Raw genomic sequence first — 113,759 nt, 5'->3', positions numbered from 1 at the left:
CATGGGTCTGCTTAAGGATGGATCGCGCCTGTTTTTCAAGCTTTACACCTGTAGAGAGACCGTGAAACTGAGGCGATTTCTGCATGAATAGAAGGTAGGCTAATCATAGAGCAACGGCAACGCGCATATGCAAGGTGATTTGGCCGGGCATGGCTGGCTGTAAATTGGGAGGGCAGCCGCCGAATGTGCTCGCAGGATCGGCAGTAAATCTCACAACCGGCAAAGGGCGGTGGGCTCAACTGGTCGACGCAGCGGGCGGATTGCAGGCATTCGCTGCGCAGGCGACGAACGTCAGCTGTGCAGCAAAACAGCCTTTCACGGGTGTTTAATATATCCTTTGTCATTAAGAGCTACGTCTTTCATATTCGTCTGCACAGAGGAATCTGTTGTGCAGGCAAATGCATATGGCGGCCGTTAATAATTTTTCGACAAGAGATAGCGAGAAAAATCTCGCATGGGCTTAAGCCGAGCGTTAATTTGATAAAGGCATAAGAAATGAGCGAAAACTTCAATTATATCTCTATTACCGATAAAGACCGTATTAACGATAATATGACCATACTCAGGGGCCGCTTATTTGAGTCCACTCCGGTTGCCATCGAGAAACGGCTTGAAGGCCTCAGTGATAAATCCGTTACCTTTCTCAAGAGCCTGCCTACCTTCGTGTGCAGCGAGATAGACTCGCATGCAGACGGCAACTCCATGGTCATAAAATATGGGAGAATCGCCGACCTAAAGCATTCTGATTTGACGGTTTCCATTACCTTCGACACGCTGATGGACTTTGGTGAAGTGAATTTCGATAACGTTGAAGATGCCCATAAAATATTCAGTGTGGACAGAATCCAGCTCTACCGCGGACACTGGGCGGTACGTGAAGGAGACTCTGTAGAAGTGTTGCGCCGTTTGAGCGATTTCTTCCCGAAGTTTTCTGAAGGGATCGATAGGCTCATAGAACAACCTGAAGTCGATGCAGAGATCGAGCCACCGCCTCGGGAGAAAAAAATACTTGGCACCGCTACCGATGTCGCATCTTTCTTAAAATTACTCTACGAAGCCCCTATCGAAGAAGATCCCGAGACTTTTTTTCGAGGGCATGGCACAGCTAAGTATGAACTTTCACCGTTCCTGCTGAGAAAATGGGAGAATGGCGATTGGAAATTCTTGCCGAATGAGGACCGCCTTTGCAAAGAGTTGCTGATCGCGCATTATGATGAGTTCCAGAGTGACCAGTATTGTTTCGATCGCCTTGTGCGCATGCAGCACTTTGGACTGCCAACGCGGATGCTTGATATCACTGGAAATCCGCTGATGGCGCTGTTTTTTGCTTGCTCGAGCCAGCCTCAAGACGACGGTGAAGTCATAATATTTCAGGTTACCTCTGATGCTGTGAAATACTACGATTCGGATACCGTCAGTTGTCTTTCCAACCTTTCTAACTTGACGTACGAACAAAAGAACACAATTGACGTCAGCCTCGAACAGGGCAAATTCAATAAATCTGAAGTCGTCGGAAAACTGCTTCACCATATTAAGTCAGAGAAGGGATTTTTCGAAGGACGAATTATCCCGAAAGATCTTAGCTCAATCGTCTGCGTGAAGGCTAAGCGCACCAATTCGCGTATCAAATCGCAATCAGGCGCATTCCTATTGTTCGGGCACGAGGCGAAATTGCCGGATGTTGGGCAGAAAGGGATCAGGATCAGTCGCATCACGGTTAAAGCGGAAGAGAAGATAAAAATCCTCGCTGAACTTGATCGGATCAACGTCAACGATGCAACTGTATATCCGAGCATCGGTCAGACGGCAGATCATCTGCGGGAACAGTATCAGTCCAAGGTGCGGGAAACAGAATACGAGGGCAGATAATAAGAAGCGTTTTGAAGGTTTGAAGAAAGTCTGCAGCAGACCTTCGCATTAGAGGGCTCAGACGGCGGCTTTGAGTTGGACGAGAGATCCCTCATTAAAGGCGGATTCCAGACTTTCGCTGTGCGTGCGAAATTCAGCTTGTGGCCATGCGAAAGCCGACATTCGGGTGAGTGTGATTCCAGCGAGTCGTTGGAACTGCAAACTCCTGACCTGCCCCCCGAAACTTCCCTCAGTTTAATGTAGAGTTTGCTCAACCTTTGAAGGAGCAAACAAATGCGACAGAGCCGTTTTACTGAAGCCCAAATTATCGGAATGATCAAAGAACAAGAAGCTGGGATGCCGACAGCTGAGGTGTGAGTCCTAACTTTACAACATCAAGGAACCTGCTGTGCCTTAACGGCGTTCTGGATTCGTATACTGCTTCGTGACATAAAAAGAAGTCAGGAGATCGTCGTGAAACCGAAAGTTTCAAATTTCTCATTCAAAAAACGCGCAGCTGAGAAGGCTGTCGCGCGCGCGAACGATGAAGAAAGACTTCAGTCCGGTCAGGTTTCGCCTGCCGTGATGGCACGCGTCAACTGCGGTCATCTGCGCGGAGTGCGCTATAAAGGCCCCTCAAAGCGCATTCAGACTATGGTTGCTGAAATGGATTAGCATTTTGCTTTCAGGCAGGACTGATCCAAAATCAAGCGCTCTAACCGATCGGGCGAAGGTCACGACATGATCTGGGCTTTAGTCTCGCAAAGCCACAAGCTTCTGCCATAGCTTGTGGTGCCGCACCTTGAGGAAATTATTGGGGGTCGGAATTTCTGCGTGTGGACGGCGGAGACGCCGGCCTGAGCGCCAGCAGAACGACACTGCTCGTGGTCGCCGTTACGCCGGTGTTGATCTGATTTTGAAGATTTATGCTATAAGTGCTATCCAGTAATTTGTGCTAACCAATGTAGGAGTTGGGATATGACGCGTGCATCAGAAGGTCTGGCGGGCTGGCCGACGGTCGCAGATCTGCGGCAAGATGATAGCCATCCTGTTTTCAGGTCGCGCAAGAGCGCTGTGTCTTCATCTGGCTCTGTTGATGTGAGCGTGGATGTCAAACTCGATGCCAACGACATCGATCTCAGTGACACGCTTCGAAAACTCCAATCCATAATCGATCAGCAAGGTGGGCCTGCTCTCGATGCCGAGACAGTGCGGGCAAGCCTGCAGCAGGCGTTGGAGACGACCCTCCAAAAGGGGTTTGCCAGGGAGCTCGACAGGATCGTTGCTGCGTACCGGGATATGCTGGAGCGACGGATGGCTTCTGGTCAGGACGAGGCGATTTCACGAGCCCTGACTCGGGCGAAATTGCAGACGGAGGTTCTTTCGTCGGTCCCCATGGTTGATCAGTCCCAAGCCTGCTTGCTGCTGGGATTGTCGGATACGAACCCGTCCGCCACGCTAAAACGATACGAGAGTAAGGACAGGATTCTGCGGTTCGACTTGAGGGGAAAAGCGGCTTATCCGCTGTTTCAGTTTGACGTGGCCGAGCGCCGCATTCATCCGATGCTCCTCACGATCATGAAATTGCGGAGCGATGACTGGGGAGGCAAGATGGCTTTATTGCATTGGCTGACGCGTCCCAACCGCAGTCTCGGTGGTGCGAAGCCGTGCGCTATGCTGGCCGAGGATGCAGATGGGGTACTGAAGTCCTTCACCGCCGAGATCGCGGAGCCGCTCAACTGATGACTGCAGATGTCTGCTTTGCCACAAGCTTTTGCCATACTATGAAAGAAGGTGCTTCAGAACGGAGATGACCATGGCGTCACATACACCCCTCGCAGGCGCTATTGAGCGTTCGGTCGAGCACAGCGAAAAACTTACTAAGATGGCAGGTGATTTTCTGACAAGCGCTCAGGTCTGTGACCTCCTGCGCATCGAACAGGCGGAACTTGTGGAGCGCCGCAAGACCGGCAAACTCATCGCCGTCCAAGTTGATTCAAACTGGCGGTACCCGGCATTCCAATTTCAAGATCGGGCAGTCTTGCGTGGGATTGAGACTGTACTGGCCGCGCATAAAGGCTACGATTCCTTTGTCGTAATCGACATACTGCTCGCGCCAGATGCTGTCTTCGACGGCCGCAATCTACTCTCTGTGATCCAAGATGGCGATGATGACGCTGTCAGGCGTTACGCAGCACAGATTGCAGGAAGCGGCTTCACATAGCTCCGATAGGCCTCATACCCTACAAACTATTTGTTGTAGGGTATGCCGGCAAACAGGCGGCCCCATGGGGCGCTTATCCCAAGGCCTCGGGCTGTTCACGCTCTGAAGTCGTGAAAAGGTGAGACTTGGCCCGGCACCTGTCCAACTGATGGGTGTCGGTTCCATTTTGGGATTGAGCTTCGCATGTTTGCTCGGTCTGGGCGATGATCCAAGGCTGCATTTCGGCACCAAATTTCCGAGAGAATGTTTCTCATGGACCATTCGTGTTGTTAGGAAACGCCGACAGGGAAGGCGGAGAGCCGACTTTCGCTGCGTTTTCCACCAAGGTCGGCAACACGAACAAAGCTAACACTCTCGGAGATCGAGACCACTCTCTGAAGACAGATCTTTCTCCATCACGCGAGTTCCATTTTTCTGTTTCAATTGGGCTGCTGACAAACAATTATGCTGAGAGGCTAACGCCTTGAGCATAATATCAACCACCCCGGCAATGTTAATCTGTATCTAAACCTTTGGCCTTGGGTTATCTTATCGTTTCGCCGACGATGCGGCCGAGTTAGAAAGACGATATGTTTACAGTCCATCCCAACGAGATCAAAGATTTCACTGGAGACGACCTCGTCGAGTTGTTGCGCCGTCTTCTTTACGCCGAAGCCCGTAATGCTGGCGTTCCGCTGCGAGGGGTCGATGTTCCGCTCCAAATCACAGTCGCCGATGGCGGTCAGGACGCAAGGATAGTCTGGACCGGTGGCGAAGCATCAACAGATTTTTTCCCAAGCTGCGACATCATCTTTCAATGCAAGGCGAAGGACGCGGGCGACGCTCAGTGGGAAAAAGAGGTTTGGACCAAACCCACCCAAAAGAAGAAAGTCGCGGTCAAGATGCTGAATGACGCTGTGCGCGACGTCCTCGCTCGCGGCGGCAGCTATATCGGCATTACTGCGACGGCGCTCGTCGGTAATAAACCGGCAGATCGCGTCAGAGCGATCAAGAAAGGCATCACGACCGCCGGTGGTGACCCCACCAATCTCGCCACGGTCGATGTATACGAGGGAAATAAGCTCGCCGCGTGGGCCAGCGCGCACCCCGGCGTCGCTGTATGGATCAAGCAGCGGCACGCTGCGATCGACCTTGCCGGCTTCTCCACGCTCGATCATTGGGGCAAACGCGCGGACATCGCCGCGCCACCGTTCGTCGATAGCCCTGACCGTAAATTCTCGCTCGGCACCCATGAGGCCGATGCGATCGAGTTTTCTCGACTCGCCGAGCGCCTCTTCGTCGAATTGGAAGAGCCTGGAACTTCCGTTCGCATCTGGGGTGCCTCAGGAATCGGCAAGACCCGCGCACTGTATCATGCGCTTAGCACCGGCACTGGGCTACTCAGGGGACTCGCTGCCGCCAACTTCATTTTCTGCGAGTTCAGCCAGGTTGGAGATCGCCTCTGGGACGTCGCGAACCACATCGTGAAGGAGGGCTCGGCCGCAGTTCTTGTCGTAGACGGATGCCCGCTCGATAAAGCTCGCGAGCTAAACGCGCTCGCCCTTACTGAACGTAGCCAGCTTCGCATCATCACCATCGGCGCCGAGGGGCTCGAACATGATGATCATTGCGTCATGGTTCGGCCCACCAAGGCCGATCGCTCGACGATAAGGGGCATCCTTAAGACCAAGCTCACCAAGGCCAAGGCCGATGAACTCGACTATATCGCCGACCTTTGCGACGGATTTCCCCGCATCGCTGTGTTCGCTACCGAGAGCTACGAGAAGAGAGCGATCCTAAAGTCGGTCGACGATGTTGCGCAGCAGATTATGGATGCGGTCGGCGCTGACCGCGAAACTGTGCGGGCGCTCGAATGCCTCTCATTGTTCGACAGCCTTTCGCCCGATGAGAATCCAGCCGCCTTCGATAACCTCGCCGAGATGCTCGTTCATATGAAGGGTGAACTGTTGTACGAGAATCTCGTCATCGCCAGCCGGCAGCATCTGGTCGAACGCAATCATGGCGCAATGGCCGTACAGCCCCGTCCGATCGCTAATTTCCTCGCGCTGCGTCGCCTCGATTATCTGCGCCCCTCCACACTGGTTGCGTTTCTGGGCAGTGCGCCGTGTCACCACCGAGACGCCATGCTCGCCCGTTGGCGCTTCCTCGCGCGGTCCCGCACGCTGAGCGAGGCCATCCATACGCTATTACGCACCTCTTTCGCTGACGCGAACATCGTCCGACCCGACGTCGCACCCTATCTCACTGCATTCGTTCATGTCGAACCCGATCGCACAGGAACAGCCCTATACCGGGCGATTGCGCAAGTACCGCTTTCCGATGTAGAAGCCATTTCCGTCACTGAAGAGCTCGTTGACGCGCTGCGTCTCCTCGCCTCGCGCCAGAAAAGCTTCGGCCCCGCCGCGCAGATGGTTCTGCGGCTCGCGGCCGTCGCCCCTCTCGAGGGCTCACAGCCGATCTTGCAGCTGTTACGCCAGCTCTTCCAGGTTGCGCTCGCAGGCTCGCAGGCCGATGATCGCCTTCGTCGTGTTGCACTGGAACAGGCCCTCGACGAAGACGATCCGCGTATCCGCCGCGTTGGTGTCGAAGCGCTCGGAGCGATGATCCAGACCCATATCTCTCGGTCAGAACAGTTCGAGCAGATCGGCGCCGAAGCCTATCACCCGGAATGGGTGCCTGACGATCACGGCACTATCAACGCCTATTTTAACTGGGCTCTCGAGCGCCTGCTCGGACTTTGGCGCAAGGACATCGAACTGCGCCGGGTAATCGAAGAGCATGTCGCGGGCGACATCCGCAATCTCCTCTCGCCCGAACTTTTTCCCACCCTCGAGATATTTGTCAAAGAAGTGGTTGCCTACTCTGGTCATTGGTTCGACGCCACTCACGGGATCGGTGACTGGCTCTATTTCGATCGGCACGAAGAGCCGAATGACTTCTCGCTCGCTGTGCGAACGCTGTTCGACGCGACCCTACCGACCGACCCGGTTGATCTGGTCCGCCTCCATAGCCGCTTCTGGATGGCGGACCTGCACGATCCCGCGAAACGCTACGCCCAGGATCAGGAGGACCCCGACTACGAATATTCGGCGCGTCGCGTGCAAGAACTTGCGCCCGTGATCGCGAGAAATTCGAACCTGCTTTCCCGCGCTATCCACGCCATGGCGACAGAAGAGATGAATGCGCCACAGGCCTTTGCGCATGCCTTGGCCCCGGAATTGCTCGACCCGTTGGATACGTTCAAGCAAGCCGTCGTCGCGTTAGATGAGAGCGGCACACGCGCCGGCGCGACTTTTGTAGCCTCTCTCTTGTCTGCTCTCGATCGCCACCTTCAGGATCGGCCCGACTGCGTCGGTAAGCTTGAAGCCATCGCCGAGACATCCGAGGTGCTCGCGGTCAATCCGATGTATATTCTGACCTCGCTCCGCGTCACGGATGAACGCCTCAACAACTTCGCCAACGACGTCCGCGAGGGCAGGGTTAAACCGGCTCAAAGTGTCTCGATTTCCTATGGACGTCGACTCGAGGTAATCGGTCACGCCGCACTTTCCAAGTTCATCAACGCGCTCGTTGATCGTGACGATGACGGAGGAGCATGGGCTGCGCTTGAGATCTTGTCCATGTTTACACACGGCCAGAAAACGCTCGCGCCCGAGATAGTCGATCTGGCAAAGTCCGCGATTCTTTCACCATCGATCGCCGAAGGAGCAGGTGGCAGTGCTACTATGGCCGACCACGCCTACGATCGGATGCTCCGCCTGATCGACGCCTCTAACGGGATCGACGACACATTTGCTCGTAGCTTTGCCGATCAACTCGTGCATGCCTGTCGAACGACCGGATCGAGACGCCGCGGTCCGTCGGAGACGCTACGCGGTGCCCTCAAAATCATAATTCTGCGAGCACCGGTTGCAGTCTGGCCCGTCCTCGCAGGCTTCTACGAAATCGCGACACGGATTGAACGTGACCGGCTGAACGCCATCACCTCCGATACCAAACCCTTTGCATATGACGCCGCGCACGACCGCGCCGGAGCCTTATTCGATACCCCGATCAATCTCATGCTGGAATGGGTTGCGGCCGATCCGGATGGCCGCATCGCGTTCCTCGTTACCTTCTTCCCAATCCTGGAACAAAAAGGCGGCGAGTGGATCTGGCACCCCGCGCTCCAGAAACTCGCCAAACTTTATGGCGGTAGAAAGCGGTTCCGTTGTGCGCTGCGCCGGCGCATCTATCCCAGCTCTTGGAGCGGCTCGCTGAAACCACATCTAATGAGCTTCACAGAACCGCTCGCTTCTTGGAGCAACGATGCGGTCCTCGGTGACTGGGCAGCTACGATGCTGTACGGTGTGAATCGCTCTTTAGAGAGCGAAATCTATTGATGAGTTGAGCCGAAAGCGGTCATTCATTATGCACAATACGAGCGGCAGGAATGGGCCGGAAGCTGGATTCGGCAGTAAGGGCGGATATCCGACCGGGGTTGTCATGTTCACCTGACTGGTATCGTCTCGGCGTCAGGCCAAAATGCGCGCCAACAGTCCGTGATCGTTTGAAACGCGTCGGGTCGTCGACAGCGGCTTTGAATGTGAGTGAAGCGATTGCGTCGACGCCTCCCTCATGTCACAGATTATTGCGAGACGGGCTCTCCCTGAAATCTCCTTCGTGAAAATACGTCAGGCCCGTCTTTCAAGAAGAAGGTTGTCTATCCTTCAACAGCTCCGATTTGCCGCATCTTGTCGGACCAAGAAATGGAATGATCGAGCCGCCGCGGTCCTCAGCGAGTTCGATCAACTCCCGTACATTTGCGCTGACTTGATCATATCGCTCATGCGCGACATGGACATCCAAGGCCTTGGAAAAATCAACGATAGTCATGACTTTGTCCGTTGTCTGACTGTCGGCAGGATAGCGGGTCGTTCCAACGGTCTTGTAGGCAGTTGAACTTCAATGACACTCTCAGACTTTGAAGTTGACCGGCGCGAATTCCTCACGATCTCTGATGTTCGGCCTTTCTGAACTGCGCTCCGTTTCGCCTCCTTGAGCTTTGTTCCTGGCTTGCGAACCTTAATGGCGTGCCCGTTCGAAATCGCCGCCAGGATCTCACTGGCGCTCAGATCCTGCGCTGCGTCATGCCCAAGTTTCGTTCGTATTCTTTTGAGTTCTTCAAATGTGATGGCAGGCATATCCGGATCTTTCGCAGAAACGAAAAAAGTGTGGCCCGTCGTCGGGTCACTGACCGCGATCTCCCTAATATCGGTGGGATCTATGCTGATATCGACCAACTGCCCCGGACCGACCGATTTTACATACTCGCGCAACTCCGGTGAGGAATACTGGATTTTCTCATATTCGATACCGTACCGCTGCACCTTTCTGGTGCCCTTACGAAGATAAAACATCTGCCTGAGCTGATGGCGGCTGGGCGGCTCGATAATCAGATGTTCTTCGGCCAGCCGTTGCCAGCAATCATAGGGTGCTTCACGAGTTCTTAAGGCGCTTTGAATGCGTTTTCTGGACTTGCGCGCGTAGACATCGTAGCGCCACTTCTGGATGGCTGACTCCAGATCCTGACAAGTGAGCTGTGCCTCCCGCTGTGCCTTCTTGGTCCGTTCTTTGGCTCCAATCAAATCAGTTTGCGTCGCTCCGGGAAGAGTTCTCAGGAAGCGGTTCAGCTCCAGAAAAAAGCGTTCAATGAACGGCTTTCGATCCGGTTGTCCCGGGATATTCTTGCGAAGTTCGAAGCTGGCATTCTTCAGGCAGGCCTCGATTAGTTCGCCAGAGTTCTCACTGCCTTGGTCAGTAACGACCACCCGCAAGCGTCCACACGTTTGCATCGGATACTCGATATCGTGTTTTTCAAAGAAAGCAGCATCCTTGACCGTCATCGTCTCTTTGAGCGTTTTGGCCACCATGATCGAATTGGGATCTTCGAGGGAAACTGTAATGCCAACAATAACCCCCGTCGCACAATCGATCGCAGCACATATCGTGGGCCGACCAAGGACTACCCACTCCTCGTCTACGACGAAGATATCGGCGACGGTACAGTCCAACTCAACGCGCTCCAAAGGTGCGGTCACTGTTTGGAACTCCGCAGCTTGAAGCACAGCACGACGTCCCTCCGGACCACCGATCCTGGCCTTGATGATGTCCGCATGTGGAAGCCGCTTCACAATTGTACGAACGACCTTTTCTCCATGAGGGCTCGGCTTCATGCCGTTCTCTTCACATCTCGCAGTGTAAATACTGCCCGCTTCCGCCGTCAGAGATTTAATCGTGTATCGGTCAGAAGCGATGTAGCTCTTTTCCAACAGGTCATGGACGATATCATCGAAAACATGGTCATGACGTGGTAAATAATTCCCTGAATTACCTGATTTTTCCAAGAGATTTGGTTCACCGCCTTGAAGCCAGAGCTTCAACCATATCTGTAGGGTTCGCACGGTTGGGAACCCCTTTTTCCGCCAGTCGTATTCTTCTCGGTCGGCGTAACGATGACGTAAAATTTTATGTATTTCGCTCCATGCGACCCCTTGATCCCGCATTCTGATGACTTCGCGCGAAATTCCGGATCTAAATCGAAGTTCGCGCTGATGCTCACCTGAGATCAGTAGAACTTGTTCTTGCTGCCCGGCAGACGTGTCGGAGACGAAACCCTGGGCAACAAATGTGCGGAAATCAGCTTCTGGGATCTCGTGCTCAATGCCTTTGGGCGATCTGAGCCTGTAAGCCGCGCTGCCATTAACCTTGCCAAGAACCTCATGAACTTCACCATTCAGCGCCAGTTTTCGGCCGTCATACTCGAGGATGTATCTATTCATAGGTCAAAGACCTGCAAATGCGCTTTGGAACCGCGAGAGGGCTTCAAAACTGTATTCTTGGTCAAAGGGACGCCGGCAACGTCGAAGCTGAGATCCCCAGCAACGATCAACCGCAACACCTCAGTATCGGAAAAGCCAGGGAGAGAGGCGATCTGAGCAAAGCGCAGACCATCATCGTCGAGTAATGCCGCCCTTTCCGCATTTTCCGGACCTGGCGCATCATCCATTACCGACTTCAGCATGCGAATATTCTGGGCCGCCGCCGCCTGTAGAATTGCTTCGGTTGCAATGAGTAGTTTGAGACCCCACGATGCCATCGTTCCGGGATATCCGAGATATTCGGGTTTATCTTCGAGCCATGATGTATGTTTAGCTTCAAGGAAAACTGAGCGTCTACACACCATGGTGGCTTCAAAATCTGGTGTATAGATCTTGGGCTTATAGCCGCCCGGCTGCTGAGCGGCCTTTAAGGTCTCCTTGTCCGAATATCGCTTTCCGCTGATCATATCAAACGTCGCGGGTTGAGGAGAAACGGCCACCACACGGGGGTCCAACATCAGTAGCATGCATAGCGTTGCTTCGAGATCACTTTCAACTTGAATCATGCCGTCCAGCTTCGGGCCTGACAAGAAGCTGGCCTTCTTGATCAATCCTCTTTGGTGGATACGGCGAGCGGTGGGTGATGCAAACTTATCGACTTTCATAACCCAATCTGGCATACTTCGATTCCTATTAGGAATGCAAGGATGGATTGCATTGACCGGTCGGCAAACAGATGAACAGTTCAGATCACTTGAAGAGATCTCAGCCATGGACACTTGGCTCGAGTTCGGTTGCGCATTGATTCACGCAATGAATAGCCATGACCGCTACGGTTTGCCGAGTGGGCAAGCGGTCCTGACAAAGGTGTCACATCTCCGGAAAAGGCAGGAGATGAGCATGAGAAAAGTTTTGGTCGCTACTGAATTCATTAGACTGCATTTTCCTGACGTTTTCCTGAACGGGGAACAGGAGCTCACACTGACGGACGCACTGAAGATGCGGACGATCTTCACTAAGAACGTCGATCAAGTCGAAAAGATGACCGCTGAGATACTTGAGAGTATTCACAATAATGAATCGTTCAAAAAAGCGATTTCGGCTTATGAGAAGGCGGCCGCGGTGGAGGCCGGTGGTTACATCAATCCCGCCCAGAAGGCTTCGTCGTTCCGTTCCGCGCTGAGATTGCATCTGGAGGAAAATCTGGCGGACTACATGGGCCCTGGTGATTTCGCACTGTTTGGAGGCAAGGTTGTGACACCTCATGCTGATCTGACCATTATGCGGAATGGCCTGCCGCACGTCGCAATCGAAACCAGACCTGGCAAGCGTGGCGTTCAGGTTCGTGAGATTTACGAGCTTCTGGGCGTTTGCGGACTGCGACTCAAACCCGTCGCAAAGAACTGGATCATCTGCGATCCATCTTGGACACGCTACCTCCAACAGATCGAGAAATGCCGGTCCGATGTGAGCTTGAAAGGGCTAAGCGTGGGTATTTTTGATCCAGATTCGTCTCGCCCTCAGGTTTCGTGGAGTGATTCCCGCCAATCATTCGCTGACAAAAATTGAATTGGTGGAACCTGCTCGCTCGAAAGTTGAGAAAACATAATAACTCCAGTTGTCTATATGACCTTATGCAGTAGTTTGGTCCTATATTAAAATGGATTTGAATTATGAGTGGTCAGCGCTTTTCAGAGCGAGATGTATGTAGCAAATTCATAATGCCTGCACTTATCAAATGCGGGTGGGATCTCAAAACGCAGATTTCAGAAGAAAAGACCCTTACTGACGGGCGCATCATCGTTCGCGGCAAGATGGTTGCCCGTGGTCGCCAAAAACGAGCAGATTATGTGCTCTATCTGAAGCCCAACATTCCGATCGCTGTGATTGAAGCGAAGGACAACCGCCATAGTGTAAGCGACGGCATGCAGCAGGCCTTGACCTACGCCAAAATGCTGCGGGTTCCCTTTGCTTTCTCATCGAACGGTGATGGCTTCGTTTTCCATGATGCGACAGGGCAGTCCACTTCATTGGAGGCGCAAATCGGTCTGGATGACTTCCCGTCGCCGGAGACTCTGTTTGCAAAATACAAGGCATGGAAGGGGATCTCCGATCCCCAAGCTGATACTGCATTTTACCCGTATTTCGATGATGGAAAGACGCCACGATACTATCAGATGAATGCAGTAAACGCGTCGCTTGAAACAATCTCCAAAGGTCAGCAACGTTTGCTTCTTGTTATGGCGACGGGCACCGGCAAGACCCTCACCGCCTTCCAAATCATTTGGCGTCTCTGGAAGTCTGGTGCCAAGAAACGAGTGCTCTTCCTTGCAGATCGCAACATTCTCATCGACCAGACCATGGTCAACGATTTCCGGCCCTTTATCGGAGATATGGCCAAGTTATCTTCGCACTCGAAGACTATTGAAAGACCTGACGGCACCAGCGAGCATCTCACCCTGGCCGTCGACAAGAAGCGCCGCATCAACACTGCATATCAAATCTATCTCGGCCTCTATCAGGCACTGACCGGTCCTCAGGAGAGCCAGAAAATCTTCAAGGAGCTTTCACCTGACTTTTTTGACCTGATCATCATTGATGAGTGCCACCGCGGTAGCGCGGCGGATGATTCTGCATGGCGTGAAATCCTGGAGCATTTTTCGAGCGCGACACATATTGGCCTGACCGCCACACCGAAAGAAACTGAATACGCTTCAAATATCGATTACTTCGGCGAGCCAGTCTATTCCTACACGTTGCGTGAGGGGATCGACGACGGCTTCCTGGCACCCTACAAAGTTATCAAATGCCACATTGACCGCGACGTGGCTGGTTACCGACCGGAGTCCGGTCAGCTTGATCGCGACGGTGTCGAGGTTGATGACCGCATCTACAACACGAAAGACTTTGACCGCGTCATTGTCATTGATGACCGCACCAAATTAGTTGCGCAACGGATTACCCAGTTCCTGAGGGAAAGCGGTGACCGGATGCAGAAGACCATCGTGTTCTGCGTTGATGAAGAACATGCTGCGCGCATGCGGCAGGCCCTCATCAATGAAAACGATGATCTTGTTAAGAAAGATAACCGGTATGTCATGCGGATCACTGGCAGTGACAAAGAGGGGATCAACCAGCTTGCGAATTTCATTGATCCTGAAGCGCCCTATCCAGTGATCGTCACGACATCCCGTCTTCTAAGCACAGGAGTGGACGCCCAGACATGCCGCCTGATTGTCCTTGATCGCCAGATTGGGTCCATGACCGAATTCAAACAGATCGTCGGCAGAGGCACTCGTGTGCACAAGGACACGGGCAAATACTATTTCACCCTGATGGATTTTCGCGGTGCCACGAGTCATTTTGCAGATCCCGATTTCGACGGCGATCCGGTTCAAATTTATCAGCCCACTGGCGATGATCCGATGGTGCCTCCGGAGGAGGATGGCGCTCTCGGAACAGTTGGAGAAGGTGGCGGGGCCGACGAAATCGATGGCATTGAAATCCTGATTGACCCAACAAACCCAGGAACGATCGGCACCGGTGGTGATAGCGGACCAATTCGGAAGGTCTACGTCGATGGTGTCGGTGCCATGATCCTGAAGGAACGGGTCGAATACCTTGATGCTGACGGAAACCTCATCACAGAAAGCCTCAAAGACTTCACCCGGAAACACCTAACCAAACGGTTTGCGTCTATGGACGATTTTCTGCGGCGTTGGAATGCGGAAGATCGCAAACAAGCCATCATTGACGAACTCGCAGACGAAGGTCTTGATCTGAACCTGATTGGTGCAGAGCTAAACAAGGACCTTGATCCGTTTGACCTCGTTTGCCACATCGCGTTTGACGCAAAGCCGCTGACTCGCAAGGAACGGGCGGATAGCGTTAAGAAGCGGGACGTATTCAATCGCTATGGCGACAAAGCCCGCGCAGTTCTTGAAGCTCTGCTTGAAAAGTATGCTGACGAAGGCGTATTCGACCTCGAAGACACCAAGATCTTGCAAATCAATCCGTTCTCACACATGGGAACGCCGATTGAGTTAATGCGCGCATTCGGCAAGAAACCTGACTACCTGCGGGCCGTTCACGACCTTCAGAATGCTCTCTATGAAGAAAGTGCCTGACCCCCATGTCCATGAGAAACCTTGTCAAATCTATCCAAGACGTAATGCGTAAAGATGTCGGCGTCGACGGTGATGCTCAGCGTTTGTCCCAGCTTGTCTGGATGTTCTTCCTTAAGATTATCGACGATCAGGACGAAGCATTGGAGTTCAACAGCGATGACTACACCTCCCCGATCCCAGCACATTTGCAATGGCGCACTTGGGCCGCCGATCCAGAAGGCATCACCGGCGACAACCTATTGGATTTCGTCAACGACAATCTCTTTCCAAAGCTGAAACAGCTGCCCGCGACCACTCCGCGTGCCAAAGTTGTCCGCTCGGTTTTCGAAGACGCCTACAACTATATGAAATCCGGTACCCTGATGCGGCAAGTGATAAACAAAATCGCGGAGGTGGATTTCAACTCTCTGACCGAACGCCAGCACTTCGGTGACCTCTACGAACAGCTCCTGAACGATCTGCAAAACGCCGGCAATGCTGGCGAATACTACACACCTCGTGCGGTCACGGCTTTCATGGTGCAGCAAATGGACCCAAAGCCTGGCGAGATCATTATGGACCCCGCTTGCGGCACTGGTGGGTTTCTGACCTGTGCCATGCGTCACATGCGTGACACTTACATCAAGCGTCCTGAGGATGAGGCACTGATGCAGGCCTCACTTCGCGCTGTGGAAAAGAAGCCGCTGCCGCACATGCTCTGTACGACCAACATGCTGTTGCACAACGTCGAGGAGCCATCCTGGGTCAAGCATGACAACACACTCGCTCGCCCACTGATCAGTTGGACCAAGGACGAACGGGTGGACATCGTCCTAACCAACCCGCCCTTTGGCGGCAAGGAAGAGGACGGAATCGAAAACAACTTCCCCGCCTTCAAGACACGAGAAACAGCTGACCTGTTCCTCGCGCTCATCATCCGCCTTCTGAAAAAGAACGGTCGCGCCGCCGTGGTCCTGCCCGATGGCTCCCTCTTTGGCGAGGGTATCAAGACCCGGCTCAAAGAACACCTGCTGACCGAATGCAACCTGCACACCATCGTGCGCCTGCCCAACTCGGTCTTCAAACCCTACGCCTCCATCGGCACCAACCTGCTGTTCTTTGAAAAGGGCACGCCGACGCAAGACATCTGGTATTGGGAACACCGCGTGCCAGAGGGGCAAAAGGCCTATTCCATGACCCGGCCTATCAAGCTGGAGCATCTGGACGACTGCGCCGCATGGTGGGGCGGTGCAACCCGCGAGGGGCGCGAGGAAAACGAACAGGCCTGGAAAGTCTCGATCGACACGATCCGCGAACGAGGCTTCAACCTCGACATCAAGAACCCCCATGTGGTTGAAAACGATCTGGGTGACCCTGAGACTCTGTTGAATGATTTGGTGAAGACCGAGGCCTCAGTCGAAAGCCTGCGCGCCGAGCTGAAAGCGATCCTGACCGAGGCGCTGGCCCGATGAAAGCCAATCTCCTGTCTGAGGCAATCGGCGATGCGCCGGACCACATTATTGGCCTTCGAAAACTCGCAGTTGCTTTTGCGATTGGGGGTCGCTTCGACGAAGACGAGTCGGAAAGCCCTGAGGAGATCTTAGCCCATATTGAAGCAGTTAAAGTCAGCCTGCGGAGAGAGGGAAAAATCCCCAAGGCAAAAAAGGCCATGTTGCTCTTGCCAGAGCACTTACCAGAAGTCTTCAGCGACACCTCCCGGTTCGCGCCACTCGGAGAAGTTGCACGTATCGAGAAAGGGAAGACGCCGATAAAGCAGGCCACTCCAGGTCCGTATCCGTTGGTGGTGACTGCCGCCAATCGCGGGTCTTGCGATCATTTTGACTTCGATGGAGCAGCCACGATTATCCCACTGGTTTCCTCAACCGGACACGGCAATGCCAGCATCAACCGCCTTCATTTCCAGGAAGGTCAATTCGCTCTGGGTTCTATCTTGGCTGCCGTTTTCCCACATGATACCTCTGTGATATCCGCCCGGTTCATGTTCGAGTATTTAACCTCTTTCAAGGAGGAACTGTTGGTTTCGCGCATGACCGGCACAGCCAACGTAACGCTTACGATTAGCCGGATCGCTGAAGTTCCTGTGCCACTGATTTCATCGAAAGCGCAACAGAGGGTCGATGAGCTCATGGTGCTCTGCGATCGGCTGGAGGAGGCCCGCAAAATCCGTGAGGAGACGCGCGACAAGCTCACGGCCGCCAGCCTCGCCCGCCTGACCGCCCTCGACACCACGCAAGCATCGTCAGGCGTGAGCCTGCCAACGGAAACCGGTTTGCCGTCCGTCGATGCGACAACCGAAGTCTCGGACTTCCCCGCCCACGCCCGCTTCGCCCTCGAAGCCCTGACCTCCCTCACCACCCGCGCCGACCAGATCAAAACCCTCCGCCAAACCATCCTAAGCCTTGCAGTCCGCGGCAAACTGGTGGAACAGGACCCGGCGGATGAACCGGCATCGGAATTGCTTAAGGCTGCCGCAGAAATCAAAAATGAGAAAATACTGGGCAAGCAAATACGCGATCCCAAAATGCCTCGGAAAATGGTGTTCGAAACGGAGGAGTGGAAGGCACCAGTAGGCTGGGTAATTTCTCAAGTCGCAGACGTGGCGCACTTGAGAAGTGGCGTCGCTCTTCGCTCTGACGAGGAGAAAACCGCAGGAGAGCTTCCATACATCAAGGTCGCAGAACTATCGTTGCCCGAAAATAGCCATGGGGTCTGCACCTCGGGAAGATATGTAGCGGATGACCGAATGTCCGACGTTTTTGCAAAGGGCAGCATAATCTTTCCGAAGCGAGGCGGCGCAATTGCAACCAACCGCAAAATGATCGCGTTAGCTGATGTGGTCGGTGATAGTAACCTCATGGCAATGCAGCCATACATCGCCGAAATGCTTCCGTTTGTGGGTCTATGGTTCAACTCGTTTGATCTTTGGGCGCTAAACTCAGGAACATCCGTGCCGCAGATCAACAATAAAGACATTTATCCGCTGGCACTGCCAATCCCGCCCCTCGCCGAACAACACCGTATCGTGGCCAGGGTCGACGCCCTCATGGCCCTCTGCGACCGACTGGAGGCCGCCATGGCCACGACCCACACCACCCGCACCCGTCTCCTCGAAGCCCTCGTCCACGAGGCGCTGGAACCGAAATCAGACATCAAGGAAGCCGCTGAATGACCCTTCGAGTTCTCGACGCACTGCCCGTCCTTGTCCTGACTTTCGGTGAGGCAGTAAACAAAGTCCCTTCTGGGGCCAGGAAGGGATTGGAAAACCAAAAGGTGATGGCCTTCAAATCGAAAGACAAGGTGTTGGCGCTCGACGTTTACCCATCAAATCTTGAGACTGTTCGCATATGGATCGAACCACCGACGCCACCGAGCATTCCAGGAGTTTCGATTTTAGACAGCAAGAAGTGTGCTGATCTTGAGCGTTCTGAGCTTCGGGCGCTTGCTAATGGTTCTGGAATTTATGTTGAGGTCTCGTCGCGCGACGCTCTGAACCGTTTAATCGCTTGGTATAAATAAGAAAATAATCAATATGAACGATCGAAACCCTCTTTGGGTTGCACCACGAACCGGGCAGGATTGGATCTGCGACGACACTAAACGCGCGGTCGAATGGTTGAAATCGTTTGTCCCGGAAACTGAGATGACCGAGCGCCTTCAACGGTGCCGACAGACTTACCTGAAAAACAGAGAACGATGGGAAGATGCTCAAGAAATCGAAATTTTTGACAAACGAGATGAGATGGCATGGTTCATCTTTCAGGCGGAGACATATGCGGTCGGGCGTGAATTCTGGGTGCCAGACGAATCTGCCAGAATTGTCCCCTACATCCAGAAAATAGGGAAGGATCTAAAGCATCTCGAAAAGGTGGATGGCGTAGAGAAACGCGCAAAGCGATTGATGACCTCGGAGCGCAGTCAACCTGAAGGAGGTATCTACGAGTTATTGGTGGCTGGCACCTATAAACGGCACGGTTGGTCAACAGTTTCGTTTGTCGACGAAACACCGGGCCTTGGACGCACACCGGATCTACATGTAGCCAAACCGGGGGCACGGTGGGCAGTCGAATGCAAGCGCATCATGCGTTCTGGATATGCCGTTAGAGAAGAGAAAATGGGCAAGGCTCTCGCATCCAAGGTGCATGAATTGAGTGAAGCCAGCGATCAATCTTTCGTCTTGGATGTTCGTTTTCACGAAGAGTTAGTGAACTTCCCAGAATCCTATCTTAGAGACCGAATTGAAAAACTTCTGCCATTTGAGGACACCGTGGAAGACTCGGATGGGCGAGCAGATATACGTCTTAGACCGGTTCAATGGGATTTGGTTAGAGCAATTATGGATTCTGATTTTGTTTATGTTGGCTCTACCAGAATGATGGAGATCATCAGCGGCGAACATGAGCACGGAGCTTCACACTCACTGAATGTAAAATGCAGCCGCGCCCCGTCAAAACCGTCCTATGCTGATGTGATCCACCACGCTTCTTTGGTGAATTGGGCAAGTCATTCACCAAAATCCCGTCGCGCCAAAGCCGACCATTTCAAACGAAAGATCGCCAGTGCAGAAGGCCAGCTGCCCGATGATTGTCCAGGAGTAGTGCACGTTGGCATGGAAAGCCTGGGCCATCAAATGGTTGATCAAATGCGACACCTTCAGAACCACCTGATCGCCCGTGACTTCACCGTGTCGTCATCCAGATTACGTTGGATTTATGGAAACTACTTCCAAGTAGAGGTTACAACACGTCAGGATGAATCCTGCGCGATGGAAGAATCGATGGCCCCTTATCGCATTGGGTCGCACAGGACTAAGGAGCCATTGCCAGGGCACCTGCTAATCGCGGACGATCATGAAGCAGTCGAAGGTCTCCACTGGAACGACCGTAATTGATGTTCCCGTTGGTAGACTTTCAAGAGTTCGAAATGTCTGAAAACCAGAACTCCGTCTGTAAGCCCAAGACCCCGAAATGGCGCTCTACGGTTGAGCGCGTGAAAGAGAAATTCGGTGTTACTGATTAGTACTCAAAAGCAGCTGTAGAACAATTCGCGAAACACTTTGGGCGTTTCGCGAAGAATTACGAGGTGTGCGAAGTGCTTTGGGCCATCCTACAGCGATTAGAAATCCAGATTTTCGACGCTCAGTGCGTTTTTCTGGATGAACTCTCGGCGGGGTTCCACTACATCGCCCATCAGTTTGGTAAAGAGATCATCCGCCCCGACCAAATCATCGACACGCACCTGCAACAGGGTACGCGCGTCAGGGTCCAGCGTGGTTTCCCACAGCTGGTCAGGGTTCATCTCGCCCAATCCTTTGTAGCGCTGCAGAGACAGGCCTTTTTCGCCCTCTTCCATGATCGCCTTCAGCAACTCAAGCGGGCCGTGGATGGCCTGCGTGCGATCGCGGCGAGCCAGCTGTGCCGAGGTGTGATAGACCTCTTGCAGGCTCTTGGTGAAACTGCCGGTTTTGCGGGCCTCGCCCGAGCGCAGCATTGGCCCGTCCAGGGTGCGCACTTCTTCAACGCCGCGCAGGATGCGGGCCAGACGAATACCATGATCCTGGGTGATCCGCCCGTGCCAACCCTTTTCATATTCCAGCGCAATCAGATCAAGCCGGGCCGCGAGCTTATCGGCCACCCCTTGCAGATCAGAATCAACCGCACCGGGCACAAAGGCCCCAGAGACGGCGGCCTGTTCCAGAATGTGACGTGGGTAATGGGTTGGAAAGGCATCAAGCACCCGCTTCAACTGGCGTGCCTCATCGACAACGCGGACCAGATCCTGCCCGATAAGTTCTTCACCAGTGCCCAGCTTCAGAGTGGCACCGTCGACCCCCTGCTGGATCAAGTAATCGTCCATTTCGGCTTGGTCTTTCAAATAGACTTCCGATTTGCCACGCGCCACTTTGTACAGCGGCGGCTGGGCGATATAGAGATACCCGCCTTCGATCAGCTCGGGCATCTGCCGGTAAAAGAAGGTCAGCAGCAGGGTGCGGATATGGGCACCATCGACATCCGCATCGGTCATGATGACGATCTTGTGGTAACGCAGCTTACTGATGTCAAATTCATCGCGGCCGATGCCAGTACCCAGCGCCATCACCATATTGCCAATTTCCTGACTGCCCAACATCCGGTCAAAGCGCGCCCGCTCGACATTCAGGATCTTACCTTTCAGCGGCAAGATAGCCTGGGTTTTCCGGTCACGACCCGTCTGGGCAGAGCCACCGGCAGAGTCACCCTCCACCAGGAAGATTTCAGTATTTACAGGGTCTTTGTCCGAACAATCCTTGAGTTTTGAGCTCAGAAAATTCAGATCCATCGGGTTTTTGCGCCGCGTCAGTTCACGCGCCTTGCGCGCAGCCTCGCGGGCTAGGGCAGCCTCTACCACCTTGCCGACGATCTGCTTGGCTTCGGCGGGATTTTCCTCAAACCATTCCGCCAGCTTTTCGCTCACCAGGCTTTCCACCACCGGGCGCACCTCGGACGAAACCAGCTTATCCTTCGTCTGGCTAGAGAATTTGGGGTCCGGCACCTTTACCGACAGGACACAGGTCAGACCTTCGCGGGCGTCATCGCCGGTAAAAGTGACCTTCTCTTTCTTGGCGATGCCGCTGGATTGGGCATAGTTGTTGATGGTGCGGGTCAGCGCGCCACGAAAGCCCGCCATATGGGTGCCGCCGTCGCGCTGGGGGATGTTGTTGGTGAAGGGCAGCACCGCTTCATGGTAGCTGTCATTCCACCACATCGCCACTTCGACAACGATGTCGTCTTTTTCACCGATGATATAGACTGGAGTATCCATCACCGGGGTTTTCGACCGGTCGAGGTACTTCACGAATTCCTTGACGCCACCTTCATAGCAAAGCTCGATCTCAAGCCGTTCGGCCGGGCGTTCATCAATCAGGATGATCTTTACGCCCGAATTCAGAAAGGCCAGTTCCCGCAGTCGTTTTTCCAGCGTTTCAAAGACGTATTCCAGATTGGAAAATGTATCGGTCGAGGCCATGAAGCGGACCTCGGTGCCGGTGCGATCGCCGCAGTCCCCCACCACCTTCAGGTGTTCGGCGGTATCGCCGCGTTCAAACCGCGCGACATGCTCCTTGCCTTCGCGCCAGATCCGCAGCTCCAGCCAATCGCTGAGCGCATTCACAACCGAAACGCCAACCCCGTGCAGACCGCCGGACACCTTATAAGAATTACTGTCGAATTTGCCGCCCGCATGCAGCTGGGTCATGATGACCTCGGCCGCCGAGACGCCCTCTTCTTCGTGGATGCCAACCGGAATCCCGCGACCATTGTCGCTGACCGAGACACTGGAATCGGCGTGAATTTTGACGGTTACCGCATCGGCATGACCGGCCAGGGCCTCATCAATACCGTTGTCCACCACCTCATAGACCATATGGTGCAAACCAGAGCCATCATCAGTGTCCCCGATATACATCCCAGGACGCTTGCGAACCGCCTCCAACCCCTTGAGAACCTTGATGGAATCTGCGCCGTAGTCGGCCGGGCTCTGTTCGATATCAGACATTCGCGATTTCCTGTTTTATCTTTGTGATTTTATATCCAACCGCGCCCCTATTGTCACCCACAGAGCCCGGTTTTTATTGATCATGGACAGGGGCGTAGAAGAACAGCCAGCCACGCCTGTCGGCCGCGTCCGGGCTGGGCTGTGATCAGGTGAAGGGCAACAGCAGCCCCACAGCGATCAGCAGACCACCCGACACCCTGTTCATCCGCCGTAGCGCCTGATCAGAGGCAAGCACCACCCGCAGATGATGCACCATCGCCGCCATGCTCAGATTCCCCAGCAAGGGCACCACAAAGGACAGACAGGCGATAACGGCGACATCCACCAGGGTGGTCGCACCAAGGTCAAAGAACCCCGGCAATAGCCCCATGTAGAATAATACTGCCTTCGGATTGCCCAGGATCACCGCCAGCCCAGCAACAAAGCCAGCCCAGAGACCCGGGGCAGTCAGGGCGCGGTTCTCGCTTAGCTTGCGGTTCGCGTGGCGCAACACCAACACGCCCATCACGACGAACATCACACAGGCACCCCAGCGCAGTACCAGCATCACCTCAGCCAGGCTTGTCGCCAGCCAGGACATGCCGCCGATCGCCACTAACGACCAGAAGACATCGCCGCAGGCCACCCCAAGCGCCAGCGGCCAGGCGGCGTGAAACCCGCCAGACACCGACCGGGCCATCACCGCCAGCCAGACTGGCCCCGGCGTCAGAAACAACACAAACAGCGCCCCAGCATAAAGCAACAGATCCCAGATCGACAAGCTCACGACTGCAGCAGCTCCGAACCGCCCTCGGCCTCTGTCACCTCAATCCGCTGGGCGCGCCCGCCCAACTCGGCGAAGAGCTCGGGCCCGGTGCCGGTCATCCAGGCCTGGGTGCCCAGGGCGCATATCTCATCATACAGGGCCGCACGACGCGCCGCATCCAGATGGGCGGCAACCTCATCCAGCAACAGGATGGGCGGCGCGCCCTCGGCAGCTGCCAGCGCCCGTGCATTGGCCAGGATCAGCGAAACCAAAAGCGCCTTTTGTTCGCCCGTCGAACAGTCTTTGGCGGCGATCCCCTTGCGGGCATAGGTGCCGATCAGATCGCTGCGATGCGGGCCAACCAGCGTGCGCCCCACGGCCATGTCGCGCGACCGCCCTTCGGCCAGGGCAGTCGCCAGATCAGCCTCGCTCTCGGGCATCTCACCCTCGGACTGGATCAGTTGCAGCTCGGCGGTGGGAAACTGCGTCTCGGTATCGGTCTGCGCCGCAGCAAGTCGCGTCAGGGCCTGACAGCGCGCCTGATGAATGCGATGCCCGGCACCGGCCATCTGCGCCTCAAGTACCCGGTACCAAGCAGCATCGCGGATCTGTTCCTTCAGCAATTTATTGCGTTCGCGCATGGCTTTTTCATAGGCAAGTGTTGCCTCGGCGTGGTCGGGATCAAAGCTCAGCGCAATCCGGTCCAGGAAACGGCGGCGGCCCTCGGCGGCCTCAACCCAGAGGCGATCCATCACCGGCACCAGCCAGACCACCCGGCAAATCTGCCCCAGCGCAATCTGATTAGAGGCCTTGTTGTCGATCCGCACCTGCCGCGCCGCGCCCGCCTCTGACCAGGTTTCAACCTCATAGGCCTGTTCGGGGGCCTGCAGCACCGCCTTGAGCTTCCAGCCGGGGGCATCGGGGCGACGCACCATCTCGGCTGCACTCGCCCGGCGCAATCCGCGCCCCGGGGAAAACAGCGAAACCGCCTCTAGGATATTGGTCTTGCCCGCACCATTGTGGCCATGGATGGCCACGGGGCGGCCGTCCAAATGCAAGTCCGCCCGCAGATGCGAGCGAAAATGAGACAGGGTCAATTCAGTTAAGGCCAACATGAATGGGCGCGCCTTTTGCTACACGGCGCCGCTGCAAACCACCAATTATACGCGCATCGGCATAACAACATAGACCGCGCTTTCGTCGCTGCCTTCGCGCATCAGGGTCGGGTCCCCGGAAGAGTTGAACATGAAGACCGCATTTTCGCGATCAACCTGATTGGCGATTTCCAGCAGGTATTTGGCGTTAAAGCCAATTTCCAGACGTTCATCACTATAGGCCACCGCCAGCTCTTCCTCGGCGGCACCGCTATCGGGCGCATTGACGGAGAGCACAAGGCGGTCTTCGTCCAGCTGCAGTTTCACCGCACGCGACCGTTCAGAGGACACGGTGGCAACCCGGTCCACAGCGCGGGCAAATTCAGCCGCGTCCACCTCCAGGCGGCGGGTATTGCCGACCGGGATCACGCGGGTGTAATCGGGGAAGGTGCCATCAATGACCTTGGAGGTCAGGGTCAGGTTGGGCGTGGCAAAGCGCACCTTGGTTTCAGAGACCGAGACGGCGATATCCATCTCATCGTCATCCAACAGCTTGCGCAGCTCTCCCACGGTTTTGCGCGGCACGATCACGCCAGGCATGTCCTCGGCACCCATCGGCAGGGCGGCATCAATCCGCGCCAGACGGTGACCATCAGTGGCGACACAGCGCAAGACCTTGCCACCCTCCGTGGCATCCGAAATATGCATATAGACCCCGTTGAGATAATAGCGGGTTTCCTCAGTCGAGATAGCAAATTTTGATTTATCAAAGAGACGGCGCAGCATGGCCGCATTGGCGGTAAAGTTCGAATGATATTCCGAGCTGGCCATCACAGGGAAGTCTTCGCGCGGCAGGGTCGCCAGCGAGAAGTTGGAACGCCCGGCTTCGACCGTCAGTCGGCCGGTTGCGGCATCCGCCGTCAGCGTCACCAGGGCACCATCGGGTAGCTTGCGCACAATTTCATGCAGGGTGGTGGCGGCCACGGTGGTGGCACCTGCCCGTTCAACCTGCGCCGGCGCCTTGTCGACCACCTCGATATCAAGGTCGGTGGCGCGGAACTGCGCCATATCGCCCTCGGCTTCGATCAGAACATTGGCCAGGATTGGAATGGTATTGCGCCGCTCAACCACCGACTGTGCCTGCGCAACGGCCTTCAGGAGTGTGCCACGTTCAATGCTGATCTTCATGTCGCTTTTCCTTTTCGTCGCGCCGCTGCGCTGTCGCCCAGGCCATGTCAGGGCAATGTCCGGGATAGGCAAAGTAGCGGTTTACCCCTCATGCACAAGGCTTTTTATGAAGTTTTCCAAGGGAAAATCAACAGCGTCAAGGGGGCAACCCCAAGTGCTGCCCCAAGTGCTGCAATAAAAACGGCCCCGGAAAACCGGAGCCGTGTATTTTTGCAGGTTTGCACCCACAGGCTTTAGGATTCGAGCGACCGGCGCAGCATTTCCACGTCTTCCGCGATCTGCCCATCGGTGGACTTCAACTCTTCGATGCGGCGCACCCCGTGCATCACCGTGGTGTGATCACGACCACCAAAGCGGCGACCAATTTCCGGCAGGCTGCGGCTGGTCAGTTTCTTGCACAGATACATCGCCACCTGACGCGGCCGCGCATAGGAGCGCAGGCGCTTGGGACCAATGATATCGGACATCCGAATGTTGTAATATTCCGAAACCTTGCGCTGGATTTCCTCAACCGTGATCTTGCGCTCTGAGGCGCGCAGCACATCAGCGAGACAGTCCTGGGTCAGATCCATGTCGATCTCGCGTCCGACCAGGGAAGCAAAGGCAAACAGCCGGGTCAGCGCCCCTTCGAGCACCCGCACATTGGTAGAAATCCGATGCGCCAGGAACTCCAGCACGCCATCGGCGATCTGCAGGTCGGGATAGGTCTTTTGCTGCAGTTGAACCTTGGTCTGCAGAATGCCCAGACGCAGTTCATAATCGGTGGGATGCAGATCCACCACCAGGCCACATTGCAGGCGCGATTTCACCCGATCTTCCAGATCCTTGATTTCCCCCGGCGCGCGGTCGGCAGAGATGATGATCTGCTTATTCTGGTCCACCAAAGCGTTGAAGGTGTGGAAAAACTCTTCCTGGGTGGAATCCTTGCCGGCGATGAATTGAACATCATCCACCATCAAAACATCAACCGAGCGGAACAGATGTTTGAAATCCATCATCTTGCGCTCGCGCAGGGCCTGCACAAAACGATACATGAACTGTTCCGCCGACAGATACAGCACATTCAAGCCGGGGTTCTGAGCCGAGATTTCCCAGGCGATGGCATGCATCAGGTGGGTTTTACCCAGGCCGACGCCACCATAAAGCACCAGTGGATTAAAGGTCACAGGACCGCCCTCGGCCACGCGGCGCGCGGCGGCATGGGCCAGCTCGTTTGGCTTGCCGACAACAAAGTTGTCAAAGGTAAAGCGTGGATCCAATGGCGCGGCCTGCAGGGTCTCCATCGGGGCCGCTGCTGTGGCCTTGCTCGATAGCGACGCGCCAGAAGCGACAGATCGAGCCGAGGCTTCGTCCAGGTTCTGCTGCTTCTGGCCAGTGCCAGCCTGCATTTCAGCAAAGGGTTCGCTGGGCTGTTCAACCTGGCGCACCGGACGCGCAGGCGAATTGGCGGCAACCCTAAAGGCCAGGCGCTGGACCGACACACCCGAAAGGCTGAACTCATGCAAGATCAGGTCTGAAAAATTCTGGCTAACATAGTTGCCCATGAAATTGGTCGGTACGTGAAACACCGCAACGCCATCATCGACCGAATTGAACTCCAGCGGTTCAATCCAAGTGGTAAAGTTGTTCTGCCCAACCGTCTTTAGTAGACGTGTCCTGAGCTGTCCCCATTTTTCTTCCGTCATCGTGCGCCTCATGCATCCCCGAACAAGCAGCCGTCCGCTTCATCTTTGCCTAATATTTTGTCACGCTCCGAACCGGAGCAACGCTTCACCCACATATACACACACAAAATTTGCGTTTGCGGACAGGCATCCTGACCACATTCCCTTACGGGGCAATCGATTATCCAACAAAGATCGCCGAACTTCGGCGCGCTTCAGAAGGGAAAACCGTTCTGCACACAAATGGGACAAGGCAGCTGACTAAAACTCAAATACAGCGGCATCGTAATCCCCCGAAAACCCTATTGGTCATCAGTGAACCCCATGCCGTTTGTAACCCTGATGCCCGTCAAGGTCACCGCGAGCAGCCTGTCCCCCAGCGAGTGAATCGCTATACATGTGGTAGCAATTTGCGGGGGGCAGCGGCAACGAAACTCTGCAGTTGACTCACGCTTTGCCCAGAAAGAATCTCTCGCGGTTGCAGCAGTGCTTAGACAGATAAGGACAAATAAAAAAGACGCCGCAAAAATGCGACGCCTTCATTTTTTTCAATTTCTTGCTTGCAAGAAATTCCCGGCAGGGAATCACGCCAGCGCTTTGACCCGTGCGGTCAGACGCGACACTTTGCGCGATGCGGTATTCTTGTGGTAGACGCCTTTGGTGACGCCGCGCATCAGTTCAGGAGCGGCAAGACGCAGAGCAGCAGCGGCTTCGTCCTTGTTGCCAGCTTCGATGGCTTCTTCAACTTTACGCAGGAAAGTACGGATGCGCGAACGGCGGGCTTTGTTGACTGCAAAACGCTTTTCGTTCTGACGCGCGCGCTTTTTAGCCTGAGGTGTATTTGCCATGTCTGATGACCTTCTCTTTGGGTTCGTATTTCAATATCGGCGCAAGCCAGCCAAACCCGGATCGGATCATCGGAGTGATTCTAGCCTAGCGGGCTGCACGCGCATGTATGGGAGCGGTCCTTAAAGACATGTAGTGCAAGATGCAAGTGAATTGCCAAACCCCGCCCTTCACAGGGCCACGCCCGCAGACAAACCAGTGATGACGCGCGGTCTAGGCGCCAAAAACACAGGGGGCCAACCCGATGGCTGCCCCCCTGCTCCAGGGGTGCCCCCCTAGGTGATGATCTATTGCAAAAGTTACTTGTCGCGGAACTGGGCTTCGCGCTTTTCCAGGAAGGCGGCCATGCCCTCTTTCTGGTCTTCGGTTGCAAACATCGAATGAAACACCCGGCGTTCAAACAGCATGCCTTCGCTCAGAGAAAGCTCGTAGCTGCGGTTCACGGTTTCCTTGACGGCCTTGGCGGTCATCTGGGATTTTTCAGCTATCTTCTGCGCCGCGCCCATGGCCTCTTCGATCAGCTTTTTCGGCGGCACCACCCGCGACACCAGACCGGCGCGCTCGGCTTCTTCGGCCCCCATGAAACGGCCCGTCAGGTTCATATCCATGGATTTCGATTTGCCAACAAACCGGGTCAGACGCTGAGTGCCGCCAATACCGGCCACAACGCCCAGGTTGATTTCAGGCTGGCCAAACTTGGCAGTTTCCGCCGCGATGATGAAATCACACAGCATCGCCAGCTCACAGCCGCCACCTAGGGCATACCCTGCCACAGCAGCGATGATCGGCTTGCGAATGGCGCCAATACGATCATTCACCTGGGCAAAGAGATTGCTGGAATACACCTCAGCAAAGTTCAGCTCCGCCATCTCTTTGATGTCCGCGCCGGCCGCAAAGGCCTTTTCCGAACCGGTCAGGACGATGCAGCGCACCTTGTCGCTGTCATCTGCTTCTTCCAGCGCAGTGCAAAGCTCACTCACAAGCGCAGCATTGAGCGCGTTCAACGCCTCGGGGCGATGCAGTTTGATAAGGCAAACGTGGTCCTGCACATCGACGTTGATCGTCTCATAGGCCATAATTGATGCTTTCATTGTTCCGTTCAGAATCGAGTCATTACCACGAGAGATATCGCGTTCAAGCTATCTTTGGCACTTGCCACAATAGAAGGTGGATCGCCCGGATTGGGTGATTCTCTCGATTTCCCCCCCACATCCCACCCTACGACAGGGGGCTGCTTCGCGACCATAGACATCAAAGCTATGTTGAAAATATCCAAGTTCTCCACTGGCTTGGCGGAAATCCTTTAGGGAAGATCCCCCAGCTTTGATCGCATCTTCCAGCACCTGTCGGATGATCGGAACCAGGCTGGCAACCCGCTCTGGTGCGATCTGGGCTGCCTTTTGTATTGGCGAAATCTGTGCCCGAAAAAGGGCCTCACAGACATAAATATTGCCCAGGCCCGCGATGATTCCCTGATTTAGCAGCGCTGATTTCACCGGTGTGTTCTTTGCCGCGAAGGTCGCAATCAGGTAGTCTTCATGGAAATCATTGCCCAGAGGTTCCGGCCCCAGCACCTTCAACAGCTTATGTTCAGCCAACCCGCCCGTGTCAATCAGATCCATGGCCCCAAATCGGCGCGGATCATTAAACGTAATCCGGGCACCGTTCTCCATGTCAAAGACCACATGATCATGTTTTTCCGCCTGCGGATGATCATGCGTAAACTGGCCAAGGGGATCGCCCGAAACCGTCATCCGCCCCGACATACCCAGATGCACCAGCAGGGTTTCGCCGCGATCCAGCTCTGCCAGAATATATTTTGACCGTCGCCGCAGGGCCACCACCCGCGCGCCCGTCAGCCGCTCTGCCATGCGTTCGGGGAAGGGCCAGCGCAGATCCGGGCGGTTCACATGTGCCTGCGCAATCACTGCATCCTGCATAGAAGGCAGCAAACCCCGCATCACGGTCTCGACCTCGGGCAATTCAGGCATTACATCGCTCCCTAAACCTATATGACATAAGGGCCGCATTGTGCCTGCCCTTCAAGGCCCTATAACTGGGGCGATCCTAATAAAACGGCAAGCCACATGAGCGATAGATCAGACAGCACCACCCATTTTGGCTTTGAAACCGTCCCCGAGCATGAAAAAGCAGGCCGGGTGCAGGGCGTCTTCAATTCCGTGGCCTCCAAATACGACATCATGAATGACGTGATGAGCATGGGAATCCACCGCATCTGGAAAGATGCCATGATGGATTGGCTGGCGCCGCGCACAGGTCAGCGTCTGCTCGATGTGGCGGGTGGCACTGGTGATATATCGTTCCGCTTTCTCAAGCGAGCAGGCCGCGGCCATTCCACCGTGCTGGACCTGACCGCGCCAATGCTGATCGAAGGGCGCAAACGCGCCGAAGCCGAGCAAATGGCCGACAGCCTCGACTGGGTCACCGGCGACGCCATGGCGCTGCCCTTCAAGGACAATACATTTGACGTCTACACCATCTCCTTCGGCATCCGGAATGTTACCCGCCCGCAAGAGGCCCTGAACGAAGCCTATCGCGTGTTGAAGCCCGGCGGCCGCCTGATGGTATTGGAATTCAGCCAACTGCCCAATGATGGCATGCAAAAACTCTATGATCTTTACAGTTTCAACGTCATCCCCCGCATGGGTAAGCTGATCGCTGGTGACTACGACAGCTACCAGTATCTGGTGGAATCAATCCGCAACTTCCCCGACCAGGATACCTTCCTGGAGATGGTGAAAACCGCAGGCTTTGCCAATGCCAAATACCGTAACCTGTCGCTGGGCATTGCCGCGCTGCACTCCGGCTGGAAAATCTAGAAAATGCGCGGCCCACACAATATTATCCGCCTGATCCGCACCGGTGCCACCTTCGAGCGCACCGGCGCGATGAACCTGGTGCTAGACGCCTTTGAGGCCCCCAAACCGCTACGCATCCTGGCGCGCACCCTGGGCTGGCCCTTCAAATGGCTGGGCTACAAGGGCGACCCCTCAATGCCGCCCGCCACCCGTGCGCTCACCGCGCTGGGGCCAGCCTATATCAAATTCGGCCAGGTGCTCTCGACCCGCCCCGACGTGGTTGGCGACGATCTGGCACAACAGCTGCGCGTGCTGCAGGATCAGCTGCCACCCTTTTCCCGCGCTGCCGCCATGGCCGAGGTAGAGAGCGCACTGGGCCGCCCCCTGGCCGAGGTCTTCTCGGAATTCAGCGAACCCATCGCCGCAGCTTCAATCGCCCAGGTCCATCACGCCCGGCTGACAGAGACCGGCGAAAATGTCGCGGTCAAGGTGCTGCGCCCCGGCATCGAGCGCGCCTTCAACCGGGATGTCGACGCCTTTTACTTTGCCGCCCGCATCGTCGATCTCTTTGCCCCCGGCGCACGCCGCCTGCGCCCGATGGATGTGATCGAACATTTTGCCGGCGTCGTACAGGGAGAGCTGGACCTACGCCTCGAAAGCGCCGCCGCCTCGGAATTTGCCGCCAATACTGCCGAGGACGAAGGCTTCCAATTGCCGCGCATCCGCTGGGAAGCCTCAGCGCGCCGGGTGATGACGCTGGACTGGGCCGATGGTACCGCACTTGGCGACAATGCCGCCCTGGATGCAGCCGACCATGATCGCCAGGCCCTAGCCAAGCGGGTGCTCACCCTGTTCCTGCAGCACGCGCTGCGTGATGGATTTTTCCACGCCGATATGCACCAGGGCAACCTCAAGGTCGCCGCCAATGGCAATATCATCGCCTATGATTTTGGCATCATGGGGCATATCGACGAATACACCCGCCGGGTCTACGCCGAGATCCTCTTTGGCTTTATCAAACGCGATTACCAACGCGTCGCCGAGGTCCATTTCGAAGCAGGCTATGTCCCGGCAAACCGCGATGTGGATGAATTCGCCCGCGCCATCCGCGCGGTCGGAGAGCCCATCTTTGGCATGGACGCCAGCCATATCTCCATGGGTAGCCTGCTGAATTACCTGTTTGAGGTCACCGAACGCTTTGGCATGGAAACCCGCACCGAGCTGATCCTTCTCCAGCGCACCATGGTGGTGGTGGAAGGCGTCGCCCGCTCTCTCGACCCCAAGATCAACATCTGGGAAGTCGCGCAACCGGTGGTCGAAGACTACATCAAAAAGAGCATCGGCCCGCGTGCTATGGCCTCTGACCTGATGAAAACTGCCAGGGTCATGGCCCGGTTTGGCCCCCGCCTGCCCGCCCTGATGGAACAGGCTCTGATCGCCCAATCCCAGGAACCCAGCGGCGATAAAAAGAACGGCGCCTGGCAAACCCCCGCCGCAGTTGGCGCAACCGCTGGAATCCTGCTCACCCTCCTCGTCAACCAGCTCCTGAACTAAACAGGAACGGGCGCCGCAATAGCCGCGCCCGTTCCTTTCATCTTACCCAAAATACCTTGGGGTGAATGGCCCAAAGGACCAGAGGGGCAAAGCCCCCCCTAGCACATCTCATTTTCAAAGACGCTCGATCGCCAGGGCAATCCCCTGACCGCCACCAATACACATGGTGATCAAAGCCTTCGACCCACCAGTGCGCTCCAATTCATACAGCGCTTTCAAGGTGATGATTGCCCCCGTGGCGCCAACAGGATGGCCCAGCGCAATGGCACCGCCATTGGGGTTCACCTTTGCCGGATCCAGACCCAGCTCCTTGTTCACCGCCAGCGCCTGCGAGGCAAAGGCCTCGTTGCTCTCAACAACGTCGAAATCACCCGCTTTCAGGCCGGTCTTGGCCAGCAGGTTCTGCACCGCCGGAACCGGACCAATGCCCATGACCTCTGGGCGCACCCCGGCATGGGCATAGCCCAGAATCCGCGCCTTGGGTTTCAGTCCTGCCTTTTCAGCCGCCTCAGCCCGTGCCAACACCAGGGCCGCAGCGCCATCGTTGATCCCCGAGGCATTGCCGGCCGTGACGCGTCCGTCTTTTTGGAACACCGCCCGCAGCCCTGCCAGCGCCTCAAGCGAGGTTGCCTTAGGGTGCTCGTCCACCTCAAAGGGCACCATGTCGCGCTTGACCTTGACCTCGATCGGCGTGATCTGACTGTTGAAATGGCCCGCCGCAATCGCGGCGGCGGCGCGGGTCTGACTGGCGAGGGCAAATTCATCCATCTGGGCGCGGGTAATGTCATGCTCATCCGCAACGTTTTCTGCCGTCACCCCCATGTGGCCGGTGCCAAAAGGACAGTTCAGCGCCCCCAGCATCATATCAAGCGATTTGACATCACCCATTTTGGCGCCCCAGCGCTGTTGCTGCATGATAAAGGGGCTGCGCGACATGTTTTCCGCGCCCCCGGCCAGGGCAAATTCCGCATCCTTCAGCATCAGCGACTGAATGCCAGAAACCAACGCCTGCGCGCCCGATCCACACAGACGATTCACATTCATCGCCGGGGTGCCATGAGGCACGCCGGCCTGCATCGCGGCAACGCGGCTCAGATACATATCGCGCGGCTCGGTGTTGATCACATGACCAAAGACCACATGGCCAATCTGCTCGGGGTCAACGCCAGAGCGCTGCATCGCTGTCTTGGAAACAGCCGCAGCCAGATCAATAGGGGCAGTATTGACCAGCGCCCCGCCAAAGGTGCCAATTGCGGTGCGGGCACCATCCAGGATGACAATATCAGTCATGTTTTTTTCTCCTCAAAGGTCTGTTACGCCCATTATGCAGTCGCAGCATCGCCCTGTCTGCCCCCTTGATCTGTGAACGTCCCGTCATTGACAAAAGAGCACAGACCCCGCAGGAGATCTGTTATGACGGAAAATACAGACGATATCCTGACCCTGCTGCCGGCCCGCCTGAAAGAGGCCCGCCGCGCCCAGGGGCTTTCCCTTGAGGCGGTGGCCAATCTGTCCGGCGTCAGCCGCTCAATGGTAAGCCAGATCGAACGCGGCGAAAGCAGCCCAACCATTGCCACCCTGTGGAATCTAACCCGCGCCCTGCAGGTAGATTTTGCCGGCCTATTGGAAGTCGGCGACATGCAAGACCGGATCGAAGTGCTGCGCGCTGTCGATGTGCCTAAGATCGAAAACATAGGTGAGGGCTGCCGCATCCGCATCCTGTCACCACCGGAAGAGGCCGGCGGGCATGAGGTCTATGACATCCGCTTCGACAAGGGCGGCGCCCTCAACAGTGCCCCGCACACCCGTGGCGCGCTAGAACAGCTGACCGTGCTGGAAGGTGAAATAACAGTGACCTCTGGCAGCGCGTCAGACCATTTGCACGCAGGCGATACCGCCCGCTATGCAGGCGATGTGCCCCATGCCATCACCGCCCCTGATGGGCCCGCGCGGGTGTTTCTGATTGTGAAAGATGCCTGATTTTACAGTCTAGCAAGACGGTTGCCAAAGCCCCGGTGACGAACCGGCTGCTTCTTTCATTTCGAAACCTACGCGCCCAGTCATTTGCAATACAGCGCGACAATCCCACCTTAATGCGGGCAGCAAGGCCCTGTATTGCGGTGCACCCCAGAGGCTTGGCGGCCATCTCCATACAAAAATCCACCTTTACGGATTTTTTTCCGGGATAGTGAAATCTTCTATTTAGGAATCGAATCCGTTATGGTAGATGCGATTCCATGGATAAGGAGTTTCCCGCTATGAGCACTGCATTTCTAAACGATATCTCTGAAACGCTGGCCCAGATTGAGGCCGACGGCCTGTACAAGCGGGAACGAATGATCACCTCCCCACAGGGGGGCGAAATCACGGTGGACGACCGTCAAGTGATCAACCTCTGTGCCAACAACTACCTGGGGCTGGCCGATCATCCCGATTTGATTGCCGCCGCGCGTGGCGTGATGGACGACAAGGGCTTTGGCATGGCCTCGGTGCGCTTTATCTGCGGTACGCAGGATATCCACCGCGCGCTGGAACAGCGCCTGGCAAAATTCCTGAACAAGGATGACGCCATTCTGTTCGCCGCCTGCTTTGATGCTAACGGTGGCTTGTTCGAACCACTCTTGGGGCCAGAAGATGCGATTATCTCTGACAGCCTAAACCATGCGTCGATCATCGACGGGGTCCGCCTGTGCAAGGCGAAACGCTATCGCTATCTCAACAGCGATATGAACGACCTGGAGGCCTGGCTGAAACAGGCCCGCGCAGATGGCGCGCGCCACATCATGATTGCGACCGACGGGGTGTTCTCGATGGATGGCTATCTGGCAAAACTGCCGGAAATCCGCGCCTTGGCCGACAAATACGATGCGATCGTGATGGTGGATGATTGCCACGCCACCGGCTTTATGGGGCCAAACGGCGCTGGCACGCCGGATCATGCGGGGGTGGATGTGGACATCCTCACCGGGACATTGGGCAAAGCACTTGGAGGGGCCATTGGCGGTTATATCGCCGGGCCGCAGCCAGTGATCGACCTGCTGCGGCAGCGGGCGCGGCCCTATTTGTTCTCTAATTCGCTGCCGCCCTCTATCGTTGCTGCCGGGATCGAGGCCATTCGCCTTGTCGAGGAAGGCGCAGATCTGCGTGCACAACTATTTGAAAACACAAAATTCTGGCGCGCTGGTCTGACGGATCTGGGGTTTGATCTGTTGCCCGGCAAACACCCCATTGTGCCGGTGATGTTGGGCGAAGCGCAGCTGGCTCAGGACATGGCCGCGCGCCTGTTTGACGAGGGCATTTTTGTCTCGGGCTTTTTCTTTCCGGTGGTGCCACGCGGGCAGGCTCGCATCCGCACCCAGATGAATGCCGCCCTGACACGCCCGGAACTGGAGCGTGCCCTCACTGCCTTTGGCAAAGTGGGTCGCGCATTGGGGGTGATCTCATGACACTTTGGGCCAAGCCGAACACCATGATCGCGCTGGAGAAATCCAGACCCGAAGAAGGCCTGTGGAAGGTGCAGGCGCCCGTGCCGGAAATCGGCCCCGATGAGGTGCTGATCAAGGTGAACAAGACCGGCATCTGCGGCACCGATGTCCATATCTGGAACTGGGATGCCTGGGCGCAGAAAACCGTGCCCGTGCCACTGATCACCGGCCATGAATTTGCCGGCGAAATCGTCGAGCTGGGCCGCAATGTCACCGATCTGGAGATTGGCCAGCGCTGCAGCGGCGAGGGGCATCTGATTGGCAAACACTCCCGCCAGAGCCGCGCCGGCAAGTTCCATCTGGATCCCGAAACCCGCGGCATCGGCGTGAATGAGCAGGGCGCTTTTGCGCAGTATCTGGCCCTGCCTGCCTTTAACGTGGTGCCGCTGCCGGATGACATCCCGGATGACATCGGTGCCATTCTCGACCCGCTTGGCAATGCGGTGCATACCGCGCTCAGCTTTGATCTGGTGGGCGAGGACGTGCTGATCACCGGCGCCGGCCCGATCGGCATCATGGCGGCGGCCGTTGCGCGCCACGCAGGTGCCCGCCATGTGGCCATCACCGATGTAAACCCCGGCCGATTGGCGCTGGCCGCCAAGGTCGCCAATGTGCGGCCTGTGAATGTCGCGACGGAAGACTTGAACGATGTGATTGCCGAACTTGGCATGCGCCAGGGTTTTGACGTCGGGCTGGAAATGTCTGGCAACCAGGCCGCCTTGGATCAAATGATCGAAGCTCTGGTGATGGGGGGCCGCATCGCGCTCTTGGGGATTCCGCCGGGGAAATCTCCCGTCGACTGGAGCCGGATTGTCTTTAAGGCGATCACCCTGAAAGGGGTCTATGGCCGTGAGATTTTTGAAACCTGGTACAAGATGATTGCCATGTTGCAAAACGGGCTGGATGTCAGCGCGGTCATTACCCACCGGTTTGGGGTTGAAGACTTTGCCAAGGGGTTTGCCGCGATGAAATCAGGCGATAGCGGCAAGGTGGTGCTGGACTGGCGTTAAACTGAGACGAGAGCATGTTGCGCAAAAGTCGGCATCGATTTTGCGCAACGAGTACATGCGAAATCAATGAAAGAGCGCCAGTCATGTGAATGCACATGAACGCGACAAGCGCTCGCCCCTGGCCCACCGATATGCGCAGCCCATCCCGTGCAATCTGGGCGGGCGATGGGGGCGACAAAATCGGTAGTGATCAGCGACAACATAATAACTCAAAGCTTTGCAGCCATATCGCCACTTGTTACCATGGCAGTACAGGACCTCTGTAACTTTTTAACTGTTTGCCTACCAACAGGCCGCCGATCACAGGTTCAGCATAACCGGGATTTCTTTATCAAATAGTTCACATGCAGCACATTGTGGGGCTTTGCCTCGTTACTCTGCCCGCAGCGGCCTGCGACCCTCCTCTTCCAGTACCCAGGACTTGCGGCCTTCAAAAACCGCCGCTGTCAGCGGACGACCAAACCCGGCACCCGAATCGAGATTAACCCGATTGCCGTGATGTTCGGGGGCGGCCACCTGGGTGTGGCCATGCACCACCAGCCAGGGGTGCCTCCCCTGATATTCCAGAAATTCCTGCCGGATCCAGATCTTGTCATTCTGGCTCTGTTCTTGCAGCGCCACGCCGGGGCGAATGCCGGCATGAACGCACAACAGATCACCTTCTTGGTGATAATCTGGCAGCGCCGCCAGAAAGGCGCGGTGGTGATCCGGAACAGCCTGCAGCGCCTCGGCGTGCACCTCATGGATCCGGCGGCGCTCCCCGACCTCAACCCCGTAAGACCCGAGCGTCTCTTCCCCGCCAATGCGCGCATGCAGCCAGTCGTAGCCGACCAACAACCGGTCATCAGTGCGCGGGTAGTCTTCGAGGAACATTGAAAACATCCGGTCATGGTTCCCCAGCAGGCAGACCCAGTTGCGCCCGGCGGCCATGCCCCGCGCCAGCAGATCAACCACGCCATGCGAATCTGGCCCGCGATCAACATAATCACCCAGAAACACAACCCGCGCGTCTGGCCCGCCGTCTGCCTCGATCCGTGCCAGGGCGGTCTCCAGCATCTCGCGTTGACCGTGGATATCACCAATTGCGTAGATCGGATTCAGCATTCAATACCCTCACATATATTGTATTTTCTGACCGCATTCCTGCGTCTCAAATAGTAGAAACAAACACTTACCTTGGCTATGAAGTCTTGAGAAGCACCGCAATACGATCTCTTAGCCAACGATGTGCAGGCGCTGTGGACAGGCGCGTATGCCATGCTAGAACGCTTTGCACCGGTTCTACGCAAAAGGGTGGTTGATAAATAGCCAAGTCAAGCTTGGGGGCTACGCGCCGCGCGAATTGTTCCGGGACCAAAGCCAACAGATCACTTTGGGATACCACGTTACAAACCCCTGAAAAACCGGGCAAAGTCATCACCACATTTCTCCGTCTACCAAGGGCGGCAAGGGCCAGATCGCCCTGCCCCTGCAGTTTTCCGGCGGCAGAAAACAAAACATGGTTGAGCCCACAATACAGATCCAGAGGAATAACATCGCCCGGGGTGATCCCCCTTTTGGACAGATCAGGATGCCCTTGTTGGGCAATAACCAGAAACCGTGACAACAGCAGGTCCCGCGTCTCTACCCATTTGGGAAACATGGTTTCCGGGACCAAGGCCATATCCAGGCCGCGATTTTCCAAAGCTTCGATATCTTGATCCAACCTGGAATCGACCAACTGTACTTTGATACCAGGTGCCTCTTTTGCCAGCAGGCAAGCCAACTGGGGCATCAACAGCTCCCCGTAGAAATCGCTTCCCAACAGCCGAAAGACCGCTTCAGTTGTTTCGGGGGAAAATGTGTTGCTCCCCGATAAAATTCCCTCAGTCCGGTCAAGCACCTCGCGCAGTGGAATTCTTAGATTTTGGGCATATTCAGTTGGCGCAAGCAGGCGCCCCTGGCGCACAAAGAGCGGATCTTCCAAAGCGTGCCGCAGGCGTTTCAAAGCCGCAGAAACCGCAGGCTGCGACAGGCCCACCTCTTTGGCGGCCCCGGTGGTCGTTCCCGTTTGCAGCAGCGCATTCAGCACCTTGAGAAGGTTGAGGTCGAACCCAGATAAATTCATGGGATAAATTCATATCATACAAACAATAAATTTCCAAAATTCATGTGGGCTTGGCAGACTTCCTCTGCGGATAAAAAAGAAAGGAAACACCACATGACAGGACTAAGCCGTAGCTTCATGATCCTGGCAATCCTCTCTGCCCTGTGTGGCATTGTCTGGGGCATTGCCATGGCAGCCAGCCAAAACCATGTGTTATCGCCAGCCCATGGCCATCTGAACCTTTTGGGATGGGTGAGCTGCGCACTCTTTGCCTTTTACTATCACTTGACGCCACATGCCGCAGCGACAGGGCTGGCAAGAATGCATTTTGTGCTCACCTTTGTTGCGCTGGTGGTTTTGGTGCCCGGTATCGCGCTAGCCATTCTAGACGTCACCGAAACACTTGCCAAAATCGGATCCCTGTTTTTCCTGACATCGATGCTGGTTTTTGCCTGGCTGGTGATAAAGCCCCAGCCTGCACAAAACGATACGACCGCAAGAAAAAATGCCCCCGCCTGACAGGGCGGGAGCATTTTGATCATTCAGAAGCCTGTTGCCGCGATCAGGCGACATCAAAGGTCAGTGGCTTGATCTGGTTGAACAGATCACTTTCAGCCAGTTTGGCGCGGGCTTCGGCGGGGACAACGTCGTCCACGTAAAGCAGCGCAATGGCCTCACCGCCGGCAGAGGCGCGGCCCAGGGTAAAGTTGGCGATATTGACGCCATGCTCGCCCATGGTTTGGCCCAGCGCACCGATGATACCCGGCACATCGTTGTTGGTGGTATAAAGCATATGCTCGCCCACCTCGGCGTCGATGTTGATACCCTTGATCTGGATGAAGCGTGGCTTGCCATCCGAGAACACTGTGCCCGCAACCGAGCGCTCGCGCTTATCGGTTACTGCTGTCACCTTGATATAGCCATCAAAGGCACCGGTTTTGTCCTGATTGGTGGTCGAGATCTGAATGCCACGTTCCTTGGCCACAACAGGGGCCGAAACCATGTTCACATCCGGGTTCACCTTTTTCATGATGCCCGCAACCACGGCGCAGTTCAGCGCCTCCAGGTTCATATCCGCAGCAACACCATCATAGAGGATGTTGATGGCCTTGATTGGCTCATCCGTCATCTGCCCGACAAAAGAGCCGAGATGTTCAGCCAGTTTGATCCAGGGGCCCATGACCTTGGCCTCTTCGGCCGTTACGCTGGGCATGTTCAGCGCATTTTCAACCGCACCAGTCAGTAGGTAGTTCGACATCTGTTCAGCCACCTGCAGGGCAACGTTTTCCTGTGCCTCGGTGGTGGCGGCCCCCAAATGCGGCGTGCAAACCACATTGGGCAGATTGAACAGGACGTTTTCCTTGGCGGGCTCTTCGGAGAACACATCAAAGGCGGCACCGGCGACATGGCCCGAGGTCAGCGCCTCGGCCAGAGCCTCTTCGTCCACCAGACCACCGCGAGCACAGTTGATGATGCGCACGCCTTTCTTGGTCTTGGACAGGTTTTCACGGCTCAGGATATTGGCGGTGGCATCGGTGAATGGCACGTGCAGGGTGATGAAATCGGCGCGAGCCAGCAGCTCGTCCAGCTCTACTTTTTCAACGCCCATCTTGTCGGCTTTTTCCTGACCCAGGAAGGGGTCATAGGCGACAACCTTCATCTTCAGCCCACGGGCACGATCGCAGACAATGCCGCCAATATTGCCGGCGCCGATCACACCCAGCGTCTTATTGGTCAGCTCGGTGCCCATGAATTTGGACTTTTCCCATTTGCCGGCATGGGTCGAGGCAGAGGCCTCGGGGATTTGGCGTGCAACGGCAAACATCATGGCGATGGCATGTTCGGCGGTGGTGATCATATTGCCAAAAGGCGTGTTCATCACGATCACGCCTTTTTTCGACGCGGCGTCCTTATCGATGTTGTCGGTGCCGATGCCAGCGCGGCCGATGACCTTGAGGTTGGGCGCATTGGCGAGGATCTTGTCCGTCACCTTGGTCGCCGAGCGGATGGCCAGACCGTCATACTGGCCAATGACTTCGGCCAGTTTGTCTTTGTCCTTGCCCAGATCGGGCTGGAAATCCACGTCGATGCCGCGATCACGAAAGATCTGTACGGCGGCTTCGGAGAGTTTGTCGGAGATGAGTACTTTGGGAGCCATGTTGGGAGGTCCTTTGAATATCGGGGGCCGGGCGTGCGATAGGGCAGCGACCGACCGAGGGAGGGGGCGAAGCGCCCGCCCGTCAAACCAAAGGTTTGCCTTCGACAAAACGGGGCGGTTGGGCGCTGCCCGGCCTAGCGGCCGGGCAAAAACACTTTAGCCTTGAGCTGCGATCTCGGCCTCAAAGGCCCAGGCGAGCCAGGGCAGCATGGCCTGGATGTCAGCGGTTTCCACCGTGCCACCACACCAGATCCGCAGACCAGCGGGCGCATCGCGGTAGGCGCCGATGTCCAGCGCGATGTTCTCGTTTTCAAGACGTTTGGCCACGGCCTTGGCAAAGGCAGCGCCATCCTGAATGCGGTCATCGGTGAACTTCAGACAGACCGAGGTGTTGGAGCGCGTTGCCGCGTCTTCGGCCAGATTGGCGATCCAGGGATTGGCGTCGCAGAAATCAAACACGGCCTGTGCATTGGCATCAGCGCGGGCAATCAACCCCTCCAGGCCGCCAATCGAGCGGGCCCAATCCAATGCAAACAAATAGTCTTCAACCGCCAGCATCGACGGCGTGTTGATGGTCGCGCCGGTAAAGATACCCTCGATCAGCTTGCCGCCTTTGGTCATGCGGAAGATCTTGGGCAGGGGCCAGGCCGGGGTGTAGCTTTCCAGCCGCTCCACAGCGCGGGGCGACAGAACAATCACCCCATGCGCCGCTTCACCGCCCAGAACCTTTTGCCAGCTGAAAGTGGTCACATCCAGTTTGTCCCAGGGCAGATCCATCGCAAAGGCGGCGCTGGTTGCGTCGCAGATGGTCAGGCCTTCGCGGTCATCGGCAATCCAGTCGGCGTTGGGAACCCGCACGCCAGCGGTGGTGCCATTCCAGGTGAAGACCACATCGTTGGTGCAATCGACAGAGGCCAGATCAACGATCTGACCGTAGTCGGCAGTTTTCACTTCGGCGTCGATCTTCAGCTGTTTCACCACATCGGTGACCCAGCCCGCGCCAAAGCTCTCCCAGGCGAGCATCTCGACTCTGCGCTGCCCAAGCAGCGACCACAGAGCCATTTCAACCGCGCCGGTGTCAGACGCGGGAACGATGCCAATACGATAATCAGCGGGGATGCCCAGGATTTCGCGGGTGCCTTCGATGGCATCCTTCAGCTTGGCCTTGCCAATGGCTGCGCGGTGGCTGCGACCCAAGGGGGCGTCGGCCAGTTTGGACAGTTCAAATGTAGGGGGTTTGGCACAGGGGCCGGAAGAAAAACGCGGATTACCCGGCCGCGTTGCCGGTTGCTGAGTAGCCATAAATGCTATCCTTACAGATATCTGCCCTTCGTTGGGGAAGGGTGTCCCGCTGCTAGAGCTAGGGGGCCAAACGGGCGGGTGCAACCTATATATCGCCAAGAGACGCCGCTTTGGACGTTTTTTGCGACAGGCTTTGACGCCTTTCGGAAACTTCCTTACCAAAGCCTCACCAGCTTTGCGGTCCAGATACCGCAAGGCCTGGCTTTTTAGGGCACTGCAATCCCACCCCTGGCACAAACGATTCGAGGCGGAAAATGACAAGCAGATTGGCACAGGTCACCTATTCTCTTGCTCTCATCCTGATGCTGGGCTGGCTCTTGGTGGCGGGGCAGGCCATTTTGCTGCCCGTGCTCGTTGCCATCATTGCGGCCTATATCCTGACCACCGCCGCCGATGCGCTGGTGCCCGTGCCCCTGATTGGCCGCCTGCCGCGACGGTTGCGCCGCTTGCTGGCCCTAGTGATTTTCACCCTGGGTTTTTTGATTCTAGCCTCATTTATCACCGCCAGCGCCACCACGCTTTCGACTGCCCTGCCGCTCTATGCAGAGAATTTTGATGCGCTACAAAGCAAGTTCCTTACCGCAGTGGGCATCAAACAAGAGCAGAACTGGGGCAGTCTGGGGGAATACCTGCTTGATATGGTCGATGCCACAACGCTGATGCCCACCGCGCTGGCGACCATCAGCAATGGTGGCTCGGTAATTGTCGCTGCGACGCTTTATGCCGTGTTTCTATTGGCCGAACTGGATGCCCTGCCGGATAAGACACGCCGTGCCCTGGGCAATAACACGCAGGCAGAGAACACCATGGCGCTGGCTCGCAAGATCAACGACAAGATCGGCAGCTATCTGGCTGCCAAGACGCTGGTCAACCTCATCCTGGCGCTGGTCTCCTATGCGATCTTGAAACTGTTGGGCATCGCGCATCCGGCCTTTTGGGCTATCCTCATCGGGTTGCTCAACTACATTCCCTATATCGGGTCGGTCATTGCGGTGGTTTTTCCCGTCACCATGAGCCTGATCCAGTTCACCTCTTTCAGCCATGCAGGTATGGCGCTGGTGCTGCTGATGATCCCGCAACTGATTGTTGCCTATTATGTCGAGCCCAAATTTCTGGGGCGTTCTGTCAACCTCAGCCCCTTTACCGTGCTGCTGGCTCTGGCCATCTGGAGCGCCCTTTGGGGCATGACTGGCGCGATCCTGGCGGTGCCCCTCACGGCGATGGTGATGATCATCTTGGCCGAGATCCCCAACGCCCGCTGGATCGCCGTGATGATGTCGGAAAAAGGCGACCTCTAAGCGCAGCTTTCCAGCCAAACCGCTTCGGGACTGGCTCATCTGTGTTCTGGACGCTATGAGAACGCAACCGAAGGCCCAGATGGAACCGTCTCATGTATATCGTCACGCTGCTTTGCAACCCTGCCACGCCCTGTCTTGATGCCGCCTTGCTGGACTCACTGCGCAATGCCTGGGGCGGTGGCGAAGCCCAGTGGCTGGCACCCGATATCGCGGCGGAATTTGCACTGGACACAATGCCCGACAACCAGTGGCAAGTCTGGGAGGATCTCCAGGCACTGGGGGTTGATCTGATCCTTCAGCCCGCCGCCAACCGGCGCAAAAAGATGCTGCTGGCCGATATGGATTCAACCATGATCGAACAGGAATGCATCGACGAACTGGCCGAAGAGGCAGGCGTCGGCACCCGGGTCAAAGAAATCACCGCCCGCGCCATGAACGGCGAGCTGGATTTTGACGGAGCCCTCAATGAACGGGTTGCCCTGCTCAAGGGGCTGCCTGAAACGGTGATCGCGCAGGTTCTGGACAATCGCATCAGCCTGATGCCCGGCGGTCGGCAGCTGCTGGCCACGATGAAATCCGATGGCGCCTATACGGCGCTGGTCTCTGGCGGATTCACCGCCTTTACCGCCCGCATCGCGGCAGAGCTCGGCTTTGACGAGAACCGCGCCAATACGCTGCTTGTGGCCGAAGGCAAGCTCACAGGTGAGGCCGGTCGCCCCATCCTGGGACGCCAGGCCAAGGTGGAAGCGCTGGAACAGATTACCAAAAAGCTCTCTATCACCGAAGAAGAGGTGATTGCGGTGGGCGATGGTGCCAATGATCTGGGCATGTTGACGCGGGCCGGTTCCGGCGTTGCCCTGCATGCCAAACCTTCGGTGGCAGCGCAGTGCCAGATCCGCGTCAACCACGGCGACCTGACGGCGCTCTTGTATCTGCAGGGCTATGCCCGCGACGATTTCAAAGGATAGCACATATGCTTGAGGTCGGGATCGAGACCCTGCTGCTTCTCATGGCGGCGGGGTTTGCCGCCGGGTTTATTGACGCGGTGGCAGGCGGCGGCGGTTTGATCACCGTGCCAGTGCTGCTCTTGGCTGGGGCTAACCCGGTCACGGCACTGGCCACCAATAAAATTCAGGGTCTCTTTGGCGCGGCCACTGCAGCGCGAGCCTATGCCAAAGGCGGCCATGTGAACCTGCGTGACCAAGCGGGCTCTGCCCTCATTGCCTTTGCCGCCTCGATTGCCGGGGCGCTGCTGATCACCATTCTGCCCACCGGGTGGATTCGGATGGTCCTGCCGGTGCTGCTGATCGGGATCGCGCTGTTTTTTGCCTGTAAAAAGGGACTGGGCGATCAGGACCGCGCCCGGCGCATGGGCGCGGGTCTTTTTGCCGCCACCATGGTGCCGCTCTGTGGTGCCTATGACGGGCTGTTAGGGCCAGGGGCCGGCAGTTTCTATATGCTCGCCTTTGTATCGCTGGCAGGCTACGGCGTGCTCAAGGCCACCGCCCATACCAAATTGCTCAACCTCGCCTCCAATGCCGGGGCTCTCTGTGCCTTTGCGCTTGTGGCGACGCCCTGGTGGATCACCGGGCTGTGCATGGGGCTGGCGCAGATCGCCGGCGCCCAGGTTGGGGCCACCCTGGCCCAGACCAAAGGTGCCGCCATGATTAAACCACTTCTGGTGCTGACCTCGCTGTCGCTGGCCGCGAAGCTAATCTGGGACATGCTCTGACCTCCCCCCCTGACGGAAGGGGATTCGGCACAAACCCCCTGACGCGCGGCAACCCCTGCTTCACCATCTGCCCACCGGCATAGCCGATTCTTCTTGTTGACCAGCAGACCCTTGCTCACCGCCGGACAAGGCTGCCCTTTCCAAAACCGCTATAATCACTAACTATGATGACACCCTGCCAAGTAATCGGCCGCAGCGATGGGTCGGCCCCGCGCTGTCCAATTGCCTGCGACAACACTGCCAAGGGCAGGTCCAAAGCACCAGCAACACACCCCCACCCGGCCCCAAGGAGGACAGAAAATGCCACAGTTCATATTCGCCTATCACGGCGGCAAAACACCCGAAACCGCCGAAGCGGGGGCTACGGCAATGGCAGCCTGGCGTGCATGGATGGACGACCTCGGCGCGGCACTGATCGTTCCGGGAAACCCGGTCGGCCAGTCACATACCGTCAGCAGCACCAGCATAACAGAAGACGGCGGCGCCAATCCGATCTCTGGCTATTCCGTGGTCAAAGCCGCCAACCAGGCCGCCGCCTGCGCCATGGCCAAGGGCTGCCCCCTGGTGGCCGATGGCACCGGCTCGGTTGAGGTTGCTCCGCTGATCGAGATGTAGCCCAGACGACTAAAAGCGCAGCTCGGCGCTGGGACGCAAAGATCCACAGTCGATGCCACGCCGGTTCAGCAGCGGCGCGTTGAGATATTTGCGGGTCTCGGGGTGATCAGCCTCTAGCACGCCCAGCCCCACCAGTATCGCAGCGATGGCGCATTCGCTGGCACGGGTGGCGCCATCAACGATCTTGACCGCAACGCCCAGCTTCTTTTCCGGAATGATGGCAATAAACACCGCCTCGGCCCCGGTTTTCACCGCCACTTTACCCCCCATGGCGCGCATCAGATTGGTGCAGGCGCGGGTTTCGCCGGCCACCAGATCGGGGTGCAGCATCATGGCCGCGCTCAACTCTGCTGCTGCCGCCGAGGCCCGGTCCGAGCGATCCGCAGCCGAGGCAAACCAAGACATTGCCCGTGCCAACCCATGTACCGTGGTGGCATAGTTTGGCGCCGAACAGCCATCAATGCCGTAACCCGGGCTGGACATGCCCGTCACCTCTTCAAAGGCCGTCAGGCAGGCCTGCTGCACGGGGTGATCTACCTCGACATAGTCAGGCCCGGCACCCAGGTGTTGGTTCAGGGTCAAAAAGCCAGCGTGCTTGCCGGAACAGTTGTTATGCACCTGGCAGGGACTGGCGTCATTCTTGATCAGTTCGTCGCGGGCGGGCAGGTCGGCGGGTTCTTGGGGACCACAACGGAAATCATCGTCATCCAGCCCCAACTGCGACAGCCAGTCATTCACCCGGTCGGTATGGATATGCGCCCCGTTATGCGAGGCACAGGCCAGCGCCAGCTGCTCTGTGCTCAACCCGTATTTTGCCGCCGCACCCGAGGTAATCAAGGGCAGCGCCTGAATCATTTTGGAAGAGCTGCGCGGATAGATCACCGCATCCGGATCGCCCCAACTGCGCACAATCTGGCCACTGTCGTCGCAGACCACCGCATGCCCCAGATGCAGGCTCTCGAGCAGAGACCCACGCCAAATTTCAGCCATTGGAACCGGTTGTGTCATTGTTTCAGCCTCTTTTCTTGGCGAATTCCTGCCAAACGCACTTTCGCCCGTAGCGCTTGTTACGTTAGTGTGCTTGTGTATGGCAAGCGAGAGCATCTGGTACAGACGGCGGTTTAAACGCCGCTTGCTCTCATTGGAACTGAGGTAGAGACAGTCTTGGAGTCGGGACAAATGGCATCGAAACTCGCCCGTATAGTCGCGGGCCTGTGTCTGGCCGCTATGGCCACATCTGCAACCGCGCAGCAGACCACAACCGACAATCGCGTCGGCGCCAATGTGGACTGGAGCGTCTTTCAGGGCGACAGCCCAAAAGAATGCTGGGGCGTTTCAGCCCCCAAGGAAAGCGTCAACACCCGCGATGGCCGCGTTGTTGCCGTGCGCCGCAGCGCAATCCAGCTGTTTGTGTTCTACCGGCCCGACAATGGCGGCAAGGGTCAAGTGACCTTTACCGGCGGCTACCCCTTTGCCCCCGGATCGACCGTCAATATGACCATCGGCGACAGCGAATTTGAACTCTTTACCGAAGGCGAATGGGCCTGGCCTGCCACCGCAGCGGATGATGCAAAGATCATCACCGCGATGAAACGCGGCGCCGGCGCGGTGCTGACTGCGCGTTCTGCGCGTGGCACCCAGACCAAAGACGCCTTTTCCCTGCTGGGCTTTACTGCTGCGGTCGAGGATGCAGAAAAGCGCTGCGGCAGCTGATCGGCTTCACCAGAGGTATTGGACAGCAGAGCTGCCTTGCGCCCCGGCCCCTGGCCGGGGTTTTGCATTTGCACCCTGCCCTACCAGAGTGATCCGTACAAACGGGCCAATACCAAACGGACCTCTGCATAGCCGGTCTGCGAAGGAATCTTTTGATCTTTTGCCGATCTCCTATATAGACCCGCATTCACCCTCCAAACCTAGAGTCGAGCTGCCATGACTGCCAACGCGCCGATCACCCAAGACGTTCTGACCCTGCCCCGCAAGCTGCCCGAGGGCGGCAAGGCCAATCTGGTGGGCATGACCCGTGACCAGATGCGCCAGGCACTGATCGACATCGGCACCCCGGAAAAGCAGGCGAAAATGCGCGTCGGCCAGATCTGGCAGTGGATTTACCAATGGGGCAAACGCGACTTTGCCGAGATGACAAACCTGTCGAAATCCTTGCGCGCCGATCTGGAACAGCATTTTGAGATCGCCATCCCCGAGGTGGTCAGCAAACAGGTTTCAGAGGACGGCACCCGCAAATATCTGGTGCGCATCGCCGGCGGTCACGAGGTCGAGGTGGTCTATATCCCGGAAGACAGCCGCGGAACGCTGTGCATTTCCAGCCAGGTCGGCTGCACCCTGACCTGCTCATTCTGCCATACCGGCACCCAGAAGCTAGTCCGCAACCTGACCGCAGCTGAAATCATCGGCCAGGTGATGATGGCGCGCGACGATCTGGATGAATGGCCAGTGCCCGGCACCCGCAATACCGATGACGCCCGGCTTTTGTCCAATATCGTGCTAATGGGCATGGGCGAGCCCTTGTATAATTTCGAAAACGTGCGCGACGCGATGAAAATCGCCATGGATCCCGAAGGTATCCAACTCAGCCGTCGCCGCATCACCCTGTCGACATCCGGCGTGGTGCCGGAAATCGCCCGCACTGCCGAAGAAATCGGCTGCCTGCTGGCGGTCTCCTTTCATGCCACCACCGATGAGGTGCGCGACAAACTGGTGCCGATCAACAAACGCTGGAACATCGAGGCCCTGCTGGAATCCCTGCGCGCCTATCCGCGGCTGGCCAACTCTGAACGCATCACCTTTGAATATGTGATGCTGGATCATGTGAACGACAGCAAGGAAGATGCCCATCGTCTGGTCAAACTGATCGAAGGCATTCCGGCCAAGATCAACCTGATCCCCTTTAACGAATGGCCCGGCGCCCCCTACAAACGCTCCTCGGGCAATCGCATCCACGCCTTTGCCGATATCATCCATGATGCCGGCTATGCCTCACCAATCCGCAAACCGCGTGGCGAAGACATTATGGCGGCCTGCGGCCAGTTGAAATCGGCCACAGAACGCGCCCGCAAAAGCCGCAAGCAGATCGAGGCAGAGGCCGGGGTGAAATCCTGACCCTCTGACCTAAAGCGCCCCACCTTTAACCTGAAGCAGGGAAAAGGTAGGGCGCGGCATGACCACTCAATGCTAGGGGCCTTCTGCCACAACCCCGTAAGTCAGGTTTATGGCAGAAGGCTATAGAACCACTGCGGAATATAATAATGCCCCAGGATCAGATGATCCGGGGCATTTTGCGTTGTGGCCTATGGACGACAGGATCTGCCTGCCACAATCTTTCCTCAAACCGGATATATTCCAGCCACATCAGGCCAACAGTTTCGATATTGAGAACAATAAAGATTCTATGAGGACTGAGCATGACACCGGAAACACCAAACCCGCAGTTGACCAACAGCACCCTGGACCCTTTTGTGCTGAACCTGATCCGCAAAGAACGTGAAAAAGCGCTGAGCCCGCGTGAATGGCGGTTCCGCCTGCGCGGCTATGGCTATGCCATCAAACGTGTGGCAGGCGACCAGATCCTGACCCGCCTGCCCAAAGGTACCGAAATTGGTGTGCTGCCCGCCGACATCGCCTGAACCCGCGCAAAACTGTCTGGCCCCCAATTGGGGCCTCTGACACAGACACTCGCAGCTCTACAGGATCAGGCGCGCGCAATCAGCGTTCGCGGCCAGGCAGGCTATCGCGGGCCGGCTCTGGCGACCAATTATGGATGATCTCCGCCGCTTCTTCGGCGGTCTCGACAAATTTGAACAGCTGCAGATCCTGTTCGGAAATGGTTCCGGCATCAGCCAGCGCCTCCCAGTTGATGATCTTTTCCCAGAACGCGCGTCCAAACAGGATAAAGGGCACCCGCTCCATCCGGCCAGTCTGGATCAGGGTAAGGCTCTCGAACAGTTCATCCAGGGTGCCAAAGCCACCAGGGAACACCGTAATGGCCGCCGCCCGCATCAGAAAATGCATCTTGCGAATGGCAAAATAGTGAAAGTTGAAGCTCAGCTCGGGGGTGACATACCCATTGGGCGCCTGTTCATGTGGCAACACGATGGATAGTCCGATGGACACCCCCCCCGCATCAATGGCACCACGATTGCCGGCCTCCATCACCCCCGGCCCCCCGCCCGTGGCAATCACGTTCTTGCGGCCGCCGCTTTGCAGCGAGGTTTCGGTCATTATGCGGGCAAATTCGCGCGCCTCATCATAGAAATGCGACAGATCGGCCAGCGTCTGAGTGCGGGCACTGTCTTTATTCGCCGGACTGGGGATCCGCGCGCCGCCAAACATCACGATTGTGGTCTCGATGCCCTGTTCGTCCAGCATCAGCTGCGGCTTTAGCAGCTCCAACTGCAACCGGACCGGGCGCAGTTCTTCACGGCACAGGAAATCCCCATCTGCAAAGGCCAGCCGATAGGCAGGCGAAGCAGATTGCGGCGTCTGTGGCACGTGTTCGGCACGGCTCTTGTCGGCATTTGCATCGGTAAAGCGGCTGTGGCGATCATCATTCATAGCGTCTCGGGCAATCCTGTTTGAACAATTATAGTTCCAGCTTATCCCCCATTGGGCCAGAGGTGCCAGCAGGAACATCAGCAGGCCTTGTACCGCCCTCACCAATCGCTAAGGTCAGCGCGCTGCAAAACGGGAGAACGCGCATATGGATTGGACCACTGAAATCAAGGCGGCAACAGCACGGATCACGGGCCACACCCAGGTAACCCCGGTACTGCAGTGCCAGGGCTTTGGCCTGGATATCCCGATCGAGATAAAGCTGGAACAGATGCAGCATACCGGCAGCTTCAAGGCCCGCGGCGCCTTTAACACCCTGCTCAGCCAGGACATCCCGGCGGCAGGTCTGGTGGCGGCATCAGGCGGCAACCACGGCGCGGCGGTGGCCTATGCGGCAAACCGGCTGGGCCATAAGGCGCGGATCTATGTGCCCGAAATGGCCGGCAGCGCCAAGATCGCCCTGATCCGCAACAGCGGTGCCGATTTGCAGGTGGTGCCCGGTGCCTATGCCAATGCGCTAGAGCTGGCCCAGGCCTATGAGCGCGAGACCGGTGCCATGCAGGTCCATGCCTATGACGCACCGGCAACCGTGGCGGGCCAAGGCAGCTGCTTTGCCGAATGGCAGGCACAGGGGCTTGCGGCCGATACCGTGATCATCGCCGTGGGCGGTGGCGGGCTGGTGGGCGGTGCCCTAGCCTGGTTTCAGGGGGCCAAAAAAATCGTCGCGGTCGAACCCGCAACCTCTTGTGCGCTGCATGCGGCCCTCGCTGCGGGCGCACCTGTGGATGTAGAGGTCTCGGGCGTGGCAGCCAATGCGCTGGGGGCGCGACGGATCGGCGCGATCTGCTTTGATCTGGCACAGCAGCAACATCAGACCGGCAGGCTGGCCTCGCTCATCGTCAGTGACGAGGCAATCACTGCCGCGCAATCCGCCCTGTGGCGCGAACGTCGGCTGTTAGTTGAACCGGCAGGCGCCACCGCGCTTGCGGCGCTGACCTGCGGCGCCTATCAGCCTGCGCCGGGTGAAAAAGTGGCCGTGTTGCTCTGTGGTGGCAATATCGCCCCCGATCCCCTGGGCTAAACCTTGCACCGGCCCCAGCCGCGCCTTATCGACCAGTCATGAATGCAACAATCGCAGATAGCATCTATCACGCCCTAAGCGAGCAGATCGTCACCGGCGCTCTGCCCGCCGGGGAAAAGCTGCGTCAAGACCATATCGCGCGGGCCTTTGACACCAGCCATGTGCCGGTACGCGAAGCCCTGCTGCGGCTGGAAGCGCATGGGCTGGCCATATCCGAACCCCGGCGCGGCACCCGTGTCAGCGCCCTCAACCCCAGTGAAATCCGCGAAGTGATCGAAATGCGCGTGGCGCTTGAGGTTCTGGCGCTGACCCATGGGATTGCCCGGTTTTCCAAAACCGATATGGCCGAGGCCGAGGCCGCCCGCCAGGCCTGCGATGCGGCCGAAGACATGGCTAGCTGGGAGCGCAACAACCGAGCTTTTCACCGGGTGCTGCTCGCACCCTGCCAGATGCCGCGACTTCTGGCCTCGATTGATGATCTGCACATCGCCTCGGCGCGGCATCTCTTTGCCAATTGGCAACATCAGTGGCGGCCGCGGATTGATCAGGACCATGCCGCACTGTTGCGCGCGATTGGCAATCAGGACGCCAGCGCCGCCTGTGAAATTCTGCGCCGCCACCTGCGCCGGGTGCGCTAAAGCCTGCAGCCACCGCTTTGCCGCCCACTTTCGGCGCAATCGGACATGACCTGCGCGCCAATTGCCGTTAGAAAGCTGCGAATCCTTTTTACACGTCAATCACGCCGGAGTACCCCCTTATGTCCAACGCTCAGCTGGAAACCGCGATCGAGGCCGCCTGGGAGGCTCGTGATAGCATCACCCCCGCCACCACAGGCGAACAACGCGACGCCATCGAAGCCACTCTGCACGCGCTGGATTCCGGTGCCCTGCGGGTTGCCGAGAAACAGGACAGTGGCGACTGGCATGTCAATCAATGGGCCAAAAAGGCTGTTCTCCTAGGGTTCCGTATCAAGGACATGGAAATGCAGTCCGGCGGCCCGCAGGGGTCCAGCTGGTGGGATAAGGTTGACAGCAAATTTATGGGCTGGGGCGAGGCAGATTGGAAATCAGCCGGTTTCCGCGCCGTGCCAAACTGCATCGTCCGCAAAAGTGCCTATATCGCGCCCGGCGTTGTGCTGATGCCTTCCTTCGTCAACCTTGGTGCCTATGTTGACGAAGGCACCATGGTCGATACCTGGGCCACCGTTGGGTCCTGTGCACAGATTGGCAAGAACGTGCACCTGTCGGGCGGCGTTGGCATTGGCGGCGTGCTGGAGCCCATGCAGGCCGGTCCCACCATCATTGAAGACAACTGCTTTATCGGGGCGCGTTCGGAAGTGGTTGAAGGCTGCATCGTGCGCGAAGGCTCGGTTCTGGGGATGGGCGTCTATATCGGCAAATCGACCAAGATCATCGACCGCGAAACCGGCGAAGTCATGTATGGTGAAGTGCCGCCCTATTCCGTGGTTGTTTCGGGCTCGATGCCCTCCAAAAACAACGTCAACCTGTACTGCGCGGTCATCGTGAAACGGGTCGATGCGCAGACGCGCTCCAAAACCGGGATCAACGAGCTGCTGCGCGACTGATCCCAGGTATTGACCCAAGGCGGGGCAAGCCCCTGCCGCGTCAAACGCCTTGCACCATCCAGAATGCGCGCCGTTTCAGCCCGAAACGGCGCGCATTTTTCCAAAAGCCGCTCTTTTCAGGCCACCTATCCGTCAAACCAGTGACGCAGGATGAATGGGGCCAAGCCTAGGGAATGTCGCGCAGGCGCAGCAACACGGCCTGCCCGCCCTCAGACAGCGTTACCTCGGGGCCAAGCGCGCCATGATACCCCTCGCCAGCAGAGAGGCCCTGAAAGAAGATGCCATCGGCCTGCCCCGACAATACAAAAAGCACCACCGCATCAGCGGGCAGGGGATAAGTGCCCTGCGGCAAGATCTGCATCTCGGCGCTGATTTGGCTGGGATCATAGATCAGGTTGAAAGCGGTGCAGCCCCCGTCATTCAGCCCTGCCATCAGGTCAAGCCCACCATCAAAATGAAGCGGTTGCAATGGCTTGGCCTCTAGCTGAAGATCCGCGCCAGTCAGGCGCAACCCGGCACCTGCCACAATGCAGTGGATCCGCGCCATCCCGGGAAAGCGCGAAAAGACGCCATCCTGTTCGATGGTTGCCAGGCTCACCCGCCAGAGCATCGCCCCCCCCGCGGTGTCTCCGGCCCGATGGCAGACCAGCTCTCGGGTAGAGCCGCCCCCGTTCTTCCAGGCCTGCACCGGAATATCCGCCACCGAAAACCGCATATTGTCATCCCCTGCCAGATCTTTGCCTGACCGGTTTTGCGGCTTTTTCAAACCGCAGGCAAGCCACTGCTGATCATTTCCCAGCTCATCTCAGGCGATACCGTCTTGCCGTAGCAACCACGCGGTTTGAGACGATCCACGCACGATCAACAGGTTGGAATTCGATTGACCGCACGCCACCAGCAGGGCTATGGCGAGCGCATGGAAAAGAAGAAAATATCCCGCCAACAGGTCTACACGCTTTTGGTTCAGATTGGACGCAAAGAAGGCGACGGCCTGCCCGAAGGTGCCACCGGGGCAGCCTTGATGATCTATGCCTCTGGCGTGGACGAGGCTGAAGCCGTGCGCGAAACCGTCGCCATCCTGAAGCAGGCAGATACCGCGCCGCTGGATGTCACTGGCTATGGCACCCTGGCCGAGCGTGAGGAAGAAGGCCATGAGATCGGCGAGGAAGAACGCGCGCTTATGCAGCGGGCGCTGGAAGAAAACTCTGTGATCGTTGCCCAGATGACACCGTTCTTTGACGGCCAGGAACCAACGCTGCACTAATCATTTTGAATGATGCGGATCGCCGGACCGCCCAGGGTTGCGGCTGCCACTGGTTCAGCAGATCCTAGTCCAACTGGCCGAACCAGGTTCGATAGATTGCCTCATAGCTGCCATCTTCCTGCATCGCCAGGAGCGTCCGGTTAACCGGCTCTGTCAGTGCCGACCCCTGCGGGAAAACAAAGCCGTAATATTCGCGCAGGAAGGCCTGGCCAATTGTGCGCCCATAGGCACTGCCACCATGCTGGACATAGTAATTCAGCACCGGCGCATCAAAGACCACAACTCGGATATCGCCCTCCTCAAAGGCCTCCAGCAGCGCGCCCAGGCTGCTGTACCCTTGATAATCAATGTCGCGACGCTGCAAAAAGTTCGCTGCGGTAGACCCCTCTATGGTGCCTGTCCGTTTGCCATAGAGATCATTGACCGAGGTAATTGATCCGCTGATCGCCTCTACCGTCATCACCGCCGTGATCTTGGCCACAAAGATTGACACGACAAACAGCGAGGAAACCACCAGAAGCACCCCAAACATCCGTCCGATCGGCGTGCGCGGCACCCGCTCTTCAAAGCCGCCATTGACCACCAGGTTCAGCGCCCACCAGAATGAGGGAAACCAGGCCTCTTTCAGCGGTCGATCAAAATAGGGCTGGGCCCGGCGCTCCAGCGCCCACATGAACATGCCCCCCACCAGCAGCAGGAAAAACGCCAGGCCAATGGCGATCACCAGATCCCAGGACATAAGCGCGTACATCAATGAGGGCGTACGCACATCATCTGCCTGCACCAGAATTTGCAGCCCACTTTCAAAAACCGGCTGACTGAAATCCATCACCGCCTCGCGGGAGGCTGTGATCGAAATATTTGCCGCCGCCAGATCCACCTCTCCGCCGACCACCCCGTCAAGCATCTCGGCAAAGGTGCCCTGACGATGGATCACCACCTGCCAGTTCAGCCGGTCAGCAATTGCATGTAGCAAGTCGATAGAAAACCCGGTCTCCTCTCCCTTTTCAATCATTGAAAAGGGGGGGCGGGTCACTGTGTTGACCTCTATCACCTGTGCTGTCAGCGCAGTTCCCCACAACAAGAGAATAAAAGGAAAAATACAACGAAAGGGGCGCAAATCGATACCTAAGAGTCAGATACAACATTCTTAAATCCGTCTTAGGGGGTTCGCCCTGGTCAGGCAAGCTTGAAGCCTTTGGCCAGGCCTGGGCGTTGCGCCCAATATGTCAGATAGTTGCACAGGGTTTTGTTAGAATCTGCCCGAAGTTGGCGCCGGGTTTGCCCCGGATTTGCAAGGCCTTTCAAAGCACGGTAAATCAAGCCAACACCATCCCATGCGTCAGGCCTTGACGCCCTACAGGAGCATCTCCCATGTCCGCCATCGACCCGGTTCGCCTGACCGCAGATCTGATCCGTTGCCCCTCGGTCACCCCAGAAGAAGGCGGCGCGCTGCGCCTGCTGGAAGACCTGCTCTGCGAGGCTGGTTTTGCCTGCACCCGCGTCGATCGTGGCGGCATTGCCAACCTGTTTGCCCGCTGGGGCGACAAGGGCCATGCCCGCAGCTTTGGCTTTAATGGCCACACCGATGTGGTGCCCCTGGGCGATGAAGCCGCCTGGACCATGCCCCCCTTTGGCGCCGAAATAAAAGACGGGGTGATGTATGGCCGGGGGGCAACCGATATGAAATCGGGCGTTGCAGCCTTTGCCGCCGCTGCCATTGATTTTGTCACCCAGACCCCCCCTGACGGTGCCGTGATCCTAACCATCACCGGCGATGAGGAAGGCGATGCCATTGACGGCACCACTGCGCTGCTAGATCACATGGAGACCGCAGGCGAAAAGATGGATGTCTGCCTGGTGGGCGAACCCACCTGCCCCAATACCATGGGTGAGATGATCAAGATCGGGCGGCGAGGCTCTATGACCACCTGGTTCACCGTGACCGGCAAACAAGGCCATTCCGCCTATCCACATCGCGCCAACAATCCGCTGAATGCCATGGCGCGGCTGATGGATCGTCTGGCCAGCCATCCGCTGGATCAGGGCACCGCGCATTTTGATGCCTCGACCCTGGCGGTGGTGACCATCGACACCGGCAACCCAGCGACCAATGTGATCCCGGCGCAGGCCCGTTCAACCGTCAACATCCGCTTCAACGACAGCCATTCTGGTGCCAGTCTCACCACCTGGCTACAGCAAGAGGCCGACAGCGTCGCGACTGAATTTGGCGTCGATATTGACCTCAAGACGCAGATCTCAGGCGAGAGCTTCATCACCCCGCCCGGAGCGCTGTCAGATCTGATTTCGGCGGCAGTGCAGGCCGAAACCGGCGTCACCCCGGAACTGTCAACAACGGGCGGCACCTCGGATGCACGCTTTGTCAAGAACCATTGTCCGGTGGTTGAATTTGGTCTGGTTGGCAAGACCATGCACCAGGTAGACGAAAACGTGCCAGTGGCGCAGATCGAGCAGTTGAAATCCATCTATACTCGCATTCTGAAAGACTATTTTACATGACAGCTAGGATCGAAATTACCCAGGATTTGGCTGCCTGCTATGCGCTGCGCTACAGGGTCTTCGTGCAAGAACAGGGTGTCCCTGAAAGCGAAGAACTAGACGCGCATGATGCCAGCGCCACCCATCTTTTGGCAACGCAGAACGACGCGCCTATCGGCACGGCCCGCATTGTGTTTGATGGCGACTTGGCCAAGATCGGGCGCGTTTGTGTGCTGCCAAACCTCCGGGGCACCGGGCTTGGCGCCGACCTGATCCGCGCCGCCCTTGCCATTGCCCGCGACACCCCCGGCATTGCAACGGTCAAGCTGGGGGCGCAGATCCAGGCGCTGGGGTTTTATGAAAAGCTGGGCTTTAGCGCCACAGGCCCGGTCTATGACGATGCAGGCATAGATCACCGCGATATGGTGCTGGAGCTGGCGTGAAACCAACCCTGATCATCATGATCAAAGAGCCCCGCGTCGGCCGGGTGAAAACCCGGCTGGGGCGCGACATCGGCCAGATCGCCGCCACCTGGTGGTTTCGCCATCAAAGCGCTCGGCTGATCCGCCGCCTACGCGATCCACGCTGGCAGATCATCCTTGCGGTTACCCCCGATCTGGCCGTTACCGCGCGGGTCTGGCCCGCCGATATTGCCCGCCACCCCCAGAGGCATGGTGATCTGGGCCAGCGCATGGCGCGACTGCTGCGCCACTTTGGCCACCCCGGTATCAACCCCGGCCCAGTCTGCCTGATTGGCGCCGATATTCCCGGTATCAGCCGTGCCCATATCGCTCGCTCCTTTGCCGCGCTTGGTGCCCATGATGTGGTCTTTGGCCCGGCGATGGATGGCGGTTATTGGCTGATCGGTGCCAAGCATCCCCGCCGCCTGCCACCCAACCTGCTTTCCGGGGTGCGCTGGTCCAGCCCGCAGGCCCTTGCCGACAGTATTCGAAGCCTGCCCGGTCAGCGCATTGCCCTGATCGACCAGCTGCGCGATGTGGACACCAGTGCCGACCTGCGCTGCGGATAGCAGGGTTGCACTGCCGGGCGCGCTTTTACCATGACCTGCCGGGCCAGCCATGCTAGGCGAAGGATATGACCCGTATCCCCTCCAAGGCAGAGATCCTCGATTGGATCAGCGCCCACCCGACCCAGACCTCGAAACGCGACATTGCCAAGGCTTTTGGCATCAAGGGCGCCGACCGTATCGACCTAAAGCGCCTGCTGAAAGAGCTGGAGGCCGAAGGCCACCTGCAAAAGCGCAACAAGACCTATCGCGATCCAGAACAATTACCCCCCGTCACCGTGCTGCTGATCAAGGCACCAGATGACAATGGCGATCTTTATGCCCAGCCGCTGGAATGGCACGGCGAAGGTGTCGAACCCATCGTTCTGGTTGTCACCACCCCGGCCGGGCCCGCCCTGGGCCAGGGCGATCGCATTCTGGCACGGCTTACCAAGGTTGAGGGCAGCGATCACCACTATGAGGCCCGGCTGATTCGCCGCATTGGCGTTAATCCCAAGCGCGTGATCGGGATCTTCCGCAAAGGCACCGAAGGCGGCCGCATTGTGCCGATCGAGAAAGCCTCGGCCAACGAATGGGCGGTGATGGCGGATGCCATGTTAGGCGCCCAGGATGGGGAACTGGTAGAGGCAGAACAGGCCGGCCCCAAGGGTCGCATGGGTCTGCCGCGCGCCCGGATCCTCAACCGTCTGGGCGACCCTTCGGCCCCCAAGGCTGTATCGCTGATCGCCATTCACCAGCACGGCATACCCGATGATTTCCCCGACAAGGTCGTGGCCGAAGCAGATGCCGCCAAGCCCATGGGCCTGAAAGGGCGCGAAGATCTGCGTCAGATGCCGCTGGTTACCATCGACCCGGCAGATGCCCGCGACCATGATGACGCCTGCTATGCCGAAGCCGACACCGACCCGAAAAATCCCGGCGGCCATATCATCTGGGTGGCGATTGCCGATGTCGCCGCCTATGTCACCCCCGGCAGCGAACTCGACCGCGAGGCGCGCAAGCGCGGCAACTCTTCCTATTTCCCCGACCGGGTTGTGCCGATGCTGCCAGACCGGCTGTCGGGCGATCTGTGTTCGCTGCATGAGGGCGTCCCACGCCCCTGTCTTGCCGTGCGCATGCAGATCGACGCCGAGGGCAACAAGATCTCTCATCGCTTTGTGCGCGGGCTGATGCAATCTGCCGCCTCGCTGCATTATACCGAGGTGCAGGACGCAATAGACGGGCAAGTGAGCGAGCGGACCGAGCGTTTCCTGGAGCCGGTGATCAAACCGCTCTATGCCGCCTATGAGGCGCTAAAGGCGGCCCGCGGGCGGCGCGAACCGCTGGATCTGGACCTGCCGGAACGCAAAATCATCCTCAGCGACAGTGGCGAGGTGACATCGGTCGCCTTCCGCGACCGGCTGGACGCGCATCGCCTGATCGAAGAATTCATGATCCTTGCCAATGTCTCCGCCGCCGAAACCCTGATCAAGAAGCACTCGCCGCTCTTGTTCCGGGTGCACGAAGAGCCGGCGCCGGAAAAACTGGAATCGCTGCGCGAAACCGCCATGGCGGCGGGCTTTCCGCTCGCCAAGGGGCAGGTGCTGCAGACCCGCCACCTGAACGCGCTGCTGAATGGTGCGGCGGGGACAGATGACGCAGAGCTGATCAATATTTCCACCCTGCGATCCATGCAGCAGGCGTATTATACGCCTGAAAACTTTGGGCATTTTGGCCTCGCACTGCGCAACTACGCGCATTTCACCTCGCCGATCCGGCGCTATGCCGATCTCATCGTTCATCGTTCTTTGATCACAGCACATGGCTGGGGCGACGATGGGTTGTCGTCTGGCGAGATTGAAGGCCTGGCAGAGACGGCCACCCATATTTCAGACACCGAACGCCGATCAATGATTGCCGAACGTGACACCACCGACCGCTATCTCGCGGCCTATCTGTCGGAACGGGTTGGTACTGAATTCACTGGTCGGATCAGCGGCATAGCCCGATTTGGGGCCTTTGTGAAAATGGATGAAACCGGCGCCGATGGCCTGGTGCCCGTGCGCACAATCGGGCGCGAGTTCTTCCACTTTGACGCCGAGGGCAACACCCTGATGGGGGTTGATACCGGCCTGACCCTTTCCATCGGCCAGCGGGTCACCGTACGCCTGACCCAGGCCGCGCCCGTCACCGGCGGACTAGAGCTGGAGCTGCTATCCATCGAAGGAGACGAGCTGCCAAAGGGCAATGTCCGCGGTGCTGGCGGCGGCAGGCGCAGCCCTGCCGGGCGTACCGTTAAACGCAAAAGCAACAGGTCCAAGCACAAGACGGCCAAGCTCAAACGTAAAACCGAACGCAAGCGCAAGAGCTGAAGCAGCGCGCCGACAAAGCCAGCAAAACGCGCAAGGCCCCGCAGAGAGATCTGCGGGGCCTTTGTTTTTACTGGATATTTCAGAAGGTTAGCTAGGGGTAATCCCGCGCAGACGTTCCGAACGGCGGCGCAGCAGTTCCACCGTCGTCAGCAGCAGGATCGAAATCGCCACCAGGATTGTCGCAACCGCCAGGATGGTGGGTGAGATCTGTTCCCGCAGCCCGATAAACATCTGCCAAGGCAGGGTCTTTTGACCAGCCGAGCCAACAAACAGGACCACCACGACTTCATCAAACGAGGTGATGAAGGCAAACAGGCCGCCCGAGATCACGCCAGGCAGGATCAGTGGCATCTGAATGCGGAAGAAGGTGGTCACCGGATCCGCGCCCATATTGGCCGCCGCACGTGTCAGCGAGCGGTCAAATCCCACCAGCGTTGCCGTTACAGTAATGATCACAAAGGGAATCCCCAATGCCGCATGGGCCAGCACCACCCCAAGGTAGGTGCCCTGCAGGCCAATCCGGCTGTAGAAGAAATACATCCCCGCAGCTGAAATAATCAGCGGCACAATCATTGGCGAAATCAGGATCGCCATGATCGCGCGCCGGAACGGCACATGCTGCTGGCTTAGCCCGATTGCCGCCAATGTGCCAAAGCTGACCGAGAGCAGCGTTGCCATGGGGGCAATCTTCAGCGAATTCCACATCGCGCTTTGCCAGGAATCATTGCTGAAGAAATCCCGATAGTGTTTCAGCGAAAACCCTTCTGGATCCAGCCGCAGCATTTCCGGGGTGAAGGTAAAGAAGTCCTGCGCGTTGAAGCTCAGAGGGATGATCACCACGATCGGCGCGATCAGGAAGAAAAAGATCAACCCACAGATCACCCGGAAAGAGTAGTACCAAGCCCGCTGGCCTGTCGTCGCATATGGAGGAAGTGCACTCATTGTCGGTTACCCCAGCTTCACGTTGTCGATGCCGACAATCTTGTCATAGACCCAGTACAGCAGCAGCACCACTGCAAGCAGGATCGAACCAAGCGCAGCGCCCAGACCCCAGTTACCCGATGTCGAGATGTGATAGGCAATCAGGTTAGAAATGAAGGTCCCTTTGGTCCCGCCAACCAGGGCCGGGGTGATGTAGTACCCAACCGCCAGAATGAAGACCAGGATCGACCCGGCACCAATGCCCGGCACCGACTGCGGGAAATACACCCGCCAAAAGGCCGTCCAGTTGGTCGCACCCAGCGATTTTGCCGCCCGCAGATAGGTGGGCTGGATCGTCTGCATCACCGAATACATCGGCAGGATCATAAAGGGCAGCAGGATATGGGTCATCGCAATGATAGTACCCAGCTCATTGTTGATCAGCACAAGCCGGTTGTCATCCGCGACAAGACCAATCCAAACCAGGACATCATTGATAACCCCCTGTTGTTGAAGAAGGATTTTCCAAGATGACGTTCTAACCAGCAAGGAAGTCCAGAAGGGCAGCAAGACCAGGATCATCAAGAGATTGGCTTTGCGTGTTGGCAGGTTTGCCAGCAACCAGGCCACTGGATAACCCAGCATGATGCAGCTGAAGGTAATGATCAGCGACATCCGCATGGTGCGGACCAGCATGGTATTGTAGATGCGCTCTGTCTCGGGGCGGATTTCCACCCCCTCGGCACCCAGCTTCAGATCGACCGCATTGAGGAAATACCCCGCCGTCCGCGTGCCGGAATAGGTCTTGATGGTGCGCCACAATTCAAGATCGGCCCAGCCCTCGTTCAGTTCGATCAGGCGTTCCTTATAGGGACCATCGTTTTCAACATCCCATTTTCGGATCTTACGACCGGATTTACGAAACACCGAGGACATGCCAGGGTTTTCATAGTTCAGTCGCTTGGCCACACGTGTGTGAACCTTAAGTTCGGCCGCCGCCTTCATATCCACGGCCAGGGCCGCAAATACGGCTTCGTCTGGCAGTTCGCTTGAGGCCGGATCCCAGCTTTCCAAGGCGACAACGGTTTTGGGCAGAACCTCTTGAACGATGCGGTTGTCCACAGAGCGGAACAGCATGTCGCCCACAGGCAGGATGAAGGTCACAAGAATAAACAAGAGCAGCGGTGCAATCAGCATCAAAGCCCTGAGCTTCTGCAGCCGCAGTGCCTTCGCGAGGCTACGCTTTAGCGGCGTGCCATCAGCGGCCAGCACAGGGCCATTTTGGGTGGTGTCACTCATGGTGGGGGTCCCCGTCGGGTCTTTTTTGATTGGTGGAGAAAGGGCCCAGACAATGCCGGGCCCTTTCCCGTTCTCACAACGAGGTCAGATTATTGGAGCAACCAAGCCTGGAATTTTGCATCCAGATCGTCACGGTTGTCTGCCCACCATTCGTAGTCATAGGTGTGCACATTGCCAGAGTTGGCAGGATCTGTTGGCATGTGAGGCGCCATTTCGATGCCCAGCACTGCGTGCTTGCCAACCAGCGGTGCCGAAGAGGCGCGCGCAGGACCATAAGAGATATAGGCAGCCTGATCAGCCAGACGCTGGGTGTCGGTGGCGAACTTCAGGAAGTCCATGGCACGGGCTTTGCGATCTGCAGGCAGGCCAGCGGGAACGATCCAGCCGTCAAGATCAAAGGACTGCATATCCCAGAGCATACCAATTGGTTGGTTTTGCTCGGCGATCGCCGAGAACAGACGCCCGTTGTAGGTCGAACCCATCACAACTTCGCCATCGGCCAGCAACTGCGGAGTTTCCGCACCGGCAGACCACCAGACAACGCTGTCTTTGATGCTGTCGAGCTTGTTCAGCGCCTGTGTCACACCTTCGTCGGTGCCCAGAACGTCATAGATTTCGTCCTTGGCAACGCCGTCGCAGTACAGCGCCCATTCCATGTTGTCGATTGGACGCTTTTGCAGCGAACGCTTGCCTGGGAATTTGGCCAGGTCAAAGATGTCGCAAACAGAGGTTGGTGCTTCGGCGCCCACCAGATCGGTGCGGTAGCCAAAGGTGGTCGAGTAAACGATCTGTGGCACAAAGCACTCAGAAACCAGCAGATCACCAAAGTCTTCCGTGGCAGGGGTGCCATCGGGAGCGGCGGCCAGATCTGCGTCGTGGTCCAGCTCTGCGGCGAGACCTTCGTCACAGAGACGCATCGCATCCGAGGCCACAACGTCGACCAGATCCCAGGTCACATTGCCGGCTTCGTTCATGGCGCGCAGTTTGGCAACCGCTTCGGCCGAGCTTTCGTCCCACACGGCGCTAACGCCTTCGTTTGCCGCCAGATAGGGTTCGACATAGGCTTTATTCTGGCTGTCCTGATAGGCTCCACCCCAGGATACCAGCGTCAGTTCGTTTGCCATGTCTTCGGCAAAGGCCGCAGGCGCGATCAGCGCTGTGGTCATTGCCAGTGCAGACAATTTGGTCATCTTCATAAGAGATCTCTCCTTGTTGATTTTCGTAGGTTTCCAGCCCCGATCATTGATGCCAGGGTTTGCGCGTTTGGACGCCTAGGCGTCCAGAGCACGACAATCTTCGGGCAGCCAACCGATTTCGATCTGCTGACCCGGTTTCAGGCGCACTTGGTCGGGGGCATTCCGGGTCTTGATGATAAATTCATCGTTGCCAGCGACCCGCAGGCGGGTCCGGAAAATATCCCCCATATAGATGAACTCAAGCACTTCGGCTTTGAGCGTATGAACACCTTCGGTCAGGCGCTCCTTGTTGTATTCAACCCGCTCGGGGCGAATCGACACGCGGGTGCGTTCGCCCGGCTTGGTGACATTGATCGGCTTGCAGTCGATCAGCTCGCCACCGTCCAGCTGCACCAGCGCGACACCATTGCTGATTTCTTTGACAACGCCTTCCAGGGTGTTGTTTTCCCCGATGAACTGCGCAACGAAACTATTCTGCGGCTCTTCATAGAGCTTGTCTGGCGGCGCCAGCTGCTGAATGCGACCATCTTCAAACACCGCCACCCGGTCCGACATGGTCAGGGCTTCGGTCTGGTCGTGGGTCACATAGACCACAGTGATCCCAAGACGATGCGCCAGATGGGTGATTTCAAACTGCATCTTTTCCCGCAGCTGCTTATCCAAGGCGCCGAGCGGTTCATCCATCAAGACCAGTTCAGGTTCAAACACCAGCGCCCGCGCCAGGGCGATCCGCTGCTGTTGCCCACCCGATAGCTGCGAGGGACGGCGACCACCGAAATCGCCCATTTCCACCATGTCGAGCGCCCGCTTAACCTTGGCCTCACGATCCGACTTGCCGATTTTACGGACTTCCAGTGGGAACGCCAGGTTTTCAGCAATGGTCATATGCGGGAACAGCGCATAGTTCTGAAACACCATGCCAATGCCGCGTTTGTGCGGCGGGATGTTGTTGATTGAGGTGCCGCCAAGACGGATATCGCCATGGGTTGCCGTCTCAAAACCAGCCAACATCATAAGGCAAGTTGTTTTGCCTGAACCCGAGGGGCCCAGCATGGTGAGAAACTCACCCCTTGGCATAAAGAGGTTCAAGTCTTTTACGACAAGGTTCTCACCGTCATAGCTCTTTTGTACGCGTTCGAACTCTACGAACGCGTCATTATTAGACGCATCAGCCAAAGCAGGCTCCCCGTTTTTATTAGTCGGCAGATTGGTTCTGCGCTTGTGTCGCGATGTAAGCATAACCTTGGCAGGGTATGCAACCGTATCGTTTATTTACAAAACTATCGTTAGCTTAGGCTCATACTTCCTTGGAATTGAACCCATTGCGGCATCTAGTGTAAAATTTGCGACATAGTTTACGCATCAGGCCTATCCCACAGGCCTTTCCGTGCGAAATACGGCCCCAGCCCACAACCACAAAAAGGCCCTGCACAAATACTATGCAGGGCCAAAAATTCCACGCAGGTTTAATAAGCAGGATAGGCCTGGTCAGTGGAAAATCACCCAAAGACCAAGAAACCGGACCTGCGTTTCGCCTATACCTTATGCGCTGTGCAGCAGATCTTTTTCCTGCAGGATCGCATAACATTCATCCAAAGAGCGCCGTGCCCGCTCTATCAGCACATCAATTTCATCTGTCGTGATGACCAGAGGCGGAGAAATGATCATCCGATCCCCGACGTGGCGCATGATGAGATTATTGGCAAAGCAGCGCTCGCGACAGATATAACCAACGGTTACCCCCTCTGAAGCAAAGGCGGCGCGGGTTTCCTTATTGGGGGTCAGCGCGATGGACCCCATCATGCCAACAATCCGGGCTTCTCCGACCAGAGGATGATCCGCCAGCGCTTCCCACTTCTCTTTCAGGTAGGGGCCCGCTGTGTTCTGGACATGGCCAACAACGTCTTCCTCTTCCAGAATGCGCAGGTTTTCCAGCGCCACCGCTGCGGCCACGGGATGGCCCGAATAGGTATAGCCGTGGTTGAATTCGCCGCTGCCAATCACGGCGGCAACCTCGTCCGACACGATAGAGCCGCCAATCGGCGCATAGCCAGAGGACAGCCCTTTGGCGATGGTCATAATGTCAGGGCGCATGCCCACGGTCTGCGAGCCAAACCAATTGCCGGTCCGACCAAAGCCGCAGATGACCTCGTCCGCGATCAGCAGGATTTCGTATTTGTCGCAGATCCGCTGGATTTCAGGCCAGTAGGTGGCTGGCGGCACGATGACGCCCCCGGCACCCTGCACCGGCTCTGCGATAAAGGCAGCTACACGGTCTTCGCCCAGCTCCAGAATCGCCGCTTCCAGTTCTTGTGCACGAGCCAGACCAAAATCATCCTCGGGCGTGTCGCCACCTTCAGCCCACCAATGTGGCTGATTGATATGGTGAATATCCGGGATCGGCAGGCCGCCCTGCTCGTGCATCGCAGTCATCCCACCCAAAGAACCGCTGCCAACAGAGGAGCCATGATAGGCGTTCTTGCGGCTGATAATGATGGATTTTTCCGGCTTGCCCTTCAGCGCCCAATAATGCCGTACCATGCGGATGTTGGTATCATTCGCCTCTGATCCGGACCCAGCAAAGAACACATGGTTCAGATCACCCGGTGCCAGTTCTGCGATCTTCGCGGCCAGCGCGATGGCGGGCACATGGCTGGTTTGAAAGAAGGTATTGTAATAGGGCAGCTCGCGCATCTGACGTGCGGCAACATCGGCCAGCTCATCGCGACCATAGCCGATATTCACACACCACAGCCCCGCCATGGCATCAAGGATCTCGTTGCCGTCACTGTCGGTCAGGGTGACGCCGGTGGCACGGGTGATAATACGGCTACCCTTTTCGGCCAGCTCGCCATTGGCCGTAAAGGGGTGCATGTGGTGCGCTGCATCCAGCGCCTGCAATTCAGCCGTGGGCATATGGTTGGTGATCACGTTCATCAGACTCGCTCCATCTGTAAGAGATTGAGCTCAGAATATGATCAAATTTCACTTTGTCAATCGAATCACTTTGCCTCTGCCAGCCCCTGACTCACCTGATCCATGCCCTGTGTCACGTCTTTTTCCATCGCCTGCGCCACTTTTTCTGGCGTGCCCTGACGCATGGCAACAATGATGTCCTTGTGACGGTCGGGAAAGCTCTGGGTGCCAAAGCGGCCGCAGACCACCCGCAGCGAGGGGCCGAAGCGCAGCCAGAGACGATCGGCAAGATCCGCCATGATCGGCGCATCAGCATGAGAATAAAGCGCGGCATGGAAGCTGTAGTTCTGCACCAGATAGCCAGCGATATCACCTGTGGAAATGGCCTGATCCAGCGCCACATCAATGGCCTCCAGGTGATCAATCTGATCCGGCTTGATACGCAGCGCAGCGCGGCGAGCAAGCTCACATTCTATTGTTTTTCTTACAAAACCCAGCTCGTCAATGTCTTGCGTTCGCAACACGGGAACCGACACGCGCCGATTGCCCTGGAACACCAGCGCGCCATCTGAGGTCAGGCGGCGGATCGCTTCTCGAACGGGTGTCATGCCCGCCCCGAGCGACTCTGTCAGCCCCTGAATTGTGACCGCCTGCCCCGGTGCCAATTCGCCAAAAAGGATCTGCGCCCGCAGCTTTTGATAGACGATTTCATGGGCAGGCAGCTTGGCCCCCTCAACGGGGTTTGCCTGGGATGCTTCAACGGCTGAATTGGTCACCGACACGTGGGGTTTTCCTTCTAATTTTTGGGCAGTTTGCACCAAGATTTGCCTGGTGGAAACATAAACAGTATTGCCGAACGAAGCAAAACTTGATCAAATCTAGGTCAACCGGGCTCACACCGGTACCCACAGGGAGAAAATCATGACACTTAAAATGATGACAACCACCGCAGCTTTTGCCTTGCTCGGATCTGTCGCCATGGCTGAACAGGTGCGCGTCTACAACTGGTCCGACTATATTGATGAAGCGCTGCTGGAAAAATTCGAAACCGAAACCGGCATCGAGCTGATCTATGACGTCTTCGACAGCAATGAATTGCTAGAGACCAAAATGCTGGCTGGTGGATCCGGCTACGACGTGGTTGTGCCCAGCGGCACATTCCTGCAGCGCCAGATCACAGCAGGCGCATTCCAGAAGCTGGACATGTCCAAACTGCCCAACCACAAAAATATGTGGAACGTGGTCGAAGAGCGTACCGAACAATACGACCCGGACAATGCCTATTCCATCAACTACATGTGGGGCACCACCGGCATCGGAGTGAATGTTGGCAAGGTCCAGGAGCTCTTGGGCGAGGACGCTCCCATCAACTCGCTTGAACTGGTTTTCAACCCAGACAACATGGCAAAACTGGGCGACTGCGGCGTACATTTCCTGGACGCGCCTGCCGAAATGATCCCCGCCGCACTGAAATACATTGGCGAAGACCCCAACAGCCATGACCCGGACGTGATCGCCAAGGCCGAATCCGTCTTTATGGCAATTCGCCCCTATATCCAGAAATTCCACTCTTCCGAGTATATCAACGCCTTGGCCAACGGCGACATCTGCGTGGCAGTTGGCTGGTCTGGCGACATCCTGCAGGCCCGTGACCGCGCCGCCGAGGCCGAGAACGGCGTCACCATCGCTTATCACGCCGCAGTCGAGGGCGCGCAAATGTGGTTTGACCAGATGGCCATCCCGGTTGATGCGCCCAACCCGGATGCGGCACATGTATTCCTGAACTTCATCATGGACCCACAGAACATGGCGGCTGCGTCGAACTATGTCTATTACGCCAACGGCAATAAGGGATCACAAGAATTCCTGGTCGAAGACGTGATTGGCGATCCGGCGATCTACCCAGATGACGCAACACTGGCGAACCTGTTCACAACCACGCCATATGCCCCCAAGGTGCAGCGTATTGTGACCCGTCTTTGGACCAAAATCAAATCGGGCACCTGATCTTCGGGTGACTGATCCTGCAGGGTGCCCAGGGCGCCCTGCCCATGCAAAATAGCATCACATTTCTGACAGCCAGGCGCGCCACTCGGCCCTGCGCATTCAGAATCTGCGGGGGAAACAGCTTGACCAGTCCTGTATTCGAACCCTGGAACGATCCCGAGGCCAAGCCTCTGATCGAGTTCCAGAATGTCACCAAACGCTTTGGTTCATTCACGGCAATCGACGATCTGACCATCGGCATCTATGAAAAAGAGTTCTTTGCGCTGCTAGGCCCCTCGGGCTGTGGCAAGACCACCATGATGCGGATGCTAGCCGGATTTGACACCCCAACCGAGGGAGCGATCTTTCTCGCAGGGCAAAACATGGCGCCGGTGCCGCCAAACAAGCGCGCCACCAATATGATGTTTCAATCCTATGCCCTGTTCCCGCATCTTTCGATCTGGGACAACATCGCCTTTGGCCTGAAGCGCGAAGGCATGCCAAAGCCTGATATCGAGGCCCGCGTTGACGAAATGCTGCGCCTCACCCGGCTGGAAAAATTTGCCCGCCGCAAGCCGCACCAGATTTCCGGCGGTCAGCGCCAGCGGGTGGCCCTGGCACGATCATTGGCCAAACACCCCAAATTGCTGCTGCTGGACGAACCGCTTGGCGCGCTAGACAAAAAGCTGCGCCAGGATACTCAGTTTGAACTGATGGATATTCAGGAAAAGACCGGCACCACCTTTGTCATCGTTACCCACGACCAGGAAGAAGCGATGACCGTTGCCAGCCGCGTTGCGGTGATGGACAATGGCAAGATCATCCAGGTTTCGACCCCGGATCGCATCTACGAAAACCCCAATTCAGTCTATGTCGCCGACTTTATCGGCGAGGTGAATATCATCGACGGCACCGTAACCCCCAATGGGCCAGACAGCTACTCCGTCGCCTGGAAAGATGGCCAGCCGCCGCTGAATGTGATTTCCCCCACCGTCTTTTCTGACGGGCAGAGCTGCCATCTGGCCATCCGCCCTGAAAAAGTGACCATCAACGCCGAAAAACCCGCCGACGTCGACAATGTGGTGCAGGGCAAGATCCTCGACATTGCCTATCTGGGCAATATCTCGACCTATCATGTGGAACTGCCCTCGGGCGTTGTAATCAAGGCGCAAAGCGCCAATACCCGCCGGATCTCGCGCCGAGCCTTTACTTGGGAAGACACTGTCTGGCTGTCCTGGACCGCCACGGCTGGCGTCTTGTTGGCGAACTGATGCGCCGCTTTGCCCTGATCGCCGCCCCCTATCTTTGGCTGTTGGCCCTCTTCTTGGTGCCCTTTGCCATCGTGTTGAAAATCTCGCTGTCGGACTATGCGGTCTCTATCCCGCCCTACACGCCGCAGTTTGACTGGGCCACTGGCATTGGCGCCTTTCTAGAAAAGCTGGATTTTGAAAACTTCATCTGGCTTAGCGAGGATGATCTCTACTGGAAGGCCTATCTCAGCTCACTGAAAATCGCCCTCATCTCAACCTTCATGACCCTGCTGGTGGGCTATCCGATTGCCTATGCCATGGCCCGCGCCCCAGAGGAATGGCGCGCCACCCTGATGATGCTGGTGATTCTGCCCTTCTGGACCAGCTTTCTGATCCGAGTCTATGCTTGGATGGGAATCCTGTCGAACGAAGGATTCCTCAACCAGTTTTTACTGTGGATCGGGGTGATTTCAGAGCCGCTGACCATCCTCAACACCAATACCGCCGTCTATATCGGCATCGTCTACACCTATCTGCCCTTTATGATTCTGCCGATCTATGCCGCGTTGGAGCGGTTGGACGATTCCCTGATCGAAGCCGCCGAAGATCTGGGCTGCTCGCGTCTCACTGCATTCTGGCTGGTGACCATTCCGCTGTCGAAAAACGGCATCATTGCCGGCTGCTTCCTGGTTTTCATCCCTGTCATTGGTGAATTTGTCATTCCCTCGCTCTTGGGCGGGTCTGACACGCTGATGATTGGCAAGGTCCTGTGGGAAGAGTTCTTTTCCAACCGGGATTGGCCGGTGGCCTCGGCGGTGGCTGTGGTGCTCTTGCTGCTCTTGATCATTCCCATCGTGCTGTTCCAGCGCAATCAACAAAAGCAGCAGGAGGCCGACACATGACACGCATGAGCTGGTTCAATACCGTATCCCTTACGCTTGGCTTTGCCTTTCTCTATGTGCCAATGCTGATTCTTGTGATCTTCAGCTTTAATGACGGCAAGCTGGTCACCGTCTGGGCCGGGTTTTCCACAAAATGGTATGGAGAGCTGATGCAGAACGAGGCCTTTCTCAACGCGGCCTGGGTCACCATCAAGGTCGCGGTCGTGTCCTCCACCATTGCCACGGTTCTGGGCACCATGGCCGCCTATGTGCTGGTGCGCGGCGGGCGGTTCATGGGGCGGACGCTGTTTTCCGGCATGATCTACGCGCCCCTGGTGATGCCCGAAGTCATCACTGGCCTGTCGCTCTTGTTGCTGTTCATCGGCATCGGCCTTGATCGGGGGGTGCTGACAATCATCTTGGCCCATACCACCTTTTCCATGTGCTATGTCTCGGTGGTAGTCTCCTCACGGCTGATGACCTTTGACCGGTCGTTGGAAGAGGCGGCGCTGGATTTGGGCTGTTCTGCGGCGCAGGCCTTTCGCCTGGTCACCCTGCCAATCATTGCCCCGGCAGTGATTTCCGGCTGGCTCTTGGCCTTCACCCTGTCGCTGGACGATCTGGTGATTGCCTCGTTTACCTCGGGACCGGCGGCCACCACCCTGCCAATCAAGATCTATTCCGCAGTGCGGCTGGGGGTTTCGCCTGAAATCAACGCCCTGTCGACCATCATGATTGCGATTGTCACCATCGGCGTTATCACCGCATCTCTAGTCAACAAACGGCAACTGGTGCGCCAGCAACGTGATGAACAAGCAGCGGTGCGCAGCTGATGCGACGCATCTATTCCGACTATGCCTATGGTCCCGGCCCCCGCGACAATTGCTGGTGGGACGAAACCTGTGCCGCGCCTCTCTGGCCAGAGCAGAGCGGCGACGCACAGGTTGATGTCACCGTCATAGGCGGTGGTTTCACCGGCCTCTCTGCGGCGCTGCATCTGGCCGAGGCCGGCGCCAGCGTCGCCGTGCTTGAGGCCGAGACCCCCGGTTGGGGGGCCTCGGGGCGCAATGGCGGCTTTTGCTGCGTGGGCGGGGCAAAACTATCCAGCGCCAGCATGCGCCGCCGATACGGCACGGCACAAACCGCGCTCTATGAAGCGGCAGAAGAAGAGGCCGTCGCCCTGGTGGCTGGACTGTTGGATAAACACGGCATCAAAGCCGATACCCATTCCAAGGGCGAAACCCAGATGGCCCATAGCCCGCGCGCCTGGGCCAAGCTGCAAAAGCAGGCCGACGACATCACCCGTGGCGGTGGCAAGGTAGAGCTTTTCAGCAAGGCGCAACTGGCAAAGCAGGGGCTGAACGGCACCTTTCATGGTGCACTGACCACGCCGGTTGGTTTTGGCCTCAACCCGCGCAAATATTTGTTTGGCATGGCCCGTGCCGCAACCAAGGCCGGGGGACAGCTGTTTCAGCACAGCCCGGCGCTGAAGATTTCGGCCAGTGGCAGTAAGCACATCGTCACCACGAAACGGGGCAGCTTGCGCAGCGATCAGGTCATCATTGCCACCAATGGCTATTCTTCCGATGATCTGCCCGACTGGCTGTCAGCCCGGTATATGCCAGCCCAGTCCACCGCCATGGTGACCCGGCCCATGACGGACCAGGATCTGCAGGCGCAGGGCTGGTTCAGCGACCAGATGGCCTATGACACCCGCAACATGCTGCATTATTTCCGTCTAATGCCAGATCGGCGGTTCCTGTTTGGCATGCGCGGCGGCCTGCTGTCATCGCCGCGTGTCGAACGCGGCATCCGGCAGAAACTGCGCCGCGATTTTGAACGGCTGTTCCCAGCCTGGCACAGCGTTGAAACCACCCATAACTGGTCGGGTATGGTCTGCCTGTCACGCAATCTCGTGCCCTTTGTCGGGCCAGTGCCGCAGCAGCCGGGATTATTTGCCGGGCTATGCTATCACGGAAACGGGGTCGCCATGGGCAACTATGCCGGTCGAATTCTGGCAGATCTCGCGCAGGGCAAGCGCCCCGATCTACCCTATCCGGCACTGATGCAGAAAATGGGCCGCTTTCCCTTTGGGCGGGCGCGCCGGGTGGTGATGCCGCCTGCCTATGCTCTCTTGGGGATGCTGGACTGATCCAGCGCCGTCAGCTCCAGCTGCAGCGCGTGCCTGTCGCACGGCTCTCCGCTGTGGCTACGCCAGAGGCAGTAGGCCGCCATACGCCAGTGGAACCAAGGCTTTAACGATAGATATCGCCCCACAATTGCCGGATCGGGATAGGCGCTCAGAAAGCTGTCTTCTTCAGCCTCGGACAGCGCTGCACCGCGATAGATAAACTGCATGGCCGGCGACAGAAACAGCGCCAGATCTTCGCTGGGGTCGCCCTGTTGCGGGCATTGCCAGTCAATCAGCGTTAGGGTGCCATCATGCGTCAGCAGGTTGCCTGGCACCGGATCGCCATGGATCACCCCCAGCTGCCGCAGCGGCGGCACCTGACCAAAGGGGCGCTGTCCGATCAACTGCGCCGCCACCGTCACATCGCCGCACTGCGCCAGAATCGCGAGGGTCTGGGCCTCTAGCTCGGCGCTGCCATTGCGCCCTTGCGGCAAGGCGCAAAAGCCGGGTTGATCGTGCAACCGCCCCAGAAGCTGCGCCACATGCGCCGCATCCCGCTGCCAGGGCACACCGGTAATATGGTCGTAAATCAGCCAGTCCTGGCCTTCAAAACTGCCCCTGCGCTGCAGGCGGGGCACCATGCCGGTGCCTGCCAGCGCCGTCAGCGCCGCCACTTCGCGTTTTGCATCATTGGCAAAAAGTGGATTCGCCTGTTGCGGCAGGTAGAGTTTCACAACCTGATCTCCACAGCGCCACACCCGGTTGGACCGCCCCCCCTGAAACGGCAAGGGCGCAGAGAGATGAACCCCCTGCCCCTTGAGCGATTGAAAGAATCGCCGGTCAAATTCTGTGGTCAGGCCTTGCAGGGCGTTGCTCTCCGATCCTTGCGCTCCTTAGCCAGAGCGCACTCTCTCTAGACCGCGCAACGGCGTTTGGATCAAGCCTCTTCTTGGCCAGAACCAGGATCACGTAGCGCCGTCACAGAGGTTGCTAGAATCGCAGCGCCAGTGTCATTGATCAAGACAACGTCGTTGCCCTGCATCCGGGTTTCACGCACCGAGGTATAGACTTCGGCCACCTCGGAAAGCACCACTTCACCGTCGACCTTGCTCTCTACCACAAAGCTGTAGTTGCCAGCCGGCGCGATATCGCCGCTAAAGTTGGTGCCGTCCCAATTATAGGGATCCGCCGAAACAGGCAAATCGATGCGATTGACTTCATCGCCATCGGCATTGCGCACGATCATCGTTACCTCATCCGCCGAGGCCGCAGGGTTGGGGGCAATATTGATCGCTTTGGTGCCGTCAAAATGCGCCGCTGTGGCTGAACGCACCTCCATGCCGACCCAGCCGGTCAAGGCCGCCATATTGCCCAGACCCAGCTGATCCAGCGCCGAACCGAGGTTGTCATTGGTCAGAACCTGCTGTTCAACCATAGAGAATTCCGCCAGCTGCGAGGCATATTCGGTATTGTCCATTGGCTCTGTCGGGTCCTGGTATTTTGCCTGAGCTGTCAACAGCTTGATGAAAGTGTCAAAATCAGAGGTCAGGTTGGTACCGCCTTTGGCAGCGGTGCTTGCCGGGCGGGGTGTGACCGCCGAGCTGGCCGAAGATACTTCAGTTGTCATCACTTAAACCCTCATGTCCACGCCGGCATTTCCAAGCCGGAGATGTTGTACCTGTGTTTCTGCGACCTCTGCCGCAGTCAAATCATCGCTGTGTCTGGTGCCGGATATCCCGGCACTGGTCTGGCCGTCGCTGTCGCCTTTGGCCTGCCCACCCGACGCGCCACCACCGTTGAATTCAAAAGAGATGTTTTCGAACCCCATCTTGCGGAATTCATCTGCCAGCTCGTTGATATGGCGGCGCATCAGATCGCCCGTTTCCGGGCGTTCGGTCTGAATCACCACTGTAATCCCTGATTCGCTGGTGCTGACCCGCATTTTGACCCGGCCAAGCTCCTCGGGGTTCAGGGCAACATCAACGTTGCGATCCCCCTTGGCCACAAAGGCTTGGGCCAGTTGCGCGCCAATCAGGCGCGGTGTTTCAGGGCGATGAACGGTGCCCGGCTGAAAGACCGCTTCGGTCAGCAATTGCGATAGGCCCGGCATATCAACTGCGGGGTCCCCCGCCAAAAGCTGCGCCTCGGCACCACGCCCACCGGCTGCACCACCATCAGCGCCCATGACCTGGGCGGCAAAGGCCTGCTGAACAGCGCTGATCTGCGCAGCAGCAGCGGATTTCACGCCCGCCGTAGCGGCCCCTGTCACGGCATTGCCTGACACGGTGGCCTGTGCCTCACGCGATTCGTGTGCGCGGCCCTGCGCCCGGCGGCCCGGATCACTGGCAGCCACTGCGCGCGGTTGCCCAACAGCGGCCAGGGTTTCGGCAAGGCCGAGTGATTTGCTGCCAGCGGATTTACCGCTCGCATCCACTGCAGCAGCCTGTGTTGCCGGATCTGTATCTACGGCGGGACCAGGCACAGCCTGAGCTACACCTTCCTTACCGGCGGCACCCGCGGCAAGGGGCACCGCAGATTTGGCCGCGCCTGCCCCGGTCTGAACCTGCCAGTTCACCCCATCCTGCACGCGCTGTGCTGCCTGGGTTGTTCCCATGCTGGCCTGACGCTCGGTTGCAGATAGATCAACATCACCGACCTTGGGCGAATCTGCACTGGCGGGAACGGTGGCCTCTACCGCGACTTTTGTTGCGCTCGTCTGACCTGCCGCCTGAGAGGCGCCCTGCACCTGAGCGGCCACTACAGTATTTTGTGTCTTGCTGCCCTGTGGCTCCGCCCTGACGGTTGCGGCAACTTGCGATGCAATTTCTACCCCGTCTTCTGCTGTCACGGCGGTCTGGGCGGTCTGGGCGGTTGGCTCAGCGGCGATATTTTGCACCCGCGCGACGCTCTCAGGCGAATCACCTGATTTAGTGCCCACAGGCTTTTGCTGTGTATCGCCCAGTGCAACCAGACCAAGTTCAACCGTGTCTTCCGCAGTAAGGTCGGCGTCTTCCGCAGTAAGGTCGGCGTCTGCTGCGGGAAGGTCGGTGCCTTCTGCTGCCTCAGCCGGTATTACAGGGACCTCTGCGCTGTCATCGGCAAGCCCTGTCAGTTCACTATCAAAGGGCAGCGCCACTGCGTCATCGACCTGCGGGCCTCCGTCGGACTGGGCTGCAACTACTGGTTTTTGTGCGGCAGGCTTTGTCCCTGCTTCTACAGTCTTGCTGTCTGCAGCTTTTTCAGTCTGTTTTTCGGGTTGATCAGCGCGATCTTTGTCGGAAACGGAATTTGCTTCGCGGCGACGGGCGCGATCATCCACATGATCAGAGAAGCTGCGCGTGCTTTGCTGTCGCGTCGGGCTTTGTGTCGCCTTGGCGCCGGCCGGGTCTGCAGCGCCGGAGCGCGCCTGACCAAAGAGTATACTTGTAAGCATAGGATTCCAGACATTCTATCTCGATGCCCTCCTAACTAGCGCAAAGCGGTTACGGTAATTTTAACCGCTCTTGGGGCAATCTCAGAAAAATCATCTAAAGCTGGATTTAAACTGGAGAGACCTGCGGAATGGCCAATCTGACAACAGTTCATCAGGCGGCGCCCCCACCACCTGCGCTTCAACGCCCCTCGCAAGAGGATGCGATTCGGGACGCCGCCAAGAAGCTAGAAGCCTCTTTTCTAACTGAAATGTTGAAATCTGCCGGGCTTGGAAAAAGCCGCGAAGGCCTAGGCGGAGGCGGCGCTGGCGAAGATCAGTTCTCCAGCTTCCTCGTGCGCGCGCAGGCGGAACAAATCACTGAATCCGGCGGCATCGGCCTCGCCGAATCACTTTATCACGCAATGAAGGATTCCTTTAATGACTGACCTTACCCCACAGAGCCTTATCGAAGAGCTGGACGCCATCCTGGATCAAGAACGCAGCGCCCTGGTGCGCGGCGAGCTGGAACAGATCCAAGCGCTGCTGACCCGCAAAGAGGCGGTCATCGCGCAACTCAACATGATTGAGAACCTGGAGCGCAGCACTCTCAGCAAAGTGCAGACAAAGGTGTCACGCAATCAAGAGCTGCTCAACAGTGCAATGGAAGGTATCCGCAGTGTTGCCTCCCGTATGTCTGAACTGCGCCGGGTCAAGAAAGGGCTCGATGTATATGACAGCGCCGGGCGCAAATCCCGCTATGGCACCGCCATGGGTCAACGGCTGGAAAAACGCAGCTAAGGATCCGCCGCGGTTGAGTAAAATTCTAGGAAATGCCCCTTTGGACATTAGCACTCCCTTAGCACCTTTCGCGGCAATGTCGTCTTGCATCTCATCACTGGGATGGCGCGGAAGCCGATCGGCGGAACGCACTGTCAGAAAGACGCTAAAATGCCCTTCGGGGCTGGGAAAAAACTAGAGACCAAAGTGTCTCGATCGCTAAAGGAACTATACTATGACCAGCATTCTGACAAATAGTGGCGCAATGGTTGCACTCCAGACTCTGTCGATGGTGAACGACAATCTGGAAGGCACTCAGGCCGAAGTATCCACTGGTAAAAAGGTCGGCAGCGCCAAAGACAACGCCGCTGTTTGGGCTATCTCCAAGACCATGGAATCTGACATTGCCGGCTTCACCGCCATTCAGGACAGCCTTGACGTTGGTGAAGCCACCGTTGCTGTTGCTTCTGCCGGTGCCGAGCAAATCGTTGACGTTCTGAAGGAAATGAAGGCCCTGGCGGTTTCGGCGCAATCCGAAAACGTTGACCATACCACCATCGACGCTGACATGGCGAAGAAGGCTGAGCAGATCGAAGCCATCATCGCGGCATCGCAGTTCAACGGTGCCAACCTGCTGGCGACTGACGTTGACGGTAACACCACAACCTCGCTGAATGTTCTTGCCTCGCTGGACCGTGTTGGTCCTACTGGCACACCTACGGCTACTCCCATCACCATCAATACTGTTGACTTCCAGGCCAACATGCTTGTTGGCAGCATGACCGCGATCACAGATGCAACAACCGCTGCCACTGCAATGGGTGAAATCGAAGCCTTCCTGACCACCGCCATCACCGGCGCTGCTCAGCTTGGTGCGGACGCTTCGCGTCTGAAGGACCAGGGTGAATTCGTATCGAAACTGACCGATGCGATGAAACTGGGTGTGTCTGCAATGACCGACGCCAACATGGAAGAAGCATCTGCCCGTCTGAAAGCGCTTCAGACTCAGCAGCAGCTGGCCGTGCAGTCGCTGACCATTGCGAACAAGCAGCCTGAAACCCTGCAGCAGCTGTTCCGCTAAACGACTTGAACCGGGGCGCGCCAGTCGCGCCCCGGTTCCCTCTTCTCAGAGAATCTGAAGAAATAAAACGTTAGGAAAACACGTGAATGCACTTCTGAAAGCGAAGAGTGCCTATTCGGCGGCAAAAGCCCCTACGCGAACAGTCAAAGATCTGGAATTTGATGCCGTTGCACGCATCACACGACAAATGATTACAGCTGCCAAGGCGCGTCCTTACGATTTCAAGGAAATGATCGCCGCAGTAAGCGCCAATCGTCGGCTTTGGATCCTTTTCGCCGCAGACGTCGCCAGCGAAGACAATGGGCTGCCGATGGAACTTAAAGAACAGATCATCTCTCTCGCTGCATTCACCAAACAACACACCAGCAAGGTCATGTCGCGCGAAGCGAACATCCGGCCGTTGGTGGACATCAACACGGCCATCATGCGTGGCCTTCGCAGCGGAGCAACATAATAATGAGTGGACTGGTTCTCAAACTTGCCCCAAAAGAACGCGTTCTGGTCAATGGCGCTGTCATTGAAAACGGCGACCGTCGCAGCCGCCTGTCGATTGTGACCCCGGATGCCAATATCCTACGCCTTCGGGATGCAATTCACCCGGAAGAGGCCACAACCCCTGTGCGTCGCGTCTGCTATGCCGCGCAGCTGGTGCTGACCGGTGATACCGATCCAGATGAAGGCCGCATGCCAATGCTGCGCCACATCGAAGAGCTGAGCCAGGTGTTCAACGACGCCGATAGCCGCGCCAGCCTGGCCGAAGCCACCGAAGCCCTGCTGAGCAACAACCATTACCGGTGCCTCAAGGCCCTGCGCGGCCTGTTGCCAAGAGAGGAACGCCTACTGGCGATACGTCCCTCATGAGCTTCGAGCCAATCCTTCTGTCAACGGGCATCACTGGCTGGACCTTTTTGCAGTCGACCTATGATGACCAGTTCGAGAACTTCAAGAACGACACTGTTCTGAAGCGCGAGAACGATTATTTCACCGAGAACATCGGAAATGTCAGTTCGGCAGAGGATCTGGTCAAGGATCGGCGCCTGCTGGGTGTAGCCCTGAAGGCCTTTGGCCTGGAAGATCAGATTGATTACAAGGCGATGATCCAAAAGGTTCTGGAAGAAGGCACCACAGCTGACGGCAATCTGGCCTCAAAGCTGGACGACAGCCGCTGGGTTGATTTCTCCAAGGCCTTTGGCTTTGGTGGCGGTGAAACCCGCACCAATACCGACCCCGTTGCCATGGCTGCCATCGTGGCTGACAACGAAGCACAGTCGTTCGAGATTGCTGTTGGAGAGCAGGACGAAACCATGCGGATCGCGCTCTATGCCCTGCGTGAATTGCAACAGGTCATCTTGCCCGACGATGCGGAGGAAGACGGCCCCACGGTCAATGCCCAATGGTACAACATCATTGGCCAGCCCCAGTTGTCGAAGATGATGCAGGTCACCTTGAACCTGCCTGAATCAATGAACCTCATTGACGTTGACCAACAGGTGCGCGTCTACAAAGAGGCGGCGCAGCGGCTCCTGGGCACCGATGATCTCAGCTCCTTGTCCAGCGAAGAAGACATGAACAAGCTGGCGATCACCTATCTGGCCCGCGCCGAGGTTGCCGCCATAGGCAACAGCTATTCTTCCAGCGCGGCGGCTCTTTCGCTCTTGCAAGCCTGATATCCGGGCTACCTGACAAAACGAACTGTTACATTGAAAAAAGGCACCGCCAGATTATCTGGTTGGTGCCTTTTTCCTGTTTTTCTGTTGGCATTTCTTAGGTCTGTACCGGCTGCCGGGCCGTTGGCCAGCGCTGCCCGCGCAGGGGCGAGCAGCGGGAAACGGTGCTTTCCTTTGGTTAGCGCCCCTTGCTGGCGCGGCGCAGCATCAACTGCAGCCGGTTAAAGCTGTTCTCCACCCCCTGCGGGTCTTCCTTGCCAAAGAAGGCGTCCAACTCGGGCCAGATCTTCACAGCCTGATCCAGCACCGCGTCATTGCCTTCAGAATACAGCCCCGCCCGGATCATCACTTCGGATTGCTCATAAGATCCAAGGAACTTACGCACCTCCAGAATGGCGCTGTTCTCTTCCGGAGTGGCCGCCGCTGGCAGGCTCCGCGAGACCGAGCGCGACACATCCACTGCCGGAAAGCGGCCACGTTCAGCAATTTCACGGTTAAGCACGATATGCCCGTCCAGAACCCCGCGCAGAATATCTGCGATTGGTTCATCCATGTCAGAGCCCGCAACCAAGACGCTAAAGACCGCCGTGATATCACCCTGCCCCGCAGACCCAGGCCCCGCACGTTCACACAGACCCGTGATAAGTGGTGTCACCGATGGGGGGAAGCCCCGCAGCGCCGGTGCCTCCCCCGAGGCAGCAGAGATCTCCCGGTGGGCTTCGGCGAATCGGGTCACGGAATCGGCCATGAACAGAACATTCTTTCCCTGATCGCGGAAATGTTCGGCAATGGTCATGGCAGCCCAGGCACTGCGACGACGCACAAGGGCCGATTGATCCGAGGTAGCGGCAACCACAACCGCACGTTTCATGCCTTCCGGCCCCAAAACATCCTCAACAAAGTGATTCACTTCGCGGCCCCGTTCACCAATCAGCGCCATGACGACAACATCGGCCTCCATAAATTGCGCCATTTTTGCGAGCAATGTCGATTTACCAACACCCGATCCCGCAAAAAGACCAATACGCTGGCCCTGAACGACGGGGAGAATCGTATTGAACACCGCAAGCCCGGTGTCCAAACGCGCCCCCATATGGCGCCGACCCGCCGCTTTTGGCGGCGGTGCCATCAGGTCTCGGGCCTTCTCTCCGCGCAGCATCGGCTTGCCATCCAGCGGTTCACCAAAGGGATCAATCACCCGGCCAATCCAGTTGTCACCCGGTGCAAATTCCGGCGCCGGATGCAGGCTGACCCGGTCACCCATGGCCACACGATCTGGCGCACGATCTGGTAACATACTGATTTTACTAGAACCAATCTTCAACACCTCGCCGTGCAACTCATCCCCTGGGCCGCGAGTAAGCACCAGGCGATCGCCGATTCGTGCCTCTCGCTCCAGACCGGATATTTCAATTTCCCCACCCGAGATACCGCTGACGCGCCCCATAGAGGTTGCCAGTTTCTGACCGGCGATTTGTTCAGTCAAAGCTTTCAGCTCTGCGATCATGGCCTGAGGCCTCCATCTAGTTCCTGAAACAATTTCTAAAGGAATCAGGGTTAAGCCTTGATTGAAATTGATCGAGGGAGAAGCCCCGGTGTTTACTGAACTGAACGTTTTTAAAATCGCATACTCAATGGCCACCCATGCAGGGAAGCGCCAGGCATTGGTGTCACAGAACATCGCCAATGCAGATACCCCTGGCTATCACGCCAAGGATATCAAACCTTTTAAGGAGGTCTATGCCGCCGGGCCACGTCCTGGTGACATGGTGGCTTCTCGTGGCTCGCATCTGAATGGCATCAACGGCTCCAATATGGATTGGGCTGTGACCACGTCGTCAGATGGTGCCGATCCCAATGACAATACGGTCTCTATCGAAGAGCAAATCCTCAACGGGGTTGAGGTCAAGCGTCAGCACGACCGTGCGCTCGCCATTTACAAATCATCGATGAACATACTGCGATCCAGCCTGGGTCGCGGTTAGAGGAACATGATCCATGAGTGAATTTGCCAATTCCCTGAGTGTGACTGCCAGCGGCCTGAAGGCACAGGCCACCCGGCTGCGTCACGTCTCGGAAAACATTTCGAACGCAGATACCCCCGGCTATCGCCGCAAAAGCGTTCCCTTTGAAGCCGTGCGCGATCTGAAGAATGACGTAGAGCGCGTCAAGACTGGCCGCGTCTCTCTGGACCGCAGCGATCTAGAGAGCGTCTATGATCCTTCGCATCCGCTATCGGATGCAAGCGGCCACTATGAAGGCTCTAACGTGGATCTGATGATTGAAATCGCCGATGCCCGCGAAGCCCAGCGCAGCTACGACGCCAACCTGAAAATGTTTGAACAAACCCGCAGCATGTCCTCATCCCTGATGAACCTGCTGAAACGCTAACCACATTCGAGGAGATCCAGAATGGATATTCGCTCTATCACTGCCGCCGCTGGTGGCTACGCTGCAGCCCGCCCCGCCACCAAGGTTGACCCGGAATTCCACGGCACCAGCGCCACCGATCAACTGCGCAACAGCTTTGCCAGCTTTAACAATACTATGCAGGTTGGCGAACAGACTGCAGTGCAGTCCATGACAGGCGGTGGCGATCCACATGCCCTGGTGCAGGCCCTGGCACAGACAGAACTGGCCGTCGAAACCGCCGTCACCGTGCGCAACAAGGTTGTCGAAGCCTACCAAGAAATCCTTCGGATGCCGGTCTAAGCCCATGATGAGCGAAGGCCAATTCTACGACACTCTGAGACAGGCGCTTTGGGCCGCGGTGACCATGTCGTCACCGATCTTGGCGGTGGCCCTGATTGTTGGCCTTGCCATTGGCCTGTTTCAAGCCCTGACATCGGTACAGGAAATGACCCTGACCTTTGTTCCCAAGCTGGCGGCCATTGTCGTCGTGTTCTGGATGTCGATGGGCTTCATGACCCAAACGCTCGTGGCCTTTTTCAATGGCCATGTCATTCCCTTGATTGCAGGAGTTTAGTGATGGAATCCGCAGGCTATGCAACCCTATCCCGTCAGACTGGTCTCATGCGTGAAATGCGTGTGGTGGCAAACAACATCGCCAACTCTGCCACCACGGGCTATCGCTCTGAAGGGCTGATCTTTTCGGAATTTGTACAGACCTCTCAGGGACAGGAATCGCTGTCCATGGCGCGGGCCAATATCTTCAACACCTCGATGGAGCAAGGCCAGCTGACCCAGACGGGCGGCACCTTTGATTTTGCAATCGAAGGCGATGCCTATTTCATGATCGAAACCCCGCAGGGGGAACGGCTGACCCGCTCGGGTGCCTTTTCGCCCAATGCCGAAGGCGATCTGGTGACCATGGATGGCCACCGGGTTCTGGATGCAGGCCGCGCGCCTGTCTTTGTGCCAGGCACCGCAGAATCAATCCAAGTGGGCGCCAATGGCACCATCACAGCAGATGGCAATGCGGTTGGTCAGATTGGCCTGTTCCAGCCAGACGAAGAAACCATTCTGATGCGCGAGGACGGAGTGATGTTCCGCGCCGAAGGTGAAATCGTCGACGCCGAAGGCGCCAAGATGGTGCAGGGCTATCTCGAAGGCTCCAACGTCAATGCGATCACCCAGGTGACCCGCATGATTGAAATCCAGCGCGCCTATGAAATGGGCCAGAGTTTCCTGGAAACAGAAGACCAGCGCATCCGTAACGCCATTAAAAACCTGATCAAATCGTAGGAGACAACCGATGCGTGCCCTAAAAATCGCTGCAACTGGTATGAGCGCACAGCAACTGCGTGTTGAAACCATTGCGAACAACCTAGCCAATATGAACACCACAGCCTACAACCCGCGCCGGGCTGAATTTGCCGATCTGCACTATCAGCAGGTCAGCCGCGCCGGCACGATCAATGCATCTGATGGCACCATTCTGCCAACCGGTGTGCAGGTCGGCCTGGGTGTGCGGCCTGCGGCCATCTCTGTGCATCTGCAACAGGGTGCGCTGGAACAGACCAACAGCGATCTAGATGTCGCCATCGAAGGCAAAGGCTATCTCGAAGTCACACTGCCCTCTGGGCAGAGCGGCTATACGCGGGATGGTTCTTTGAAACGCTCATCAGAGGGGCTGATCGTCACCTCGGACGGCTATACCGTGGCCCCGGACGTGACTATCCCGGATGACGCGCTGAGCATTTCGATCAATGCCGAAGGTGAAGTCTACGCCTATTTTGACGAAACCCCCGAGGGCCAGCTGCTGGGTCAGTTCAACCTGGCCAGCTTTACCAACCCCAAGGGGCTGGAAGCGATCGGCAGCAACCTCTTTGCAGAGACAGAAGCCTCGGGCGCGGCAAATGTATCCACCGCCGGCGAAGACGGCCTGGGCACCCTGCGCCAGGGCTATCTGGAAGCAAGCTCTGTTGATTCGGTGCGCCAGGTGACCGAACTGATCGAAGCGCAGCGCGGCTATGAAATGAACTCCAAAGTCATCTCGGCCGTCGACCAGATGATGTCAGCAACGACACAGATCCGCTAATGAAACACATTCTTGCCCTTCTCATTGCACTGACTGTTCAGCCCGCCTGGGCGGATATTCTGGTGCCCCTGCGTACCATCCGCGCCAAAGAAGTCATTCGTGCCAGCGACCTGACCTTTAAACCAGGCCAGGTCGCTGGTGCCATGTCAGATGCAAATGAAGTGGTGGGAATGGAAGCCCGCGTGCCGCTATATCCCGGGCGCCCCATGCGCCCCGGCGATATCGGCCCCGCCGCCATCATCGATCGGAACGATCTTGTCATGCTCTCGTTTCGCCGCAGCGGCCTGACCATCCTGGCAGAGGGTCGCGCCCTGGATCGCGGCAGCGAAGGCGAATGGATCAAAGTCATGAACCTAGCATCACGCAGCACGATAACCGGGCGTGTCAATGCAGACGGGACAGTAGAGGTAAGATAATGAAAACGAAATCAATTGCCACCAAACTTGCACTTGCCGGACTGGTTCTTATGGGGGCCTGTGCCCGCATGGACCACATAGGCAAACCGCCCACCATGTCCCCCACTGCGGAATCCCCGGAACATGTCGCCATGCTCTGGCGGGGGTTGCCCAACGAGGTCCAAAACCAACGCGCTGTTGATGGCTCCTCTCTCTGGAGCGGGTCGCAGAATTCGCTGCTGGGGGATCGCCGGGCGATCAACAAGGGTGATATCCTGACCGTTGCAATCCAGATCGACGAAGAGGCCGAAATCTCCAACGGCACCAGCCGCTCGCGCTCCAGCGCCGAAAGCCTGGGCATGCCGCAGCTGTTGGGCCTGCCACAGCGGCTTGACGAACATCTGCCCGATGGAGCCTCTTCGGCGGATGCGGTTGATCTGACCGGGTCGAGCAGCTCCAAGGGCAATGGATCGGTCAAACGCAGCGAAAAGCTGGAACTGCGCGTCGCCGCCACCGTGATTGATGTCCTGCCAAATGGTGTTCTTGCCATCAGCGGCAAACAGGAGGTCCGGGTGAACTTTGAGCTACGCGAACTGCTTGTGTCCGGCTACGTGCGGCCACAGGACATCAGCCGCCAGAACGAAATCACCTATGACAAAATCGCCTCGGCGCGCATCTCTTATGGTGGACGCGGACAGATTACCGATGTGCAACAACCGCGATACGGCCAGCAAGTGCTGGACGCGATCCTACCATTCTGAGGTGACCCATGATCGCTAAATTACTTCCTGTTATCCTGCTGATTGTTGGAACCGGGGCTGGAATTGGGGCTGGCATCATGCTGGCCCCCGCCCCGGCCCCCACAGCGGCCCATGCCACCGACGACAGTATGGCCGACGACCTTGATCATTCCGAAGAGGCCGCGGACTCTCACACGGATGACGACGCGGGATCAGATCATCTTGCGCCGGAAAAAGACCGCGAATACGTCAAGATCGACAACCAGTTTGTGATCCCCGTGGTCGAGCGTGACAATCTTTCCTCGTTGGTGGTGATTGCGCTGAGCCTGGAGGCAAAGCCCGGCATGAGCGAGAAAATTCGTCTGCTGGAACCCAAACTGCGCGATGCCTTCCTGCAGGTGCTGTTTGACCACGCCAATATGGGCGGCTTTCGCGGGGCCTTTACCCGCTCTGATGTACTCAACCCGCTGCGTACCGCCCTGCGCGAAGCCGCACAAAAGGAACTGGGCAAAGGCATCTATGACGTTTTGATCGTGGAAATTTCGCGCCAGGACGTCTAAGGCAAATGCCGCCTTCTCTGGCCCGAAGAATAGCAGACACAGACAAAATAACTGAAACGCTGACGCCTGATTTCTTCAGGTGTCGGCGTTTTCATATCCAGCCCAAGAGCACGCGCTGCACCACTGGCTGGATTTCGGCTCAGCCGATTTTGCAGACCTTCGCAATGGCCGCCGCAACGGTTGTTTGTCCGTCATTGGCGGCCAAGCGATGGGGGATCCATTCTCAGAAGCTGTAGAAATTTGCTTCACAGCAATTTAGAATTGCCCTAAATAACATTAGAACGATTCCAAACTGATCTGATGCTGCAGCCCCTTTGCATTAGAAATTCTGTCCAGACCGAGGCCATCATGGACCCAATCACCCTTGTTTTTCTTGCAGCGCTTGTCACGGCGCTGGCAACTGGCCTTGGTCCTTTACCGTTTGTATTTTGGCGCCGTATGTCGCCCAAAGCCGTCTCCATTTGTAATGGTATTGCTGCTGGGTTGATGCTCGCAGCCAGCTTCAGCCTACTCAAGGAAGGGAGCGCGCTTAGCCCCATTCGCACAATTCTGGGGCTGCTTGGCGGCTTTATGTTTATCGCGTTCAGCTACAGCATCATTGAACGCTACGACGACTTACGCTTTGGGGCAATCAAAGGGGCTGATGCCATCAAGATGCTGATGATTGTCGGGATCATGACGTTGCATTCAGCGGCTGAGGGCGTCGGCGTTGGCGTCGCCTATGCCGGAGACGGCAATCTGGGCGAATTCATTACCGCAGCGATCGCCGTACACAACATTCCCGAAGGGCTTGCCATCGCTCTTGTATTGATTCCCAGGGGCACCAAGATCTGGCAGGCAGTGGGCTGGAGCATTTTCTCAAGCCTGCCTCAGCCGATCCTGGCTGTACCCGCCTTCATGTTCGTGACGTTCTTCACCCCGTTCCTGCCCGTCGGGCTGGGTTTGGCCGCCGGCGCTATGATCTGGATGACCCTGTCAGAATTGATCCCAGAGGCTCTTGAAAACGCAACAAGCCCGATGATCGCCAGCGCTGTGACCATGTCGATTGCCGGAATGCTAATGTTCGAGCTTCTCTTGCGAACACTGTGACCAGAAAAACCACTGCTTTCTTGTGATGAAATGGCTGGGGCAAACCCCGTTTGGCCAAAATTTCTGCCGAGACCAGAACAATACAGCGTGGGGGCGCAGGGGGCCGCGCTGGCCGCTTCGGGGTAACTCAGGTGCTGAACCTCACAATTGCAGCAGTTGTTCTTCCAGTGTCTTGGCGCGCTGGGTCTTGATCCGGGTTTTTTCGGTCTTCACCATATCCCCCACTGCCGTCTTGCGGCCAAAGCTCTTGCGCAGGCGATCCATTGCCATCAGCTTGCGGGCGGTAACCTGCGCCAGCTGCATGTTGAGATTGCGCCGTGCAGTGGTGTGCCAGCCCTGCCACAACAGATCTGCGCCCAGGGCCTTCATCGGCATGTCCTTGTTGGCCTCGTCGCGGGCCTCTTGCACCTGCGCGTCGAGCTTGCTGATCTGCCCACGCAGGCGCGCCTCATGGTCGAGGATCGGTTTGATCTTGGCGTGTTCCTTCAGATATTGTGCCTCGGTCACGGCGGCCATCTGGGTCAGCATTGCCATCTTCTGTTGCATCACATTCCTCCTTTTGCCCGCTGGCGCATCTCTTCAGCGAACCGGATCGCGGCGGCGACCGGTGCGTAGTATTCTTCTTCCACCTCATCCCCGATACCGATGGTCGCATAAAGCGCCCGTGCCGTCGGCGGATCAGAATGTATTGGAACGGCATTTTCATTGGCAATGCGCCGGATGGTGGCGGCAACCTCGTCGACGCCCTTGGCAACGCAGACCGGCGCAGTCCCGGCACCACCGCCCCATTGCAGTGCCACCGCATAGTGGGTCGGGTTGACGATAACAACGCTGGCCTCTGGCACGGCCGCCATCATCTGCCCCATAGCAATTTCCTGGGCTTTTTGGCGGCGCTTATTCTTCATATGCGGATCACCTTCAGAGTCTTTGTGCTCGTCCATGATTTCCTTGCGCGACATCATGTTTTTGCGGCGATGTTCATCGTGCTGGAAGATCGCATCAACCACACCGATAATCAGCGAAATCAGCAGCGCAATCACCAGGAATTCCATCCCCAGCTCGGCCAGCATCTTGATCACCGAAAAAGGCCCGGTTGCCGCCGAGGCGATCATTTCAGGCATCCGAGAGTTCAGATAGACCCCCAGACAGATCGAATAGAGAATCAGCTTGATCGTGCTTTTGCCAAACTCGAACAGCCCAGCGCGGCCAAATTTGTTCTTGGCGTTGGAAACCACCGAGATCCGCGACATTTTTGGTTCTAGCTTGGTGGTGGCGAAAACCATGGCTCTTTGGCCAACGATCGACAAAAGAACCAGGACAAAGGGAATCATAAACAACGGAATAAGCGGCCAGACCATAGCAGAAATCATGCCACCCACCGGCGGAGTGCCATTACCCGAAAACAGTTGCTTTGCCAGTCGATCCGGTTGGTCAATTATCGACATCAACACCGTGCCAAGCCCGGTGACCATGTCATAACCAAACGCATAAAAGGCAACAACCAGCCCCATATAAGCAGCCGCAACCGACAGGTCGGTGGATTTGGCAACTTCACCTTTTTCCCGCGCCTTTCGCAGTTTCTCTTCGGTGGGCTCAAATGACTTTTCTGAATCATCGTCATCGCTCATGGCAGGCCACCTCCAGGATTGGAGAAGAAGGTCATCATCTCTCGGATCCAGACATCAAGGATCATCGGGCTGGCCACCATCAAGATGAACAATCCACCAAAGGTGATCACCGGCGCACCGATAAAGACCACCATCAACTGTGGCATGGCCCGGTTGATCACCCCCAGTGTCAGGTTGTAAATCACCGCCGTGATCAAGAAGGGCGCCGAAAGGGTGAAGCCCATGTAAAAGGCCTTGGCAATCCGGTGAATGCCCCATTCCGAAAAGCCGGCCGGATCTGGATAGGCGCCTGCCGGAAAGATCTGATAGGAATAAATCAGGAACTCGGCCACCCGGACATGCAGCCCCATCATCACCGCCAGGGCAAGCCCCGAGACCAACAAGACCCCCCCGATGGCGGGCAGTGCCTCGGCACCGATATTGCCCAGAACCTGCGACAAAGAGGTGCTCTGTGCTGCGATGGTGCCGGCGATCTGCAGCCCCATCACAAACAGCCGGACCGCAATGCCCAGCCCCAGGCCTATAATTGTTTCGCTTACGACCAGATGGGCAAAATGCAGGGGCGTTTCCGGTTCCGCGAACCGCGCCAGCGTCGGTGCCACGATGAAGGTAAAGGCAACCGCAATCGCCAGCTTGACCCGCATCGGCACATATTGCTCGCCAAAGGCCGGCAAGACAGAGGTCATTGCCCCGACGCGCAAAAATACAATGGCAAAATGCCAGAAACTCGCCCCAAGAAACGCCCGTAATTCCGGAGGAAAGTCCAGCGGTGTCATGCGGCAACCATTCCCACCAGTGCCGGGCGGGCCTCAAGACCGATTTCCTCGAAGGAGAGCACCGGATTGGTGATGCCACGTGATTTCAGAATGGTGCGCAGATAACGGCGACGCCGGGTAGAGGTCACGACAGCGGCAAAAACACCCTGATCTGTCACCGTGCTCAAACGTTCGCTCAGCCCTTCGGCCAGGCGATTGAACATATCCGGCGGCAGCGCCACATCGAGATTGCCACCGCTGACATCCACCTGATAGGTCGAGAATGTTTCTTCCCATTCCGGTGCCAGCTGGATCAGAGGGATGGTTCCGTCCTCGCGCTTCATCTCGGCCACCAGTTGGAAGCCCAGGCGCTGACGCACATGTTCGCAGATGGCTTCCGGCTGGGTCACATGCACGCGGGCTTCGGCGATGGCTTCCAGGATCAGCGGGATATTGCGGATTGAGACCCGCTCTTCCAACAGCAGGCGCAGCACCGAATGCAGCGTATCCATTGGTACCTTGTCAGGCACCAGATCCTCTAGCAGTTTGCGATTGGCCTCGGCCCGGAAGGGATCCGACAGATCGCTCATCTCATTCAGCAAACGACGCAGGGATTTGAAGGTCAGCAGGCGGGCAAAGTTCTGCTTGATTACCTCCAGAAGATGGGTCGCCAGAATTTCAGGCGGGGTCACGACGGTGGCCCCGGCCAGAACCGCGTCTTGCTGTTGCACCCCCTTGATCCAACGCGCGGGGGCACCATAGACGGGTTCGGTCACATCGGTTCCGGGAGGCAGTGCATCGTGGTTATCGGGCATCAGCGCCAGCACCATATCGGGATGCAGCGTGCCGCGCACCTGTTCCACACCCTGCACCCTGACCACGTAAGTCCCACGATCCAGATCGGCCTGATCGGTCAGCCGGATTTCCGGCAGGATCAGACCAAAGCTGGTGGCGATATGGGTCCGCATATTGGCAATCCGCGCATCCAGCCCGGTGCCGGCATCAAGCACCATGCTGACCAGATCCGGGGCAAACTCCAGGTGCAGATCGTCAAGATCCAGAATATCCCCCAGCGCCTTGCTTGGCGTTGGATTGGCAGTCTCTTCCATTTCTTCTTCGATCTCAGCCTCTTGCCTGGCCTGGACCTTCATCTGCAAACGATAGGCCGCAAAACCAAGAATCCCCCCACCGAGAAGAAACGGCAGGAAAGGCAGGCCGGGAACCAGCGCAAACATGATCATCAAGACAGAAACCGTTGCCAGCGCCGCCGGATGCTTGCCGAACTGATCCACCAGCGCAATATCGGTCGCGCCGGTGGCACCGCCACGGGCCAGCAGCAGCGCCGCGGCAATCGAAATGATCACAGATGGGATCTGCGACACCAGACCATCGCCGACAGTCAGGATCGCATAGGTTTCAAAGGCGGCCGAGACCGGCATCCCCTGCACCAGAACCCCCATGACCAAGCCCATGACCAGGTTCAAAAGGGTGATAAGCAGGCCTGCAACCGCATCGCCTTTGACAAATTTCGAGGCCCCATCCAAGGAGCCAAAGAAGGTGGTTTCCTTCTGGTCGTTTTCCCGGCGCGCCTTGGCGGTGGCATGGTCAATGGCCCCAGCAGCCATATCAGCATCAATCGCCATCTGCTTGCCGGGCATCCCGTCCAGGGCAAACCGCGCCCCGACTTCGGCCATCCGGGCCGCACCCTTGTTGATCACCATGAAGTTGACGATCAGCAAAACCCCAAAGGTGACCAACCCCAGAAACACACTGCCGCCCATAACGAACTGCGCGAACCCCTGGATCACGTCGCCCGCCGCATCGGTGCCGGTATGTCCCTGGCCAATGATCAGCTTGGTCGAGGAAATGTTCAGCGACAGCCGCAGCATCAAAGAGGCCAGCAGGATCGTCGGAAAGGACGAGAAATCCAGCGGGCGTTCGATAAACAGGGTGATGGTGAAAATCAGGATCGCCAGACCAAAAGAGACGGCAAGACCCACGTCCAGCACCCAGGCCGGCATCGGTAGAATCATCATCACGATGATCGCCATCAATGCCAGCGCCAAAAGCACGGTCGGGCTAAAAAGCTGTTGAGCAGATATCTTAGGCACGGGGTTTCTCTTGTTCTGGAGCAGATCGATTGCTGATTTCATCACCGGATCCGTGCAGGGCAAAAAGCCCCCCACCAAAGACGGACAGGAATATCGAAGATGCTGATTTTGAAAGATTTAAAGCAGAAAAACCCAATCTTGCGGGCCATGCCACTGCTGCTGCCTGGGGCCTGTTCAGGGCCGGACGACTAACCGCCCGGCAGACATCACTGCGGGCAAACGCCCCGCCTGCCCCGCCATTCAGCGGTTCTGAGATTTGTAAAGCTAACGGCATTCTGCCTGTCCAATCGGGGATTATTCTAAAATCCAAGTTAGTTTCAGACCGTTGACAAAGTGTTAGCATCCATGACGAAAGGCCGCCCCATCAGGACGGCCTCTTGCGATTTTAACGGTTTTCGCTTTCCCAGAGCCTAGCTCTCGGGCGGTTTATTTGCGGCATCAACTCGGTTCAGCAGATCCAGAATATTATCGCGGGTGCCGACGCTGCTGTCGACCAGAGCGCGAGCATGGGCCAGCGGTGACAGGCCTTCCGGATCCTGGCTGATCTCAGAGATCTGGGTGGTCACTGTCGCGACCTGGCCAAAAGGGGCATTCTCATCGGCGGTCAGGGCCTCAAGCCCCTCTGAATTTTCCGAATGCCAGAACCCACGCGCCGCAGCGTTCACTTCTTCTTCGGCCAGCATATACTCACCCGAGCGGGCATATTCACCATTGCGCCACAGGGCTTCGGCCCGCATCCGGTTCGCAGCAGAGCCGTCCAGCCCCATCAGCTCAACCAAGGCGTTATGCGGTTTGCCCAGCGCCAAGGCGGTTTCCGCCATCATCAGGCGACGATCCTTGTTTTCAGGCTCCAGCGCCAGCTTTTGCAGCAGCGATTGCGCCTGCTCGGCAAAGCCGAGATCCAACAAGCGGCGCGCCATGATTTCCGCCACTGGGGCGGCTTCTGCGGCGGTCGCCCGACCGGCAAATACCAGGGCATACTGCAGGAAGGTCACGTCATCGGCCCGTTCGGTCAGCAGCGTCATCAAAGGCTCGATCACGTCGACCCGCGCGGCGGGCCCATCACGGCGGGTCACATTCTGCATTTCATCAAAGGCCTGCGGGAACTGTCCGGTCAAGGCCAGCGCCATCACGCCAGCCTGACGCAGAGCCGCCCCCAATTCGGTATCCCGGCTTTCCAATTCGTAAGAGGCGATCAACTCTGGCACATCCGGCGACAAAGCCTTGCGCTCGTTATAGCTGAGTGTGATCAGGTCAATCAAAGCCGTTGGTGCGCTTTCAGTCCGCCCGGCCACTTCGTCGGTCAGCTTCTCGGCGACAACATTGGTATCACCTTCCAACTCAGCGATCGCGGCCTCTGCCAGGTTCAGTTCAGGCACATGTTCCATACCGGTACGACCAACCGAGCGAAGAATCGCCTCAGCAATGTGAAGCTCTTCGGATTCGGCAAACAAAGCGCTGAGCTGAGGGCCAAAGTTCACCCGCAGATGCACCGGCAATCTGGCAAACCCCTGCTGGATAGCATCGGTATTGGCTGTCTTGCGCAGGCTGTCATCCGCCAAAACAGACCAAAGTGCGGCTTCGCTGTTGCAGCCCTGCTGACCGGAAAACGGATGGTTGATACCAAGATCCCGGCCATCCATCAGATCCGCCATCGCCAAAAGTGTCGCCTGCTCCCCAGGATCGACCCGTTCGGGTGGCAGCATCGCCAGGGTAGAACGTGCCTCTGCTCCAAAGCCGAAATAGAGATACAGCTTGGCCAAGGCCCGCACGCTGGCCGGGTTAATATCGTCAAACTCTCGCACCAGGGCGCCCCGCAATGGGCCAAGCTGATCCGAAAAAGAACTCTCATTTCCCCAGCTATGCACCGCGATCTGACGATCTGGCAAGCAGTGGTCATCCGCTTTTGTCGCCGGATCACGGGTTGCAAACAGCCCAGTCTGGCGGTCAATCGCCGAAGTCACCGAAACATTATCCAGCGGGTTCAGCGGCCGATCTGAACGGCCCAGCGTTTCCAACGGGCGATTGCCGTCGACCTCTGCCTGGGCCACATCCAGCAGGCCCTGGTTTGCGGCCCGGCCAATCTGTTGCAACAGACGGTGTTCGGACGCATTGACAATGGCAGCCCGCGCGGTTTCATCCATATTAAGCAACAGATTAACCTCGGGCAATTCCCGGTTCTTGTCTTCTGGCGCAGGTTTCTCTGGCGCGGCAACCTGCGGCTGGTTCAACCCCAATTCGGCCTCCAGGCCAGCCGCCAGAACCGCAGCACCACGAGATCCAATCGGCTCAGGCTCGGCAAAACGAGCCGATTCGGCGGCCAGTTCTGCGCTGGTCTTGGCTGGCGCTGTCTCTGTTTCTGCCGCGCGTAGCTGCGCAGCAGCACCGCCAGCGGGATTAGGGCGCAGGTTCGAATTTTGGCGCAAAGCCATGCGCGCATCGGCAACCGCACCCTGTGTCAGATTGAAACGATAGCCCGCAGCCGCGGGCGCAGAATTCATCGGCTGTTGTGCTGGCATGTCCACAGGCGCACCAAGAGAGAGGTTGCCAAAGACGGATGGCACCGGCGCGGCACCCAGATTTCTGGCCACCTGCATATTACCCACCGGACTGCCATCCCCATCAGCAATATCGACAACCAGATACCCATTGCTTTGCAGGTAAGAGCGGATCTTGCAATCACATCCCAAAGCCATCTGCAGGGGTTGCCCTGCACCGCTCTGGCTGATCTGCTGCAACCGCTTGCGCGGGATCAGATCAAACACCCGCGACGTATCAAAGACGGCCGAAGGCGCATTCAGTCTAAGGCTTGCCGACCGCCCAGACTGGTTCAACGACCATGTGGCACCATCGGGCAGGCGCATGACCAAGCGAGAGAAGCCATCATGTTCCCCGGAACGGGTGACAATGGTCTGTGCCTGGGCTGAGCCCGCCGCCACGCCAAGGGCGGCTATCGCAAATGCGCGCCAAATCATGCTGCGTCCTGTTTCACCGATCTAAGGGCCTCTTCCAGTTCAGAGAAGCCGGGGCGGATATGCGAAGGTGTGTTCTGGCGACCAACTTCGATACAGATGGCAGCCGCGTGATTGTGCAGGTTTGCAACCAAAACTTCGCGGATCAATTTGTAAAAGTGCGAGTCTTCTTCAGTAATGGTTTTCACCTTGTCGGCAAAAGGACCGACCAGGCCATAGGCCAGGAAAACCCCAAGGAATGTCCCGACAAGCGCGCCACCAATCATCTTGCCCAGCACCTCAGGTGGCTGGTCGATCGCGGCCATCGTCTTGATCACGCCCAGAACCGCAGCCACAATTCCCAAAGCAGGCAGGCCATCGGCCATGGTCTGCAACGCGTGGCTGGAGTGCAGTGCGTGGTGGTGGTTAGCGTCCATGCGTTTTTCCAGCACCTCTTCAACCTGATGCGGATCATCATAGTTCATCGAAGCCGAGCGCATGGTGTCGCAGATCAGGTTCACCGCCTCGCCATCGGCCAGAATTTTCGGGTATTTGTTGAAAACGGATGAATTTTCGGGGTCCTCGATGTGCTGTTCAACCTCGACCGGGTTAGCACGGGCAATACGGATCAAGGAAAACAACAGGCAGAGCAAATCGCGATAGTCATCCGACTTCCACTTGGGCCCCTTGAACACCTTACCCAGATCTTTGAGGGTATGCTTGACGCTGCTCATATCGTTGCTGATCAAGAATGCCCCAACTGCAGCACCGCCAATCATCATCAACTCAAAGGGTAGGGATTTAAGAATAATCCCCATTTTGCCACCCGCCAGCAGATACCCGCCGAACACCATGACAAAGATAATCAGGATACCTACAATTCCGACCATAGGGTCACTCCAAATCTAATTGCTTTACCCAAGCCTAGGCGAGTCTGATTAAGAAAGCCTGAGCGCTAGAGACAAGTTATTCCTTGGGAACACCGCTGTTGCGGCCTGCCATCACAACACTGATGGTATAGGCAGCTTCTGGGCTCAGACCGGCCATGATGCCAGCTGCTGCTTCGGGTCGCATACGGGCCAGGAAACCAGCGGCGAAATTGGGATCCATCTCTTCAAACAGGGCTGCCGATTCTTTTGGCTTCATCTGTTCGTAAACGGTGGTCAGTCGGCCGACATCTGCCTCGGTGGCGCCATCCGCCAGCGCCAGGGTAGAGCGCAACGCTTCCTCGGCCTGCTCCAGAGCTGCCAATTTGCGATCAATCGCGGCATCGGCGATTCCCAGGGCCTTCTGGCGGTCTTCAATCTCCGCTTCACGCGCTTCCAATACGGCTTCGCGTTCCCGAAAGGCTGCCAGCATCGCCTGCAGTTCCGCCGAAGACGGCATGCCATCGCGGTGCAACGCGCCGCCATCATTCTGCGATTCGGCCCCATCTTTATCCATGCTGGAAACTTCCCGTGCGATCGCAGGGCCTGCTTCCATGCCAAGGCGGACCAACGCCGAGCCGATCAATAGAAAGGACAGCATCATCAGCGCACTGCTGCGGCTGCGTACCGGATTTTTGGATTTTGCTTTCTTCGTGCTCATCACGCTACCCGATTCTTGTCACGGTTGTGACGTACGAACATCACGCCTGCCGATTTTCCGGACTCTTCCGCCACAGGTTCTGGCGCAGCTTCCGCCGCTCGGCTGGTCTCATAGGCCACGGCCAAGGCATCACGCTCTTCCGCCTCTGCAGCAGCCATCTCGCGGTTGCGCTGTGGGGCTGCGGCACCCGCCTCGGGCATGTCATGCATAGAAGCCATCATCAGCTCTAGCCGCTGCGCCACCTGTTCGGCGCGCCCTGTCAGCTGATCCAGCGCCTGGCTAGAGCCCTCGGTCACCTTGCGGGCCGTTACAAAAGACTTATTTAAGTCATCTACTTGTGAGGAAAGAACAGCAACGGCACCGCCGACACCTTTTTCCAGGTCATTGAACCGCTTGAGTCGGCGCGAGAGCACCAGACAATAAAATCCGGCCCCAAGGGCCCCTGCTGCAAGCAGGATATCAGCAATAAGGTCCATCCCGTTACTCCTAGTTCAGTACGAATTCCATGATCAGCAAATCACGCACACGCCCCTGTCCGGTGGCTATGTTGATTCGCCGCAGCATCTGCGCGCGCAGTCTTGGCAGCGCCATCGGATCCGACAGATCCTCAAGCTCCAAGGCACGAAGATAGCTATTCAGTACATCGACTACACGGGGGAGGACTTTTTCGACCTCGGCCTGGTGGATCTTATCCACCTCTAGTTGTGCGCTGAACCGCAAGTGTTTAATGCCGCTTGCTTTGCGCAGCGTAATCACAATGGGTTCCATCTCGATGAAGGCGAGCTGGGCAATATCTGCCGCCGACTCACCACTATCTACGCCTTCTGGCGCTGCTACAGCCGCGGAAACCTCAGCGTGTTCCGCGGATTGACCAAAAGGAAGCAGCCCTGACGAGACCGCAAAAAAACCGCCACCGCCACCTGCAATTGCAAGGACGACCCCAATGATAAGGGGCAGTTTGCTTTTGGGCTTTGTTGCGTCTTCTTCCGCATTCACTACAGCGTCTGTCATGGCTTTTCCTAAAACGTCGTGCAAAGCCTTCATAACCCCTGAGGGACTAACCGAATGTTAAGGCCCCTCGGTCAAAAAGGGGTCACGCCGGACAGAATGCCGGTGCGACGGAGGTTACATTGCAGCAGATCAAGAATGTCTGGACTGGTTTGGATACGCGCAAGCGGTTGATTGTGGCAGGCGCCACAGCAGCAGTCATTGCAAGCGTGTTTGCTATGTCCCATGTGGCAAGCAAGCCCACCATGAGATTGCTCTATGCTGGGCTGGAAAGTGGCTCGGCAGGGGACGTTGTGCGGTCTTTGGAACAGACTGGCACACCATATGAAGTACGCGGCGGCTCTATATTTGTGCCGTCCGATCGCCGGGATGAGCTGCGCATGACTCTCGCCAGCGAAGGTCTGCCCGCGAATGGCGGCCGTGGCTATGAGCTGCTCGATTCACTCACCGGGTTTGGCACCACATCGCAGATGTTTGACGCTGCCTACTGGCGCGCCAAAGAAGGAGAGCTGGCCCGAACCATTGTTGCCAGCCCCCACATCAGCCAGGCCCGCGTCCATATTGCCAATACCGGCGCCAATCCCTTTCAACGCACCGTAGATCCAACAGCCTCCGTATCTGTGGTGCCTTTGGGATCGCCAATCACACCGGCCCAGGCCAATGCGATTCGCTTTCTGGTTGCTTCTGCTGTCACCGGTCTTGCGGTGGATAATGTCGCCGTGATCGACGCCAATGGATCGCTCATCGGTTCTCCCGAAGCGGCCGCTGCTGCAGGCGCTGGGACGGATGACCGCTCGCAGTCGATTCGAGAACGGGTGCTGCGCCTGATTGAAGCCCGCGTCGGACATGGCAATGCCGTAGTAGAAGTCAGCGTTGATACCGTCACCGACACAGAATCGATCCGCGAAAAGCTGGTGGATCCCTCCAGTCGTGTCGCCATCAGTACAGATGTTGAAGAACGCGCCGATGTCTCAAGCAACCAATCCGGTGAAGTCACCGTTGCCTCCAATATTCCCGATGGGGATGCGGCCTCTGGCCAGGGGTCCAAGAACAACACCACCGCCACACGCGAGCGGGTGAACTATGAGATATCGGAAACCGAGAAAGAAATCATCCGCGGCCCTGGTGCCATCAAACGGCTGACAATTGCCGTGCTGATTAATGGCACTACGGTCACTAATGAAGCTGGTGAAATGATCTTTGAACCCCGCCCCGAGGAAGAACTGAGCGCCATGCGCGAGCTGATCTCCTCTGCTATCGGGTTTGACGAATCGCGCGGTGACGTCATCACCCTGAAATCCATGGACCTGCCCAGCATTGAGCCGAAGGGCACCGAAGTGACCTCCTCCTTCATGGACAATATCTACTTTGATGCCATGGGAATCATCCAGATCGCGGCGCTTGCGCTTGTTACCCTGGTGCTTGGCCTCTTTGTAGTACGCCCGATTCTGGCCGGCAAAAACGAAGGTCTGCCCGCTCTTGGCGCCCCGGATGCACCCGACATGGGTGGGCTTCCGGAACTGCCAGCTATGGGCACCGCTCCCGGCATGGGCGATTTCATGATGAACCCGGATCTTGGCTCCAACATGGCCCTGGATGGTGAAATTCAGGATGGCAACGGCCAGTTCGGCGGCATAGGCGATATGGGTGGCCTGCCCGCACTTGGCGGCGGCAGCGAAAACCCGGTTGACCGCCTGCGCGACATGATCGGCGAACGCCAAGAAGAAACTGTCCAGATCCTTCGGGGCTGGCTTGAAGAAAATGAGGAGCGCGCATAATGGGCATTACTCACCTACTAGAAGATTTTGGCACCGCAGTCATCGTTCCCACAGCTGTTTCCGAGGTCTCGGAAGAGGTGATCGAAGAGGAACGCTTGGTGTCTTTTGAAAAGGGCTATAGCGCCGGCTGGGAAGATGCCGTGACCGCAAAAGACAAGGAAAACACCAAGGTTTCCGCCACTTTGGCAAGCTCGCTAGAGGATCTGAACTTCACCTTCAAAGAGGCGCAATCGCAGCTGATCGAATCGCTGGATCCGATGTTCAAAGTTCTGACCAGTGCAGTCTTGCCCGACACCATGGCGGCGACCTTTGGTCACCACATCGTCGATCAGATGGTTGATATGGCAAAATTCCACACCGACCAACCGATGAGCATCTTTGCCTCACCGGGCGAAAGCGCCGCCGTGCGCGCCCTGTTGCCCGATGCATTTTCAACCCCGGTTCAGGTTCAGGAAGACGAGCAGCTCGCGCCGGGTCAAGCCTATCTGCGGGTTGGTAGTACCGAACGCGAAATAGACAGTTCAGGGCTGGTTGAATCCATCAAGGATTCAATCGACGCCTTCACCTATCACGTTAAAGAGGACAGAAATTATGGATGACGCCGACGATCTCAAGAAGAAAGCCACCGATGCCTCCAACCCCTTTGTGTCGGTTCCCGTCGAGGTGGTTGTCTCGGTTGGCAAGGCCCGTCCCCTGGTGCGTGAACTGGTCAGCCTGGGCGAAAATGCCATTCTGGCGCTGGACAAGCGCGTCGATGATCCCGTTGATCTCTATGTTGGGGACCGCCTAGTCGCCCGTGGTCAGCTTGAAGAAATGGAAGGCGATCAAGCCGGTCAACTGGCGGTGCGCCTGACCGAGATTGCCGATTTGCAAAACGGCCTGGGATGACACGTACAGCCACCATAGCCTTTACTGTCCTGATCGCCTGCGCAGTGTTGATGCTGCCGCAGGCGGCACTGGCACAGGAGCTGAACTTGTCGATGGGCGACGGGCAGTCGATCTCGGCCCGCTCGATCCAGCTGATCCTGCTGATTACCGTGCTCAGCCTGGCCCCCGGCCTGTTGATCATGATCACCTGTTTTCCCTTTCTCGTCACCGTATTGTCGATTCTGCGTCAGGGCATTGGTCTGCAGCAGGCCCCGCCCAACATGATGATGATCAGCCTAGCGCTGTTTCTCACCTATTTTGTGATGGAACCGGTCTTTACCGAGGCCTGGCAAACCGGCATCAGCCCGCTGATCGAAGAACAGATCGATGTGGAAACCGGCATGATGCGCAGCCTGGAGCCTTTTCGCGGCTTTATGGCCAATCGGCTTGATCCCGATACCTTTTACGCCATTGCCGATCTGCGCCCTGGCTTGGAAAAAATCGACCCAACCCCCGAGGCACCGCTCTCGGTTTTGGTGCCCAGTTTTCTGCTGTCCGAGATTTCGCGAGCCTTTCAGATCGGTTTCTTGGTCTTTCTGCCCTTCCTAGTCATCGACCTGGTTGTCGCCGCAGTTCTGATGTCGATGGGGATGATGATGGTGCCGCCGGCCGTGGTCTCGCTACCGTTCAAGCTGGCCTTCTTTGTTGTCGCCGACGGCTGGAGCCTGATCGCAACCGCCCTGGTACGCAGCTATTATCCCTAGCCGCTAAAATAAGACATAAATTCCGCAATCAACCGGGCGGAATACAGCCACGCAAAAGCCCCTCGATCCAATCAGTCGGGGGGCTTTCTGCTGTGGAGAGCGACCAGAATCCTGGCCATGAATAGCTTACCCAAATGGAAATTTTGAACCGCGAGGCAACCAACCTTTAAGACACCGCCCAAAGGGAGGTTCACATGTCGAGGAATTGTTCTGGCATAAACGGGACGTCGGTGTCACCGGGTTTAGCTCCGGCAGATGTCAGCATTGCATGAACCTGCCCGCGATGATGTGTTTGGTGATTGAAAAACTGAATCACCAGCAGGCTTTTGGGTTTTGTGATCTCGCGATCAATGGCTCCAGAAAACCATGTTAACTCCCCCTCGAACCATTCCGGAGCAACCTCATGCGCCCATTTTAAAATTCGTTCATCAAAGGCTTTCCTGTCCGCCCGGTAGCTCTCCCAACTTGTTATCAAATCGGTTGTTTCGGTAATTCCTCCTTTCGGAGCTGATGTACCCGCAAATCGGCTCATCCATATCATGTCGCCCCAAAATAGGTGGGAGAGGGTCTTCTGGATTGAGCTAAAGAAAGCGCCGCGATCCTTCTCACGCTCAGCACCTGGGAGATCATCAGCAGTTGAAAGCAGGTTTTCGTTTTGCCAGAGGTTATATCTGGCCATGGTGAGGGCGTATTCCTTAGTGGGCATGCCAGCTCCTTTGGAAACAATTTCTCAAATAGGAGACACCAAAGCGCCATATCAGGCAAGGTCTGCTTGATCTCGCTTCACTCCCCGACGCCGATCTCAACCGTAAAAGCCTCCGAACGGCCAGTGGCGGTTCGGAGGCTTTCTCTTTGAACTGTGCTTTTGACGCGTTGACGATAGCGGCCCGTAGTCCCGCCTAGCGCACCACAAATTCCGCGTGCAGCGCACCGGCGGCCTTCAGGCTCTTGAGGATGTCGATCATATCGCGAGGCGATACGCCCAGCGCATTCAGGCCAGCCACCACCTCTGACAGCGAGGTGGTTTCGCGCACCTCAGCCAGTTGTATGCCTTCTTCCTCGTCAATGGTGGCATTGGTGCGCGGTACCACAACGGTTTCGCCATCAGAGAAGGGGCTTGGCTGCGACACCAGGGGGGCCTCTTCGATCCGCAGGGTCAGATTGCCCTGGGCCACGGCCACCCGCGAGATCCGCACATCGCTGCCCATCACAATGGTACCGGAGCGTTGATCCACCACCACGCGCGCCTTGCGCTGGGGTTCCACCAGCAGGTTCTCCAGCCGACCCAACGCATGGGCGGTAGAGCGCGCATTGGTGCGTTTGATGTCAATCTCAACCGTGCCGGAATCGCGCATCAGCGCAACGCCGCGCCCAAATTCGTCGTTCACCACCTGTTCGATCCGCCCGGCGGTGGTGAAATCGGGTTCCCGCAGGGCCAGACGCATGGTCGACAGCGAAGACAGATCAAAGCCGATTTCGCGCTCAACCCGCGCCCCCGATGGAATACCACCCGAGGTAGGCACGCCCTGGGTCACGGTGGCACCATCACCTTCGGCGACGGCACCACCGGCCAGGATATTCCCCTGAGCCACCGCATAGATCTGCCCATCCGCAGCATTCAGCGGCGTCATGATCAGGGTACCGCCCAGCAGGCTCTTGGAATCGCCAATGGCGGAAACCGTGACATCCACGGTGCCACCCACCCGCGCAAACGGCGGCAGGGTTGCGGTGACAAAGACCGCCGCCACATTCTTCGGCCGGAACTGCTCGCCGGTCACATTTACCCCAAGACGTTCCAGGATATTGCTCATGATTTCCTCGGTGAAGGGCGAGTTCCGCAACCCGTCCCCGGTGCCGTTCAGACCGACCACCAGGCCATAGCCCACCAGGTCATTGCCGCGCACCCCGTCAAATTCGACAAGGTCCTTCAGGCGAATTGCATTGGCCTGGGCCAGGGTCGGCAACAGCAGGCAGGCGATCAAAAGGCGAAGGAATTTCATCATTACATATGCTTCACAAGGCTGAGCTGGGCACTGCGCGCGGTCACAGTATAAAGAACTTCCAGCTGCGTTTCGGTCGACTTCAACTTGGCGGAGGTCTCATATTGATCCACCAGGACGATCTCGTTGAAGGCCAGGCTCAGCGCGGTTTTGCTGGCTTGATTTCGGGTACTAACCCGCTCAAGCTGCGCTTCCATAAAGCCGATATCAGCCTGCACGTTGATCAGGCGATCAGTACTGTCGGACAGCTCGCCCCCGCCTTTGCGTGCCAGATCCTTCTGGGCACCCACCGACAGGCCAAGCGCCGGTTCATCCAGCAGGGCAATGATGGCAAAGCTCTGCAAGGTGCTTTTGAGCTCAGGATCGTCGGCGCGCAAATTAAGCGAGACCTTTTCTCCGTCGCCCACCTCTACCGGAGAGAGAGAGGTGGTAGAGCCATTGTACATGGCGGCGTCAAACCCGGCTGAATCAGCAAACCAATCTTTCACCGCCAGGATGATGTCATCCGCATTTGTCAGGCCGGCAACTTCGCCTACCAGTGCCGTCATCAGGGTATCTTTGCTGTTAAGCGGCGAGGTCCCGGTCGCCGTGCCGGCAAACAGGCTGCGCCCACCGGCCCAGCCATTAAAGGAACTGATCGCAACTTCCAGCTGCCGCTCTGCCTCTAGGGCAAAACGCGCCGCATCGTTACCCGTCATGGTGGCCGAGACAGAAAACACGTCATCACGCATTTTCTGAGTACTTTCCTGAACCCGCGACAGGTTGTCCTGAATACTCAATGCAAACAGCTTGGTTTCATCCGTCGCAACCATCTGACTGGAGATCCGGTTCAGGTTGTTCTCAATATCTGCCAGGTAAGAAAAATCGCCACCCAGCTCTGCGGTCAGGTTGGTTTTCTTACCCGTCGAGACTTCACGCGACAGGGTTGCAAGATCCAGCTTCAGCTCTGCGTTACGATTGCGCAGAAAACTATGTGTGGTCAGGTCGCCATAAGATTTATAGATCATGAATTAGATCCTCAAAAGAGATTGCATCATCTCATCGATCGCCGAAAGCATCTTGGCGTTCGCCGCATAGGCGTTTTCGATAAGCATCATATTTTGCAGTTCGGCGTCCGAATCCACCCCGAGGGCCAACTCGGCCTTGGCCATCTCGGTATAGCTGGTCGCGGCATAGCTCATGATGTTGTTGGCACCGTCCGTATCACGGGCAAATCGCGACATAAGAGAGGCGGTAAGCGTGTTCATATCTGCCGAGATATTGCCCAGCTTGGTGGTAGAGATGGTGCGGTTTTCAGCCAGGGCATCGGAATATCCGATCAACTGGCTAGCATCGCCCGGATCACCCTGCGTTGCGGCATATAGGCCATCGCGAAAGCGCCAGGTTTCTGCCTGGCCATCCATCGCCACCAGATCATTCAGTTCAAGCCGGGCCGCGATACCAACGGTATCGGCGGCATCAAAGGCGCCACCACCATCCGTGAAAATCCCCGCATCGGTCAGGCCGATTGTGGCATCCAACGCCGGATCCTGAAACCGTTCAATCAGATCGCGGGCCACCGCGTCCAGATCATTCTGGGCCTCAACAGCAGCATTATCGCGGATTTCAAACTGCGCAATCAAGGTGCCGCCGCGCAGTTCTCCACTGGCAGAGGTATCCATCGCCCGGCCATTGATTTCTAGCCCTGACAGCAACCCATTATCCTGGGTCATGTGCGGTTCGATATTGCGTTTGGCGTCAAAGCTCAGCTCGGCTGCCTTGCCATCCAGCAGGGCAACACCACCAACGGAATAGAGCGCAACCCGACCCTGCCCCCGCTGTACGACATTGACGGGAATCGCCTGATTCACCTTGTCGATCAACAGATCACGCTGATCTTCCATGGCAGAGGTTGTCGCGCCCGCAGCCTGCGAGACCACGATGCGGGCGTTCAGCTTTTCAAGCTCTTTCAACTGATTGTTGAGATTATCGACCTGCACATCAATGGATGTTTCGGCGGCAACCCGTTGTTTGTTCAACCCCTGCGCGGCAGTGGTAATCGACTGGATCACCAGATCCGCTTTTACCGACAGGTCATGCAGACGTTCCACCGAATCTGGCCGCGACGTTGCCTGTACCAGAGCCGAGTCAAAATTCGACATCTGTGCCGCAATCGAGGTGCCATCATCAACGATGCCAACATAATCCGACATGCGTGCATAAAAATTGGCATAGACCTCAGACTTTCCATATTCCGCCTCGGCTTTGCGGGCTGAAGATTGCAATGCAGGGTCGATATTGCGCTCAACATCGCCAATCCTCACCCCTCCCGTATACTGGCCAGAGGAGAGGTTCAGTTTCTGAGAAGAGTAGCCGGGCGTCAGCGCATTTGCCAGGTTCTCTGAGGTCACTTGGGACAGCCGCGCATTGGCGGTCAGCCCGGTCATCGCGGAGTTAAGCGCACTTGTGATAGACATTTCCGGCCACTCTTTCTAAGTCGGGATCAAGATATCAGCGGTGTTTACCGCTTGATGTTGGTGGTTTCCTGAAGCATCTCATCGACGGTCTGGATCACTTTGGCGTTGGACGAATAGGCCCGCTGCGTCTTGATCATATCTGTCAGTTCAGTGGCCACATCGGTTGCCGATTCTTCACGGGCGTTGGATGCGATATCGCCGGTTGGACCATCCCCCGCATCCCACAGGAAGTAGGATCCGCTATCCGACGAGGGCAGATAGGTCTGATTGTCCATCGACTTCAGCCCGTTCAGGTTGGGCACATCCACCAGCGGAATCTTGTAGATCACGCGGCTGGCACCGGAATCGTAGTTGGCGCGCACATAGCCCTGCGGATCAACCTCGACGCCAACCATGGTGCCCACTTCAGAGCCATCCTTGGTCACTGTCGCCGGGGCAAATGTATCGGACAACTGGGTCAGGCCTTCGCTTTCACCAATCATACCAACCGAGATTTCCACCGGTCCGCCATCAACGCTGACCACGACGCTGCCTGTGGTCGGGTCATAAGCCCCGCCAGAGATCGCTGTCACCGAGGCAAGCGAACCGCCTGCGGTCCGGCTGTCATTGAAGGTCACGGTATATTCCCCGATCACCGCACCGCCAGAGGCGCTGTCGGTAATCTGCATGGTCCATTCATTCGACGACCCCGTGGCAGGCACGGTTGGCGTGTATGAAATCCCCAACGTCTGCGAGCTGCCCAGGTTGTCATAATATTCAACCGTCATATTGCGCACGGTTCCGGCGCTGCCAGCTTCGGTGTCGGTGGCAGGCAGATTGACGCCAAGGCCAACTGCTGTTGTCGGCTCACCTGTCAGCTGGTTCATGTTGTACTGCACGGGCTCAAGGCCTTCGGCGGTATCACGCGGCCCATCAGACACGGTGCCATCCGGGTTGGCAGGCCAGCCCAGAAGAACCAGACCTGAATTGGTGGTCAGGTAGCCTTCCTCATTGGTGCGAAACGACCCGGTTGTAGTCATCATCATGGTCGGCGAACCGTTGTTACCCTGCACCTCTGTCAAAGAGGCAACCGGCAACATGCCACGGCCACTGACCGCCAGATCGGTTGCGTTATTGGTCCCCACCAGAGGGCCACGCTGGTCAATCAGACGCATATTGCTGGCAGAAACACCGCCCGCAGTATAGCGCCCACCGGAGGTACCAATCACCATGGATTGGAAATCGGTCTGCACCCGTTTGTAGCCACTGGTAGAAGAGTTTGCGATATTGTCCGAAATTGCGGCCAAGGAACTCGCGTTTGCGCTCAATCCGGATACACCGGCATTCAGGGCGGAAGAAATGGTCATGTTGCGCCTTTCTGCTGCAATAAGTCGATCGTTCTTGCAGCAACAGCTAGCGCATCAGCACTTAACGGGCGGCTAACAGATAAAATGCAATTTATCCGCCGCCGCCCTAGGGTAGTGTTTGTTGGGGTATTAGTCGCGCAAAAGGATGATTTCCACCCGGTTATTGCGCACCGACATCGGATTCCTGACCGCCAGCGTGCGATCTGCATGCCCGGTAACTCGGTGGATTCGGCTCGATTTCAGCCCCCCCGAATCGAGCAGCGTGCGGGCGGCATTGGCACGGGCATAGGACATTTCCCAGACAGGGTTCTGTGCTAGGACAACCGGATGCGACTGCACATGGCCACTGATCGCGATATTATTGGTCACACTGCCGCTGATCCGCGCGACCATGCGCACCAGATCCCTAAACAGCGGCGTCGGCTCTGCTCCATCTCCGACAAAAAGCGGAACATCTTCGGTTTCAAACAGCTCGATTATCAAGCCTTCGTCGGTGACCTGCGTGATAATGTGGCGCGACATCTCGACCGAAACCATGCTCTCGCCGCCGCGGCCCTGAAGCTGCTCTTCGATGGCACGGTACTTGCTGTCTTCCTCGGCCTTTTCGGCATCGTTGACGCCGGTTTCGCCCTGCGCCTTTTGCGCATCCATCGGATTGATGTCTGTCGCGCCAGTGCCGGACTGCGGCTGGATGTCTTCGGTGAACATACTATCGCCCTGGAAGGCCCCATTGCCGCCGCCCGAAATTCGGCTTAGCGGGACAGAGGGCGAAAAGTAATCCGCCAACCCTTTACGTTGTTTTTCAGTTGTTGCGTTCAACAGCCACATCAACAAGAAGAACGCCATCATGGCTGTTACAAAGTCGGCATAGGCCACCTTCCAGGCGCCCCCATGGTGGCCACCGCCACCGCTGACTTTTTTCCTCTTGATGATAATAGGCGCCATTCCATCTTTTGCGCTCATATCCACCACCACTAATTTTCACCCATCACAGGGATAGCAGCAGGGGCGTTAACTGGTCCCTAACAATTAAACTTGCCGGCAGTTAAGCTTTATCAATGGAAGGTTGCAGCCTCAGTGGACCTGCGCCCCTACCTGAGACAGGCAGAGGCACAGTGTCTGATCATCTAGCTGTCAAGCAGCAGGGTGCCATAGGTCTCGCGCAGCTTGTTCTTCAGCACCTTGCCAGTACCGCCCAACGGCAGTTCCCCCACAAAGACCACCCGATCCGGGATTTGCCAGCTGGCAACGCGGCCCTCGTAATAGGCCAGAAGCTCGGCTTCGGTCAGATCCTCTTCCGCCTTTATGGCAACCAACACCGGACGTTCATCCCATTTGGGGTGCTGGGCCGCAATTGCGGCGGCCTGGGCCACCTTGGGGTGCGACATGGCGATGTCTTCCAGTTCCACGGTCGAGATCCATTCGCCGCCGGATTTGATGATATCCTTAGAGCGGTCGCGGATGATCATATAGCCATCCGAATCGATGGTGGCGACATCGCCGGTGTCAAACCAGCCATCCATTGTCAGGGCGCTGCTGTCCTGGCCAAAGTAGGTGTCGACGATCCAATGACCGCGAATCTGCAGCTCGCCCTGGGTTGTCCCATCAGTGGGCAGCAGGTTGCCTGCCTCATCGACGATGCGCAGTTCAACCCCATAGGGCGGACGGCCCTGGCCTTCGCGGATCGCGCCCTTTTCGGTTTCGGACAGATCCTGATGTTTTTGCAGCAGGTTGTTCAGCGTTCCCAGAGGGCTGGTTTCGGTCATGCCCCAGGCGTGAATCAGCTCTACCCCATATTTGTCACGGAAGGCCGGGATCATCACGGTCGGCAGGGCTGATCCGCCGACAACGGTCCGGGTCAGGCTTTCGGCCTTGCTGCCGGTCTTTTCCAGGGCCTGCAAAAGCCCCATCCAGATGGTTGGCACGCCCAGCGCCAGGGTAACCTTTTCGCCATCGATCAGCCGCACCAGGCTTTCGCCATCCAACTTTGGCCCTGGCAGCACCAGTTTGGCACCAACAGCTGCCGCGATATAGGGCACGCCCCAGGCATTGACGTGGAACATCGGCACCACCGCCATGACGGTATCGCGGGCCGAAATCGCCAGCCCATCGGGCTGGTTGCCACCAAGCGAGTGCAGCACCGTGGTACGATGCGTATATTGCACACCCTTGGGATTGCCCGTGGTACCAGAAGTATAGCACAGACTGGACGGCATGTTTTCGTCCAGCTCGGGCCAGCTGTAATCATCCCCTTCAGCAGCAATCAGTTCGTCATAAAACAGGATACCCGGCACGGTCTTTGCTGCGGCCTCGTCGCGGGGGCCCATCAGAACGATATGTTTCAGCGTTGTCAGATGCTCTTTCAGCTGGCCAACAGCCGCGACAAAGGTCGCATCAATGAACAGGACCTGATCGGCCGCGTGATTGATGATATAGATCAGCTGCTCTGGCTTGAGCCGTGGGTTGATCGTGTGGCAGATCATGCCAGCCCCGGAGACGCCAAAATAGATTTCCAGATGGCGGCGGTTGTTCCATGCAATAGTGCCACAGCGTTCGCCCTGCGCCACACCCAGACGCGCCAGCACCGCCGCCAGTTTGCGGGCATTGCTTTCCACTTCGCCCCAATTGGAATGCACCACCTCGCCCGTGGTCTCGACCGAGGTCACCGTGGTATCGCTGTGGTAACGGCCCGCATGTTCAACCAAAGAGCTGATCGTCAGCGGTTTGTGCATCATCTTGCCAAGCATCTTGCCTGCCTCCTCAAATATTCCCTGCAGCCAAAGCTGCGCTGCCGCGGATCAAATCCGCAGCCTTTTCCGCAATCATGATAGTGGGCGCGTTGGTATTGCCGCCAATCAGCCGAGGCATGACCGAAGCATCCACCACGCGCAGCCCCTCCATGCCGCGCACCTTCAATTCCGGATCCACCACGGCCATGTCGTCCTGGCCCATTTTGCAGGTCCCCACCGGATGGTAAATAGTATCCGAGCGCGCCCGGATATGCTGCTCCAACGCTGCGTCATCCGGCTCTTCTTTGATAAAAAGCTCTTTATGGATATAACCGGCCAGCGGCGGGGTCTGCATGATCTCGCGGGTCATCTGGACCCCCTTGATCAGGGTTGCCAGATCATCAGGATCCGACAGAAACTGCGGATCAATCCGTGGCGGTGCCAGCGGATCACCTGAAGTCAGCCCAACCGCGCCACGCGATTTTGGCCGCAGCACACAGACATGGCAGCTAAAGCCATGCCCCATATGAAGTTTTCTGGCATGATCATCGACAATAGAGATGACAAAATGCAGCTGGATATCAGGCCGCTCCAGATCTTCTTCGGTCTTCAGAAAGGCCGCCCCTTCAGCAAAGGGAGTGGCAATCATCCCGCGCCCGGTTTTGCGCCAGTTGGCAATATGTTTCAGCAGCGACAGGCTACCAGGAAGCGAGATGCCAAAATTGTCGCGATCCTTGGATTTATAAGCCAGGGTGAAATCAAGATGGTCCTGCAGGTTTTGCCCAACGCCCGGCAACTCGTGCAGCAGTTTGATGCCATGGGGTTCGATGTCTTCGGGCCGTCCCACGCCCGACAACTGCAACAGCTGTGGCGAGTTGAACGCGCCACCACAAAGCACAACCTCGCGCCGCGCTGTGACCTGTTTGTCCTGCCCGCCCTGTCGGTAAGCCACGCCAGTGGCGCGCTTGCCATCAAACAGAACCTTGGTCGCCTGCGCCTTGGTCAGCACTGTTAGATTGCTGCGATCCATCACCGGATGCAAATAGGCCGCGGCCGCCGAGCAGCGCTCTCCCGCCTTATCGGCGCTGTGAAACTGGGTAACCTGATATTCGCCGATACCGGTATTGTCGCCAGTGTTGAAATCCGCCACCTCTCGGATTTGCCGCGCCTGCCCCGCCGCAACAAAGGCGCGGGTGATGGGCCGCGGAGAGAGCTGATCGCTGACCTGTAGCGGACCCGCTTCGCCATGCATGGCATCGCCACCACGGGCGTTGTTTTCAGAGCGCTTGAAATAGGGCAGCACCGCATTCCAGTTCCAGCCCTGACAGCCTAGATCGGCCCATTCGTCATAGTCCTTGGCGTGGCCGCGCACATAGAGCATAGCATTGATGGCGCTGGATCCGCCCAGGGCCTTGCCGCGCGGCTGATAGCCCCTGCGCCCGTTCAGCCCCGGTTGCGGTACGGTTTCAAAGGCCCAATTGTTGATTTTGGGCTTGCCTGGCAACATAGCGACCACCGCTGCCGGAGCGCGCACCAGAATGCCATCGCCCTTGCCGCCTGCCTCGATCAGGCAAACCGATATATCGCTGTCTTCGCTCAGTCGTGCCGCCAAGGTCGATCCCGCAGATCCACCTCCGACGATGACATAGTCAAATTGCATGGCCTGTCCTCCCTCTGGCTAGCTGGCCTACACAACACAAGCCCGCAGGCCCGAAACTGTACAGGTTTACACCGCGTCACACAGAGGGAAGACCGCCAAACGGCGTAGCCTGGGAATGCTAGCGCAGGGCGGCCCGCGTCTCTGCATCATCTGCAGGCAGCTGTTCAGAATCGCCCGCAATATTGGCATCTTCTTCTGCCTCTGCCCTAGGTGTTTCGATATCGTCTACCGGGTCCAGATCCTGCACCACCACCGCATCAGAGGGGAAAGTGCCGGTGATCAGCGGCAGCATCTGCGCCCCAGAAACACTGACCAATTCCGGCGTTTCCGGCCGCTGCCAGCTGAGGGTATCAAAGCTGGTGCAATGCTCGCACACAGGGGCCCAATCGGCATGGATATGGTTGCAATTGCTGCACAGCCACTGCGGACCACGCGGCGCATTCAACGCCCGCGCCAGCCAGGCCTGGGTCACCGCATTGTCAGCGCCTTCGCCCTTTTCAATTGCTGCCATCAAGGTCAGCGCACGGGCATCGGGGCTGCGTTCAACCAGATCACCCAGCACCCGGCGGGCTTCGGGGTAGTCCTCGGCGACGATATGCAATTCTGCCATTACCAGCCGGGTTTCATCATCCTGCGGTTTCATCCGCGCCAGCTGCTCGAACCGTTTTACCCGCTGCTGTGCAGTTTCATCCGGTTCGATCTGGGCAAAGACATGGGCCAAATCGGGATGCGGTTGCGCCTCCCAAGCTTTTTTCAATACCTTGATGGCATTGCGCTTTTTACCCTGATCCAGATAGGCACGGGCCGCCATGGCTGCGGCCGGCACCAGATCCGGCGAGAGCCGGTTTGCCTCGATCGCCTGTTCGCGCTGTTCCAGACTTGCGGTTTCATCCACAATAGCCCGCGAGGCCGAGAGGGCCAGCACCGCATCGCGGCGCTTGAAGACATCGCGCGGCAGAGTACCGGTTTTCAGCTTGGTCGACAGGGTCTTGCGTGCCCCGGCCCAGTCTTCGGCCTGTGCCTGCAACTGCAGCAATACATCCTGCACCTCGACATGTTTGGGACGCAGCGCCAGTGCCTTTTCGGCCAGCTGCCGGGCGGTATCCTTATCACCCTCTGACAGTTTTTGTTTCATGATGCCACGTACCCCGACAAAGCGGGTGGACTGATTGGCAAGCAGCCGCTTATAGGCCTCGCCGGCGATCTTGGTCTCGCCCGCCATCTCGGCCGCCTGGGCGCTTAGCAGATCGGTGAGTTCCGGTTTCTGCAGATAGCGCGAGGCCTTTGCTGCCTTGGTCATCGCCAGGCGTCCCTCGCCAGAGGCCAGCGCCATCATACCATCGGACAGCGCCTGAAAGCCCTTTTCTTCACGGCTCTTGTCGAAATACCGCGAAATCGCCGTTTCATCGCCGTTGAGGAATTTCAGCGTTGCGATCAGCAGCCGCAGCAGTTTCAGGAAAAGCCATACCCCAACAAACAAAACACCCAGCGCCATGACAGATTGCAGCGCCCCAAGGGTATATTCCACCCCGGCGACGGTAATCTGCACGCCGCCTGCGGTTTCCATCAGGATCCCGGCGCCAAAGGCAAGCAAGGCGACAAGGGCAACAAAAACGAGAATTTTCAACAATGACCAGAGCATGTCAGCTTCCTTATTTGGCGTTCAGGCTTTGGGCCATTTGATCCACAGCAGCCAGGGCTGCCAGACGGGTTTGCGCTGCGGCCTGCCAATCGTCAAAGGCAGCCTGGGCGGCTTCGGGCAGGGTTGCAAGCTCCTCTCGTGCCGCCGCGATCTGGCCAGACTGCACCGCAGCTTCGGCCCGCGACAGAATGGCATCCGCGTCATCGCCATCACGCGGAGTAACGGAACGGGCGCCAAGGTGGCGGTTGATATAGGCCATCATCCCGCCGCTGCCTTTGGTTTCTTGCCGCGCCAGGGCAAGGGCCTCACGAGCAAGCGGGGCAAAGCTGGCCTGCAATCCCTGAAGCGACGTCACGCCCGTTTCGGCACTGGCCAGCAGCTCTGCCGGAACCTCGACCTGCTGCGCCTGCAGATCTGCCACCGCCGCGCCATAGGCCGTGCCGGCCTGCAAGGCGCCGTTTATCCGGGCTAGCGCGGTCTGCGCCGCAGCTATTCGGGCGGCCTCTATCCCCGCTTCTTCCTTCATGCGGGCCTCAGCCAGCATCTCTTCAACCTCAGAGCGCTGAGCCGCCAGACTGTCCTGCAGTTTGCCCAGCTCTGCCTCAAAGGCGGCAACCGCCTCGGGCGAGGCCGCATCAGACAGCGGGCGCATCTCCAGCGTCTCAATCCGGGTCGCCATGCTTGCAAGCGCCGCGTCCAGATCACCCTGGGAACCCGCGCCGGAACCCGCCGCCTCTATCTCGGACTCGGCGGCGCGAAGGCTGGCCTCAACATCCGTCAGGCGCTGCGCCAAATCAGCAACTTCAGGCTGGTTTTGATCGCTTTGCTCTGCCTGAAGAGCGGCAATCTGATCTTGCAACTTGGCCTGTACGGCCTGCACCGCCATCACATCAGCGGCGCTGCCGCCCTGCAGGCTGGGTGGCAGCACCTCGTTCAGCAGCCCGCCCTGGCCAACCACAAAGCCCAAAACAGAGGCAACTGCACCGCCCAGCAGCGCGGCACCAAAACCACCGCGTTTTTCGATAATCTGTGCAGGCACCGACTGCGGATCTGACGCGGGTGTCGGTATCTCATCCGCCAATGCAACCGCATCCGGTGCTTCAGTCTCAGTCTCAGT

At 57.4% G+C, this 113,759-nt stretch carries 105 protein-coding genes and 2 pseudogenes (1 of these 107 running past the window's edge); 57 read left to right on the top strand and 50 right to left on the bottom strand.

Annotation, left to right across the window (positions count from 1 at the left end):
• The first annotated feature begins 495 nt into the window (after positions 1-495).
• From LRK71_RS05125 to LRK71_RS05105, 5 genes are all read left to right on the top strand, one after another.
• On the top strand, positions 496-1,869 hold the full coding sequence (locus tag LRK71_RS05125) for an FRG domain-containing protein (RefSeq protein ID WP_232401555.1): 1,374 nt from the start codon (positions 496-498) through the stop codon (positions 1,867-1,869).
• Positions 1,870-2,322: 453 nt separating this feature from the next.
• Complete coding sequence (locus LRK71_RS05120) at positions 2,323-2,523, top strand: hypothetical protein (RefSeq protein WP_176248786.1); 201 nt, start codon at positions 2,323-2,325, stop codon at positions 2,521-2,523.
• A gap of 303 nt (positions 2,524-2,826) precedes the next feature.
• Positions 2,827-3,591: a hypothetical protein gene (locus LRK71_RS05115; RefSeq protein ID WP_176248787.1), complete on the top strand. Its 765-nt coding sequence runs from the start codon at positions 2,827-2,829 to the stop codon at positions 3,589-3,591.
• A 73-nt stretch (positions 3,592-3,664) separates the two neighbouring features.
• Positions 3,665-4,072, top strand: a complete 408-nt coding sequence (locus LRK71_RS05110) for a MerR family transcriptional regulator (RefSeq protein WP_176248788.1) — start codon at positions 3,665-3,667, stop codon at positions 4,070-4,072.
• Between the two features lie 569 nt (positions 4,073-4,641).
• Entirely contained in the window at positions 4,642-8,454 is a 3,813-nt protein-coding gene (locus tag LRK71_RS05105; RefSeq protein ID WP_232401553.1) for a hypothetical protein, read from the top strand.
• Positions 8,455-8,536: 82 nt separating this feature from the next.
• On the opposite strand, the pseudogene LRK71_RS05100 reads toward LRK71_RS05105, so the two are convergent.
• From LRK71_RS05100 to LRK71_RS05085, 4 genes and pseudogenes are all read right to left on the bottom strand, one after another.
• Positions 8,537-8,683: pseudogene (locus tag LRK71_RS05100) on the bottom strand (transposase); the annotation flags it as partial.
• A 75-nt stretch (positions 8,684-8,758) separates the two neighbouring features.
• Positions 8,759-8,947 carry a hypothetical protein gene (locus tag LRK71_RS05095; RefSeq protein ID WP_232401551.1) on the bottom strand — a complete coding sequence of 63 codons (189 nt, stop codon included), beginning with the start codon at positions 8,945-8,947 and terminating at the stop codon, positions 8,759-8,761.
• On the bottom strand, positions 8,944-10,893 hold the full coding sequence (locus LRK71_RS05090) for a TnsB C-terminal domain-containing protein (RefSeq protein ID WP_176248794.1): 1,950 nt from the start codon (positions 10,891-10,893) through the stop codon (positions 8,944-8,946). Before LRK71_RS05090 ends, LRK71_RS05095 begins: the two co-directional genes overlap by 4 nt.
• Entirely contained in the window at positions 10,890-11,612 is a 723-nt protein-coding gene (locus tag LRK71_RS05085; protein ID WP_176248795.1) for a hypothetical protein, read from the bottom strand. Before LRK71_RS05085 ends, LRK71_RS05090 begins: the two co-directional genes overlap by 4 nt.
• A gap of 220 nt (positions 11,613-11,832) precedes the next feature.
• Between LRK71_RS05085 and LRK71_RS05080 the strand changes: the two genes are divergently transcribed.
• The 6 genes from LRK71_RS05080 to LRK71_RS05055 all read left to right on the top strand — a co-directional run bounded on the left by LRK71_RS05080 (position 11,833) and on the right by LRK71_RS05055 (position 19,947).
• Positions 11,833-12,501 carry a hypothetical protein gene (locus tag LRK71_RS05080; RefSeq protein ID WP_232401550.1) on the top strand — a complete coding sequence of 223 codons (669 nt, stop codon included), beginning with the start codon at positions 11,833-11,835 and terminating at the stop codon, positions 12,499-12,501.
• 104 nt (positions 12,502-12,605) lie between these two features.
• Positions 12,606-15,059: an EcoAI/FtnUII family type I restriction enzme subunit R gene (gene hsdR / locus LRK71_RS05075; RefSeq protein WP_408635975.1), complete on the top strand. Its 2,454-nt coding sequence runs from the start codon at positions 12,606-12,608 to the stop codon at positions 15,057-15,059.
• 11 nt (positions 15,060-15,070) lie between these two features.
• A complete protein-coding gene (locus LRK71_RS05070; protein ID WP_232401547.1) occupies positions 15,071-16,510 on the top strand; it encodes an N-6 DNA methylase in 1,440 nt (479 codons plus the stop codon).
• The gene (locus LRK71_RS05065; protein ID WP_232401546.1) at positions 16,507-18,228 is read left to right on the top strand and encodes a restriction endonuclease subunit S; all 1,722 of its coding nucleotides are present in this window, start codon (positions 16,507-16,509) and stop codon (positions 18,226-18,228) included. Before LRK71_RS05070 ends, LRK71_RS05065 begins: the two co-directional genes overlap by 4 nt.
• Complete coding sequence (locus LRK71_RS05060; protein ID WP_232401545.1) at positions 18,225-18,575, top strand: hypothetical protein; 351 nt, start codon at positions 18,225-18,227, stop codon at positions 18,573-18,575. The genes LRK71_RS05065 and LRK71_RS05060 overlap by 4 nt, the downstream gene beginning before the upstream one ends.
• 13 nt (positions 18,576-18,588) lie before the next feature.
• Entirely contained in the window at positions 18,589-19,947 is a 1,359-nt protein-coding gene (locus tag LRK71_RS05055; RefSeq protein ID WP_232401544.1) for a hypothetical protein, read from the top strand.
• A gap of 224 nt (positions 19,948-20,171) precedes the next feature.
• Here the strand turns inward: LRK71_RS05055 and gyrB are convergent, their stop codons facing one another.
• The 8 genes from gyrB to mutM all read right to left on the bottom strand — a co-directional run bounded on the left by gyrB (position 20,172) and on the right by mutM (position 30,117).
• On the bottom strand, positions 20,172-22,589 hold the full coding sequence (gyrB, locus tag LRK71_RS05050) for a DNA topoisomerase (ATP-hydrolyzing) subunit B (RefSeq protein WP_232401543.1): 2,418 nt from the start codon (positions 22,587-22,589) through the stop codon (positions 20,172-20,174).
• A gap of 145 nt (positions 22,590-22,734) precedes the next feature.
• Positions 22,735-23,355: a LysE family translocator gene (locus tag LRK71_RS05045; protein WP_232401542.1), complete on the bottom strand. Its 621-nt coding sequence runs from the start codon at positions 23,353-23,355 to the stop codon at positions 22,735-22,737.
• Entirely contained in the window at positions 23,352-24,449 is a 1,098-nt protein-coding gene (recF, locus tag LRK71_RS05040; RefSeq protein ID WP_232401541.1) for a DNA replication/repair protein RecF, read from the bottom strand. The genes LRK71_RS05045 and recF overlap by 4 nt, the downstream gene beginning before the upstream one ends.
• A gap of 45 nt (positions 24,450-24,494) precedes the next feature.
• A complete protein-coding gene (dnaN, locus tag LRK71_RS05035; RefSeq protein ID WP_232401540.1) occupies positions 24,495-25,616 on the bottom strand; it encodes a DNA polymerase III subunit beta in 1,122 nt (373 codons plus the stop codon).
• Positions 25,617-25,849: 233 nt separating this feature from the next.
• Positions 25,850-27,301, bottom strand: coding sequence for a chromosomal replication initiator protein DnaA (gene dnaA, locus LRK71_RS05030; protein ID WP_232401538.1), 1,452 nt, complete (start codon positions 27,299-27,301; stop codon positions 25,850-25,852).
• Positions 27,302-27,864: 563 nt separating this feature from the next.
• The gene (gene rpsT / locus LRK71_RS05025; RefSeq protein ID WP_232401537.1) at positions 27,865-28,128 is read right to left on the bottom strand and encodes a 30S ribosomal protein S20; all 264 of its coding nucleotides are present in this window, start codon (positions 28,126-28,128) and stop codon (positions 27,865-27,867) included.
• 297 nt (positions 28,129-28,425) lie between these two features.
• Positions 28,426-29,202, bottom strand: coding sequence for an acryloyl-CoA hydratase (gene acuK, locus LRK71_RS05020; protein WP_232401978.1), 777 nt, complete (start codon positions 29,200-29,202; stop codon positions 28,426-28,428).
• Positions 29,203-29,265: 63 nt separating this feature from the next.
• Positions 29,266-30,117, bottom strand: coding sequence for a bifunctional DNA-formamidopyrimidine glycosylase/DNA-(apurinic or apyrimidinic site) lyase (gene mutM / locus LRK71_RS05015; protein WP_232401534.1), 852 nt, complete (start codon positions 30,115-30,117; stop codon positions 29,266-29,268).
• Positions 30,118-30,213: 96 nt separating this feature from the next.
• Here mutM and ubiE point away from each other — a divergent pair, with 96 nt between their 5' ends.
• Together ubiE and ubiB are read left to right on the top strand one after the other, a co-directional pair.
• Positions 30,214-30,966 (top strand): bifunctional demethylmenaquinone methyltransferase/2-methoxy-6-polyprenyl-1,4-benzoquinol methylase UbiE, encoded by a 753-nt coding sequence (gene ubiE / locus LRK71_RS05010; protein ID WP_232401533.1) that lies wholly within the window; start codon positions 30,214-30,216, stop codon positions 30,964-30,966.
• Between the two features lie 3 nt (positions 30,967-30,969).
• Positions 30,970-32,499: a 2-polyprenylphenol 6-hydroxylase gene (gene ubiB / locus LRK71_RS05005; RefSeq protein WP_232401531.1), complete on the top strand. Its 1,530-nt coding sequence runs from the start codon at positions 30,970-30,972 to the stop codon at positions 32,497-32,499.
• Between the two features lie 114 nt (positions 32,500-32,613).
• Here ubiB and LRK71_RS05000 read toward each other — a convergent pair whose 3' ends face one another.
• On the bottom strand, positions 32,614-33,789 hold the full coding sequence (locus tag LRK71_RS05000; RefSeq protein ID WP_232401529.1) for an acetyl-CoA C-acyltransferase family protein: 1,176 nt from the start codon (positions 33,787-33,789) through the stop codon (positions 32,614-32,616).
• A gap of 123 nt (positions 33,790-33,912) precedes the next feature.
• Here LRK71_RS05000 and LRK71_RS04995 point away from each other — a divergent pair, with 123 nt between their 5' ends.
• The 3 genes from LRK71_RS04995 (at position 33,913) to tdh (ending at position 36,994) form a co-directional block, all read left to right on the top strand.
• Positions 33,913-34,479: a helix-turn-helix domain-containing protein gene (locus LRK71_RS04995; protein ID WP_232401528.1), complete on the top strand. Its 567-nt coding sequence runs from the start codon at positions 33,913-33,915 to the stop codon at positions 34,477-34,479.
• 278 nt (positions 34,480-34,757) lie between these two features.
• On the top strand, positions 34,758-35,945 hold the full coding sequence (locus LRK71_RS04990; RefSeq protein ID WP_232401525.1) for a glycine C-acetyltransferase: 1,188 nt from the start codon (positions 34,758-34,760) through the stop codon (positions 35,943-35,945).
• Positions 35,946-35,968: 23 nt separating this feature from the next.
• On the top strand, positions 35,969-36,994 hold the full coding sequence (tdh, locus tag LRK71_RS04985; protein ID WP_232401977.1) for an L-threonine 3-dehydrogenase: 1,026 nt from the start codon (positions 35,969-35,971) through the stop codon (positions 36,992-36,994).
• Positions 36,995-37,366: 372 nt separating this feature from the next.
• On the opposite strand, the gene LRK71_RS04980 is transcribed toward tdh, so the two are convergent.
• The gene (locus tag LRK71_RS04980) at positions 37,367-38,098 is read right to left on the bottom strand and encodes a metallophosphoesterase family protein (protein WP_232401523.1); all 732 of its coding nucleotides are present in this window, start codon (positions 38,096-38,098) and stop codon (positions 37,367-37,369) included.
• Between the two features lie 76 nt (positions 38,099-38,174).
• A complete protein-coding gene (locus LRK71_RS04975) occupies positions 38,175-39,101 on the bottom strand; it encodes a LysR family transcriptional regulator (protein ID WP_232401520.1) in 927 nt (308 codons plus the stop codon).
• A 93-nt stretch (positions 39,102-39,194) separates the two neighbouring features.
• On the opposite strand from LRK71_RS04975, the gene LRK71_RS04970 reads away from it, so the two are divergent.
• On the top strand, positions 39,195-39,599 hold the full coding sequence (locus LRK71_RS04970; protein ID WP_232401519.1) for a cbb3-type cytochrome c oxidase subunit I: 405 nt from the start codon (positions 39,195-39,197) through the stop codon (positions 39,597-39,599).
• Positions 39,600-39,642: 43 nt separating this feature from the next.
• On the opposite strand, the gene serA is transcribed toward LRK71_RS04970, so the two are convergent.
• Complete coding sequence (gene serA / locus LRK71_RS04965; protein ID WP_232401518.1) at positions 39,643-41,238, bottom strand: phosphoglycerate dehydrogenase; 1,596 nt, start codon at positions 41,236-41,238, stop codon at positions 39,643-39,645.
• A 156-nt stretch (positions 41,239-41,394) separates the two neighbouring features.
• Entirely contained in the window at positions 41,395-42,540 is a 1,146-nt protein-coding gene (locus tag LRK71_RS04960) for a phosphoserine transaminase (protein ID WP_232401517.1), read from the bottom strand.
• Between the two features lie 254 nt (positions 42,541-42,794).
• Between LRK71_RS04960 and LRK71_RS04955 the strand changes: the two genes are divergently transcribed.
• The 4 genes from LRK71_RS04955 (at position 42,795) to LRK71_RS04940 (ending at position 46,185) form a co-directional block, all read left to right on the top strand.
• On the top strand, positions 42,795-43,838 hold the full coding sequence (locus LRK71_RS04955) for an AI-2E family transporter (RefSeq protein ID WP_232401516.1): 1,044 nt from the start codon (positions 42,795-42,797) through the stop codon (positions 43,836-43,838).
• A gap of 92 nt (positions 43,839-43,930) precedes the next feature.
• Complete coding sequence (gene serB, locus LRK71_RS04950) at positions 43,931-44,806, top strand: phosphoserine phosphatase SerB (protein ID WP_232401515.1); 876 nt, start codon at positions 43,931-43,933, stop codon at positions 44,804-44,806.
• Positions 44,807-44,811: 5 nt separating this feature from the next.
• Positions 44,812-45,570 carry a TSUP family transporter gene (locus tag LRK71_RS04945; RefSeq protein WP_232401514.1) on the top strand — a complete coding sequence of 253 codons (759 nt, stop codon included), beginning with the start codon at positions 44,812-44,814 and terminating at the stop codon, positions 45,568-45,570.
• Positions 45,571-45,870: 300 nt separating this feature from the next.
• Positions 45,871-46,185: a YciI family protein gene (locus tag LRK71_RS04940; protein ID WP_232401512.1), complete on the top strand. Its 315-nt coding sequence runs from the start codon at positions 45,871-45,873 to the stop codon at positions 46,183-46,185.
• Positions 46,186-46,194: 9 nt separating this feature from the next.
• Here the strand turns inward: LRK71_RS04940 and LRK71_RS04935 are convergent, their stop codons facing one another.
• Positions 46,195-47,193 carry an asparaginase gene (locus LRK71_RS04935; RefSeq protein WP_232401511.1) on the bottom strand — a complete coding sequence of 333 codons (999 nt, stop codon included), beginning with the start codon at positions 47,191-47,193 and terminating at the stop codon, positions 46,195-46,197.
• Positions 47,194-47,364: 171 nt separating this feature from the next.
• On the opposite strand from LRK71_RS04935, the gene LRK71_RS04930 reads away from it, so the two are divergent.
• The 3 genes from LRK71_RS04930 to LRK71_RS04920 all read left to right on the top strand — a co-directional run bounded on the left by LRK71_RS04930 (position 47,365) and on the right by LRK71_RS04920 (position 49,826).
• Positions 47,365-47,898, top strand: a complete 534-nt coding sequence (locus LRK71_RS04930) for an invasion associated locus B family protein (RefSeq protein WP_232401509.1) — start codon at positions 47,365-47,367, stop codon at positions 47,896-47,898.
• 216 nt (positions 47,899-48,114) lie between these two features.
• Positions 48,115-49,302 (top strand): dual-specificity RNA methyltransferase RlmN, encoded by a 1,188-nt coding sequence (gene rlmN, locus LRK71_RS04925; RefSeq protein WP_232401507.1) that lies wholly within the window; start codon positions 48,115-48,117, stop codon positions 49,300-49,302.
• Positions 49,303-49,604: 302 nt separating this feature from the next.
• Positions 49,605-49,826 carry a hypothetical protein gene (locus LRK71_RS04920; protein ID WP_232401506.1) on the top strand — a complete coding sequence of 74 codons (222 nt, stop codon included), beginning with the start codon at positions 49,605-49,607 and terminating at the stop codon, positions 49,824-49,826.
• Between the two features lie 79 nt (positions 49,827-49,905).
• Here LRK71_RS04920 and LRK71_RS04915 read toward each other — a convergent pair whose 3' ends face one another.
• Positions 49,906-50,754, bottom strand: a complete 849-nt coding sequence (locus tag LRK71_RS04915) for an LOG family protein (RefSeq protein ID WP_232401505.1) — start codon at positions 50,752-50,754, stop codon at positions 49,906-49,908.
• Between the two features lie 145 nt (positions 50,755-50,899).
• Between LRK71_RS04915 and LRK71_RS04910 the strand changes: the two genes are divergently transcribed.
• The 3 genes from LRK71_RS04910 (at position 50,900) to dapD (ending at position 53,417) form a co-directional block, all read left to right on the top strand.
• Positions 50,900-51,832 (top strand): threonine/serine dehydratase, encoded by a 933-nt coding sequence (locus LRK71_RS04910; protein WP_232401504.1) that lies wholly within the window; start codon positions 50,900-50,902, stop codon positions 51,830-51,832.
• Positions 51,833-51,870: 38 nt separating this feature from the next.
• Positions 51,871-52,470, top strand: a complete 600-nt coding sequence (locus LRK71_RS04905; RefSeq protein WP_232401503.1) for a GntR family transcriptional regulator — start codon at positions 51,871-51,873, stop codon at positions 52,468-52,470.
• 119 nt (positions 52,471-52,589) lie between these two features.
• Positions 52,590-53,417 (top strand): 2,3,4,5-tetrahydropyridine-2,6-dicarboxylate N-succinyltransferase, encoded by an 828-nt coding sequence (dapD, locus tag LRK71_RS04900; protein WP_232401502.1) that lies wholly within the window; start codon positions 52,590-52,592, stop codon positions 53,415-53,417.
• Positions 53,418-53,583: 166 nt separating this feature from the next.
• On the opposite strand, the gene LRK71_RS04895 is transcribed toward dapD, so the two are convergent.
• Entirely contained in the window at positions 53,584-54,132 is a 549-nt protein-coding gene (locus LRK71_RS04895; RefSeq protein ID WP_232401501.1) for a HutD/Ves family protein, read from the bottom strand.
• Between the two features lie 201 nt (positions 54,133-54,333).
• On the opposite strand from LRK71_RS04895, the gene LRK71_RS04890 reads away from it, so the two are divergent.
• Positions 54,334-54,681, top strand: a complete 348-nt coding sequence (locus tag LRK71_RS04890) for a DUF8846 family protein (RefSeq protein ID WP_232401975.1) — start codon at positions 54,334-54,336, stop codon at positions 54,679-54,681.
• 64 nt (positions 54,682-54,745) lie between these two features.
• Here the strand turns inward: LRK71_RS04890 and LRK71_RS04885 are convergent, their stop codons facing one another.
• Positions 54,746-55,801 (bottom strand): transporter substrate-binding domain-containing protein, encoded by a 1,056-nt coding sequence (locus LRK71_RS04885; protein WP_269751635.1) that lies wholly within the window; start codon positions 55,799-55,801, stop codon positions 54,746-54,748.
• A 254-nt stretch (positions 55,802-56,055) separates the two neighbouring features.
• On the opposite strand from LRK71_RS04885, the gene dapE reads away from it, so the two are divergent.
• From dapE to rnr, 4 genes are all read left to right on the top strand, one after another.
• Positions 56,056-57,201 carry a succinyl-diaminopimelate desuccinylase gene (dapE, locus tag LRK71_RS04880; RefSeq protein WP_232401500.1) on the top strand — a complete coding sequence of 382 codons (1,146 nt, stop codon included), beginning with the start codon at positions 56,056-56,058 and terminating at the stop codon, positions 57,199-57,201.
• Positions 57,198-57,623, top strand: a complete 426-nt coding sequence (locus LRK71_RS04875) for a GNAT family N-acetyltransferase (RefSeq protein ID WP_232401498.1) — start codon at positions 57,198-57,200, stop codon at positions 57,621-57,623. Before dapE ends, LRK71_RS04875 begins: the two co-directional genes overlap by 4 nt.
• Positions 57,620-58,210 carry a TIGR04282 family arsenosugar biosynthesis glycosyltransferase gene (locus LRK71_RS04870; protein ID WP_232401497.1) on the top strand — a complete coding sequence of 197 codons (591 nt, stop codon included), beginning with the start codon at positions 57,620-57,622 and terminating at the stop codon, positions 58,208-58,210. Before LRK71_RS04875 ends, LRK71_RS04870 begins: the two co-directional genes overlap by 4 nt.
• Before the next feature lie 65 nt (positions 58,211-58,275).
• Positions 58,276-60,558, top strand: a complete 2,283-nt coding sequence (gene rnr / locus LRK71_RS04865; RefSeq protein ID WP_232401496.1) for a ribonuclease R — start codon at positions 58,276-58,278, stop codon at positions 60,556-60,558.
• Positions 60,559-60,645: 87 nt separating this feature from the next.
• Here the strand turns inward: rnr and LRK71_RS04860 are convergent.
• From LRK71_RS04860 to LRK71_RS04835, 6 genes and pseudogenes are all read right to left on the bottom strand, one after another.
• A pseudogene (locus LRK71_RS04860) lies at positions 60,646-61,491 on the bottom strand (ABC transporter permease); the annotation flags it as partial.
• A gap of 15 nt (positions 61,492-61,506) precedes the next feature.
• Complete coding sequence (locus tag LRK71_RS04855; RefSeq protein ID WP_232401494.1) at positions 61,507-62,778, bottom strand: ABC transporter permease; 1,272 nt, start codon at positions 62,776-62,778, stop codon at positions 61,507-61,509.
• A gap of 89 nt (positions 62,779-62,867) precedes the next feature.
• Positions 62,868-63,974, bottom strand: coding sequence for an extracellular solute-binding protein (locus LRK71_RS04850; protein ID WP_232401493.1), 1,107 nt, complete (start codon positions 63,972-63,974; stop codon positions 62,868-62,870).
• Positions 63,975-64,049: 75 nt separating this feature from the next.
• A complete protein-coding gene (locus LRK71_RS04845; RefSeq protein WP_232401492.1) occupies positions 64,050-65,150 on the bottom strand; it encodes an ABC transporter ATP-binding protein in 1,101 nt (366 codons plus the stop codon).
• Between the two features lie 366 nt (positions 65,151-65,516).
• Positions 65,517-66,911 carry an aspartate aminotransferase family protein gene (locus LRK71_RS04840; protein WP_232401491.1) on the bottom strand — a complete coding sequence of 465 codons (1,395 nt, stop codon included), beginning with the start codon at positions 66,909-66,911 and terminating at the stop codon, positions 65,517-65,519.
• A 65-nt stretch (positions 66,912-66,976) separates the two neighbouring features.
• Entirely contained in the window at positions 66,977-67,672 is a 696-nt protein-coding gene (locus tag LRK71_RS04835; protein WP_408635974.1) for a GntR family transcriptional regulator, read from the bottom strand.
• Positions 67,673-67,811: 139 nt separating this feature from the next.
• Here LRK71_RS04835 and LRK71_RS04830 point away from each other — a divergent pair, with 139 nt between their 5' ends.
• From LRK71_RS04830 to LRK71_RS04810, 5 genes are all read left to right on the top strand, one after another.
• Positions 67,812-68,897 carry a polyamine ABC transporter substrate-binding protein gene (locus LRK71_RS04830; protein ID WP_232401490.1) on the top strand — a complete coding sequence of 362 codons (1,086 nt, stop codon included), beginning with the start codon at positions 67,812-67,814 and terminating at the stop codon, positions 68,895-68,897.
• Between the two features lie 122 nt (positions 68,898-69,019).
• Positions 69,020-70,147: an ABC transporter ATP-binding protein gene (locus LRK71_RS04825; protein ID WP_232401489.1), complete on the top strand. Its 1,128-nt coding sequence runs from the start codon at positions 69,020-69,022 to the stop codon at positions 70,145-70,147.
• Complete coding sequence (locus LRK71_RS04820; protein ID WP_232401488.1) at positions 70,147-71,028, top strand: ABC transporter permease subunit; 882 nt, start codon at positions 70,147-70,149, stop codon at positions 71,026-71,028. Before LRK71_RS04825 ends, LRK71_RS04820 begins: the two co-directional genes overlap by 1 nt.
• Positions 71,025-71,840, top strand: a complete 816-nt coding sequence (locus tag LRK71_RS04815) for an ABC transporter permease (protein WP_232401487.1) — start codon at positions 71,025-71,027, stop codon at positions 71,838-71,840. Before LRK71_RS04820 ends, LRK71_RS04815 begins: the two co-directional genes overlap by 4 nt.
• Entirely contained in the window at positions 71,840-73,159 is a 1,320-nt protein-coding gene (locus LRK71_RS04810; protein WP_232401486.1) for an NAD(P)/FAD-dependent oxidoreductase, read from the top strand. The genes LRK71_RS04815 and LRK71_RS04810 overlap by 1 nt, the downstream gene beginning before the upstream one ends.
• On the opposite strand, the gene LRK71_RS04805 is transcribed toward LRK71_RS04810, so the two are convergent.
• The 3 genes from LRK71_RS04805 to fliK form a co-directional block, all read right to left on the bottom strand.
• Positions 73,132-73,995: a phosphotransferase family protein gene (locus tag LRK71_RS04805; protein ID WP_408635982.1), complete on the bottom strand. Its 864-nt coding sequence runs from the start codon at positions 73,993-73,995 to the stop codon at positions 73,132-73,134. The genes LRK71_RS04810 and LRK71_RS04805 overlap by 28 nt on opposite strands.
• An 80-nt stretch (positions 73,996-74,075) precedes the next feature.
• Positions 74,076-74,765 (bottom strand): flagellar hook capping FlgD N-terminal domain-containing protein, encoded by a 690-nt coding sequence (locus LRK71_RS04800; RefSeq protein WP_232401484.1) that lies wholly within the window; start codon positions 74,763-74,765, stop codon positions 74,076-74,078.
• A 3-nt stretch (positions 74,766-74,768) separates the two neighbouring features.
• Complete coding sequence (gene fliK, locus LRK71_RS04795) at positions 74,769-76,571, bottom strand: flagellar hook-length control protein FliK (RefSeq protein WP_232401482.1); 1,803 nt, start codon at positions 76,569-76,571, stop codon at positions 74,769-74,771.
• A 128-nt stretch (positions 76,572-76,699) separates the two neighbouring features.
• Between fliK and LRK71_RS04790 the strand changes: the two genes are divergently transcribed.
• The 6 genes from LRK71_RS04790 to LRK71_RS04765 all read left to right on the top strand — a co-directional run bounded on the left by LRK71_RS04790 (position 76,700) and on the right by LRK71_RS04765 (position 80,075).
• Entirely contained in the window at positions 76,700-76,996 is a 297-nt protein-coding gene (locus LRK71_RS04790) for a rod-binding protein (protein ID WP_232401481.1), read from the top strand.
• Complete coding sequence (locus LRK71_RS04785; protein WP_232401480.1) at positions 76,989-77,348, top strand: flagellar protein FlgN; 360 nt, start codon at positions 76,989-76,991, stop codon at positions 77,346-77,348. The genes LRK71_RS04790 and LRK71_RS04785 overlap by 8 nt, the downstream gene beginning before the upstream one ends.
• Before the next feature lie 214 nt (positions 77,349-77,562).
• The gene (locus tag LRK71_RS04780) at positions 77,563-78,408 is read left to right on the top strand and encodes a flagellin N-terminal helical domain-containing protein (RefSeq protein WP_232401479.1); all 846 of its coding nucleotides are present in this window, start codon (positions 77,563-77,565) and stop codon (positions 78,406-78,408) included.
• Positions 78,409-78,490: 82 nt separating this feature from the next.
• Positions 78,491-78,862: a flagellar biosynthesis regulator FlaF gene (flaF, locus tag LRK71_RS04775; RefSeq protein ID WP_232401478.1), complete on the top strand. Its 372-nt coding sequence runs from the start codon at positions 78,491-78,493 to the stop codon at positions 78,860-78,862.
• Positions 78,863-78,864: 2 nt separating this feature from the next.
• Positions 78,865-79,269: a flagellar biosynthesis repressor FlbT gene (gene flbT / locus LRK71_RS04770; protein ID WP_232401477.1), complete on the top strand. Its 405-nt coding sequence runs from the start codon at positions 78,865-78,867 to the stop codon at positions 79,267-79,269.
• Positions 79,266-80,075 carry a DUF1217 domain-containing protein gene (locus LRK71_RS04765; protein ID WP_232401476.1) on the top strand — a complete coding sequence of 270 codons (810 nt, stop codon included), beginning with the start codon at positions 79,266-79,268 and terminating at the stop codon, positions 80,073-80,075. Before flbT ends, LRK71_RS04765 begins: the two co-directional genes overlap by 4 nt.
• A gap of 178 nt (positions 80,076-80,253) precedes the next feature.
• On the opposite strand, the gene LRK71_RS04760 is transcribed toward LRK71_RS04765, so the two are convergent.
• Positions 80,254-81,582, bottom strand: a complete 1,329-nt coding sequence (locus LRK71_RS04760; RefSeq protein WP_232401475.1) for a FliI/YscN family ATPase — start codon at positions 81,580-81,582, stop codon at positions 80,254-80,256.
• Positions 81,583-81,670: 88 nt separating this feature from the next.
• Between LRK71_RS04760 and LRK71_RS04755 the strand changes: the two genes are divergently transcribed.
• The 10 genes from LRK71_RS04755 to LRK71_RS04710 all read left to right on the top strand — a co-directional run bounded on the left by LRK71_RS04755 (position 81,671) and on the right by LRK71_RS04710 (position 87,360).
• Positions 81,671-82,060 (top strand): FlgB family protein, encoded by a 390-nt coding sequence (locus LRK71_RS04755; protein WP_232401972.1) that lies wholly within the window; start codon positions 81,671-81,673, stop codon positions 82,058-82,060.
• Positions 82,061-82,073: 13 nt separating this feature from the next.
• Positions 82,074-82,466, top strand: coding sequence for a flagellar basal body rod protein FlgC (flgC, locus tag LRK71_RS04750; protein ID WP_232401474.1), 393 nt, complete (start codon positions 82,074-82,076; stop codon positions 82,464-82,466).
• A 21-nt stretch (positions 82,467-82,487) separates the two neighbouring features.
• Positions 82,488-82,787: a flagellar hook-basal body complex protein FliE gene (gene fliE, locus LRK71_RS04745; protein ID WP_232401473.1), complete on the top strand. Its 300-nt coding sequence runs from the start codon at positions 82,488-82,490 to the stop codon at positions 82,785-82,787.
• 4 nt (positions 82,788-82,791) lie between these two features.
• Positions 82,792-83,061 (top strand): flagellar biosynthetic protein FliQ, encoded by a 270-nt coding sequence (locus tag LRK71_RS04740; RefSeq protein WP_232401472.1) that lies wholly within the window; start codon positions 82,792-82,794, stop codon positions 83,059-83,061.
• Between the two features lie 2 nt (positions 83,062-83,063).
• Positions 83,064-83,780 carry a flagellar hook-basal body complex protein gene (locus tag LRK71_RS04735; RefSeq protein WP_232401471.1) on the top strand — a complete coding sequence of 239 codons (717 nt, stop codon included), beginning with the start codon at positions 83,064-83,066 and terminating at the stop codon, positions 83,778-83,780.
• Between the two features lie 10 nt (positions 83,781-83,790).
• The gene (gene flgG / locus LRK71_RS04730) at positions 83,791-84,576 is read left to right on the top strand and encodes a flagellar basal-body rod protein FlgG (RefSeq protein ID WP_232401470.1); all 786 of its coding nucleotides are present in this window, start codon (positions 83,791-83,793) and stop codon (positions 84,574-84,576) included.
• Positions 84,576-84,992 carry a flagellar basal body P-ring formation chaperone FlgA gene (gene flgA / locus LRK71_RS04725; RefSeq protein ID WP_232401469.1) on the top strand — a complete coding sequence of 139 codons (417 nt, stop codon included), beginning with the start codon at positions 84,576-84,578 and terminating at the stop codon, positions 84,990-84,992. The genes flgG and flgA overlap by 1 nt, the downstream gene beginning before the upstream one ends.
• Positions 84,992-85,732 (top strand): flagellar basal body L-ring protein FlgH, encoded by a 741-nt coding sequence (flgH, locus tag LRK71_RS04720; RefSeq protein ID WP_232401468.1) that lies wholly within the window; start codon positions 84,992-84,994, stop codon positions 85,730-85,732. Before flgA ends, flgH begins: the two co-directional genes overlap by 1 nt.
• Positions 85,733-85,740: 8 nt before the next feature.
• Positions 85,741-86,271, top strand: coding sequence for a flagellar basal body-associated FliL family protein (locus LRK71_RS04715; protein ID WP_232401467.1), 531 nt, complete (start codon positions 85,741-85,743; stop codon positions 86,269-86,271).
• 348 nt (positions 86,272-86,619) lie between these two features.
• The gene (locus tag LRK71_RS04710; protein WP_232401466.1) at positions 86,620-87,360 is read left to right on the top strand and encodes a ZIP family metal transporter; all 741 of its coding nucleotides are present in this window, start codon (positions 86,620-86,622) and stop codon (positions 87,358-87,360) included.
• Between the two features lie 141 nt (positions 87,361-87,501).
• Here LRK71_RS04710 and LRK71_RS04705 read toward each other — a convergent pair whose 3' ends face one another.
• From LRK71_RS04705 to LRK71_RS04665, 9 genes are all read right to left on the bottom strand, one after another.
• Entirely contained in the window at positions 87,502-87,906 is a 405-nt protein-coding gene (locus LRK71_RS04705; protein WP_232401465.1) for a hypothetical protein, read from the bottom strand.
• The gene (gene flhB, locus LRK71_RS04700) at positions 87,906-88,988 is read right to left on the bottom strand and encodes a flagellar type III secretion system protein FlhB (protein ID WP_232401464.1); all 1,083 of its coding nucleotides are present in this window, start codon (positions 88,986-88,988) and stop codon (positions 87,906-87,908) included. The genes LRK71_RS04705 and flhB overlap by 1 nt, the downstream gene beginning before the upstream one ends.
• The gene (locus tag LRK71_RS04695) at positions 88,985-89,764 is read right to left on the bottom strand and encodes a flagellar biosynthetic protein FliR (RefSeq protein ID WP_232401463.1); all 780 of its coding nucleotides are present in this window, start codon (positions 89,762-89,764) and stop codon (positions 88,985-88,987) included. Before LRK71_RS04695 ends, flhB begins: the two co-directional genes overlap by 4 nt.
• The gene (flhA, locus tag LRK71_RS04690; RefSeq protein ID WP_408635981.1) at positions 89,761-91,794 is read right to left on the bottom strand and encodes a flagellar biosynthesis protein FlhA; all 2,034 of its coding nucleotides are present in this window, start codon (positions 91,792-91,794) and stop codon (positions 89,761-89,763) included. Before flhA ends, LRK71_RS04695 begins: the two co-directional genes overlap by 4 nt.
• A gap of 470 nt (positions 91,795-92,264) precedes the next feature.
• Entirely contained in the window at positions 92,265-94,829 is a 2,565-nt protein-coding gene (locus LRK71_RS04685; protein ID WP_232401461.1) for a hypothetical protein, read from the bottom strand.
• Positions 94,826-95,695, bottom strand: a complete 870-nt coding sequence (gene motA, locus LRK71_RS04680) for a flagellar motor stator protein MotA (protein WP_232401460.1) — start codon at positions 95,693-95,695, stop codon at positions 94,826-94,828. The genes LRK71_RS04685 and motA overlap by 4 nt, the downstream gene beginning before the upstream one ends.
• Before the next feature lie 76 nt (positions 95,696-95,771).
• Positions 95,772-96,392 carry a MotE family protein gene (locus tag LRK71_RS04675; RefSeq protein WP_232401459.1) on the bottom strand — a complete coding sequence of 207 codons (621 nt, stop codon included), beginning with the start codon at positions 96,390-96,392 and terminating at the stop codon, positions 95,772-95,774.
• Positions 96,392-96,868 (bottom strand): hypothetical protein, encoded by a 477-nt coding sequence (locus tag LRK71_RS04670; RefSeq protein WP_232401458.1) that lies wholly within the window; start codon positions 96,866-96,868, stop codon positions 96,392-96,394. The genes LRK71_RS04675 and LRK71_RS04670 overlap by 1 nt, the downstream gene beginning before the upstream one ends.
• A gap of 10 nt (positions 96,869-96,878) precedes the next feature.
• Positions 96,879-97,403 (bottom strand): flagellar basal body-associated FliL family protein, encoded by a 525-nt coding sequence (locus tag LRK71_RS04665; protein WP_232401457.1) that lies wholly within the window; start codon positions 97,401-97,403, stop codon positions 96,879-96,881.
• Between the two features lie 119 nt (positions 97,404-97,522).
• Between LRK71_RS04665 and fliF the strand changes: the two genes are divergently transcribed.
• Genes fliF through fliP form a run of 4 tightly spaced genes read left to right on the top strand, consistent with a single transcriptional unit; the run spans position 97,523 to position 100,809 of the window.
• Positions 97,523-99,178 (top strand): flagellar basal-body MS-ring/collar protein FliF, encoded by a 1,656-nt coding sequence (gene fliF / locus LRK71_RS04660; RefSeq protein WP_232401456.1) that lies wholly within the window; start codon positions 97,523-97,525, stop codon positions 99,176-99,178.
• Positions 99,178-99,777 carry a FliH/SctL family protein gene (locus LRK71_RS04655; protein ID WP_232401455.1) on the top strand — a complete coding sequence of 200 codons (600 nt, stop codon included), beginning with the start codon at positions 99,178-99,180 and terminating at the stop codon, positions 99,775-99,777. Before fliF ends, LRK71_RS04655 begins: the two co-directional genes overlap by 1 nt.
• On the top strand, positions 99,770-100,066 hold the full coding sequence (locus tag LRK71_RS04650; RefSeq protein ID WP_232401454.1) for a FliM/FliN family flagellar motor switch protein: 297 nt from the start codon (positions 99,770-99,772) through the stop codon (positions 100,064-100,066). The genes LRK71_RS04655 and LRK71_RS04650 overlap by 8 nt, the downstream gene beginning before the upstream one ends.
• Positions 100,063-100,809, top strand: coding sequence for a flagellar type III secretion system pore protein FliP (fliP, locus tag LRK71_RS04645; RefSeq protein ID WP_232401453.1), 747 nt, complete (start codon positions 100,063-100,065; stop codon positions 100,807-100,809). The genes LRK71_RS04650 and fliP overlap by 4 nt, the downstream gene beginning before the upstream one ends.
• A gap of 190 nt (positions 100,810-100,999) precedes the next feature.
• On the opposite strand, the gene LRK71_RS04640 is transcribed toward fliP, so the two are convergent.
• From LRK71_RS04640 to LRK71_RS04595, 10 genes are all read right to left on the bottom strand, one after another.
• Positions 101,000-101,515: a DinB family protein gene (locus LRK71_RS04640; RefSeq protein ID WP_232401452.1), complete on the bottom strand. Its 516-nt coding sequence runs from the start codon at positions 101,513-101,515 to the stop codon at positions 101,000-101,002.
• A gap of 193 nt (positions 101,516-101,708) precedes the next feature.
• Positions 101,709-102,812, bottom strand: a complete 1,104-nt coding sequence (locus LRK71_RS04635) for a flagellar basal body P-ring protein FlgI (protein WP_232401450.1) — start codon at positions 102,810-102,812, stop codon at positions 101,709-101,711.
• On the bottom strand, positions 102,812-103,816 hold the full coding sequence (locus tag LRK71_RS04630; protein WP_232401448.1) for a flagellin: 1,005 nt from the start codon (positions 103,814-103,816) through the stop codon (positions 102,812-102,814). Before LRK71_RS04630 ends, LRK71_RS04635 begins: the two co-directional genes overlap by 1 nt.
• Positions 103,817-103,819: 3 nt before the next feature.
• Complete coding sequence (gene flgK / locus LRK71_RS04625) at positions 103,820-105,265, bottom strand: flagellar hook-associated protein FlgK (protein WP_232401446.1); 1,446 nt, start codon at positions 105,263-105,265, stop codon at positions 103,820-103,822.
• A gap of 44 nt (positions 105,266-105,309) precedes the next feature.
• The gene (locus tag LRK71_RS04620; RefSeq protein ID WP_232401444.1) at positions 105,310-106,611 is read right to left on the bottom strand and encodes a flagellar hook protein FlgE; all 1,302 of its coding nucleotides are present in this window, start codon (positions 106,609-106,611) and stop codon (positions 105,310-105,312) included.
• A gap of 129 nt (positions 106,612-106,740) precedes the next feature.
• Positions 106,741-107,574 carry a flagellar motor protein MotB gene (locus tag LRK71_RS04615; protein WP_232401442.1) on the bottom strand — a complete coding sequence of 278 codons (834 nt, stop codon included), beginning with the start codon at positions 107,572-107,574 and terminating at the stop codon, positions 106,741-106,743.
• Between the two features lie 164 nt (positions 107,575-107,738).
• Positions 107,739-109,358: a long-chain-fatty-acid--CoA ligase gene (locus LRK71_RS04610; protein WP_232401440.1), complete on the bottom strand. Its 1,620-nt coding sequence runs from the start codon at positions 109,356-109,358 to the stop codon at positions 107,739-107,741.
• A gap of 13 nt (positions 109,359-109,371) precedes the next feature.
• Positions 109,372-111,000: a GMC family oxidoreductase gene (locus tag LRK71_RS04605; protein ID WP_232401439.1), complete on the bottom strand. Its 1,629-nt coding sequence runs from the start codon at positions 110,998-111,000 to the stop codon at positions 109,372-109,374.
• Between the two features lie 118 nt (positions 111,001-111,118).
• Positions 111,119-112,642, bottom strand: coding sequence for a heme biosynthesis protein HemY (locus LRK71_RS04600; RefSeq protein ID WP_232401437.1), 1,524 nt, complete (start codon positions 112,640-112,642; stop codon positions 111,119-111,121).
• Positions 112,643-112,652: 10 nt separating this feature from the next.
• On the bottom strand, positions 112,653-113,759 hold the 3' portion of the coding sequence (locus LRK71_RS04595) for a COG4223 family protein (protein ID WP_232401435.1). Its footprint extends 291 nt past the window's final position; only the last 1,107 of its 1,398 coding nucleotides appear in the window; the start codon falls outside the window, past its right edge — the gene reads right to left on this strand; its stop codon occupies positions 112,653-112,655.

The organism is Pseudophaeobacter flagellatus, from assembly GCF_021228235.1.
GTDB lineage: Bacteria > Pseudomonadota > Alphaproteobacteria > Rhodobacterales > Rhodobacteraceae > Pseudophaeobacter > Pseudophaeobacter flagellatus.
Note: the sequence above shows the minus strand (reverse complement) of the source record. Positions and strands in the feature narration are given on the sequence as shown.

What these genes read in the sequence shown, in the direction of transcription:
- LRK71_RS05125 (WP_232401555.1), top strand. Translation starts at nt 496, where the DNA reads ATGAGCGAAAACTTCAATTATATCTCTATTACCGATAAAGACCGTATT.
- LRK71_RS05115 (WP_176248787.1), top strand. Translation starts at nt 2,827, where the DNA reads ATGACGCGTGCATCAGAAGGTCTGGCGGGCTGGCCGACGGTCGCAGAT.
- LRK71_RS05110 (WP_176248788.1), top strand. Translation starts at nt 3,665, where the DNA reads ATGGCGTCACATACACCCCTCGCAGGCGCTATTGAGCGTTCGGTCGAG.
- LRK71_RS05105 (WP_232401553.1), top strand. Translation starts at nt 4,642, where the DNA reads ATGTTTACAGTCCATCCCAACGAGATCAAAGATTTCACTGGAGACGAC.
- LRK71_RS05095 (WP_232401551.1), bottom strand. Translation starts at nt 8,947, where the DNA reads ATGACTATCGTTGATTTTTCCAAGGCCTTGGATGTCCATGTCGCGCAT.
- LRK71_RS05090 (WP_176248794.1), bottom strand. Translation starts at nt 10,893, where the DNA reads ATGAATAGATACATCCTCGAGTATGACGGCCGAAAACTGGCGCTGAAT.
- LRK71_RS05085 (WP_176248795.1), bottom strand. Translation starts at nt 11,612, where the DNA reads ATGCCAGATTGGGTTATGAAAGTCGATAAGTTTGCATCACCCACCGCT.
- LRK71_RS05080 (WP_232401550.1), top strand. Translation starts at nt 11,833, where the DNA reads ATGAGAAAAGTTTTGGTCGCTACTGAATTCATTAGACTGCATTTTCCT.
- hsdR (WP_408635975.1), top strand. Translation starts at nt 12,606, where the DNA reads ATGAGTGGTCAGCGCTTTTCAGAGCGAGATGTATGTAGCAAATTCATA.
- LRK71_RS05070 (WP_232401547.1), top strand. Translation starts at nt 15,071, where the DNA reads ATGAGAAACCTTGTCAAATCTATCCAAGACGTAATGCGTAAAGATGTC.
- LRK71_RS05065 (WP_232401546.1), top strand. Translation starts at nt 16,507, where the DNA reads ATGAAAGCCAATCTCCTGTCTGAGGCAATCGGCGATGCGCCGGACCAC.
- LRK71_RS05060 (WP_232401545.1), top strand. Translation starts at nt 18,225, where the DNA reads ATGACCCTTCGAGTTCTCGACGCACTGCCCGTCCTTGTCCTGACTTTC.
- LRK71_RS05055 (WP_232401544.1), top strand. Translation starts at nt 18,589, where the DNA reads ATGAACGATCGAAACCCTCTTTGGGTTGCACCACGAACCGGGCAGGAT.
- gyrB (WP_232401543.1), bottom strand. Translation starts at nt 22,589, where the DNA reads ATGTCTGATATCGAACAGAGCCCGGCCGACTACGGCGCAGATTCCATC.
- recF (WP_232401541.1), bottom strand. Translation starts at nt 24,449, where the DNA reads ATGTTGGCCTTAACTGAATTGACCCTGTCTCATTTTCGCTCGCATCTG.
- dnaN (WP_232401540.1), bottom strand. Translation starts at nt 25,616, where the DNA reads ATGAAGATCAGCATTGAACGTGGCACACTCCTGAAGGCCGTTGCGCAG.
- dnaA (WP_232401538.1), bottom strand. Translation starts at nt 27,301, where the DNA reads ATGACGGAAGAAAAATGGGGACAGCTCAGGACACGTCTACTAAAGACG.
- rpsT (WP_232401537.1), bottom strand. Translation starts at nt 28,128, where the DNA reads ATGGCAAATACACCTCAGGCTAAAAAGCGCGCGCGTCAGAACGAAAAG.
- acuK (WP_232401978.1), bottom strand. Translation starts at nt 29,202, where the DNA reads ATGGCCTATGAGACGATCAACGTCGATGTGCAGGACCACGTTTGCCTT.
- mutM (WP_232401534.1), bottom strand. Translation starts at nt 30,117, where the DNA reads ATGCCTGAATTGCCCGAGGTCGAGACCGTGATGCGGGGTTTGCTGCCT.
- ubiE (WP_232401533.1), top strand. Translation starts at nt 30,214, where the DNA reads ATGAGCGATAGATCAGACAGCACCACCCATTTTGGCTTTGAAACCGTC.
- ubiB (WP_232401531.1), top strand. Translation starts at nt 30,970, where the DNA reads ATGCGCGGCCCACACAATATTATCCGCCTGATCCGCACCGGTGCCACC.
- LRK71_RS05000 (WP_232401529.1), bottom strand. Translation starts at nt 33,789, where the DNA reads ATGACTGATATTGTCATCCTGGATGGTGCCCGCACCGCAATTGGCACC.
- LRK71_RS04995 (WP_232401528.1), top strand. Translation starts at nt 33,913, where the DNA reads ATGACGGAAAATACAGACGATATCCTGACCCTGCTGCCGGCCCGCCTG.
- LRK71_RS04990 (WP_232401525.1), top strand. Translation starts at nt 34,758, where the DNA reads ATGAGCACTGCATTTCTAAACGATATCTCTGAAACGCTGGCCCAGATT.
- tdh (WP_232401977.1), top strand. Translation starts at nt 35,969, where the DNA reads ATGATCGCGCTGGAGAAATCCAGACCCGAAGAAGGCCTGTGGAAGGTG.
- LRK71_RS04980 (WP_232401523.1), bottom strand. Translation starts at nt 38,098, where the DNA reads ATGCTGAATCCGATCTACGCAATTGGTGATATCCACGGTCAACGCGAG.
- LRK71_RS04975 (WP_232401520.1), bottom strand. Translation starts at nt 39,101, where the DNA reads ATGAATTTATCTGGGTTCGACCTCAACCTTCTCAAGGTGCTGAATGCG.
- LRK71_RS04970 (WP_232401519.1), top strand. Translation starts at nt 39,195, where the DNA reads ATGACAGGACTAAGCCGTAGCTTCATGATCCTGGCAATCCTCTCTGCC.
- serA (WP_232401518.1), bottom strand. Translation starts at nt 41,238, where the DNA reads ATGGCTCCCAAAGTACTCATCTCCGACAAACTCTCCGAAGCCGCCGTA.
- LRK71_RS04960 (WP_232401517.1), bottom strand. Translation starts at nt 42,540, where the DNA reads ATGGCTACTCAGCAACCGGCAACGCGGCCGGGTAATCCGCGTTTTTCT.
- LRK71_RS04955 (WP_232401516.1), top strand. Translation starts at nt 42,795, where the DNA reads ATGACAAGCAGATTGGCACAGGTCACCTATTCTCTTGCTCTCATCCTG.
- serB (WP_232401515.1), top strand. Translation starts at nt 43,931, where the DNA reads ATGTATATCGTCACGCTGCTTTGCAACCCTGCCACGCCCTGTCTTGAT.
- LRK71_RS04945 (WP_232401514.1), top strand. Translation starts at nt 44,812, where the DNA reads ATGCTTGAGGTCGGGATCGAGACCCTGCTGCTTCTCATGGCGGCGGGG.
- LRK71_RS04940 (WP_232401512.1), top strand. Translation starts at nt 45,871, where the DNA reads ATGCCACAGTTCATATTCGCCTATCACGGCGGCAAAACACCCGAAACC.
- LRK71_RS04935 (WP_232401511.1), bottom strand. Translation starts at nt 47,193, where the DNA reads ATGACACAACCGGTTCCAATGGCTGAAATTTGGCGTGGGTCTCTGCTC.
- LRK71_RS04930 (WP_232401509.1), top strand. Translation starts at nt 47,365, where the DNA reads ATGGCATCGAAACTCGCCCGTATAGTCGCGGGCCTGTGTCTGGCCGCT.
- rlmN (WP_232401507.1), top strand. Translation starts at nt 48,115, where the DNA reads ATGACTGCCAACGCGCCGATCACCCAAGACGTTCTGACCCTGCCCCGC.
- LRK71_RS04920 (WP_232401506.1), top strand. Translation starts at nt 49,605, where the DNA reads ATGACACCGGAAACACCAAACCCGCAGTTGACCAACAGCACCCTGGAC.
- LRK71_RS04915 (WP_232401505.1), bottom strand. Translation starts at nt 50,754, where the DNA reads ATGAATGATGATCGCCACAGCCGCTTTACCGATGCAAATGCCGACAAG.
- LRK71_RS04910 (WP_232401504.1), top strand. Translation starts at nt 50,900, where the DNA reads ATGGATTGGACCACTGAAATCAAGGCGGCAACAGCACGGATCACGGGC.
- LRK71_RS04905 (WP_232401503.1), top strand. Translation starts at nt 51,871, where the DNA reads ATGAATGCAACAATCGCAGATAGCATCTATCACGCCCTAAGCGAGCAG.
- dapD (WP_232401502.1), top strand. Translation starts at nt 52,590, where the DNA reads ATGTCCAACGCTCAGCTGGAAACCGCGATCGAGGCCGCCTGGGAGGCT.
- LRK71_RS04895 (WP_232401501.1), bottom strand. Translation starts at nt 54,132, where the DNA reads ATGCGGTTTTCGGTGGCGGATATTCCGGTGCAGGCCTGGAAGAACGGG.
- LRK71_RS04890 (WP_232401975.1), top strand. Translation starts at nt 54,334, where the DNA reads ATGGAAAAGAAGAAAATATCCCGCCAACAGGTCTACACGCTTTTGGTT.
- dapE (WP_232401500.1), top strand. Translation starts at nt 56,056, where the DNA reads ATGTCCGCCATCGACCCGGTTCGCCTGACCGCAGATCTGATCCGTTGC.
- LRK71_RS04875 (WP_232401498.1), top strand. Translation starts at nt 57,198, where the DNA reads ATGACAGCTAGGATCGAAATTACCCAGGATTTGGCTGCCTGCTATGCG.
- rnr (WP_232401496.1), top strand. Translation starts at nt 58,276, where the DNA reads ATGACCCGTATCCCCTCCAAGGCAGAGATCCTCGATTGGATCAGCGCC.
- LRK71_RS04855 (WP_232401494.1), bottom strand. Translation starts at nt 62,778, where the DNA reads ATGAGTGACACCACCCAAAATGGCCCTGTGCTGGCCGCTGATGGCACG.
- LRK71_RS04850 (WP_232401493.1), bottom strand. Translation starts at nt 63,974, where the DNA reads ATGAAGATGACCAAATTGTCTGCACTGGCAATGACCACAGCGCTGATC.
- LRK71_RS04840 (WP_232401491.1), bottom strand. Translation starts at nt 66,911, where the DNA reads ATGAACGTGATCACCAACCATATGCCCACGGCTGAATTGCAGGCGCTG.
- LRK71_RS04830 (WP_232401490.1), top strand. Translation starts at nt 67,812, where the DNA reads ATGACACTTAAAATGATGACAACCACCGCAGCTTTTGCCTTGCTCGGA.
- LRK71_RS04820 (WP_232401488.1), top strand. Translation starts at nt 70,147, where the DNA reads ATGCGCCGCTTTGCCCTGATCGCCGCCCCCTATCTTTGGCTGTTGGCC.
- LRK71_RS04815 (WP_232401487.1), top strand. Translation starts at nt 71,025, where the DNA reads ATGACACGCATGAGCTGGTTCAATACCGTATCCCTTACGCTTGGCTTT.
- LRK71_RS04810 (WP_232401486.1), top strand. Translation starts at nt 71,840, where the DNA reads ATGCGACGCATCTATTCCGACTATGCCTATGGTCCCGGCCCCCGCGAC.
- LRK71_RS04800 (WP_232401484.1), bottom strand. Translation starts at nt 74,765, where the DNA reads ATGACAACTGAAGTATCTTCGGCCAGCTCGGCGGTCACACCCCGCCCG.
- fliK (WP_232401482.1), bottom strand. Translation starts at nt 76,571, where the DNA reads ATGCTTACAAGTATACTCTTTGGTCAGGCGCGCTCCGGCGCTGCAGAC.
- LRK71_RS04790 (WP_232401481.1), top strand. Translation starts at nt 76,700, where the DNA reads ATGGCCAATCTGACAACAGTTCATCAGGCGGCGCCCCCACCACCTGCG.
- LRK71_RS04785 (WP_232401480.1), top strand. Translation starts at nt 76,989, where the DNA reads ATGACTGACCTTACCCCACAGAGCCTTATCGAAGAGCTGGACGCCATC.
- LRK71_RS04780 (WP_232401479.1), top strand. Translation starts at nt 77,563, where the DNA reads ATGACCAGCATTCTGACAAATAGTGGCGCAATGGTTGCACTCCAGACT.
- flbT (WP_232401477.1), top strand. Translation starts at nt 78,865, where the DNA reads ATGAGTGGACTGGTTCTCAAACTTGCCCCAAAAGAACGCGTTCTGGTC.
- LRK71_RS04765 (WP_232401476.1), top strand. Translation starts at nt 79,266, where the DNA reads ATGAGCTTCGAGCCAATCCTTCTGTCAACGGGCATCACTGGCTGGACC.
- LRK71_RS04760 (WP_232401475.1), bottom strand. Translation starts at nt 81,582, where the DNA reads ATGATCGCAGAGCTGAAAGCTTTGACTGAACAAATCGCCGGTCAGAAA.
- flgC (WP_232401474.1), top strand. Translation starts at nt 82,074, where the DNA reads ATGAGTGAATTTGCCAATTCCCTGAGTGTGACTGCCAGCGGCCTGAAG.
- fliE (WP_232401473.1), top strand. Translation starts at nt 82,488, where the DNA reads ATGGATATTCGCTCTATCACTGCCGCCGCTGGTGGCTACGCTGCAGCC.
- LRK71_RS04740 (WP_232401472.1), top strand. Translation starts at nt 82,792, where the DNA reads ATGATGAGCGAAGGCCAATTCTACGACACTCTGAGACAGGCGCTTTGG.
- LRK71_RS04735 (WP_232401471.1), top strand. Translation starts at nt 83,064, where the DNA reads ATGGAATCCGCAGGCTATGCAACCCTATCCCGTCAGACTGGTCTCATG.
- flgG (WP_232401470.1), top strand. Translation starts at nt 83,791, where the DNA reads ATGCGTGCCCTAAAAATCGCTGCAACTGGTATGAGCGCACAGCAACTG.
- flgA (WP_232401469.1), top strand. Translation starts at nt 84,576, where the DNA reads ATGAAACACATTCTTGCCCTTCTCATTGCACTGACTGTTCAGCCCGCC.
- flgH (WP_232401468.1), top strand. Translation starts at nt 84,992, where the DNA reads ATGAAAACGAAATCAATTGCCACCAAACTTGCACTTGCCGGACTGGTT.
- LRK71_RS04715 (WP_232401467.1), top strand. Translation starts at nt 85,741, where the DNA reads ATGATCGCTAAATTACTTCCTGTTATCCTGCTGATTGTTGGAACCGGG.
- LRK71_RS04710 (WP_232401466.1), top strand. Translation starts at nt 86,620, where the DNA reads ATGGACCCAATCACCCTTGTTTTTCTTGCAGCGCTTGTCACGGCGCTG.
- LRK71_RS04705 (WP_232401465.1), bottom strand. Translation starts at nt 87,906, where the DNA reads ATGCAACAGAAGATGGCAATGCTGACCCAGATGGCCGCCGTGACCGAG.
- flhB (WP_232401464.1), bottom strand. Translation starts at nt 88,988, where the DNA reads ATGAGCGATGACGATGATTCAGAAAAGTCATTTGAGCCCACCGAAGAG.
- LRK71_RS04695 (WP_232401463.1), bottom strand. Translation starts at nt 89,764, where the DNA reads ATGACACCGCTGGACTTTCCTCCGGAATTACGGGCGTTTCTTGGGGCG.
- flhA (WP_408635981.1), bottom strand. Translation starts at nt 91,794, where the DNA reads ATGGCGATCATCGTGATGATGATTCTACCGATGCCGGCCTGGGTGCTG.
- LRK71_RS04685 (WP_232401461.1), bottom strand. Translation starts at nt 94,829, where the DNA reads ATGATTTGGCGCGCATTTGCGATAGCCGCCCTTGGCGTGGCGGCGGGC.
- motA (WP_232401460.1), bottom strand. Translation starts at nt 95,695, where the DNA reads ATGGTCGGAATTGTAGGTATCCTGATTATCTTTGTCATGGTGTTCGGC.
- LRK71_RS04675 (WP_232401459.1), bottom strand. Translation starts at nt 96,392, where the DNA reads ATGAGCACGAAGAAAGCAAAATCCAAAAATCCGGTACGCAGCCGCAGC.
- LRK71_RS04670 (WP_232401458.1), bottom strand. Translation starts at nt 96,868, where the DNA reads ATGGACCTTATTGCTGATATCCTGCTTGCAGCAGGGGCCCTTGGGGCC.
- LRK71_RS04665 (WP_232401457.1), bottom strand. Translation starts at nt 97,403, where the DNA reads ATGACAGACGCTGTAGTGAATGCGGAAGAAGACGCAACAAAGCCCAAA.
- LRK71_RS04655 (WP_232401455.1), top strand. Translation starts at nt 99,178, where the DNA reads ATGGGCATTACTCACCTACTAGAAGATTTTGGCACCGCAGTCATCGTT.
- LRK71_RS04650 (WP_232401454.1), top strand. Translation starts at nt 99,770, where the DNA reads ATGGATGACGCCGACGATCTCAAGAAGAAAGCCACCGATGCCTCCAAC.
- fliP (WP_232401453.1), top strand. Translation starts at nt 100,063, where the DNA reads ATGACACGTACAGCCACCATAGCCTTTACTGTCCTGATCGCCTGCGCA.
- LRK71_RS04640 (WP_232401452.1), bottom strand. Translation starts at nt 101,515, where the DNA reads ATGCCCACTAAGGAATACGCCCTCACCATGGCCAGATATAACCTCTGG.
- LRK71_RS04635 (WP_232401450.1), bottom strand. Translation starts at nt 102,812, where the DNA reads ATGATGAAATTCCTTCGCCTTTTGATCGCCTGCCTGCTGTTGCCGACC.
- LRK71_RS04630 (WP_232401448.1), bottom strand. Translation starts at nt 103,816, where the DNA reads ATGATCTATAAATCTTATGGCGACCTGACCACACATAGTTTTCTGCGC.
- flgK (WP_232401446.1), bottom strand. Translation starts at nt 105,265, where the DNA reads ATGTCTATCACAAGTGCGCTTAACTCCGCGATGACCGGGCTGACCGCC.
- LRK71_RS04620 (WP_232401444.1), bottom strand. Translation starts at nt 106,611, where the DNA reads ATGACCATTTCTTCCGCCCTGAATGCCGGTGTATCCGGATTGAGCGCA.
- LRK71_RS04615 (WP_232401442.1), bottom strand. Translation starts at nt 107,574, where the DNA reads ATGAGCGCAAAAGATGGAATGGCGCCTATTATCATCAAGAGGAAAAAA.
- LRK71_RS04610 (WP_232401440.1), bottom strand. Translation starts at nt 109,358, where the DNA reads ATGCTTGGCAAGATGATGCACAAACCGCTGACGATCAGCTCTTTGGTT.
- LRK71_RS04605 (WP_232401439.1), bottom strand. Translation starts at nt 111,000, where the DNA reads ATGCAATTTGACTATGTCATCGTCGGAGGTGGATCTGCGGGATCGACC.
- LRK71_RS04600 (WP_232401437.1), bottom strand. Translation starts at nt 112,642, where the DNA reads ATGCTCTGGTCATTGTTGAAAATTCTCGTTTTTGTTGCCCTTGTCGCC.